Below are 115343 nucleotides of genomic sequence, written 5' to 3' on the forward strand. Positions count from 1 at the left end.
TGCATTTCTAATTAAAAAGCCCAAATTTCATTAACTTGGGCTATATTTAGTGAATATTTAGCGTGCAGTAATATGACCGGTTACATGCGGTTTTTTGTTTTTACTGTTTTGAATCAGAAAATCTATATTTTTCCCTTCTTGTGCAGTCAAAAATTCAACTTTTGAAGGTAAATACATCGGCAGTTTAAACCACACATCTGCCTCATAACTGTCTGACAAAGTTAAATTGGCCAAGGCTTTGGCTTTACTCCACATCCCATGCGCAATCGCTTGTTTAAACCCAAAGGCTTTCGCAGTCAATGCGTGAATATGGATAAGATTAAAGTCACCTGAAGTTAAGGCATAACGGCGACCTGTATTTTCAGACACAGACCATTCGGCTTGTACTGCATAATTTGGGCGAGTTTCTTCTTTTGCTTTCGTTGCAGCTTTTGCATCTGTCTTTTGGCGCGCAAGATACGTTGTGACACCCTGCATGACCACTTCATTGCCCACTTTTGCAGTGGTAATGAAATCAAACTGTATACCTTTATCGTGCGGTTTCAAGTCACCAAACTGACATGACAGACTTAAGCTTTCATTGACACCGATCTTACGACTTTGCGAAACCTGATTACGGATATGTACCAGACCTAAAATTGCAAAAGGAAATGCCTCTTGCGTCATCATATGCATTTGCAGACTTTGCGATAATACCGCCAAATAAATAGCAGGAATGTAGCCATTATTTTTAAAACCACATACTTCGTTATAGGCTTTTAGATGTTTTGGATCAACATTAAAAGAATCCACCACATATTCAACTTGCGGCAGGACTTTTTCGCCTTTCGGCTTTTTAAAAATGAGTCCCTGCACAATTTTTGGATAAGCCAAATAAGGTTTCGGAAGTTGAGAAAAATGGCGCGTATTCATGTTGAACCTTTTAATTATAAATCTAACTTTTAAGTTATTACTGTACTTGAGTAACGTATCCAGTAGGGTGAAGCGCTCACCCTACTAGTTATTTCACTTCATATCTTATGCAAGAGAGTATTTAAGCACCCAATAAACTTTGTCCACATACGCGAACAACGTTACCGTTTAAACCTGTTGAAGCAGCAGAAGCAAACAAAGCAATGGTTTCAGCGACATCAACAGGTAATCCACCTTGGCTCATTGAGTTCATACGGCGGCCTGCTTCACGAATAGCAAAAGGAATCGCTGCTGTCATTTGCGTTTCAATGAAACCTGGAGCAACGGCATTAATGGTTATACCATTATTTAAGATTGGTGCTGTAAATTTCACCACACCAATCACGCCCGCTTTTGACGCTGCATAGTTGGTTTGTCCTAAATTACCCGCAATACCTGAAATTGAAGAGACACAGATAATGCGACCATTGGCATTCAGACCGTCATGTTCAAGCAAATAATCATTGACACGTTCAATCGCAGACAAATTAATGTTAATGACCAAGTCCCAAAGTTCTGGCTTCATGTTCGCCAAAGTTTTGTCACGAGTAATCCCTGCATTATGCACAATAATATCGACACCACCTTGTGCTGCTGCAGCGGCTTTAATTTTTTCACCTGCGTCTGCAGCCGTAATATCAATCGCTAAAGTTGAACCACCAATTTCCCCAGCAACGCGGTCCAAGTCAGCTTGTTGCTGTGGCACGTCTAAACAAATCACATGCGCACCATCACGTGAAAGTACATGTGCAATCGCTTCACCAATACCACGGCTCGCACCTGTCACGACTGCAGTTTTGCCTGCAAGCGGTTTGACCCAATCCACATCAACCACATTTGCCTGAGAAACTCGAATGACTTGACCTGAAACATAAGCAGAACGAGGAGATAATGCGAAACGTAAAGTCGATTCTAGGTTCGCCTCTGCACCTTCATCGACATACACCAATTGTGCCGCGATCCCCTTTTTGAATTCTTTACCGACAGATTTTACAAAGCCTTCTAAAGCACGTTGTGCAATCGCTTGTTTCACGGTTTTAGCAGATTCAGGTGTGGTGCCAACGACAATCACACGACCTGAAGCAAGAATTTGACGTGAAATTGGGTTAAAGAAGTTATACAGCTCTTTCAATTGTTCAGAGTTTTGAATACTCGAAGCATCAAACACCACCGCCTTAAACTTCGATTCACGATCACCCTCATTAAAGGCACTCAGTTTTAAACCTTTGGTTGCAGCAACTTGTTGTAATTCTGCATTGTTGCCTGCATAGCTGTTGGCATGAATGTTAGCAAGTACTTGAGAAATAGCCCCAGACAAGGTGCTGTTTGGTGCTGCACCCACTAAAACAGCCCCCTTAATGACTGGTGTTGCAGACTCAAAACGATCTAAAAAAGTCGGGGCTGGTAAACCTAAATTTTTAATGACAAATTTACCAATTGGAGATTTTGCGAATGCTTGGTATTGGTCAGTCATGTTTATTATCTCTCAAAACTAATTAAATTTATTTGATGGCTTTTAAACTACTGTTTAACTTCAATATCATGCCAAAGACATAGATTTCAATAGACCCATCAGTTTCCGTTGAATCATACTTGAGTTAATCCAGCGATGACTTGACCCGAATGTATTCTGCAATGTCATTGTAGTCAATTCGAGCTATGCTGTATTGTGTTAATGTATACCTCAAGAATACTCTAACATGCTTGGAAAAGCCTTATGAGCAAAACAACTCAAGAAAATCCAGCAGTCGAACATTCTGTAGCTGAAACTGTGTCAAATACATCAAAAGCGCGTACTCGTACACGCAAAACAACGGACACAGCTTCTACGTCTGCAACCCCAACGACTACAACAACTCGTACACGTGCAACTTCTTCGCCTCGCATAAAAGCAGCACCTCGTACGACTAAAACTGAATCTACAACTCAAACTTCTGTCCAACAGGAAAAAATTATGAGTCAAAACACTCCTCGCCGCGTTGCAATTATTGGTGGTAACCGTATTCCATTCGCTCGTTCAAATGGTGCTTACTTCACTGCATCTAACATGGATATGTTTACCGCAGCATTAAATGGTCTTGTAGAACGTTATAATTTACAAGGTCAACGTCTGGGCGAAGTTGTTGCGGGTGCAGTGTTAAAACATAGCCGTGACTTCAATATGACTCGTGAATGTGTGTTAGATACCGCATTAGCGCCTGAAACTCCTGCTTACGATTTGCAACAAGCCTGCGGAACAGGCTTACAAGCAGCTTTCCAAGTGGCAAACAAAATTGCTTTAGGACAAATTGAAGTCGGTATTGCGGGTGGTGTAGACACCACTTCAGATGCACCAATTGCTTTCGGTGATGGTTTACGTAAAGCCCTCCTTGAGCTCAATATTGCTAAAACGGGTAAAGACCGCTTAAAAGCCTTAACCAAAATTAACCTCAAAGATTTGATGGATGCACCTAAAAATGGTGAACCACGTACTGGTCTTTCAATGGGTGATCATCAAGCAATTACCGCATTGGAATGGGGTATTTCACGTGAAGCACAGGATGAACTTGCTGCCTCTTCACATCAAAAAATGGCACAAGCTTATGAAGAAGGTTTCTTCGATGACTTGATCACGCCATTCTTGGGTTTAGACCGTGACAATAACTTACGTGCAGATTCTACTGCCGAAAAACTAGCAAAACTTAAACCTGTATTTGGTAAAGGTGATGCACGCACCATGACTGCGGGTAACTCAACACCGTTAACTGATGGTGCATCTTGTGTGTTACTTGCCTCTGAAGAATGGGCAAAAGCCAATGGTCATGAAGTGTTGGCATATTTAAGCTTCACTGAAACTGCTGCTGTAGACTTCATTGGCAAAAATGGACCAAAAGAAGGCTTGTTGATGGCACCTGCTTATGCAGTTCCTCGTATGCTTGAACGTGCAGGTATTACCCTACAAGATTTTGACTATTACGAAATCCATGAAGCCTTTGCTTCACAAGTTCTTTCAACCTTAAAAGCTTGGGAAGATCCACAATTCTGTAAAGAACGTTTAGGTTTAGCTGCTCCACTGGGTTCTATTGATCGTAGCAAACTGAATGTTAAAGGTTCTTCTTTGGCTGCGGGTCATCCATTTGCAGCAACAGGCGGCCGTATTCTTGCAACTGCTGCAAAACTACTGAACCAGAAAGGTTCAGGTCGTGTACTGATCTCGATTTGTGCTGCAGGTGGACAAGGTGTAACTGCAATTGTTGAAAAATAATTGACGTGAACCCGCTATAAAAGCACTTCTACGGAGGTGCTTTTTTACTTTAAAACTCATGAACGATTCCTTTAAAATTAAAGTCTTTAAGAAAATAGAGCCTTATTTTTTAATTTTGGATTTAGAAATGATCGGTAATAAAAGCCGCCCAGATAAAATACAAATCACCACTGCACCGACAATTAGTTCGGAGGATTCATTCTCATGGATGAACCCTTGCCAGAATTGATGCAACCAATGTGAGACTTGCAAACCCATGCTCACCACAACGAATGCCCAAATAAAACATGCCAATAGATTGATGAGCATATAACGCAATGTCGGATATTGCTTAATGCCAATGATCATGGGAATCACTGTCCGTAGTCCCCAAGCAAAACGCATCAACAAAATACTTAAGGTTGGATAGTTTTCAATTAATACACTGGCTTTTTGAAATCTAAGCTTTAATTTGGGGTGCTGATCAATAAAGTCATATCCATATCGTTTCCCGATTTGGTAATACAACTGATCGCCAATAAAACCTCCGATCATGGCAGAAACTATTAACAACCAAAAATTGAGCACATGTTGATGCACGGCATAAGCACCGAGCATGAGGATAGTTTCCCCTTCAAAGAAGGATCCGATGATGACGGCAACGTAACCATAATGCTGTAATAAGTAAGTCCAATCCATCAGCGTACTCGGCTTGTTGTTATAAGGACATTTTCATTCATAGAGCTAAAGCTAAGATAAATCCCGAGCTTCTATCTCTCTTTTAAAGAGGATATGGCAGATCAGCTTAAAGTCTAAACATACACTGAAATGATATAACTTTGAAATTTCCTTCAACTTACAACTATATGACACTGCTTCCAATCACTTTATTTATCTTCAGACAATTAGCATCACATCGTATTTTTTATTTTGTTATGAGTTTGCTTTATAACGATTCACTCTTGCACATAAAAAAAGCCACGTTATGTGGCTTTTTTACTTAGGACTGATGCGCTGGAGAATATCCTAGACGCATTTCAATATGGTCATAACACCATTGGAAGATAAAGGTATAAACCAAAATACACATGGTCAAACTAAAATCTAATAAAACAGCCTGCCAAATAGTCATCTGCATGGCATAGGCAACCATAGGAATGGTAGCCAACATCAAACCACCTTCAAAGCCAATGGCATGCATAATACGCACTGGAACAGTCCGTTTGAGTTTACGACGGCGTTCGAACTTTTCAAAAAAGTGGTTAAACACCATATTCCAAATCACGGAGGTGACTGCCATGGCAATGCCAAGGCTACCCGTGACTTCCATTGGCATATTAAAAATAAAACTTAATGCGATCGCAATGATGACCAACAGGATGATCTCATAGCTCAACGCATGAACAATCCTTCTCTTGGAAATCAACATTTGAAACTACTCTTTGTCTTGGATAGCTGCTATTTTATTTTTATAATACTGATTAATCGAGTTGGATTCTTTCAATTTTATTGAAAGGTTGTGCTTGGAACTTTTTTATTAACTAAAGCAAAAACCAGACCAATGAATATTAACCAAGATCAACTGATTATTTTTCAAACCGTGATGGAAACAGGATCTTTTTCTGCTGCTGCGCGAAAATTAGGTAAAGTTCCCTCTGCAATTAGTATGTCCATTGCCAACCTTGAAATTGATTTGGACTTAACCCTATTTACCCGCCAAGGTCGTGAACCCATTCCTACCGCCCAAGCCCTGACCTTGTACGAAAAAACCCAACAACTGCTGATTGAAATGAACCAATGGAAACAACATGCCTATGCCCTAGCACAAGGTCTGGAATCCAGTTTAAATATTGTGGTGGTTTCTGAGTTACTGCATACCGATTGGACGGATTATATTCTACTGCTCGAACAACGTTTTCCTGAGTTACAAATCAACATTTTTTCCGCGCCGCAGGAAGATGCACAGCAAATGTTGCTGGACCAATCAGCACAATTAGCGCTGATGTTCGAACGCGAACATTTACAAAGTGGTGAGCAATTTGTCGAGTTAAAACGCGAAGTGCTGATTGCTGTCGCAGCAAAACACTATGCGCTCGCCCAGTTTGATAAAGTCAGTTATGAACAAGTCTTACAGAGTCGCCAAATAGTGGTTGCGAGTCGTGATCGCAGCATAAAACCTGAATTACTCTTTTCCAAAAGCTATTGGCGTACCGATAATCACCATTCGGCATGTGCCATGATTCTGCAAAACTTAGGTTGGGGCGTGCTGCCTTATGAAATGCTGAATGAGAACCCATCATTACAGCAACAATTAAAAATTCTCAACTTTCAAGATTTCTCACCGAAATTTGAATATTACGTCGATTTGGTCTGGAGTCGTGAAAGCCAGCTCGGTGCCGCTGCTCATTTTTTGATTGATCATATTCGAAACAGTAAAAAAAATGCGAATTAAATTGCCCCGAACCCTTGATTGCACTTGGGCTGGATAAAGATTGTGGTATAACTAAATCACGGGTACAACTTTTAAGAAATAGATTTCAATGAAACAAAATGCGTTAAACCAATTAAAAAAGATGACAACTATCGTTGCAGATAGCAGTGATTTAGCTGCAATTGAAAAATTTCGTCCGCTGGATGCAACGACCAATCCCTCTTTAATCACGGCTGCTGCCAATCAACCTGAAAATAAAGAATTGATTGAAGCGGCGTATGAACAAGCAAAACAGGAAGGCTATACTGCTGACGCATTGATTGAACGTACGATTGATATTTTGACTGTCAAATTCGGGGTTGAAATCTTAAAACTGATTGAAGGTCGTGTCTCGACTGAAGTCGATGCGTCTTTGTCTTATGACACCGCAGCCACGATTGCAAAAGCCAAAGAACTACTAGCACTTTATAAGGCTTATGGGATTGATCAAAACCGCATTCTGATTAAAATTGCCTCGACTTGGGAAGGCATTCAAGCCGCTCAAGTATTAGAAGCAGAAGGGATCCATTGTAACCTCACCCTATTGTTTGGTTTACATCAAGCGCAAGCTTGTGCCGATGCCCAAGTCACCTTAATTTCACCATTTGTGGGTCGTATTCTGGACTGGTACAAAAAAGCTGAAAATGTAGAAAGCTATCCTATTGATAAAGATCCGGGTGTGGTCTCTGTGAAACAAATTTATCAATACTACAAGCAGCACCAGATTAAGACTGAAATTATGGGGGCAAGCTTCCGTAGTATTGATCAAGTGCTTGGCTTAGCCGGCTGTGATTTATTAACAGTATCTCCAAGTTTATTGGCTGAATTAGAGCTGGATACACGAGAAGTTCAGCTTCAGCTTGATCCGAGCCAAGTGGTTATTAGTTCTGAACCTGTAACAGCGATTGATAAAACGACATTTAAAGACCGTCTAGAACATGACTTGATGGCCTTCCAATTGTTACAAGGCGGTATTGATGGCTTTATTAAAGCGCGTGAACAACTCAATAAACTATTACGCCAATCTTTCGGCTTAGATGCTGAAATTCAAGCCTAAATTTACGCACCATTACTGCGAAAATCTCAAGCCCGTTTTGTTACAATAGCAAAATGGGCTTTTTTATAACGAGTATATTGTGTTTGGTATTACGGATCTCAGTACCTATATTATTGGAACGATATTAATCGTCATTCTCCCCGGTCCAAACTCATTATATGTTATGTCCATTGCCTCTCGCTTTGGCACACGTGTGGGCTATCTCGCAGCGTTAGGCGTATTTACTGGCGATCTAATTTTGATTCTTTGTACCATTTTTGGTGCAGCATCGCTATTACACAGCTTTCCGTGGTTGTTCACCATTTTAAAAGTGGTTGGCGCAGTCTATTTATCCTATTTGGGTAGCCGACTGATTCTTGCCAGTATTCGAACTTGGCGTGGGACTACAGCGCAACAACTGGAAAGTTCGGGTGATACATTAACTTATAAAGATGCACAGCCTTATCGTACCGCTTTGACCATTAGTATTCTGAACCCTAAAGCGATTTTATTTTATCTTTCCTTCTTTGTGCAGTTTGTAGACCCAGCTTATCCTTATCCAGCCATCAGTTTTACCTTAATGTCTGTCATTCTACAGATCATTAGCATGCTGTACTTAAGTGTTCTGATTTTCTCTGGGGTACGTTTTGCTGCCTATTTTAACCAACGCTACCGTCTGACTGCTGTTGCTGTCGCGGTTGTGGGCTTTGCATTTTTGGCTTTTGGCATGAAATTGGCTTTCTCTACGCTGTAGTTGAATAAATTTCAACGAAAACTGTAAAAACGTGAAATATCATTTATTTTTTAGATATTCACTTCTCCCTAATAAGGGTTAAGCGTATGATGCTAAACCTAAGCTTAACCCTTTGGTCAAATAGAATAAGTACGGATACATGCAAAAACTCATTCAAGATTTTTCTATTCCCGCAGTATTCGCAGGTTTCATCACCTTCCTCATTGGTATCAGTGTTTCCGCAGTCCTTGTGATACAAGCTGCCCAGATTCTAGGCGCAAATACAGCGCAAATTACCTCATGGTTTTGGGCATTAGGACTGGGCATTGGTCTGGCGGGCATGTTCTTATCATGGAAATTGAAATATCCAGTATCCACCGCTTGGTCAACCGCTGGTTTGGCTCTCATTATTGCCACAGGTAGTGGCTATAGCCTCAACGAAGCGATTGGCGCATTCCTGATCTGCGGTTTAATTACAGCGGTATTGGGATATCTTGGAATTTTCGAAAGAGTCCTGACCCTGATTCCGCAAAGTTTAACCAGTGCCATGCTTGCAGGCGTATTGTTAAAATTTGGGATTGAGCTATTCGCCAGTCTTAAAACAGATTGGGGATTTATTCTGTCTTTATTGGCAGTCTATATTGTTGCCAAAAAGTTAACACCACGTTATAGCATTGTATTAACCGTAATCGCGGCGGTCGCACTTTGTCCTGTATTTTTAGACTTCCATACGCCTACCGTGACTTGGAGTATGGCTCAACCCGTATGGATGACGCCTGATTTTACTTGGTCTGCCATTTTGGGCTTAGCCTTGCCTTTATTTGTCATCAACATGGCTTCACAGTATTTACCTGGTATCGCCATGATTAAAAGTTATGGCTACCAACCAGATGTGAATAAATTGATTGGCGGTACGGGACTCATTCAAACGCTTCTCGCGCCATTTGGCTGTTATAGCGTGAATATTGCTGCAATTAGTGCCGCTGTCAGCCTAGATGATCAAGTTCATCCTGATCCAAGCAAACGTTATATTGCAGGGATTAGTTGCGGATTCTTCTATGTGTTGATGGGCTTATTTGCCGCAACGCTGACCAGTCTTTTGATGTCATTTCCGCACATTTTTATTGTGGCTTTGGCAGGCATTGCCTTATTTGGCACAATCAGCCACAATATCGCACTTGCGTTTCATGAGGTTTCAGATCGTGAAGCAGCATTAATGACTTTCTTATTCAGTGCTTCTGGGGTGCAATTTTTTGGAATCGGTTCAGCCTTCTGGGGACTACTCTTTGGTTTTGCCGTTTCATTCATTATGAAATTGCGCATTAAAAAATAAAGATGATTCCATAAAAAAAGCATGCGACCTGCATGCTTTTTTTATTTGAGGTCTCTTGGCTTAATGCCCAATGGAATTAGAAAAGACATTCATCACAATGACCCCACCCACAATCATGGCAATACCGATTAAAGCGGGTAAATCCAAGACTTGTTTAAAAACAAAAAATCCGACCAATGCTGTTAAAATAATTCCAACACCACCCCAAATCGCATAAGCGATTCCTAAAGGAATGGTTTTAATCACTTGAGACAATAAATAGAACGAAATCACATAAAAAAGCACAACCAATAAGCTTGGTCCTAATTTCGTAAAACCTTCCGATTTCACTAAAAATGCTGAACCTGTCACTTCAGAAATAATCGCCAAAGCCAATATTGCATAAGCCAAGAGGAGTGGATTCATGTTTGATTTCATCCTGCAAAAATTCTATGCGAAGCTTAACAGTACCCATCCAGTAAATATATGAATTTTCATTTATTCATCTGTCAATGCACTGTAATGCCGAATAAAATCGATGGTTTGATCAAAAGTTTGCTGACTGGCTTTCAATTTCATCAAGAACTGATATTCATGAATTAACGGCTCCTTGCTATCAGGATAGAAAACCTCAGTCACAGCAATCTGATGTTGCTTCAGCGCAGCGACGAATGGCACAGATTGAGTTTCCGTCAAAAAATCCTTATTCCCACCACTAATAAAAACTGCTGGATATTGAGGTGTCAGATGCTGTATCGGTGAAATTTCATTTAGAAATGCCACATCACTTTTACGCTCTCCTGTATAGGCTTGTACCAGACTATAAATCCCCCACTCAATAATCTTTTTCTCATCTGGTGCTGTCGCCACAAAGGATGCCATATCGTAAATACCACAATGCAGAATCAACCCTTTCAACTGTTGCGGTTGTATAGAAGGAACAAAATCTGACTCGCGTGCAAATTGAGGATTTGTCAGTAAAGCAGCGTAATGACTGGCTAAATTAGCTCCTGCTGAATCCCCTGCCATATAGAGTTGATTCGCATCTATCTGATAATCCTCAGCATGCTTATTGATGAATTTGAGTGCCTGATTAATTTGCAATAATTGATTCGGGTAAATTACCTCTGGTGCAAATTGATATTCGACCGAGACTACATTCAGCCCTTGTGCCGCCAATAATTTGAAATAGCCTCGCGCATGTTCCTTGGAACCTGAAACCCATCCACCCCCATGAATCCAGATAATGGTTGGACGTAATCCCAGTTCTGCAATATGTTCAGGTTGATACAGATCCAAACTCAGTTTGGGATGATTCATATAGCGAATATTGGAATGAATGAGAACATTGGTAGGTGCATGACGATCTAATAATTTTTGCTGAGCCTGCGTTGCCGTATTAAAGCTTTTCGCAATCACTTTTGTGCTCTTGTGCGTATTTTGGCATGCGGCTAAAAACAGCATGACACAACACAAAGCCATACATACAATTTTCTTCATCATCCCAATTTCCATCAATTCTTTGTTTTATAGGAAAGAATAAAACGTATAAATCATTCTCAATCATGTCTAGTTTAAGATACTCACGCTAATAAGAGTGAGATCATTTATAAAAAATACTTTTGATCATCTGAGAAAAAATAAAGCATGAAATTCCAAGGATTTCTCTCGGTTTTTTCATTCGATGATCAATTGAACAAAACTATAAAATAGCAATTAATTTTATGAATTTACGTTGTTTTTTTGCATTATATAAATTGATCCAAACCAGACAATGTGCTATCAATTAATAAGAAGCAATAATGATAAACAACAGGAGTAAATCCGATGTCTTACCAACATATTTTAGTTCCAGTAGACGGCTCTGCAATTTCATTTTCAGCAGTGAAACAAGCCTCAATTATTGCGAAAGCTTTTGGTAGCGAATTAACACTCATTAGCCTTGTTGCAGAAGATCCGTTTACAGAGGTCGACTTCTATTACTCTTCTGCAATTATGAAAGAATATTTTGTACAAGCTTATGCCAATGCTGAAAAAGCATTAAAAGAAGCGCTTGTGATTGCCCAAGCTGAAGGTGTAGAACCAACTACTCAAATTATTAAAGGTCAGGTTTCTGCTGAAGGTGTAGTGAAAACTGCAGAAGAGAAAAAATCGGATCTGATTGTGATGGGTTCACATGGTCGTAAAGGTTTCCAAAAATTCCTACTGGGCAGTTTTGCACAAGATGTACTCCGCGGTACGCAGTTACCTGTATTGATTGTAAAAGAGTAAAAAAGTGATCTAAGCACCTGCTATGTTGTAGGTGCTTCTTCAGGTCTATGACCTAATAATTTATTCACTCGTTTCAAACCAAGTTTTATATTTATAATCGAAGGTGTTTATTCATGACTTATCAACATATTTTAGTACCTGTCGATGAATCCCCAATTTCATATACTGCTGTTGAACAAGCGCTTTCTTTAGCAAAATTACTAAATTGCCGCGTAACCGTGATGTGCGTGGTCGCTGTTGACCCTTTTGTTGGTGTTGATTTTTATAAAGTGGCTCCTGCTATTACTGATTATTTCATGCAGGCAGAAGAAAATGCACAAAAGCGTTTAGCCGACATTAAACAATCTTTCATTCGTGACGAAGTTGAAGTCGATACCAAAGTCATTCGTGGTGTTTCGGCAGCAGATGGCATTATTCAAATTGCCGATGAAGTCAGTGCAGACCTGATTATCATGGGGTCACACGGTCGTACAGGTTTTAAAAAGATGATGCTCGGGAGTGTTGCACAAGCTGTGCTGACCCAATCCCCTATCCCTGTCTTAATAGTAAAAGTCTAAATTATAAAATCCCTCACGTATGAGGGATTTTTTTATTGAAATGAATATATCTACTTTAATAATACTATCAAAAGTATAAATGGATTATTTATTGATTTGAATCGCGCGAGCCATCACGTCTTGTGGCACCTGATCCGTAAACACCACTGCTAAAGCTTTTTCATTTTTTGGCATTTTTTCTGCATTTGCTTCTAATACCGCATTGATATCATCAGGCTTAAAGCTATACATTGCTCCAGTTGCTGGATCCACAGCCAACAAGCCAATTAAACCACCAAAAATAAGATTACCCAAATACCAACCACTGATGGTGCCCTTAACAACTACTGTTTTAGGCGCAAATCCATCTTTACTAAAAGTAACTTGGTATTCTGCAGGTTTAAAATAACCTGCACCTTTTTTAAGGGTTACAGTCGTTGGTGTTTGTCCGACATGTACACTTTGCCCTGCACTATTTTTAATTTCAATTCTTGCAGACTCTGGAACACTCGTAAAAGTGAGCGTTTGCGTTGAACCTTTAATAATACTTGCACAGCCTGTCATTAGCATTGTTGTAGAAATCATAGAAGCAACCAATAACTTATTCATTTTTATCACTCTTTAAAAAATCGTGCGGAATGTAACAGAAAGTTAATAAATTATGAAGAAAATATGGAGATAAGCACTCTGATTGATCATATTTGTGACAAAGTTATCAAATTAATAGTATTTTCAGATATTAATACCAAGCAAAGCCTTTTTTAATTTCTATTTAATATCTAAGTACTTCTATATCACCACAAATAAAAAGGCTATTCCTCATTGCTGAGAAATAGCCTGATTTAGATTAAAACTTAAAAAATTAAATTAAATACTCAGCATACTATTTAAAGTTTCTACCACATTTTTAGATTTCACTTGTGGTTTCAACGCTTCTAAAGATGCAAAAACATTGGAGCGCTGCGGTTCAGCCAAGGTATACCAGCGTGACAATACTTGTAATAAACGTGAACCCAAGATCGGATTTTTCTCGTCTAAATACTTCGCCAACTCGACAAAATGCTGAACTCCAAAACTCCATGTATTGACTGGATTACTATTTAAACCGCCACTCACGGCGCGAATACGGTTTGGTGTTCCCAAATCATAATCAGGATGACTGAGCAAAGTTTGGATACTTTCAGCAGTTGCTTCTGGATGAGAGGCTTGTACCGTAAACCACTGATCTAGAGAAAGCGCTTCATCTTTAAAACGGTCATAGAAATCATCTAATGCATCTTGTGCCTGCGGCGCATCATTCCACACCAATACACGTAGTGCACCTAAACGCTCAGACATGTTACCTGTAGTCATATATTGCGCATGTGCCAGACTAAAGGCATCTGCATCGCCTTGACGAGCCAACATCATCAACATGATATTTTTCAGCGCACGCACACCCATCGCTTGAGAAAACTCTTTCTGCAAATCTGGATCTAATGCCAAGTAAGTTTCTTTACTGAACGCACCCAAAGCTTGTGCCAAAGTATTCAGTAAGGCATTGCGCTTTTCTTGAATCACTACCGGATTATAGTTTTCATCAATACGGCTACCTAAGTAGCCTTCGCTTGGGACATCAAATAGACGTGACGCCAGTAATGGATCTTTTTCCACTAAAGCCGGCAAGGTATTTTTGATGGCTTGGACATAAGTTGTAGCATCATGATCATTCAGCAACACACGCTCTAATAAAGTTTGGGTTGCTTGCCATTGGTTAAAACCATTGGTTTCATACTGAATTAAGAAGGCTAATTCTTCATCAGAATAGTTAAAGTCCAAGTTCACAGGTGCCGAGAAATTACGCAGCAAAGACACCACTGGTTTAGCTGTCACACCTGTAAATACGATACTGGCCTGATCTTGGTCAAACAAATACACGCCATCTTTCACAGCATTTTCAAACAGTGCTTCCGATTGCAAAATATATTGCTCACCTGTCTCTGCATTAAACAAGGCCAATGCCACAGGAATGGGTACAGCTTTTAAGTTTGGATATTTGGCATGTGCTTTCAGGCTTTGCTTGAAGTTCAAACGATAAGTCTGTGCGGCAGCATCATACTCACCTGTTGCTTCAAGTTTTGGTGTCCCTGGTTGGTTATACCAAGTCAGGAAGTTAGATAAATCTACGCCTGAACCTGCAGTCAATGCTGCAACCCAGTCTTCCACAGTAACTGCTTGCCCATCATGACGACGGAAGTATTCATCGGTCCCTTTACGGAATTTTTCTTTACCCAAAAGTGTCGACATCATGCGGTTAATTTCCGCACCTTTCTCATACACTGTAGCTGTATAAAAGTTATTGATCTCTACAAAATGATCAGGACGAGGCGGATGCGACAATGGACCTGAATCTTCAGGGAATTGATGCGCTTTTAATACCGCAACGTCATCAATACGCTGTACTGCCGCAGACTGTAGATCTTCTGAGAAAGACTGATCACGGAATACGGTTAAACCTTCTTTTAAGCACAATTGGAACCAATCACGGCAAGTAATACGGTTTCCCGTCCAGTTATGGAAATACTCATGTGCAATCACCGACTGTACACGCATAATCGCGGCATCCGTAGTGTATTCTTCATCTGCCAATACACAAGACGTATTGAAGATATTTAAGCCTTTATTCTCCATTGCACCCATGTTGAACTGGCTGACCGCTACAATCATGTAGTTATCCAGATCATATGGGCGACCATAATGCTCTTCATCCCAACGCATAGAATGCTTTAAAGCTTCCATTGCGATATGACATTTTGGAATATCTTTTTCGATGGCATAAATTTCTAAAGCAACGTCACGACCTTCAGAAGTAGTGTAACGGTCTTTCAGTACTGCCAGATCACCAATCACACAGGCAAATAAATAACTTGGTTTTTTGGTTGGATCTTGCCAAATCGCAAAGTGACGGTCTGCCCCAACTTCACCTGTTTCTAACAAGTTACCATTGGCTAAAAGCACTGGATATTTTTTATCGGCTTCCACACGTGTAGTAAACACAGCCAAAACGTCAGGACGGTCTGGATAGAAGGTAATTTTACGGAAACCTTCAGGTTCATTTTGCGTAACGAACAAATCTCCAGCTTGATACAAACCTTCTAGCATGGTGTTCGATTCTGGATGAATCACCACTGAAGTTTCTAGAATGACTTCATTTGGTGCATTATGGATCACTAATTGCTCTGCATCTAATGTATAGTCAGTTTCAGCAAGCAATTGACCATTCATACGAACAGATTTGAGTTCAAGATCACGACCCAATAACACCAGCTCACCTTCAGCCTGACGTTTCATGACCAAATTGGCATCCACATTGGTGTGATCTGTATACACCTGAATATCCAAATTGATTGAATCTACAAGAAAGACGGGCTTTTGATAGTCTTTTAAATACACTGTCTGGTCTGCTTCAACCACTGGATTTGCCGCAATGTTCATATCATTTCCTATTTGTCTTTTCAGCATGAATACCTCAACTGCCATATCGTGCTTACATCGGCAGCAATCAGCTTCTTTGCTTTTATTTATATTTCAATATGGGTGTTTATTTTCAGCATTTCAATCACATTTGCGCATAATTTTTAGGAGATGTATTTTATTTATACGCTTTTATTCCTCCTCTATAAGTATGTTGGCTAAAGATGAAAATACAACACCTGTTTTGCGCTATCGTACTCTCAAGTTTCGCATCGGTTGCAATTGCCGCGCCAACTCTTCAGTCTTGGGAGTGTCTAAAGTCAGGGACTCAGCATAATTTTGTATTAGTCGCGCCTACACAAGATTCTCAAATCATCCAATTGATGTACTATCCCTATTTAAAACCCGTCCGCTTACATCATGTTAAAACTGAATATGTAGAAATGGCAGAAGGTCGTCCCTCTGAGCAGCATCTATTTTTTAATGAACTCAATGGCAAACAACTAACAGGGCAATACGAAGTCATCTTGCAAGGTGCACGTATTTACGGTGTGACTTATACTGCCAAAGCATCAGGTCGAATCACCGCCTATCAGGATTATCTTTCTGATGAAGAAAAACAAAAGCTCAATCAGATGCTGATTCCAAAGTACATCGAATGTATTTGATGAATACCACTTAAATAGACTTATATTTCATTTTTTCATCTGTAGTTCCATCTTATGTTTACAACCAAATTAACAAATTGATTAGAATTTGTGCACGTTTTTTGCATGTATTTATATGTGCAAAGCGCACTATGAATTCAGCAAAATAACAATGAGGTGTAAGATGAACATCAAAGAACAACTGGTCCGCGCTGCGAATATTAAAATCATGCAAACCTTAGATCAGGCAGGTATTGATCACAAGGTCATTGCTGCATTCATGTGTTGTGAAGGTATAAAAGTGCAAGCACATGAAGTAAGTACCATTTTAAATCAATATGATGCTTTAGGAAGCAAAAAACTCCCATCCAAAAAAGTCAAAGCCTTGTTAACTGCCAAACAACTTGGTGAAGAAGATGAAAGCCTGCCTTGCCCAGCAGCATACTAAGCGATACTTGAACCTTTCCAAATCGAGCTACTGTTAAGTAGCTCATTTTATTTCATGCATTTTAAAAACGTACAAAGCTTTGCAGAATTGCACAACAGTTGGGCACGGTGCAGAATCTAAAGGGTGTATAATCACAACGATAACTCTGTATTCTGATTGACGACCACCACTATGCTGCTTCAAATTCTGCAAAAACAACTAGATGAAAGCACAACCTGTCCACTATGTCAGGCAGCAATGTATTGGGTTGAAGCAGAACAATATGACCAAGATGTCCAATTTCATGAGTGTAGCCATTGTGCGCACCGTGTCTTTCAAGATGATAAACACACCTGTCATTGCGAGCGATGTGCTGCCAAACGTAAAAAGCTTTTACAAGAAACACGCCTGCAAGAGCAACGCAAGTTTAAAACTAAAAATAAGGAAGTGGTTGAACTTGAATTGAGTCAACTCAGCTTTTTACACAAATTGTTTTTACTCAGCATGCTGGACAATCAAGTTCAGGAATATTCGATACACGATGAATTTGTCCATTGGGAAGCCATTAAGTTTCATCCCATTACACCCAATTATTATTTTCAAAGTACCTTGCTCAAGCAATTGCTAAAAGACCAAATCCTCATTGCCAAAGACTTTGCCGAAGAAGCACATGAATACTATGTCAATGTGCGTCTAGAAGGCTATTCAGAGCCGAGCTTGTTTAGTATTACCCAACAATTGAGACATTGGTTTTTTGAAAATCTACGCTTAGGTGTTCCATTTAAAGATGCTGAAGAAGTGAAAAACACTTTGTATTTGGTGCTCTATCAAGAAATTGTGCAATTCATGCAGTTCTATTGCAAATCATGGGGTATTCAAATTGCTGGCAATCAAAGCTTTCAGACCTTTTGCTATCGCCTTATGGACACATTGGCCGTGGGTCAAATTTATTACCTCATTCAAACAGCTTTAGAATATCTGTATGAACAAAAAGCGCTAAAACCGCGAAATGAAAACTTTATTAACACCAATCTACTCAAGAAAACACTGCAACAGTACCGTGAACGCGCACTAGCAGAAAAATGGGAAACCTCTACCCTTCCTCGATTACCCGGCATGCCACTGAGTAAAATGAGTGAGATCTTGTTTTTCAAGTTTCTGGGCTATGATGAGCGCATTTTCTTCCAACCTGTTTGGCGTTCATGGAAAAAAATTGAACCGCGTTTAAATTTCTATTCCGTCAAACGCTGTATGTATTGTGGTTCTAACGACTTGGCAGTCGATTATGATGCTGAAGAATACGTTTCTCTATTCTGTCGCAAATGTAAGCATCAAGACCACTATTTCACACGGTGAATGGTGAACATTATGTCTACACAATCCAACTCTTCCACATTTGACCTTCAGGATGACTCAGTGGACCAAACTGACCCTTTACTTCAGAAAATCATTGAAGCCCATACACAACTGCGTGCGACTCAGCCATTGGTGCAATGTATCACCAATAGTGTGGCAGCCAATTATGTTGCGAATGTCTTGCTGGCATCTGGTGCTTCACCTGCCATGATTGACAATCCATTTGAGGCAGAAAGTTTTACTCGTATTAGTAGTGCCCTCAGCATTAACTTGGGTACGCCAACCACTGAGCAAATGCAAGCCATGCAAATTTCTGCCTTGACCGCGCAGCAAGCTTCGGTACCTTGGGTGCTGGATCCAGTCGGTTATGGGGCGATTTTATCTTGGCGTAGTGAAATGACGGATGAACTCCTTCAGTACCGTCCAACAGTCATTCGCGGTAATGCTTCAGAAATGAGTGCTTTAGCGGGCAATCAAGTGGAAAGCAAAGGGGTCGATAGTACGCTAGATAGTGCTGAAGTCTATATTCAAGCATGGTCCCTGCTCGAACATGCCGAATGTATTGCGATTTCTGGGGAGTCAGATTTTATTCTGTCTAAAGAACTTGATTGTGTGATTCAGGTAAATGGTGGTTCACATTTACAACCACGCGTCACAGCTACTGGCTGTGCCTTAGGGGCTTTAATTGCCGCCTATTGCGCAGTTACGTCTACTACGCTTGCGACATTGGCGGCACATGTGCATTTTGCCATTGCAGGTCAATTGGCATATCAAACTGCAAAAACAGTAGGTGCTTTTAATGTCGCATTTTTAGATGCACTGGATAGCCTTACGGCTGAACAAATCAGTGAGTATGCAAGTTTCAGCATGATTCGCAGGTAAAAAAACAGATGTGAGCATAACTAGAATATGCTCACATCTATTAACTCGCTGCGCGTTCTATCGCATTTAAAATTGCGGCCTCGGTTAACATTTTAGTATTCAATTTACTGACACACATCATCCCCATTCCATCAAAAAAATCTGGTGTGTGCTGCATAAAGAAATCAATATGCTGATTCGCCTGATCATGCATATGGATTGACTCATCTAGAGTAGTTTCAGGAATCACTCTCGGATGTACATAAATATCTTCACGACGTTTTTGTACATCTGCTTTACGTACGGCAACCAATTTGAGTACGTCCAGATAATCCTGTGGTGTATCGACATCTGTCCTTGGGTAAAAATTTTGTGCACACGATGCAAGCAAGGCATAGGCTTTAGGCTGCATCATGGTCAGCACAAACCACAATGGAATCAGCGGATGTTTAATACTGTGTTGTATAGCAACTTTAATCACTGAATTGACAGTTTTATTACCACGTTGATAATTCGGCAAGAATGACCCGCGTGAGTTCACCACAAAAATATTCTTTTCCCGAATATTTAATTTCAGAATTGATATGCTGTTATAGCCTATTAATTTTACACCATCGAAATATTCCACAACTTGTACTGATATCGCATCAGGATCATGCATAAAATCAGAAAGCTCTTGCTTACACGTTTCAGGAAAAATGATACGGTCAAAATCTAAAAGTTGTTCTAAATATTGGTTCTGATGTTCGGGGGCTAACTTCTTATAATCTGTAATTGTTTCTGAAATATTCATAACTCCGTCCGAGTTGAATAGACCACATGATTGTAATATTACTTTCGGATAGCTGACATCCCCTAAATTAGGTAAATCTGGTTGAAAGCAGACAAAAAAGAGTGACTATTCATCTTTTAAATCAACAAATTACAGAATTAGGTATTGAACAAAATCAATAAGATATAAGTAAAATACAACTTTAATTTAATGAATAGCAATCCAAAATATTTACATAAAATAACCCATAAAAAATTTAAGTATTTTTATCAATCATTTATCGGTTTTAGATCAATTTCTCTGATTATTGTGCAAAATCATACAAAACCAAGCCATAAAACGAACCAATAGCATCTTTAAGTCACCCTTCCCTAAAGATGCTATTGGCTCAATCATCACCTTTAACCCATTCGGTGATAACTTATATATTTAGTGTAATCATTAGCTTGCACAATTGTTTCCTGTATTTGAGCTTAATTTTCATAAAATCAGCATAGGAATGAAGTATATTTACATTTTAAAGAAGATTCTTCTATGGAATGAATTTTGAACAGCACAGAATATATACTCGATAAAATTGATCGAAAGATTTTATCTGCTCTACGTCAAAATGGCAGATTGACCGTTGCGCAATTGGCAGAAGAAGTCGGACTTTCATCTTCACCCTGTTGGACACGACTAAAACGCTTGGAGACTTTAAAAATCATTGATGGCTATACCGCTAACATCAATCCTAAAGCGATTGGTATTAATGAATTGTTCTTTATTGAAATTACTCTAGAACGGCATGATGATGAAATTCTAGAGCAGTTTAGTCAAACCTTGGCGGACATCCCTGAAGTGATTGAGGCACATTTGGTAACTGGTGACTATGATTATTTGGTTAAAGTGGCAGTGAAAAACTCTGAACACTATGAACGCTTTCTAAGAAAAAAGTTGTATTCTATTAAAGGGATTCGTCATACACGATCCACTTTTGCGTTACGCCCACTCAAGTCTGCAACCACATCTGATTTAATGTTAATTGAATAATCAAAAACTCTTTTACTGCAATTTATACAAATCTATGTTTTAATACGCGCAGTATGAGATGAGCCTTATATGAGTATAGCGATGTCTATACGACTAGCCCTGCGTAAGCGGGGCTTTTTATTATCTGATTGAAATCATAAATTCATAATTACTGTATATAACTACTCATAAGAATGAATAAACTAATCAGTGTTATATTCATATTTAAGTCGACCATTTACTAAATTAGATTAAGATCTTTGTTTTATTGAGAATATGTTAAGCGCACTAGACTTCGACATAATCACTGTTCATTATTAAATCACATAATAACTATATTTTTGGAGTACGCTTCAATGGGGTTCAAACTCTTACCAACTATAATTTCAGTATCACTCACTCTTATTATTTGGTTTTTTATCCCAGTCCCGCAAGATGTCTCAGCGAATGCTTGGCTGCTGTTTGCCATGTTTATTGGCGTGATCTCTGCGATTATTGGTAAAGCCATGCCGATTGGCGCAATTTCGATTATCGCGATTGCACTTGTTGCCATTACTCGTGTTACTGCCGATAACCCCAGTGATGCGATTAAAGATGCACTAAGTGGCTTTGCCAATCCGCTGATCTGGTTGATTGGTATTTCGATTATGATCTCTAAGGGTTTACAAAAAACAGGCTTAGGCGCGCGACTGGGCTACTACTTTATTGCAGTTTGGGGCAAAAGAACCATTGGAATCGGTTACAGCCTCGCATTATCTGAACTGATTCTTGCACCCGTTACTCCAAGTAACACGGCACGTGGTGGTGGAATTATTCATCCGATTGTGCGCTCTATTGCAACGAGTTTTGACTCCGACCCAGAAAAAGGCACAGAAGGAAAAATTGGTAAATATTTGGCTTTGGTGAATTACCACTCCAACCCCATTACCTCTGCCATGTTTATTACCGCTACCGCACCGAATCCTTTAGTTGTTGAGTTGGTCGCAAAAGCCACCAATAGCCAGATTCATTTGAGTTGGACCACATGGGCTTTGGCGATGGTGTTACCCGGTATTGTGGCATTGGCTTTAATGCCAATTGCACTTTACTTTATGTACCCACCTGAAATTAAGAAAACACCGAATGCCGCTCAATTTGCCAAAGAGCGTTTAAAGGAAATGGGACCCATTACCTTACACGAAATGATTATGCTGGCTGTGTTTGGAATTTTACTGTTACTTTGGGCGGGCATTCCTGCAATGCTGTTGGGTGATATGTGGACTTTAGATCCAACTACAACTGCATTTATTGGTTTATCTCTTTTACTACTGACTGGTGTTTTAACTTGGGATGATGTCTTAACTCAAAAAAGTGCATGGGACACTGTAACTTGGTTTGCTGCATTGGTGATGATGGCTACCTTTTTAAATAAGCTCGGCTTGATCGCTTGGTTTTCAGGTGTTTTACAAACGAGCATTGGACAACTTGGCTTAACGTGGGTTCCTGCTTCCATGCTTTTACTATTTGCTTATATGTACGCCCACTACATTTTTGCCAGTACGACTGCACATATTACCGCCATGTTTTCAGCATTCTACATTGCAGGTATTGCACTAGGTGCTCCTCCAATGTTCTTTGCGCTGATTATGGCAGCAGCTTCAAGCATTATGATGACACTGACTCATTATGCGACAGGTACATCCCCTATTATTTATGGTTCAGGTTATACAACGCTTGGTGAATGGTGGAAAGCAGGTTTTGCCATGAGCATTATTAATATGGTTATTTTTATAGTTTTAGGTGGAATTTGGTGGAAGATGTTGGGTTATTGGTAAGTTTATTCGGTATAAAAAAGCCCCTTAGCTAGGGGCTTTTTAGCATCTGTATTTTCAAGAGACTAGGCTACATCTCTATTTATTGGATATACATCAATCAGGTTCCTTAATCAGGCTTAATATCATAAACCCAGTTTCGAGCCTGTTTGTCTGTGGTCGTTTCACAAACATAATAGTCATGATCCCATGAATCTTGATGGAAAATTTCCATTTTTCGGTAAGTGACTTGTTTGCCATTTTCCACACATACAAAGCTGTCACCTTGGTCTTTTACGGCAGAACCGTTAAGAAATCCACCTATACATAGGAAGCGGGATTGTTTGGCCATTTTCAAACCATCTAACTTTGATCATTTTTCAATACGGTGATTAAACGAATAATTAAAGTTTAAAGAAAAACTGTAGATCATACAAATTCAGAGAATTAGATATAAATACTTAAGAAGTAATCTCAGCCTACCTTTTCATTATTTAAAATTTGATACGTCATACCAAATGATGGGTTATATTTAAATGCCTCATCTAGTTCTACTACAGGAATCACAACAACTTTTTTATGCTTTTTTCCAAAAGAATCTAGTATACAAATCTTTATTTTAGTTCTTTTATTCTTTACTACAGGTGACATAGCACCCCAACTCTCAGCCTGCTCGAAATAAACGATGCCATTAGTCCCCTTACCTACTTCAATAAACTTTTCAACTGTATTAGGAGAAAGCTTATTTAATTGGGTTAAAAATGGGTAAACTTTTACACTATCACCAATTTTAATTTGAAAATCATCCAAAGCAATGGTTTGATTTTTTATCCAAAACCATCCCAAACGATACTTAACCCAATTCAAGCTAAATGGAATTATATTCCATTTATATGCTACATGTATTTTTTCAATGCTTGATGGCAAATTACCAACATTTTTAAGATCCAAATAAAGAGCTATAGCTGTAATATGTGCTTCATACCCATTATAAATTCGACCAGTCTTAAATGTACAAGCAAATGTAGGTCCATCAATCGTATCAATTTTGAATTTTGGTTTATTATTTAAATATCTTACAATCCAGCTAAAAATTGCAACAACAAGCCCGAATAAAAATATAAATAAAGCCAATACACCTTGATTTTCATTCAGATAAGCAGGATCTATGTATTTTTCCATTTATTCCTTGATATTAAAGATTTAATTATAAAAATAAGGGCTGATTACTCAGCCCTTATTTTTAACTCATTTAAACTTAATTTTCAATTAATTAAGTTAACTGAGCAGCAGCAATTTTCTTCGTATCTACTTGATCAGCAGCATCAGTATATTCACCGATACGGTCAAAGTTTAAATACTTGTAGATATCTGAAGACATGCTGTCAATTTGAGCAGCATATTGTTGGTATTCTTCAGGAGTTGGTAACTTACCAAGAACCGCAGCTACCGACGCAAGCTCAGCAGAAGCCAAGTAAACGTTAGAACCTTGACCTAAACGGTTAGGGAAGTTACGAGTAGAAGTAGACACTACAGTCGTGTTTGGTGCTACACGTGCTTGGTTACCCATACACAATGAACAACCAGGCATTTCAGTACGTGCACCAGCTTTACCATAAATGTTATAGAAGCCTTCTTCCATCAATTGGTGCTCGTCCATACGCGTTGGTGGAGCCAACCATAAACGAGTAGACAATGAACCGCTTGGTACTTTATCAAGTAACTGACCAGCTGCACGGAAGTGACCGATGTTCGTCATACAAGAACCGATGAATACTTCATCAATTTTGTCGCCTTGAACATCAGAAAGAAGTTTTGCATCATCTGGATCGTTCGGGCAGCAAAGGATAGGTTCTTTGATGTCAGCAAGGTCAATTTCATACACTTTGGTGTATTCAGCATCAGCATCAGCTTTAAGAAGTGATGGGTTAGCCAACCAGTTTTCCATGTTCTCAACACGGCGAGCCATTGTACGAGCATCACCATAACCTTGTGAAATCATCCACTTAAGCATTGTGATGTTAGAACGTAGGTACTCAGCAACTTTCTCTTCAGAAAGTGTGATCGCACAACCAGCAGCAGAACGCTCAGCAGAAGCGTCAGAAAGTTCGAATGCTTGTTCAACTGTCAAATCAGTTTCCATTTCTGACAAGTCGATTTCTAAGATACGACCAGAGAAGATGTTTTTCTTACCTTTTTTCTCAACAGTAAGATCACCTTCCTTGATTGCATAGTAAGGAATTGCATGTACAAGGTCACGTAAAGTGATACCAGGCTGCATTTTACCTTTGAACTTCACAAGAACTGACTCTGGCATGTCAAGTGGCATAACACCAGTTGCTGCAGCGAACGCTACAAGACCAGAACCCGCTGGGAATGAAATACCAATTGGGAAACGAGTATGCGAGTCACCACCAGTACCTACTGTATCTGGAAGAAGCATACGGTTTAACCAAGAGTGGATAATACCGTCGCCTGGACGTAAAGAAACACCACCACGGTTCATGATGAAGTCAGGAAGCGTGTGTTGCATTTGTACGTCAACTGGCTTTGGATAAGCAGCAGTATGACAGAAAGACTGCATAACTAAGTCAGCAGAAAAGCCCAAGCAAGCTAAGTCTTTTAACTCGTCACGAGTCATAGGACCAGTTGTATCTTGAGAACCCACTGTAGTCATCTTAGGTTCGCAGTAAGTACCAGGAATTACACCTTGACCTTCTGGAAGACCACATGCACGACCAACCATCTTCTGAGCTAAAGTGAAGCCTTTGCCAGTTGCAGCAGGTTGTACTGGAGTACGGAATAAAGTAGATGGAGCAAGACCTAAAGCTTCACGCGCTTTAGCAGTCAAACCACGACCAACGATCAAGTTAATACGACCGCCAGCACGTACTTCGTCTAGAAGCACTGGAGTTTTAAGTTCAGATTCAGCAATTTGTTCGCCGTTTTTGAACGCAGTTACTTTAGCCGCAGCGTGATCGATCTTAAGAACGATTTCGTCGCCCATGTTCATGTTCGCAACGTCAATCTCTACAGGTAACGCACCAGCGTCTTCCATAGTGTTGAAGAAAATCGGAGCGATTTTAGAACCTAAGCAGTAACCACCGTCTTTTTTGTTCGGAATGTGCGCGATTTCGTCACCGAAGAACCAAAGTACAGAGTTAGTTGCAGACTTACGAGAAGAACCTGTACCAACAACGTCACCTACGTAAGCAACTTGGTTGCCTTTCGCGATAAGTTCTTTAATTTGGTTAAGTGGACCAACTTCACCAGCAACTTCTGGGTTGATACCATCACGTACGTTTTTCAACATCGCATTCGCGTGTAATGGGATATCTGGACGGCTCCAAGCGTCTTGAGCTGGAGACAAGTCATCAGTATTGGTTTCGCCAGTTACTTTGAATACTGTAAGTTTGATTTCTTCAGGAACATCTTTACGGCTAGTGAACCATTCAGCGTCAGCCCAAGATTGAAGAACTGCTTGTGCATTTGCATTGCCCGCTTTCGCTTTGTCAGCAACGTCATGGAATGCATCAAATACAAGAAGAGTTTTCTTTAACGCTTCAGCAGCTAAGCCAGCCAATTCAGCATTGTCTAAAAGCTCAACAAGAGGTGCTACGTTATAACCACCAAGCATAGTGCCTAGTAAGTAAACCGCACGTTCTTTAGAAACTAATGGAGAAGTCGCTTCACCTTTTGCAAGAGCAGCCAAGAAAGCAGCTTTTACATATGCAGCTTGGTCAACACCCGCTGGAACACGGTTTTCTAGCAAGTCTACTAAAAAAGCCTCTTCACCAGCTGGTGGGTTTTTTAATAATTCAACTAATGCAGCTGTTTGAGCATCATCAAGTGGCTTCGGTGGGACTCCGAGTGCGGCACGTTCTTCAACGTGTTGGCGGTAAGCTTCTAGCACGGTGTTATTCCTCTTTTTTAAAAAATTACCTATGAATTCCAGCTTATTCAAAGCTTCACAGATAATATGGACAGCAAAATTTTACTAAAAATCCAGTCAAAAGTTAATGCAAGTAAAGTGTTTCTTTGTGATGCTCATTATTTTATGGCGAAATGATGAAGCTCAAATGACATAAAAAATAAACAAAATGGTTATCCAGTACCCCAAAAACGTTTTAATTGAATCAGGCATAAAAAAGGCAAGCTTGATCTTGCCCGATCTACTTATAATTGAACATACCACCTTAGTGGACACTCGTGTCCTCTAAATGTGCCGCCAGTTCAGATTTATCTTCTTAAAATTAGATCTAAATTTGCTATATGTGCAACTTCATAGATTGCACACTGGCTTAAGCGGTTTTCAAAGTATAAATTTTTTGATGCCTGATCGGTTAGCTATTGAATACGAACTGTGTCCCCCAAGCTTCATTCCTAAAGGCACCCTCCAATTACGATACAACCTGTTTTCCATCTTAAAGTTGTAAATCAACATGATTTAAGAAAATAGCGAGATCCATAACCCACCCTGTTGATTGTTATTCTTGGATTCAACTTTTATTCAAAAAAGTTAGATTTTTTGTTCTGGAATTAGCACAAGTTGAAGTGAAATATGCTTAGGCTATTATTTAATTGATTACAAAAGGCTCTTTTAATTATTCACGACCTTTTGAAGTCTAATTCTCCATATTATAAAAAAAGCTTTGTGCAACTTTCACACAAGGCTTTTGCTTTACTCTGATCCTAAAATCAAAGCTTGAATTTTCAGAAAATTAGTAACATTAGAATTGCTTATACTCTGGCAATTTATCATGCGGAGTGGCTAAACACTTTTCAGTGATTTGTGCTTTAATTTGGTCACGTGCAGCATCTTTATCTTTTTTGATTTGCTCTTCAGGCAGTGCATAAACTTGATCAATAATGTCTAAAATGAATGTTTTGGTAAATTCATCATCAATTTTATTGGCATGTTCAACGGCTTGTTCTTTTTGAATAGCGCTTTGACGATCTAGCATAATTGAACGTGCGGCATTACCCATACTGGTGCAGTATCCATGCCATTGCTCTTCAGGAGTCAATGGTTTCTTCTCTGAACATCCTACCAGTGCGGCTATGACAGCCAACAAATAAACTTTTTTCATGCTTACTCTCCAATTTGCGCTCTATGATAGTCAAACTTTTCAAAATGAAGAACCATTACTGACTTAAATGTGAAAAAAATCATCATTTCCCCGCTTACTAGGAAAACAGGAAATTTCTCGCCCTCCGTTTAAATTATTCTGCAATCCTTTTATGTATGAACATTTTGCTACATGAAAATATCGTCATCTAAAAATATGCATTACAAAAGAACAAAACGAAGATCACAAGCTTGTTTAAATAAAAAAGCCCATCCAATGATGAGCTTCTATATTTACAGTTTATTCAATATGCCAATTTTAATTGACTGAGTGAATATCTAATTCTTCATTTTTTGCCAATATCACAGAAGAGATAATTGGAATCCCCAAAATAAATGGTACAGCGAAGATCCAGAAGATCACGGTGTAGTGTGGATTAAAGAAGAATTGAATTACTATTGCCGCCAAGATTAATACAGAAAATAAAATCGCTGCAAAACGCATTACAAATTTAATTGGCATAGTGATTATCGCTCAAAATTAGCTAGTCCATTTACTATACACCTACTTTTAATAGGGTTTAATTGATTTTTGGTATCTAGTGCCTGTTATTTATAGATTTTCTTGATCTACACATCAATTCAATATGCAACATCAAAATACTGTAATGAAACCTGAAAAAATATAGCCTCTAGATAGAGGCTATATTTATTAAAATAGATAAATTAGAAACGCCAATTATAGAAGAAGTCTATCGCACGATCGACCGATTGGCTCGCCTCCATGTACAACTTCTGGTTCATTTGATAACGCAAGGTTAATTTGTTAACGGGTGTAAATACGCCCACGCCGTAACGAATATAAAGATCAGGGGTGATATACCCCGTGACACTGACTTGCGTGTCATCTCCAGTACCTTGCGCATCTAAAGCCAAGCCACTTAAACCAAAAGATTGACCTAACTGATTGGTGAAAGCACGTGTACCACCCAAGCCCATACTAATCCCAGCGGCAGCAATGGTATTGTTTACGTCAGAACGGAATGTTTCTGACTGGTTAATATTATTTGCACCTTCATTAATACGACCTGTAATTAACGCATTCATTGCTTCTTGTTCAGTCAAGCCACCATCATTATACACTTGAATATTCGGGTTGCTTGCCGTACCCGTTACTCGCACCCCAACAATGGTGCCTTGAATAATTTTATTGGTATCAACATCTAAAGTTGGATTTGCCAAAGGACCATTAAAACGGGCAATAGCACGGTTTAGGTCTAAACTCTGACCATACGCTTCGATTTTAACTTTTTGACTTACCCCGATTGCACCATTAGCACGCATGGCGGTTTCAACACCACGTTGGGTTAAATACAAACGTCCTAGCAATGGAATTCGACTATTAAAACCTTGGAAGACCACTTGCTTGCCCAGATTAATCATGACATCCGCTCTAATATCCCAAGGGCGTGCTGACTTCAAGATGGCCAACTGATCTTGACCTTGTTGCACAATGCGGACATCCGAAGAGACATCGACCACTGGTGCAGAAGCTTCAGGCATTGAAATTAATGCACGTGGCACATCCACATCACCTTTTAATACCAGTTTTTTCTGGAAAGGCATCACATCAAGGCTGAAATCAGGTGTTACCAATGCCGTAATTAACGGTGCTTGACGAATAAGTAAATTATCGCCTTTGAGGTGTAGCTGAATTCTTGGATCATTTTTCCAATCCACACTACCAGTTAACTTTCCTACCCCTTGTCCACTATTAAATGCACCATTGATGGTGGCATGATCACCACGAATAGACGAATAGACTTGTATATTGTTGAGGTTAATTGGCAAGGAAATCATACTGATTGCGCCATCTTTCAAGCGCATTTCACCCGAGAGTCGTGGTGCAAGCAATTCTCCACTAATCTTACCTGCATAAGATAAAGTGCCACTTAAAGTACGAATATCCTGAATAAAAGGTTTGAATACTTTCAATTGCACTTCGTTAAAGGCAATTTCACCTTGAATAGGCTTGTTTTGCTTGAATGGATCAATAATAACATTGGCATAACCCGTACCTATTTCAGGTGTTTTCATATCAAAACGAAGTTGCAAGCCTTGAGTCACACTTTTCGCATTGACTGAAATCTCATCGTAACGCAGTGTAGAACCCATATCTTGCTGATCTTCAGCTGCAATGCCAATTACGCCCTGACGCGATACCATCCGTGCATCAATTTTCGGTTTGCTGCCTTGCGCCCAAGATGCTTTGGCATAACCATTGGCTTTACCGGTAATCGCCAGTCCTTGTGGCATAAATGCAGCAAAGTCATTTAAATCGAGGTTTTTGGTGACAAAGGAAATATTACCCTTGGCTTTGCTAATACGAACAGGTTGATCAAAACACAACTCACTTTGTTGGCTTGCCCAGCAATGCGCGCCCACAAATAATTCCGCAGTATTTTGGTTGTATACCACTGAAGCATTTTGACGTTGCACCAAGCGTACTCGTACTGAGTCGAAGTCACCTTTTTGAATCTGACCTAACCACGAGTTTTGACCATTAAAGCCACCCGCCAGCTGTACATAGAATTTACTAAATCGGTTATTGCCTTGTACTTTTAACACATGCGCTTTACGTGTACCTGCGAGCGTAACAATCCCATTTTGAATTTCACTGTTACCGCTGCGTAAATTATTCATTTCAGCTTTCAGCAAGCTTGGTACGGTTTCAGAAGCGGGTAATTGCCCTTGAATACGCAATTTGCGCATACTGAGCAAGTTACCAAAACGGAAATCATCGACAGCTAGATTGGCAGTTGCTTGTAAGCGTGGCTGAGACTGAATATTGAGATAACCATATGCACGCCCCCTTAAACCACTGTATAACTCATACAAGGCTGGCGCGTTGATTTTTAAACGTAAGTTCTGCGCATTACCAGTCGCCTGAATTTGGTTCTTGGCATAAGATATGTATAAATTATTGGCTTCAAATTGTTGTGGCAGGAAGCCCTTTTGATTGTTATTCAGCACCAGAGCCAAATTCCCTGTACCCCGTACAGGTTTGTTATTGATATAGCCTGCAACATTCAATTTCTGAATATTGATCCGCTTTAAGGCATCTGACCAGAAACCTTCAGTCTGAACATTTCCTGACAGCTCCCCTCGTAGCATAGAAACAAAATATTGCGGCTTAAATCGAATCAGGGACGCATTAATATTCCAACCAATGCCTTTACTTAAATCTAGCTTACCTTGTGCAAGAATTTTACCTGCCGCACCATCATGCTGTAATTGATCAATTTTCAGTAAAATTGGGGTGCCCGAAATTTTAACTTTTAACAGACCATTACTTTCTTTGACTTTGCTAGATTTCAAAGCACCATCATAATTCACAGCAAAACTTTTAAAGCCGCCACCCGCTTTAACATCATGGAATAAAACTGCAATGGTACTTTTACCCGTTAATTGCACCGTTTCCTGTTGCGCCTGCTGCGGCATATGTCCAGTCAAGTTAATCCCTTTCAGCTCAATGATGTGCTGATTTGGCTTAGCATAACCATTCGCCTGTATTTGACCATTAACCAAATCGACTGGTGCAGCGGCAATGACAGTTTGCGGATTAAAATCCTGAGCTTTAACACTCGCATCCCATTTCAATTGAGCCTTATCGGTCGGTAATACCACATTGGCTTGTCCACTCAAACTACCTTTAGTGGCAACATAATTAAAACTTGGAACTTTCAATACATTGTTCTTCAGTTCTAATTGAGCTTTATACTGACCTGCAGGCAATAAAGCAGTTTCATGCTGCTCCACATTAGAAGCCACTGTGATATTTTGCTGACCTTCAATCAGTCGAATCTGCACATCACCTGACTCGCTCTTTAACCAGCCAATATAAGGCATCGCACGGTCAATATCCTTCCACGCGACATCAAGCAATATCGGATTGGCTTGTTTAGCTTGAGCTGGATTCTGATCAAGCTTTAAATTCCAAGTTTCATATTGGTCAAAGTCCAACATGCCTGTAAGATGCAAGCCTTTTTCTAAACGGCCTGTGGAAGCAATTTTTGCATCCAGACTCGGTGGAAGGAAATCCCTGACGAATTGAGGAATAATCTTATCTTTAGGATTGATCTGGTTTAAGCGACCATTAACATCCCAATGTACATTTTTTTCCCAACTCACCAAACCTTTTACATCCACAGTGCCGTTCATCACCTGACCTTTAAATTGGTCAATGTTCAATTGATGCACCAAGTCGGTATGCATGACGGCGGTATATTTTCCTTTTGGCAGATTTTGCCCAGATACATCCGTCGACAAACCTAAATTCAGGCGTTGAATATCGCCTTGATAACGCAATACCCCAGCTTGAGTAAAGAGTTTTTGTGCAGTCAGCAATGGCCAGTGATAATTTTTAAATTCTAACTGACCAAACATCGGAACATGATTACGCACGGGATGCACCACCCCCCAACCAGAAACCAAATCGGGGGTGTTGGTTGCAAACCCTGCAGCGATGGTATCTAAGCTCCCTTTGGCAACCACCTGAATATCATGAACATTCAGACTGTTGTTTAAGGCAGGGATATTAACTGTCGCTTTCGCGTTAAGAGGATATTTACCATGAAAATCCATATCGCCTGTGGCATTACGAATTGAAAGGTAACCCATATTCACCCGAGAATCTTGAAACTCAAGTTTGGTGTTTGACCATAATGCTTCATTCAATTCAATATCATTAAAATTGACCGCTGCTGCATGCGTTTTAATTAATAAATGATCGACATCTGCATGATCCAAACGCAACGTAAATGGCAGTTTAATGTCTTTGAACTTAAAGGGTTCACTACTCGGCGGTAATTTGGTAATGACTTGTAGATTGCGTACATCTGCATTATATAAATGGATTTCTTTATGTACTAAAGCACGCCAACCCAAGCTGACTTCTGCACGATCAATTTTGACATCCACCGCAGACAAGGTCACCAGTACATTTTTTAAAATAATTCCTTTTAACAGATTGCCGCCTTCATATTCATAATGAATAATCTGCTGGCGTTCTAACACACGGTTAAGTAAAAACTTGCTACCTTTATCCGTCGAAAACATGATGGCAAAAGCAGAAACAAGCAATATCACCAAAATAAGTAGCGTTAATAACACGCTCCTAAAAACACGACGCTTTTTAGGCACTGGTGATTCGGGTAATTCTTGTTTTTGCTGTTCTTCTTCAGCCATAACCTTCTCAAGTTTGAAATTAAGTTAAATTTTTAAAGTGGTGAACCAATAAAGAAATGTACACGAATTGGATGATTTTCATCAGAAATACCTGATGCGACATCAATACGTAATGGTCCAATTGGAGATTCCCAACGTACCCCTAAGCCAACGCTATATTCTGTATCGTTACTAAAATCTTTGTCATACGCATTACCAAAATCACTAAACAAGGCTGCACGCCATCCCTGTTTAAATTGATAATTGTATTCAAGCGAACCAACAGCGAGTGCTTGCCCCCCAATTTTATAACCATCAACCTCAGGTGATAAATCTTTGTAATCAAAACCGCGAATCGACTGATCCCCACCCGCAAAATAGCGCAAATTATATGGAATTTTATTAAAGTCTTCCGTCAGGATATAGCCTAAATCGCCACGACCGACAAATTGATGGTTATTGTTTTCACCCAATGAATAAATAAAACGCCAACCTGCATTTAAAATTGCCATATCTGCATCTGAAATTAAAGCCTCACTGCCGACTTCAACTTTATAGATTTGTCTAAAACCTTTGCTTGGATTGACACGCTTATCGGAATCAACACGTGAAGCCTCATAACCAACCAATAATGACTGCTGTTCAGTATCAGAGCTGGCTAAAAATGCATCTGGAATCTCGCTTTCATCAACCACACCATTTTGGGTTAAACGGTCTAAACGGTAACGCACACCAAAGGTATGCTGCCAATTCCCCATAGAACGTTTAATAACACGGTCTGCACCAACAACTGCTGATTCAATGGTCAAGTTATTGCCTTGAGCAACACCATCACGCTCCTCACGTTCATAACCACCCACCAAGCTAATGTAATCATTTAATGGATGGTTATAAGGAATATTATAGCGGGTATCAATCGCCTGACGAATTTGCGACACCTCTAAGTTGGCATCAAAAGAGTGACCACGTCGGTTTACAATCGCGCGTCTATATGTGGTTCTTAATCGTGGACCTGTATCGGATCCCCAGCCCAAACCAACTTCCGCACTGTTGAGTCGGTCAGCATTCATCGTGACAATGACAGGGACTTTTTTCTCATCACGCGCTTGGACTTTTAGACGCTCTTCCTCTTGTTCACGCAGCTCTTGTTGTGAAAGTTGAGCTTGTACCTTTTCATTACTGTCTTGATTTTCTATTCCTGCAAACTGATCTTCATTGGCCACAGACTGAGTGACTTCTTTCGCAGAATTAATATCTTGCTGATTTTGAACTTGAAGATCGCTGCTGGCAATTTTTTCCTGATCGACCAAAGCTTGTAAGTCAGGTGGCAGTTCTAACGGTACAGCAAGCGGATCGGGACGTACCGCATCAACCAAAGTAAAATTGAAGTAACGCGAGTTGGTTAGATTATTGGCTAAGGTATTCACACGCCACAATGCATAATCAGCACCATCTTCCCATGGCACCATCATTTTTAAGATGTCCATGTCTAATGGGAAAGGCTTGGATGGATCGCTCATGCGAAATTCAGCACCCGCCAACTTATAACGCTCTCCCGTTTCAAAGCGCAAATTAATATCAGCCGTGTTTTCTGGCTGAGCAACTTTGACATCATGTAAGCGCCAATACGCATCAAAAAAACCGTTATTGGTCGCAGCTTCTACAATCCGCTTTTTGGTATCTTCATATAAACCATGATTCAACACATCACCAATATCCAGTTCGGGTAACACACTAATAACCTGAAATTGTGGACGTTCTGCACCCGCACCACTAAACTCAATCGTCTGATCAGCGACCAATACGGGAGCATTCGGTTTAATGGTTACTTTGACACGACTGTCACTGGTTTTCTCAAAACGAAACTCTGCCTGATAGAAACCAACCGCCTGTGCAGCAAGATTGGATAAACTTTTTAATTGCGGCAATGCAGCGTTAAAGTCTCCATATGCTTCTTGCGTAAAGCTGGAAAGTTTGCCACTGACGTTGTTTTTTAAGTTTAAGATGGCTTGCTGATATTCTTTATCGGGTAAATCTGGATTGGTATTTTGTGCATCTACAATCACAATATCCGCTTTAATACGCGGAACTTTTGAGTTCACCAACTCATTTTTTGGTGGTCTGATTTTATGATACCAACGCTTAAAGAATCCCTTTTCTTCCACTTCAGGCTGTGCTTCAAAACTTTGTTCAGCTAAAGTTTTTCCAGACTCATTGGCTTCAACAACAATCTTGCTGTCTGCCTGAATACTATTCATCAACTGATCAACATTGACAGGAGCCTGATTAATTTCAGTCAGCTCTTGCGGGGTTGGATTGCGTACCACAACCTCTTGAGTCTGACCTGCGCGATATCTTTCCGCTTCAGCTTTGGCTGCATTGGCTTCATTATAAATTTCATTTGCCATACTCTGATCGACAGGAGTATCTGGTAACTCATCCAAATCTTCAAAAGTAATCGGCTTAAAAGCTTCAATTTGATCAGTATGCTGGATTTGATGCTGCAACATCGTATAACTATCTGGCGTACCCGCTTTATTTTGATAGTTTTGAATTTTTTCTTCTTGTTCAGAGCGACTCAAGTTTTGCGCATCCGCCTCTGCCTGAATCTGGGCATTTAACTCATCTTTTTCCGCTTGTTCAATGCTGGATACAACCGCATTTTCAGGTTGGACTGTCCCCACTTCTTGCGCGAAGCCATGTTGGGCAAAAAACATTAAAAAGGCACTCAAACACAGACTTTTATTGGTATGATTCAACTCCAAGATAGAGTTCATACTTAGTGTCAGAGTCGACTTTTTAAAATTCGTTTTTACAAGCATAGAATACTCTAAACTCATGACGGGTCTAATCAACAGCCCTTCGTATTTGTAATGAAAAGTTTAAAATTTATACTGGCTAAAGAACTCAATTTTATTGATTTTTTCACCACAGCATAGGATTAAAATATCATACATGATTTTCTTTGCTATTTTACCAGATGCTCACATTTCTTAATAAAACTTTATGAAGTTCACATTGTCATGGAAAAAAAAGAACATCTTTTAAGCACTCGTCGTTTTTTACCGATGTTTGTGACGCAGTTTTTAGGCGCATTGAACGACAATGTCTATAAACAAGCCTTATTACTGGTGATTACTTACGGCTGGATTAATCAACAAAGTGCCAGTGTGAGTACGCTAAATAACCTGGCAGCATTGCTGTTCATTCTGCCTTATTTCATCTTTTCAGCGACTGCCGGTCAAATTGCTGACAAATATGAGCGCGCAAGTTTGGTTCGTGGTATTAAAATTCTTGAAATTATTATCATGCTGATTGGTAGTGCTGGCTTTTTATTGGGTCATCTATGGCTATTACTGCTAGCACTCTTTCTGATGGGGACACACTCGACCTTTTTTGGACCCATTAAATACGCCATATTGCCTGAAATTTTAAAACCGAATGAATTGATGTCAGGCAATGCCCTATTTCAATCAGGTACGTCCATGGCAATCCTGATCGGGATGATTTTGGGCGGTGCAGTCATCTCTGCTTCTGATGGAAATTTACTCTGGATCAGTCTCACCATTATAACAATTGCAGTTTTAGGATATTTCTCCAGTCGTTTTATTCTCAAACAGAATGTTACTACACCAGATTTAGAGATCGACTGGAACTTTTTCCGCACCAGTTTTCAAACCATCAAATATGCCAAGAGCATTCCACTTATCTATTTAGTGTTATTAGGTAACTCATGGTACTGGTTTTATGGTGCAACCTATTTAACCCAGATCCCGCAATTGACACAGCAAAACCTGCATGCCTCTGAAAATGTCGTGAGTCTACTGCTCACCTTTTTCTCTGTAGGGATTGGTATTGGTTCATTGCTATGTCGCAGAATTGGCGGCACAGAAGTCAACCTCAAAATGGTGCCGATTGGTGCCATTGGCTTAACGGTATTCGCACTTTATTTAGCAGCAAGTTTGGCCTTTGTGCCTGAACGCTCAGGCGAGCTTTTACATTTGGCAGATGTGTTTCAGCAAGGTTGGAGTTATTACCACGTGATGCTGGCTGTGACCATGCTGGGTATTAGTGGAGGTTTTTATATTGTTCCACTGTACGCCATGATGCAGGCATATTCTCCACGTTCCCATCGGGCGCGAGTGGTGGCTGCGAATAACATTCTGAATGCAGTATTTATGGTCAGTTCTGCTATTTTTTCCATTATTATCTTAAGTGTCTTAAAAATTGATATTAAAATACTGTTCTGCATTACTGCTGTGCTCAGTGCAATTTTCAGTATTTGGCTATTGATTCGTTTAAAGCCACAACTGAATACAGCTCAAGTTTCTTTAGAGGATTAATCCTATGCGTCACTATACGGGCATCGATAAGCTCATTCACTCTTTTGACCAAGCCTTGCGTAGTTTAGTACCGGGAGCAACTGCGGCACAACGTGAGAATCCTGCTGCACCTGAAGAAACCCATTTGGCAGTCAGTGAAGCACGTCATGTTGCGGGATTAATGCGTGTCAATCACAGTGGTGAAGTGTGTGCTCAAGCACTGTACCACGGTCAAGCACTGACCGCTAAACTTCCAAATGTCCGTCGTGAAATGGAACAAGCTGCAATTGAAGAACAAGACCATTTGGCTTGGTGTGAAGATCGTTTGAAAGAACTCGATAGCCATACCAGTTTACTGAATCCAATTTGGTATGGGCTGTCTTTTGGTATGGGGGCAATTGCTGGTATTGCGGGTGATAAATACAGTTTAGGCTTTGTTGCTGAAACAGAACGTCAAGTCAGCTTACATTTGCAACATCACATTAGCCAACTCCCAGCACAAGACTCACGCTCGCGTAAAATTCTAGAGCAGATGAATGAAGATGAACTGCATCATCGTGATACAGCACTTAATGCAGGCGGTGTAGACTTACCTGCCCCTGTTCGTATTACTATGACTGCAATTTCCAAATTAATGACCAAGACCAGCTATTTTATTTAAACAGATCAACCGTCTTGATCAATAAAAAAGCAGTGCCCTATCGCACTGCTTTTTTATCAATCCGATTATTTCAGTAGCAGCATGTTTCCAGCTTCCTGTAAGTTGCCCGTGTACTTGGCTTCCATAGAAGGATTGCTCGGATAACTTTGACCATTAAACTTCAAAACAACTTGTCCCATACCTCTTGAATACACAGATAAATCTGACCAGCCTTGTGTTTTGCTATTTAAAGCATAGATTGGCACATCGGTAACCGTCATTTTACTCAGCGGTTGGAACTGATCGTGACTTATGCCTTTAAAGACCAGCACAGTACAACCACCTGAACCACACCAATTAGTTCCTCTCAACATCACGACAGCATCCTGAACACCATCTTGATTCAAATCATAAAATGCATATTGATATAAAGGTTGTTCATGAATCGTCATATAGACCGCTTGTTTGAGTGCAAGCAACATGGTTTCATCACCAGCTAAATCAGTCGATGACGTTGGAGGTGGCATAGTTTCAGTATTTTCGACAGGTGCATTTGAACTACACCCCACCACTAAACTACTGAATAATGCATAGACAAAAAAACGTATTTTCATGATAGCAAGTCTCTAATTGGCTGCTTTAGCCCTCATTTTAAAACAGCAAGACCACGTGCCACGTTTTTATATGTTAACAACTTCTAAACATTTCACCGTTGGAAATTGATGTTGCGACTCGGTGAATAAAGGATGAGACCAAACATCTGCCATCGGAATTTGAACATCCAAGGCGAGTGGCAGTTTTTTTGGATTAAATTGCATGTGCACCAAAGACTCACCCCATGCAATCAGGTCAACATCTAATGTAATCTGATGCGATGGACGCACACGACCTGAATTGGCTTCCCATTGTTTTAATTGGATGATGATTTGCTCAGGCGTTAAGGTTGAATGCAGTAAGCAGGCTGCATTCCAGTAGTCTGCCCCTACACCATCACGGCAAGGAATAATATAAATTTTTGAGAACTCTACAGCACCAAGCCCACAAATCTGTTGATAGGCATAGCGAAAATGTTGCTGTGGATTAAAATTACTCGCCAGAGCTAGGGCGAAAATCGTTTCGGTGGCGTTCAATACGAATTCCTACAGAATTGGCTTCTGCAATAATGGCAGGCTTACGAATAATAATTTTAATCGATTCTATCGCAGGATAGGTAGTAAAAAGCGCATTCAGTACCAATTTTGCCGCATGTTCGATCAATTTTGGTTGGGCTTTTTGAATCACTTCAGCAGATATGCTGCAAATTTCAGCGTAGTTCAAGGTATCTTCCAGCTCGTCTGAACTTGCTGCGGCTTCTAAACTGGTACGAATGGTCAGATCTAACATCAAAGGCTGAATAATTTGTCGTTCCCAGTTAAAACAACCGACAACGGTATTGACCTTAAGACCTTCAATGACAATCGCATCCATGATTTAACCCTTAAATTGCAGACCATTCATGACCCAATGCTTCACACATCTGCCATGAATGGATTAATCAAAATTTGAATCTTAATGTTTCAACATCAAACTTGGATCGGTAGTTTGCACCATTTGCAAACGCTGGTCTGCATAAATATCGGTATACGGTGCTAGGACGCGCATAAATCGATCGAAATACAACATTTGTTTAAACAGCAATGCGAAATCACGCGGGAAGCGAATACCATGACGCTCACCCACAGCCACCATATCCATCATGATGTCATTTAAATCTGCTGGATTAGAGCTTAAGATTTCTTGCGGATCCGCCAACAACACCCCACTAAATAAGCGCTCTAAATCTGCCGCCAACACTTGGGTATCGATGGCGACATCGGTCATGCCCATCTTCAGCATATTTTCAGCCATAAGCTTGTAGTCAGTTCGCTGTAATGCATCCATAAATGCCATACAAGCTGTCCAGACTTCAGGTTTTAATTGACCCACAATACCGAAGTCAATAAAACCAATACGCCCATCTTCCAGCAGCATTAAATTGCCTGCATGTAAATCTGCATGGAAACTGTTACACATCATTAGACTGCCAAACCATGTGTTCATTGCGGTAATGAGCACTTGGGAAGGATCTTTGGCGTATTTTTTTACCACTTCAAAGTCAGTCAAAGACACACCAAATAAACGCTGCATGGTCAAGACACGGCGAGTTGAATACTGGTGATAAACCTTGGGAGCAGTCGCGGCTTTGTTATTTGTGACATTCAGGTAATTGACGAAATCATCAATATTCTGCGCTTCTTCGATAAAATCGACCTCACGTACCATACGGATTTTAATTTCATCAACAATATCCGCCAATGAAGCAAACTTTACCTTAGGCACCGCTTTTTCAAGAATTTTGGTTGCCCAATGCAACACATTCAAATCTGTGTAGAGAATGGTTTCTACGCCAGGTTTTTGAATCTTGAGAACCACATCTTCGCCTGTGACCAGTTTGGCTGCATGTACTTGCGCAATTGAAGCGGATGCGAGTGGCTTTTCATCAATTGATGCGAAAATTTCATCTAGGTTACGCCCAGCAAATTCAGACGCCAAAACCTGCTGTACATAGCTAAAAGGCAATGACGGCGTTTGATCTAAACAGCCTTGAAATTCTTCAACAAATTCACGCGGAAATAACGACGGCGTGCTGGCAATAAACTGACCCAACTTAATATAAGTTGAACCTAGATCTTCAAAGGTTTCACGCATTAACTTAGCATTACTCGGCTTTTCAGTCGCGTATTTAAAGCCTGCTTTCGCCGCTACAACTGCGGTTTCCCCCATACGGGCAACGGAACGCAGTCCATCGAGCCAGATATTATTTTTCATCATATTTAAATGTGGTTAAAAGTGCATAACGCAGAGTTTAGCAAATATTTAAGTGTTTAAGGATGATCTTGCCTGACAGTCTGGACAATTTAAGTCTTTCTCAAATGTCAAAATACGTTGTTTCATACTCAAGCCATCCCATAACATCAGTTTTTGCAGTAATGGCATACGATTTAAACCAAGATACAACAATGCATGGTGTGCTTGTAAACTTGCCATAACATTCGGTGTAGTCGAAAGCACTCCAGAATCTGCACAACGTAGGCTCTCATTGGCATGTTGTTCTTTAGGAAATAGGCAGTTATAGCACGCTGAATCGCCCTCTACCATAAACAGTTGACCTTGAAACCCGATGGCTGATGCACTGATTAAGGCAATATTCTGCTGTCTACATATCTGGTTGACCAAATAGCGCGTACTAAAGTTATCACATCCATCCAGCACCAAATCTTGCGAGCTGATCAAGGACATGGCATTGCTTTCATCTAATTTAGCAACATGAGGCTCAACTCGAATATACGGATTAATCTCAGCAAGACGCTTGGCTAGAATTTCAGCCTTATAAAAACCAATATCTGCCTGTGTAAAGGCAATCTGTCGCTGCAAATTACTGATCTCGATATGATCAGGATCAATCAAGGTAATTTTACCAACACCAGCACGCGCCAATAACTCGGCTGTAGTACACCCAATTCCACCACACCCCACAATCAGCACATTGGCAAGTTTCAGTTTTTCTTGTGCATCTAAATCCCAGCCATCTAATAAAATTTGACGGCTATATAAATGCATTTCCTCATCTGTTAATTCCAGATCATGTTCAGAGATCAAGTTCACTTTACTTCCGCTGTGTATTGTTTGAGACTCTTGCACATTATAAAGGATAAGCATGCTAAAGCTGTTAGGTTTTAGATTACTTAGTTTCGCCTAAAATGATAGGGACATCATCATTTAGATAGAATATGAACAGTTGTAAAACGAAAGCTCGGGACGAATCTGCTTAAATCAGGTATGCTGAATTAAAATCCAATAATGTATAAACTTCGTACTTCATGAAATTATATTATTCTGCTTTTGTTGCCTGCACTTTAGCCGCTGCATCTGTCTATATTTATGCTGCGCAACAAGATTCAACGTCCTTTAATGTGAGCATTACCATTAAAGAGATGTGTAATATCAGCACCATGCAAGGTTCAGACCTCGATTTTGGCACAGTCGATCGTGCCTCCAAAACCAACTTGCAGAACAGTCAGCTTGCTGTCACCTGCACCCAAGGGACACCGTATAATATTGCGCTACAAAGTCAGCGAAAAATGATTGCTGCGGACTCTAATAGCGCCAGTATTCCCTACAACCTTTATCAGGATGCCAATCGTACAACCTCTTGGGGAACGGATAGTCTCAATGGTTATCACGGTACGGGCACTGGACGTGTTCAATCGGTACCCGTCTGGGGTGCCGTAGAGCGTGCAGATACAGATGTTCCCGCAGGTGTTTATAGTGACAAAGTCACTGCCGTTATTACTTATTAATAGGTTAATGTCACCGTAATGGTATCTTGATATTCCCCCGGTGGAACCATGACTGCACTTTGTGGGACTTTGCCATAAATCTGGATCATTTGGATTCCATTTGTACCTGTACCCTGCGACGGATTGCTGTTGCTCCAAGTTTGGTTATAGCTGGCATCTTGATACAACTCATATCCGATATAGTCAGTACCATTTCGCATTCGACGTGTGGTGCCATCATAATTTAAACCTTGATCCAACCCCACTTTCCATGAAGTATTTAAAGGACAGGATAGTGTCAATGAAGCTGAACCAGTAATAGTTTTGCTTAAGTTATCAATTTGTCCAAAATTCAAATCAGTCGCAGAAATTAAACTACAACTATTTTCAAAATTAGCCGTTACATACAGACTATTTGTACCAGGTTTAGACTGTGTGGCAGTAATTGCATCTTCTTTACTTGGCTGTTCATCTTCACTAAAAGCATAGAGCAAGTTCACTTGCGTATTATTGTTATTATCAAAACTGCCTTCGCTAACATTTTGACCCGAATACACCAAACCATAAATAGGTATCGTAAAAACTTTCTGATTTTCATTCACAGAAAAGGTTTGATAGGTACAATTTAATGTCGAGGCGCTAGCTTGCGTATCAATACGTCTAGTCAAAGCTGCATCATAAAATAAATCGTAACTCAAATAACTATGTACTGCTCCATACTTCACCATTAAACGTCTATTATTCAGCAACCCTAAACCACCCGCAGTGATATATGGACAAAGTGCGACATTGACGGTTTGAGTGTGATTGTACTGATTACAGGTAATTTGTAAGTTTGCATAATTACTTTTCCCTTTTCCTGTCACCGAACCAAAACTTAAGGTTGTACCCGACAACCAGCACGATCCTGAATTTTTAGCTGCATGTGCAGAACTACTGGCTATTTGCGAACCAAGTATAACGATCAGGCTAATTATCCAATACATAAGTGCCATCTTGACCATCTTTTTAACTTTAAAACTACACATGATCACTGACACGGCACACTCCCCAAATCAATAAAACCGTATTGATGACTAAAATCTGGCAGAACCAGCTTACAAACAACACCTTCATGTTCAACAAAAAGCTGCTGCGTTGATGGATTTTCAATATAGATCATACCATCACGACCGACGATGGTATGTTCTGTAGAGCTAATATCGGGTATAGTCTCTTGCACCCAAACACGACTGCCCATTTTTAATGGAACACCTTGCGAATCTGTCGCACTCAATTGAACAGAACGCATTTTATAAATTGGAAAATGCAGCGATACCCCACTAGCACTATAGGGCACGGCATCTATACGAGTGGTTTCAATTTTATATTCTAAAGGTAAATCCAAAGTATCAATTGAAATATCATTGTGCTGATATGGATTCAGCGCATCGATCAGCAGCAAGCCTTTACGATTGGTTTTACCAACTACCCGATTTTCTAAACGAACTGGAATATCCGATACCCCTTGGGTTGAAACCACTGCAAAGGAGTTTAGGGACTGTCTCATTGGAAAAACAGATTTTTCCATCATCACCAAACTACCACGTGCTGAACCGACCACAGTGGTGTAATCTTCCGAATTAATCTTCGCATTTTGTAGGCCGACATCCCATTCCCCGATTTGGGTTTCACGCTGAATCTGACCTTGTACGCTATAGTTATGGTTATCGCTATATTCAAGATTGGTTTGCCAACCCCAGTCATCTTCATTTTGCTTGGCTGTTTTACGCATGTTGGCTGAAATTTTATTGCTGTCTGTGTCTTGTTGAGCACTGACTGTGGCATTGGTCTGACGATCCAAAGGGATATTTAAAGATAAAAAGAAGGTATTTTCTTGATCATTTAAATTACGGGTCATGTTGAAGGTTAAGTACTGACGTGAAGGAAAATAATAAGACCAGTTAAAGACTAAATATTCGTTCTCGCTGCTCTGATATTTTTGTGCCACATAACTACCGCCAAATTGACCAAAATCGGTATTAATCCCTAAAAAAACATGGTCCGACTGTTTAATATAGTCATAACCCAACGCACTCGCCAAATCCCCATAATTGCCCTCTGTTTGCTGATGATGCAAGGAAAGATTGAGATAAGGATTATTCCACTCATAACCGAGCGCATAAGATTGCCCAGTTTTTTGATTCAACTCACTATAACTATAAGAGCCGTTTAGAACTCCCCAAGTCTTAGGTAGGCGATGCACAGCTCCTAATCCTGTGAGTGCAACATCTTTTGAATACTCAATATGACTTTCTAAGGTGGTGTCATTACTTAGACCATGCCTTAACGTTGCATTTGCTACAGGATCATCTCCGTAACTAAAGGATTTGACTGCATAATCAAGTTTATTTACCCCAAGATTCAGCTCCCAATCTGACAAACCTTTTTGCAGTAATTGAGTGGTTCCAAACAGCGAGAAATTTACAACCCGCTGCTGACCATTTAAATCGGTAATTAATAACTGTGCATTACCTGCACCCGTGATTGAGGGCGATGCCTGAATATCAAATTGTCCAGGTAAAACTTCACTGGTACTTTGTTGAATGCCATTAATGAGTAAATCGACAGTCGAAGGTACGAGCACCGAACCTTTAAAGGACTCAAGGGGCGAAGTCACTTGATAAGGCTGTAAGTTAAAATTTCTTGCGATTTTAATGCCCGAAATACGGGTTGAGCGCGTCCAATCTAAAGCACGCGACTGGCTATCCCCCACGGTCAAAGTAATGGCTTGGTCAGTAAAATCTTTTTGCCAATAGGTATCTAGAATTTGGCTAGAAAATTCATCCGTGCTTTGAGTTTTAGTAAACGCATGATTGGCAGAAATACTGAAAATATTGCCCGTACCCATGCCAAAAAATCGCAACTCATTCCATGCACTGAGTGACCATGCATCCTCTGTTGCTTGAGAATACACATCATAATTGAATAAAACACCAGGCTTAACCTGATCAGGATTCACTTTTGCAGGTGGAATTTGTACATAGCCTGAAGATGTATGTCCTTGTAAAGCATCTACGGGAACCAACAAGTCTATATGTTGCTCTGCCGCATTAAAGTTATAGCTGAGCCCTTTTATCTGCGATAACGGAATAAAGCCACCCTGATGTGGCGCATCAGCAGCATCGACTTTGAGTTGTAGTTCTTGCAGTGTCTCGCGGGAAATCAACAAATCTTGTGGTGTTTGAATGAAATGCCCATAGACCGAGCTTGAGGCTTGATTCACGACCACACTTAAAAAGAGTTCTTGTTGCTCAACAGTATCCGACCTTGGCATGTCTGCATCACTGGCAAACACTAGCTGAGTATGTAAAGCATAGGTACTCAGTAGCAGCTTAAAACAGATGCTACGATAAACAGAGGTGCTCATGGCAACTTATTGAATAGACAATGTCTGTGCTAGACCATCTGAATTGATGCGCGCCTCGAACTGTCCTTTAGGCTGCATTTGTGCATTTGCAGGCACATGCCATTGCATGGTTTGACCATTCAGCACATACCCCACCAGACCATTGATTAATGGGATCTTTTCACCATTCGGATTGACGTAGGTCAATTCACTTAATCGAATGTGACGACTTCCATTATTCTTCACAATCAATTGCTGATTTTGATAATGGAAAGACACTTGCGCCAATGAAGTCAAACCATTCTTAGCAGGCGTGATTTCATTTGTCTGAACAAATACGGGAATTGAATATTGCAACAGCAACTGCAAACCCGTTTGTTGGTTAGCTGGGTTTGATTTAGGCAGCTCATCCACCAGTAAACGATAAGTTTGCTCTGTTCCTGTATTTTGCATATTCATGCGCAACACACGAATTAACTGACGATCGCCAGCTTTGATTTCTGTTATGGATGGACTTGCAACCAAATCTCGGGATGGATTCAGTTGTTCTTTGCCTTGAACTTGAGTCCAATTTAACACTCGTGTTTGAGCGCGAATCGGCTCATTACTGGTATTAGTTAACCAAATTTCTTTGGCTTTTTCACCCGTAGTGAAAGTAAGCGAAATTGGGGAAACCTGTAAACTTGCTGCGTAAAGGTTAAATGAGCAAAGTGATACAATAGCTGCACAAATAGCTGGAATAAATTTGCTCATACATTGCATCACTCTGACTATCAACAAACTTAGTAAGTTACTGTTGCCACAACCGTATCAACATAGTTACCCGCTTCAACATTGGTATTACCATCTAATTTTGCATAAACAGGAATGGCTTGATCTTTACCATTACCAGTTTTTTTAAGCAAATTGGCATCCTTCCATTCTGTAGTACGAGCAGCATCTTGATATAATTTATATGGAACTTTACTTGTCGATACCAGATTCGTATTGCTCATCGCACCTGAACCAGCAAGTGCAATTTGATATGGGGTATTTTTAGTACAAGTCACATTCAATTGACCTTTAGCTGTACTGCCAGCTTTGGTCGAACGATCAACTGGATTGAATTCCACGTCTGATTTTGAAGTGAATTCACAAGACTCAAGTACTGTAATTTTTACATCAAACTGAGTACTGTCAGTTCCTGCGGCATAAGTAGCAACAGAAGTAAGTGCAGAAGTAGTAATAATCGCAGAAAGAATGATTTTTTTCATAAACAACCCCAAAAAAGTTACTTATGACACATTTATATATTGAATGTGTCGCATTATATCGCTCAAAGTTCCTCTGTAAAGGCTTTTTAAAAAAAAATTAAATCCCATGAAAAATAGACTTTTTTGATCAACATTTGCCTGCCATCGTTATAAAAAAACACCCCGAAGGGTGTAAGAGCAAAACTAAGTTTAAACAGGTTTAACCTGCTTTCTGAATTTGCTGTAATGCAATTTCCTGTTGTTTTAAAAGATTACGTTGAATTTTTCCACTTGAAGTTTTCGGTAAACAATCCACAAATTCAATCTCTTTTGGATAAGCATGTTTCGAGAGTCTAGAACGGACATATTGCTGAAGTTTCTGATTCAAATTTTCATTCGCCTGATATTGTGGTTTCAACACCACAAAAGCTTTTACAATCTCTGTACGCTCTGGATCAGGTTTACCAATCACCGCAGACTCCAATACTTCCTCACACTCCAACAAAGTACTTTCCACATCAAAAGGTCCGACACGATAGCCTGACGTTGTAATGACATCGTCAGCTCGTCCTACAAAGTCTATCCCCCCCAATTCATTGAGTTGAACCGTATCACCCGTTAAATAATACTGCCCGACAAATGATTTACGGTTCTGTCCTTCGTAACCCTTGAACCAGAACAACGGTGATTGTGAACAGTCAATCGCCAAAGTTCCAACGTGCCCTTTTTCTACTTCCTGATGTTGTTCATTCAGGACTGCGAAGCGATGCCCAGGGATAGCAAAGCCCGCAGAACCGACTTTTTTAGGGTGCTCCAATGCATGATGATTGGCAATCACCATCCCTAATTCTGTTTGACCATATTGGTCGTAAATATTGACGTCTAAATCGTGATTAAACCAATGAATCACTTCAGGGGTTAAGGGTTCACCCGCACTACTCACAACACGCAAATGCTGTTTAATCGAGGCATCAAATTTTTCTTTAAAGCCAAAAAACATGCGAAAAGCGGTTGGCGAACCTGTTAGATTTGATACTTTATGCTTTTTAATAACTTCAATGGCTTGGTCTACATTAAATGCACGCTCATCCATGATGATGCTATGACCTAAACTGAGTGGACCCGTAATGCCATAATACAAACCATACGCCCAACCGGGGTCGGCAAGATTCCAAAAAGAGTCTTCATCACGCAAATCGACTGCATGCGTCATATAACCTTTAAATGCCAAGATCGCACCTAATGGCACAGGTACAGACTTGGCTAGCCCTGTTGTACCTGAGGTAAACATCATCAAAAAGTCATCATCAAAATCACACAGTACTGGCACACATTCCGTTGGTTGTTCATCAAGTTCTTGCCAAAAATCTGGATCGGTTTTGACACAGCTTTCACCAGAATGCACGGTCAAGATATGCGGGATTTGAATTTGCTTCAGCTTCACACGTTGTTCTGAATTGGTCACAATCAAGCGTGTATTTGCAACTTGAATACGATGCTCTATCGCTTTCGATTCAAATGCGGTAAACAGTGGCTGATAGATTGCACCGATCCGCCAAGTGGCGAGAACAGTAATAAGTAGTTCAGGTGTTCGTGGTAATAGACCTGCGACACAATCACCCGCCTTGATACCGAGCTGGAGGAAATAGTTTGCCAATTTCCCAGAAGCTTCAGCCAGTTGTTCAAAGCTCCAACGCTGCGACTCACCTTGCTTACCTTCCCAGAATAAAGCAGTCTTGTTTTGCCCTAAATAACGTTCGCAACATTCCACATAAGCATTGATGGCTTGAGGCGTACCCACCAAATGATTCTGGATCGCTTGTTCAACATCAAATTCTTGATAGGCTTCTACTAATGTCTTCATGACAACAACCTCTTTCCCTTGTGCAAAGCATCACGCCTTGTTCTTCATCTTTATTGTTTTCCACAATCAATTCTATGATTGGGTGATCTGTACTTAGATAATCATGTCTTGATGGCTACGACAATTTCCAAATCCATCAATCATCTTGCTGTTTTATGCACATTGAGAGCATGCCGTCTCAATGTGCTTATTATTAAGCTTGGGTAATTTCTCGTGCGATCAGCAGTCTTTGAATATCAGAGGCACCCTCATAAATCTGACTGACCCGCACATCACGGTAAATCCGCTCTACAGGAAAATCATTGACGTAACCATAGCCACCATAAATCTGTATGGCATCTGAACAGACGCGTTCCGCCATGGTTGATGCAAACAATTTCGCCATGGAGGCTTCTTTCAAGCAAGGCTGTCCTGCATCTTTAAGACTTGCGGCATGGAAAATCAGTTGTCGTGCAGCTTCAATTTGTGTTGCCATGTCAGCCAATCGAAAAGCTACCGCCTGATGTTGTACCAACTCCACCCCAAAAGTCTTGCGTTCATTGGCATATTCAATCGCTGAATCCAAAGCTGCTCGAGCCATACCCACCGATTGCGCAGCAATCCCAATACGACCTGATTCCAAATTGGATAATGCAATCTTGTAGCCTTGACCTTCTTCACCCAAGATATTTTCAGCAGGAATTCGGCAATTCTCAAACACGATGGTCGCGGTATCCGAGCAATGTTGCCCCATTTTTTCCTCAATCCGCGACACGATATAGCCTGGGGTATCCGTTGGCACGAGAAAGCAAGAAATCCCCTTTTTACCTGCGGATTTATCCGTCACAGCAAACACGATGGCTAACTGTGCATGCTTGCCTGTGGTAATAAACTGCTTGGTGCCATTCAGTACCCATGTATCGCCATCACGCTCTGCACGACATTGTAGGGCGCCTGCATCTGAACCTGCCTGCGGCTCGGTCAGACAGAAGCATCCTAACCATTCCCCAGTAGCCAATTTCGCCAGATATTTTTGCTTTTGCTGTTCCGTACCATATTTATAGGTAATGCCGCACGGTAATGAATTTTGAACACTGACGATGGTCGAGATTGCACCATCTCCCGCGGCAATTTCTTCTAGCGCCAAAACCAAGGAGACATAATCCAGACCTGCGCCACCCCATTCAGGTGGGATGGTCATGCCCAATGCGCCCAACTCCCCCAATTGCTTTAATTCTTCGGCAGGAAATTGACCAGTCTTGTCCCGTTCAGCAGCCGTTGGTTTCAGTTGTGACTGAGAAAAATCACGCAGCATGTCCTGAACCATTTTTTGTTCATCATTTAAAATCATTTAGATACTCTTATTTATTCTCTGTTTTACGACCCGCACATCCAACTTGTGCAAGCACACGATCAATAATCGTGTTGAGCTTTATTTCGGCGCCATACGAATTGCGCCATCTAAACGAATCACTTCACCATTCAAATAAGTATTGTCAATGATGTGACCAACTAAGCTGGCAAATTCTTCAGGCTTGGCTAAGCGTGGTGGGAATGGCACCATTTGCCCCAAAGCATCTTGTACATTTTGCGGCATGCCTTTAAGCATTGGTGTTTCCATAATGCCCGGTGCAATGGTCATTACGCGAATCGCATTACGCGCCAGTTCACGTGCCAGTGGTAAAGTCATCGCTACAATCGCACCTTTTGAAGCCGAATACGCTGCCTGCCCAATCTGACCGTCATAGGCAGCTACTGAAGCGGTATTGATAATCACACCACGGTCTTCTTCATCATTTTGCAACTCATATTTCGCCATCAATTCCGCAGCGAAACGAATCATGTTAAAACTGCCCGTGACATTTACATCCAAGACTTTCTGAAACATGGCAAGATCATGCAGACCTTCACGACCGAGAACTTTGGCAGATGGTGCAATCCCCGCACAATTCACCAAACCATTCAGTTGGCCAAAATCCTGCTCAACATTTAAAAAGAAAGATTTGACTGCTTGTTCATTGGTGACATCTAAAGGATAAAATTTCGAGTTATCTCCCAAATGTTGCTTTAAGGCATAACCAAGTTCCTGATTCATATCCACAAAAGCAACTTTAGCACCCGCATGTACTAAATATTTAATCGTTGCTGCACCCAAACCCGATGCGCCACCTGTCACGACAAATACTTTATTCTGAAGTTTCATTTTCCCTGTCCTATCTTTTTGAAAGTTCATACTCGACTTTAGCTGCAGAGTAAACAGTGTCAAGCTTGAGTACAATTTCCAAATATTGCATTCTTTATGATGGATTTGGACAGTGGAATGTCAGGTAATTTGGGTTTATACATGCACGAACAACAATTAACGTATGACAAAGGCAGTATTTCGATGAATTTGGTGCAGGAGGCAATCCTCTCTGCCCATCATCAAGGACTCAATATTCAGGAAATTCTGCAGAGTGCTGGCATTCCAGCAGAATTCATGCAATCCAATAAAGCCCGCGTATCCATTTCTCAATACGCCCAGCTCTGGATTGAACTTGCCAATCGCATGAATGATGAATTCTTCGGGATGGATCAGCATGCGTTACGGCGTGGCAGTTATCAATTTATTTCCAAAGCCGTCATTCAAGCTGAAACCTTAGAAAAAGCACTGAAAGATATTTTGAAATTCTTTAACCTGATTCTGGATGATTTTCAAAGTGAATTAGTCTTAGAACAAAATGTCGCGCGAATTATCATCCACGATAAGAAGCAACCTAAGCGCATGTTTAGCTATGCGACTTACCTGATGCTGATTCATACCTTAATGTGTTGGTTAGCCAGTCAGCGTATTCCCTTAAATCAAATCCAGCTCAAATGTGAAAAACCAATTGCAGATGAAGATTATCGTATTCGCTTCTGTTCCAATATTTCCTATCTTGCTTCACAAAACAGTGTTGAGTTTGATCGTGACTTTTTAAATATCAAAATTAAGCAGGATAAAAAGTCATGGTATGAGTTCATTTCGCAAACTCCGCATAATCTTCTGGTTCGTTTCAAAAATCCGAATGCGCTCAGTACACAGGTGCGCAAATATTTATTACAAGTTCCACCAGCAGAATGGATCGAACTGAATGTTCTGGCACAACAATTCAATATGTCTGAAGCTACGGTAAGACGTCGCCTTAATAGTGAAGGTTGTAACTACCAACAGTTAAAAAATGATATTCGACGTGACACCGCCATTGAACTCTTGAGCAAAACTGACAAAGCCCTGCATGAAATTAGTGATGAACTGAATTTCCATGACCCAAGTGCTTTCCACCGCGCCTTTAAAAAATGGACAGGAGTCAGTCCAGGCGCTTATCGTCAATCTAAAGAATAAAAGCCCTGACAAAAAGTTGAGGTTCATTCAGGCGTAAAAATTACTCATCAGTCATCCGTTTTATTTGTAATGAACTGCTTTTTAGTTTATTTTTCACTCAATTTTAAAGCATTGCTTAATGCTTATTTCGGCTGTACTCCTCCTGTTTTATCACCTTAACTTAAAGGCATACGATATGTTTAAGATGATTGATGTACTAGATCAAACTCTGGTGCAGAATTTTACCCATTCTCTAAACTCCCCAACTGAATTAGACGAATTATTTCGTCAAAGCCTGTTAGATCTTTCTGAAATTGAGCTACAAAATGTGGTTGCCCATTTCTTTGCACAAGATAATGCGCTTGCCAAAGCCAAAGCGCTTGAGCTAAGTGATGAAGCGATTCAAAACCTGCAAACAGGTGAAAATCTAACTCAAGGTGCAACACTGACGCATACTTCAAAAATTGTGGCACTGTGCTTGGCTGAAGAGATTGATGCATTTTCTCAAGTTCAAATTTCGGAAATTTCGACAGACTATTTCGTGTAATCAAAGCAATTCTTTGCTTACCCGATCAAGAAAAGACGACTCAACTGTCGTCTTTTCTTTTTAAATGACTGTACTGTTACTTGCGCTACATCGTTTGTCTATGGAACACTGTGAATGTTCTTTAGATGGTGTAGATCGATGATTGTTCGGGATAAAAATAATAGTTTCAAATTACTTTTTGCTTGGTCTGGCACAATTTTACCTAAAGTACTCCCTGCACTATTCATTGTTGTCTTTATTTCTGCCGTTCTGGTTTATCTTTCTTCCCATCAATTTTTCAGCATTCCTGCAGTACCAGCCATTGGTTTTACCATTTTTGGTATCATTCTTTCGATCTTTTTGAGTTTCCGAAACAATGCGTGTTATGACCGTTGGTGGGAAGGTCGAAAACTCTGGGGTGCGCTTATTGCCAATTCACGACATATCTCGCGTGATTCCCATGTGCTCAATTCTGAACACCGCGACATACTCATATACCGCGTCATGCTGTTTACCCACTTACTCCGTGACCGTTTAAGAGCGCAACCACAATCTTTCGAGTTTTATCACGATAAAGTTGGGTTTAGCAGCTTGCAACTACAACAACTTTCTAAAAAAATTAATGCCGCTCAGTTTGTACTTGAAGCCATTCAAAAGGATTTGGTACAAGCTCTACGTCACGGAGAGATTTCCGACATTATTTATCATAGTTTGAACCAGCACATTGTCGAGCTAGGCAATATTCAGGCAGGCTGTGATCGGATTTTAAGTACCCCTTTACCCTTTTCTTATTCGGTGCTGTTACACCGTACAGTTTATTGTTTCTGTTTTATTTTACCCTTTAGCCTTGAAGCAAGTTTAGGGATTTGGACTCCGATCTTGGTCGGCTTAATTGCATACTTATTTTTGGGCTTGGATGCTTTAAGTTCCCAAATTGAAGAACCTTTTGGGCTGCAAGACAATGATTTACCCCTCAATTCGATTGTACGATTAATTGAACGAGAAATGTCTGAGTCACTTGATATCGAATTGCCTCCTGCCATTCAAGCTATTCAGAATAATTTAACTTAGTCGTTTTAAATTTTAGACAATTCAGCACTCTTTAGAATCGACCTTATCTTCAATAAAAAAGCACAACCTTTTGGATGTGCTTTTTTTACTGAGTATCTCGCTAGGGAGTTATGGTAGTTGCCCTAAAGTCACACGGTCATTACCACCGTAGTCTTTAACGGTTTTTACTTCGATAAAACCTGCGGACTTAAAGATATTCCGTACTGACTCACCTTGATCATAGCCATGTTCAAGTACAATCCAGCCTTGCGCGGCTAACCACTTTTTACCCTGCTGAACAATATGTTCGATATCAGCCAAACCTTGTTTGTCTGCGACTAAAGCCCGTTCAGGCTCAGAAGCCAAATGCAACATATGCTCATCAGTCGCATCAATATAAGGTGGATTCGACACAATCACATCAAAATATTGACGATTCAGCGCAGCAAACCAACTACCCAAAAAGAACTTCACCTGTGTCAGATCATGCTTTTCTGCATTATGCAAAGCAACTTCTAAAGTTGGTTCATAGATATCTGTTGCAACAACAGACCAGTTTGGACGCTCACTTGCCAATGATAAGGCGATTGCACCCGTACCTGTGCCTAAATCCACAACACGCGTATCTTCAGGCAAATCAAGGCGCAAAACAGTTTCAACCAGCACTTCGGTATCAGGACGTGGCACTAAAGTATCTTTAGTTACAGTCAGATCTAGTGTCCAAAAAGGTTGCGAGCCCGTGACATAAGCCAAAGGTTCACCTGCTGCAATACGCGCCAAACCATCTACATAAGCTTGTTCTTGCTCTGCTGTAAGTTCTTGTGCAGATTTCAGCGATAAATCAAAAGCATCAATTTTTAGAATATGCTCAAGTAACCAAGCATTTTCTTGACGCTCATAACTTTCCACTTCTCCACGTAAGGCTAATGCCTGCGCAATATTCATTAGCCACCATTTTGCTGTGCAAGCATTGCCAATTGATCCGCTTGATATTCGCGATGCAAGCTATCTAGCAATTCATTCAAATCACCTTCCATCACTGAATCCAACTTATACAACGTTAAGTTAATGCGATGGTCAGTCATACGACCTTGCGGATAGTTATAGGTACGAATACGTTCAGAACGGTCACCCGAGCCAACCAAATCACGACGCATTTCAGAAGTCGCCGCATCAGCTGCTGCACGCTTTGCATTTTCTAAGCGAGAAGCCAATAATGCCATCGCTTTGGCTTTGTTCTTATGCTGCGAACGTTCTTCCTGACATTCCACTACAGTCCCTGTTGGAATATGAGTAATACGCACGGCTGAATCTGTTTTGTTGACGTGCTGACCACCCGCACCTGATGCACGGTAAGTATCAATACGTAAATCGGATGGGTTAATGTCTACCGTGGTGTCTACATCAATTTCAGGCAAAATCGCAACTGTACATGCTGAGGTATGAACTCGCCCTTGAGACTCCGTTGCAGGAACACGTTGTACACGATGCGCACCACTTTCAAACTTCAAGCGACCATAAACGCCTTCGCCATTCACTAAGCAGATAACTTCTTTATAGCCCCCATGCTCACCTTCATTTTCAGAAAGCACTTCAATACGCCAACCGCGAGATTCGGCATATTTACTATACATACGGAATAAATCGCCTGAGAAAATCGCAGCTTCATCCCCCCCTGTTCCTGCACGAATTTCCAGATAGGCAGAGTTGGCATCATTTGGGTCTTTTGGAATCATCAGGATATTTAGATCAGCTTCGAGCTGTTCAATAATCGCTTTATTTTCCTTGATTTCTTCCTGAGCCATTTCTTTAAAGTCTGGATCAGACAACATTGTTTCAGCAGTTTCAATGTCTTCTTCTGCTTGTCTGTACTTAGACCAAACTTCAGTAATTTCCGTTAAATCATTATGTTCGCGCGATAATTGACGAAAACGCTTATTATCTGAAATAACTTCAGCGTCTGCTAATAATGCGGTTAATTCTTCGTGACGGTCAGAAAGTTGATCCAATCGCAAACGTAACGATTCTTTCATTGTTTAATCGATCTCAATAGCCAAAGCAGCCCAAATCAAGCTGCACAATTTCAAAATTGCGCATAGTTTACCGATTCTGCCCTTTAATTGACATATTTATATGTGGTGAAATCGGGTTTCTATTTTTTATGAAGATTGAATTTAAAAGGTACTTAATTCAGCACAACCAATTGATTTAAATTTAATCAATCAGCATAAAACAAGCCATAAAATAGACGATTTTAATCAAACTTATACAAAGCACTCACTTAACAGTACAACATTAAGCCCCGCTCTCCATATTTGCACAGATGCCTTTTGTTACATTTGCCGCATCAAAAATATATTACGTCCGTAGTTTGGACATGGAGAACACCATGAAACTGAATGTTGTTTTATTAAGTACTGCATTGGCAGCTTCTTCACTCATGACAATCAACGCTCATGCAGACAGCACAACGCGTGTTGCCGCAGCAAGTGCACTCGGTAGCGTAGCTGGCACAGCAGTTGGTAAAAGCATGGGTGGCAATACAGGTGCAACCATTGGTGCTGCACTCGGTGGCGCTGGTGGTGCTGCTGTAGCAAGTGACCGTCGTAACCGTACTGAATCTGCAATTGGTGGTGCAATCGGTGGTGGTACAGGCTATACCGTTGGTAAAAGCATGGGCGGCACTAGCGGTGGTTATGTCGGCTCAGCTTTAGGTGCTGCAGGTGGTGCTGCGTTAGGTAATAAGATTTCGAAAGATAAGGCTGAAGAAAAAGCTAAATCATCTCGTAAATACAAAAAACGTCACCGCCACTACCGTTAATTTTATTACGCCACAGCCAACAAGCACCTTCGGGTGCTTGTTTTGCGCCAATACTCAAGGTTTTGGTTTTTGAAATGACAGACTCAGCAGAAGTGTAATTGTGAATATGTTGTGTAGAGAACTCACATAGTCATGACAAAACCCTCATTCACACATACAAAGCCCTTCATTTTAAACCATCAGCATTGTTTTAAATTGGACTTAAGCGTAAAGCACTATTAAAAATGGAGTTTGTAATGAAACTTAATCACTTAATCTATGCCTCTTTAATTGCAACCACCATGATTGGTACCGCTCATGCCGACAATGGTACCCGTGTTGCCGCGACGTCTGCATTAGGCAGTGTTGCAGGCACAGCTATTGGCAAACAGCTCGGTGGTACAACTGGTGCAACCATTGGTGCTGCACTCGGTGGTGCTGGTGGCGCTGCAGTAGCAAGTGATCGTCGCAACCGTACTTCTGCTGCCATCGGTGGTGGACTAGGTGGTGCGGGTGGTTATACCGTCGGTAAAAATGTCGCAGGCACCAATGGTGGCTATGTGGGTGCTGCATTAGGTGCTGCGGGTGGTTCAGCCTTAGGCCGTAAAGTATCGGAAGATCGTCGTGATGATGACCGTTACGACAATCGTGGCTACCGTTCAGACCGTAATTACCGCTATAACAATGATCGCTACTATCGCCATGACAATGGTCGCCATTTGGGTCATTACAAGAAAAAACGTTGGGATGACTAATCCTTAGCGCTATATATAAAGCATCTTCGGATGCTTTTCTTTTGTCACAACACATTATATCGAAAATAAACGATATACAAAACTGCACTTATATCGTACTATTTCGATATGAAATTCTCGAGTCTGGATATGCAAACACTTCAAAGCACCAAATTTTCAATTCTAGAACTTGCACCCGTCCGCGATGATAAGTCGATTGCCTTTTCTTTACACCATGCACTAGAACTGGCACAACATGCTGAAAAACTGGGTTTTGAACGTTTCTGGTTGGCAGAACATCATAATATGGATGGCATTGCCAGCTCAGCAACAGCAGTATTACTGGGCTATATTCTTGCCAATACCCAATCCCTTAAAGTAGGTTCTGGTGGCATTATGTTGCCTAACCATGCGCCGCTTGTGGTAGCTGAGCAATTTGGCACTTTAGCGACCTTGTACCCAAATCGGATTGAACTCGGCTTAGGGCGTGCACCTGGTACAGACCAAGCCACCATGCGAGCGTTACGTCGCGGACGTCAAGAAACTGAAGACCAATTCCCTCAAGATGTCGCGGAAATTTTGCAGTATTTCAATGATCCTACAGAAAATCAGAAAATCGTTGCCACGCCTGGTCAATCTACCCATGTGCCAGTTTGGTTATTGGGTTCTAGCCTGTTCAGTGCTCAATTAGCCGCACGTTTGGGACTTCCCTACTCTTTCGCCTCGCACTTTGCACCTCGAATGCTCGGACAAGCCATTCAACTCTACCGAGATAACTTTCAGCCTTCCGAATATCTGGATCAGCCTTATGTGTCTATGGGTGTGCCAACTGTAATTGCAGAGACAGATGATGAAGCACAATATCTAGCGACAAGCGCGTTTCAACGTGTACTGGCATTAATGCGTGGTCACAGTCTAAAACTCAAACCACCTGTACAAAGTATGCAAGACTTATGGTCACCTGTCGAAAAAATGTCGGTGAATAATTTCTTTGCCTTGGCACAAATTGGATCTGTACAAACCGTGAAAGAAGGTCTTGAAGATTTACTCAAAACCTATGAAGTAGATGAGTTTATTTTCACTTGTGATATTTACGATACTGAAAAGCGTTTACAGAACTTTAGTTATCTGATGGAGCTTAAAAATAGCTAACAGTAATTCACTCGCCTTTTTTTAACTCAAGCCCAAGCATAACTCTTGGGCTTTTTTGATTGAGTATGTCTGAGAAAGAAAATGACTCCCGAGTAGCTGAATCAGCTTTACCCCGTGCATGAATTGCTGTTCAATTTCAATCCATAAAAAACCTGACAATAAAAATGATGAAGGAATAATCATGCAACAGCAAAGCAAACTCAATATTTCCAGTCATATCTTCCAACATCGCCCCCAAGATTTTGCAGTTTTTACAGGGAAATTATTTAGCTCTATACAATTCAACTTTGAGCATATTCAGGACAAACACATTGCAATTATTGGGCTGGACCAGAAAATTGTCACTTCTTTGGAAAAAATGAGAAAAATGGCGAAATCTATTCAAGTTTTTCAAATTCAACCTGCGTTTATCCTGCCACAGAGTGAAATTAAATATAGTCGTGCAGTACAACATCCACTATTAATGAAAAATAAACGTCTGCTCAACACTCGTATTAAAAGCATCTTGGCACTAAGATTCTTAGACAATCAAATTCAGAACCACTGGCTCAAACGACAATTAACACCCAATCTTGCGCAGGAAAACAAAGTATTCCTAAAGTCTGATGATTACTATCATGCTTTGCAACAAACGAATTGCCAATTGATCACATGGCCAATCAAGAGAATTACTACTGATACTATCGAATGTGTGGATGGATCTATCTTCCCTGTAGACGTGATCATCACAACAACAATGCACGTAACTTAACCCCAACTTCCCACTGTCATTCATTATTTATAGTCAAAATACTGAGCATTAAAAAACCCAATCGAATTGCAGATTGGGTTTTTAGTTTGAACATTTAAGCCATCTATACTTTATGGCTTAGCCAATGCGACGTTTTAAACCTGTCATTTGTAAAACACGTGTCGAAATCTCTTCAATCGACATTTCTGACACATTCAGGTACTTAATCCCTTCTGAGATATAAATGCCTTCAATCGCACGCAGCTCCATTTGACACTGACTGAAACTTGCGTAACGACTATTGGCTTTACGTTCAGAACGAATTGCCACAAGACGTTCTGCATCAATCATCAAACCGAACAATTTATGCTTATGCGCTTTCAGCACTGAAGGAAGACGATTGTCATCTAAATCTTCTTCAGTCAACGGATAGTTCGCCACACGAATTCCAAATTGTAATGACAAATAAATTGACGTTGGCGTCTTTCCAGAACGCGACACACCAATCAAGATTAAATCTGCTTTGTCATAATGACGGGTACGTGCACCATCGTCATTGTCCAGCGCAAAATGAACTGCATCAATACGCGCTTTATAAGATTCAGAATCGGTTACCGCATGTGTCTGACCGACAAGGGTTGTTGGCGGTGTGCCCAGCTCTTCTGACAGCTTACTAATCAACCCCTCAAACACATCCAAGTTTACCGCATTGGCTGTATTAATGATGTCACGCACGTAAGGATCGACCAATGTATCAAACACCAATGGCTGTTGACCATCGCGTTCAGCTCGTTGATTAATTTCAGAAACTACATTCATTGCAGCTTCTTCAGAAGAAATATACGGGATAATATGAATGTCAAAATCTACATTTGGAAACTGAGCCAGCAAAGAGTGTCCAAGCGTTTCTGCGGTAATTGCAGTTCCATCCGAGATAAAAAACACACTTCGCTTTATTTGTTTACCTTCTGACATTAAAATTCCCCTCAAATATTTGTCTAAGTACTATATAATCATTATAGTAAACTGATCTTACATGACTGTCGCTTAGTAAAATTAAAAAGCTGAGCAGATTTGTCTTAAATTCATGCCAAGATAGTGATTAATACTGCAAAAGTGGAGTAACAACTTTGGAAGCGCGCGTAATTGGTCTAGAAAAATTAGGGAAACACGACGTAGAGCTCGTGGGTGGTAAAAACTCATCTCTTGGCGAGATGATTAGCCACCTAGCAAATGCAGGTGTATCAGTACCTGGGGGCTTTGCTACTACAGCTGCTGCGTATCGTGAATTTCTCGAGCAAAGTGGACTCAACGCTAAAATTAACGCGGAACTTGCAGCATTAAATGTTGATGATGTAATTGCACTTGCTGAAACTGGTGCAAAAATCCGTAAATGGATTGTAGATACCCCGCTCACAGCGGAATTAGAAAAGGAAGTTCGCGACGCTTTCGCTACTCTTTCAAACGGCAACCCTGATATCGCGGTTGCCGTTCGCTCATCTGCGACAGCAGAAGATTTACCAGATGCTTCATTTGCAGGCCAACAAGAAACCTTCTTGAACATTCGTGGTATCGACAACGTTCTGATCGCAATCAAAGAAGTATTTGCTTCACTTTATAATGACCGCGCCATTGCTTACCGTGTTCACCAAAACTTCGCTCACGACATCGTTGCCCTCTCTGCAGGTATCCAACGTATGGTACGTTCTGAAACTGGTGCTGCTGGTGTAATGTTTACACTTGATACAGAATCTGGCTTCCGTGACGCTGTATTTATTACTGCGTCTTATGGTTTGGGTGAAATGGTCGTACAAGGTGCAGTAAACCCTGACGAATTCTATATTTCTAAACCATTACTTAAAGCAGGTAAACACGCAATCTTGCGTCGTAACCTTGGCTCTAAACACCAAAAAATGATTTATGGTGAAGAAGGTGCTGCAGGTAAATCTGTTGTCGTGGTTGATGTTGAAAAAACTGAACGCCAACAATTTGCGCTGAATGACCATGAGCTTCAAGAACTTGCTAAACAAGCACTAATTATTGAAGAACATTACCAAGCGCCTATGGACATTGAATGGGCAAAAGATGGTGATGACGGTCTAATTTATATCGTTCAAGCCCGTCCAGAAACTGTAAAAAGCCGTGAAAATGTCGGCACCATGGAACGCTACCTGCTTAAACAAAAAGGTACCGTGGTTTGTGAAGGTCGTTCAATTGGTCAACGTATCGGTTCTGGTAAAGTCCGTATTGTCACTTCTATTAAAGAAATGGACAAAGTTCAAGAAGGTGACGTACTTGTTTCTGACATGACTGACCCAGACTGGGAACCAGTAATGAAACGTGCTGCGGCAATTGTGACGAACCGTGGTGGTCGTACATGTCACGCTGCAATTATCGCACGTGAACTTGGTGTTCCAGCAATTGTAGGCTGTGGTAATGCAACTGAAGTTTTAACTGATGGACAAGAAGTAACAGTTTCTTGTGCTGAAGGTGATACAGGCTTCATCTATGAAGGTGCGTTAGATTTCGAAATTCAACGTAACTCCATTAATTCAATGCCAAAACTTCCGTTCAAAATCATGATGAACGTAGGTAACCCTGACCGCGCATTTGACTTTGCTCAAATTCCAAACGAAGGTATTGGTCTTGCACGTCTAGAGTTCATTATCAACCGTATGATTGGTGTGCATCCTAAAGCACTCTTGAATATTGACAGCTTACCGCGTGAAACACGTGCTGCTGTTCTTGCTCGTACCTCTGGTTACGCCTCTCCTATCGAGTTCTACGTTGAAAAGTTAGTAGAAGGGATTTCAACACTTGCTGCTGCATTTGCTGACAAACCAGTCATTGTTCGTATGTCTGACTTCAAATCAAACGAATATGCAAACTTGATTGGCGGTAAACTTTACGAGCCAGAAGAAGAAAACCCAATGTTAGGTTTCCGTGGTGCAAGCCGCTACGTTTCTGAAAACTTCCGTGACTGCTTCGAATTAGAATGCCGTGCATTGAAGAAAGTTCGTGATGAAATGGGCTTAACCAATGTTCAAATCATGATTCCATTTGTACGTACAGTACATGAAGCAAAACGCGTCATTGAACTATTAGGACAAAATGGTCTTAAACGTGGTGAGAACGGTCTTAAAGTCATCATGATGTGTGAATTACCAACCAATGCATTATTGGCTGAACAATTCCTTGAGCATTTTGATGGCTTCTCAATCGGTTCAAATGACTTAACTCAGTTGACGCTTGGTCTTGACCGTGACTCAGGTATTGTTTCCCACCTATTTGACGAACGTGATGCAGCAGTAAAAGCATTACTTTCAATGGCTATTCATGCATGCCGTAAAGCTGGCAAATATGTCGGTATTTGTGGTCAAGGTCCTTCTGACCATCCAGACCTCGCAAAATGGTTGATGGAACAAGGAATTGAGTCAGTTTCCCTGAATCCAGACTCAGTTTTAGACACTTGGTTCTTCCTTGCAGAAGAAAAAGCTCAACAAGCTTAAGAAAACATGTTAAAAAAAGACCCATTAGTGGGTCTTTTTTTCTCTTTTCATTTTTGAGATTTTATTTTTATGCAAATTTACTTGGCACGTAATAATCAACAAGCTGGTCCATATACTTTAGAACAGTTGAATCAAATGCTTGCCAGCCAACAAGTACTCCTTACTGATTTGGCTTGGCATGAAGGTATGACCGAATGGAAAGCTTTAGGTGAATTAACCCAAGGGAAACTTGTTTATACACCAACAGGTTATGTACCACCTGTACATGCACCCATACAAAACCCGACCATTAGCCAAATTAAAGTTGAAAACAAAACTCAGACTCAAGAGCTTGCTTCAATTAATATTCGTGCTTTAGCCAAAATTATTGATCTATTACTTTGGCTCCCTGCTGCTGCCATACCTTCTTTCTTCTTGAATGCCGATCAGGTCAATGAACTATCCAGTATTCAACAAAAGATGCAAAGCGCAGATACATCAACTCAAGCCATGCAACTCCAACATGAGCTTTTTGCGCTCATTCCAGTAGAAGCTTGGCAAACAATGTTTGCATACATCATTATTATGCTTGCAATTCAGGCATTCTTTTTAGCCAAGTCAGGTCAAAGTATTGGTAAAAAATTGACCCGCATTAAAATTGTAGATGCAGAAAATGGTGAAAAAGTAAATTTAACCCGAATTTTTCTGCTTCGCAGTATCGTATTTATCATCCTAAACATGTTGTTTATGCCATTTATTACCATTGCTGATTATTTATTCGCTTTAGGAAAAAATAGACAGACATTGCACGATAAACTAGCAAAAACCATAGTGATAAAACAATAACTGACCAGAAAACCAAGGGATGACATGTTCATCCCTTTTTTAATTCATTAGATTGATATTTCAATAAAAAAAATAAACCAAGCGCTAATTCCGACCCCAAAATCAGGTTTTATAACAGTCATTTAAAGCGACTTTATATATAGCTTAGTTGAGCGATATCAGGCATAATGCCCTACAACGTAGCGGTGCCACATGATTGAGAAGTTTTTTTTTAAGCAAAAAATCAAAATTCTCAATCATGCGACACTTTAATCGCTATCCCATATTATTTAGGGAATGGGACTCTTCACCGAGGTTGTAAAATGAGACAAACGATTTTAGCTGTATTGTCTTTATCAACGATTGCTGCGCTCTTAACTGGGTGCGGTGGTGATATGGTACTTCTAAACTCTAAAGGTCCAGTTGCTCAAGGTCAAAGTGACTTGATGATGACTGCGATCTATTTAATGCTATTGGTGGTAATTCCATCAATCTTAATGGCATTATGGTTTGGTTGGAAATATCGCTCGTCTAATAAAGATGCAGACTATAAACCTACTTGGGCACACTCAACTGCTATTGAAATTGTAGTTTGGGGTGTTCCAGTTATTATTATTGGTATTTTAGCTTGGTTAACTTGGTGGGGTTCACACAAGTATGACCCATACCGTCCGATCGATTCAGATAAAGCTCCGTTAACTGTTCAGGTTATTGCTGAACAATTCAAATGGGTATTTATCTATCCTGAACAAGAAATTGCGACAGTTAACGAAATTCGCTTCCCAGAGAAAACTCCTGTGAGCTTGCGTTTAACGTCTAACTTCACAATGAACTCGTTCTTCATTCCTGCACTTTCTGGCCAGATTTATACTATGGCTGGTATGCAAACACACCTGCACTTGTTAGCAAATGAAACTAGCCCAGCTGAAGGCTATCGCGGTTTCTCTTCTAACTACTCAGGTTACGGCTTCTCGCAAATGCGTTTCCGTGCGCATTCGGTGACTGAAGCTCAGTTTGCTGAATGGGTAGCAGCGGTGAAAGCAGGCAACGGTACTTCAATTAACCCTGAAGCAATTCAGAAAGGTATTTTAGACCAAGCTGAATTCGCAACCTTGCGTGATGGCAACCGTTCGCATCATCAGATCGAAGTTCTTATCGCTAAAGCGACTACTCCTGAAGAAAAGGCTGCTGCTGAAGCAATGAAGCCTTATCCAACTAAGCCACATCCAGTGACTTACTACTCTTCTGTTGAGAAAGGCTTATTTGAATCAGTGATCAACAAATACATGAGTAACTATCACGGTGCTGATCATTCAGCTACTGCGGGTGCTCACGGGGCTGCTGCTGACGCACATGCCGCAGTTGAACCTGCTTCATCGGCTGTAGGGGAATAAGACATGAGCTTCTTAGGTAAGTTAGGTCCAGACTCGATTCCACACGATCCAATCGTGTTGGTAACGGTTGCATTAATGGTTTTAGGTGGTATTGCTGCAGTTGCAGGTATTACCTACTTCAAAAAATGGAACTACTTGTGGACTGAATGGTTCACATCTGTAGACCATAAAAAAATTGGTATCATGTATATTTTGGTATCTGTAGTCATGTTACTTCGTGGCTTCGCAGATGCGATCATGATGCGTTTACAACTTTTCCTCGCTCGTGGTGGCGGTGAAGGTTATTTACACCCAGAACACTATGACCAGATCTTCACCGCTCACGGTGTAATCATGATCTTCTTCGTAGCAATGGGTCTTGTTGTAGGCTTAATGAACATCTCTGTACCTTTACAGATTGGTGCTCGTGACGTTGCCTTCCCATTATTAAACTCTGTAAGTTTCTGGTTATTTGCTGGTGCTGCAGGCTTAATGATGGTTTCACTTGCTTTAGGTGAATTCGCTGCTACTGGTTGGATGGCTTACCCTCCTCTTTCTGGCATTGAATACTCTCCTGGTGTTGGTGTTGACTACTATATCTGGGCGCTACAGGTTTCTGGTCTAGGTACGCTTTTAACTGGTGTTAACTTCTTTGTTACCATCATCAAGATGCGTGCACCTGGCATGAAACTTATGGATATGCCAATTTTCACTTGGACTGCACTTTGTACAGCAGTTCTGATTATTGCTGCATTCCCAGTGTTAACTGCAACAATTGCAATGTTATCTCTAGATCGTTACTTCGGTTTCCACTTCTTTACTAATGAGCTTGGCGGTAGCCCAATGCTTTACGTAAACTTGATTTGGACTTGGGGTCACCCAGAAGTATATATCTTGGTATTACCAGCATTTGGTATTTACTCAGAAGTTGTATCAACTTTTGCTCGCAAAACGTTGTTCGGCTACAAATCAATGGTGTATGCAACAGTCGCAATTACAGTATTGTCATTCGTTGTATGGCTTCACCACTTCTTTACCATGGGTGCAGGTGCCAACGTTAACGCGTTCTTCGGTATCATGACTATGGTTATTGCGATCCCGACTGGTGTGAAAATCTTCTCTTGGTTATTCACCATGTACAAAGGTCGCATTACGTACACAACTCCAATGCTATGGACACTTGGCTTCCTTGTGACTTTCGGTATCGGTGGTTTGACTGGTGTATTAATGGCTGTTCCACCTGCGGACTTCCTAGTACACAACTCTTTATTCCTTATCGCTCACTTCCATAACGTAATTATTGGTGGTGTTGTATTCGCAATGTTTGCGGGTATCATTTTCTACTGGCCAAAAATGTTTGGTTGGAAGCTTAATGAAGCTTGGGGTAAAGCAGCATTCTGGTTCTGGTTCTTCGGTTTCTACTTTGCATTCATGCCACTTTATATCCTTGGTTTCATGGGTATGACTCGTCGTTTGAATACATATGACAACCCAGAATGGGATCCGTACATCACAATCGCATTGTTTGGTGCTGTATTAATTGCGATCGGTATTGCATGTTTCTTAATGCAAATCATCGTTGGTTTCTTACAACGCCACGACAACATGGACCTTACAGGCGATCCATGGGATGGTCGTGTACTTGAATGGTCTACGTCTTCACCTGCTCCGTTCTATAACTTTGCTCACCTTCCAAAAATCAGCGGTATCGATACTTTCTGGAATGACAAAGAGAATGGTGTTGCTTATGCACGTTCAGCGTCTTATGAAGATATTCATATGCCGACAAACCGTGCTGCTGGTTTTGTAATCGCAATGTTCATCACTGTTATGGGCTTCGGTTTAATCTGGCACATTTGGTGGTTAGTTGTCGTTACCTTTGTTGCTGCAATCATCAGCTTCATCGTAAGCTCTTTCACTAAGAAAGTTGATTACTATGTTCCTGCTGCTGAAGTTGAGCGCATTGAAAACGAACGCTATGCGATTCTTGAAAAACACTTGAAGAAGGACTAAGACAATGGCTGAAGTACTTCATCACGACAACCACGGACACGATGAGCATCATCATCACGATGATACTGACATCACAGTCTTTGGTTTCTGGTCATACTTGATGAGTGACTTGATCCTATTCGGTACACTCTTCATTGCTTTCGTTGTATTAAGTGGTCACGTTCCACCGGGCACACCAAGTGCAAAAGATCTTTTCGGCGAGTCTTTAGGTTTCGTATTAGTTGAAACCTTTGCTCTCTTGATTTCTTCTGTAACATTTGGTTTTGCTGTACTTGCATCTTACAAAAAGAATGTTAGCCAAGTTTTACTATGGTTAGCAATTACTTGGGTATTTGGTGCATCGTTCATTGGCATGGAACTGTACGAGTTTAATCACCTTGTACACGCTGGTCATGGTCCAAGCACAAGTGCGTTCTTATCTGCGTTCTTTACTTTAGTTGGTACGCACGGTATTCACGTAACTTCTGGTTTGGTATGGATGATCGTGTTAATGGTTCAAATCAAGAAATATGGTTTGACATTACCGAATACACGTCGTCTTGCTTGCTTGAGCTTGTTCTGGCACTTCCTTGACATCGTATGGATCTGTGTATTCAGCGTAGTTTACTTGAGGGGAGTTCTCTAATGGGTCATGATAATCATGCATCTGATGCAGCTCACGGTACCGTGAAGCAATATACCATCGGTTTTATTGTCTCTGTGTTGTTAACTATTGTTCCATTCTATATGGCAATGAACCCAGAAAACTTTGGCCGTGGTGCAACGCTTGCAGTAATTGGTATTACTGCTGTTGCTCAGGTTCTTGTACAGTTGATTTTCTTCTTGCACATGAACTCTTCTGCAGAGCAACGTTGGAACGTAATTGCATTCATTTATACAATTCTTACAATTGCCGTTCTTTTGATCGGTTCTGTTTGGGTTATGAATTACCTCCACTTCAACATGATGCTCTAAACTGGTTGTCATGTTGAAAAAGTATTTATTCCTGACTAAGCCAGGAATTCTCTTTGGTAACTTCGTTACCACTTTGGGCGGCTTCTTCTTAGCCGCCCAAGGTTCTGTAGATTTCCTTTTACTTCTGATTACCCTTCTGGCTACAACCTTGGTTGTTGCATCAGGATGTGTAGTAAACAATGTCATCGATCAAGACATTGACCAGAAGATGCAACGTACTCAAAACCGTGCACTTGTTAAAAAAACCATCAGTCCAACTGTTGCGCTTATCTTCGCAGCTGTCTTGGGTCTTTTAGGTTTTGGCATGTTATGGTTTTTTGTTAACGCTTATGCTTTTGGTTTTGCTGTTCTTGGTTTTGTTGTTTATGTTGGGTTTTATAGTCTTTGGAGCAAACGTACCACCATTCACCAAACAGTGATTGGTAGTATTTCAGGAGCAAGCCCTCCTGTGATTGGGTACACGGCTGTTTCTAACGAATTCGATGTAGCTGCATTACTAATTTTCTTAGCATATGCACTATGGCAAATGCCTCATTCTTGGGGAATTGCAATTTATCGTTTCGATGACTATAAAAATGCAGGTATTCCAATTTTACCTGTTGCTCGTTCAATTTTGCGTACCAAGGTCGAAAGCCTGATTTACGTCATCTTGTTTGCAGCAGTACTCAATAGTTTATATTGTTTTGGTTATACAAACTTATTCTTCTTAATTACTTTTAATGGTTTATGTGCTTATTGGGTATATTTATCGATTATTGGTTTTAAAGCTGAAAATGATCAAGTTTGGGCTAAACGTTATTTCTTATATTCTGTGATTCTGATTACAGCATTAAGTTTTAGCTTCAGTTTTAGCTATGTAAGCCCTGCCCCGCATTTACCCCTGTTTTAAAAGATAGAGACCTCCTCTCTATCTTTTAGAGCTGGTCTATTTATTTACTTTATATAATTACTATTTGTAAGCTTCTATCTCCTCCGCATTTAGATAAATCCCCTATTTTTCTTTTTCAAAGCATAAATTTAATATTGCTTGAATTTTATTGTTAAACCTTCTAAAATTCACCCCTCGCATCTAATGCGACACAACCTTGGTTGTGACTCCTTGCTTCTAATAATTACGTTAGGGGCTGTATAATCCGTAAGGAGCTGACAATGCGTCACTACGAAATCGTACTTCTGGTACACCCAGATCAAAGCGATCAAGTTGTGGGTATGGTAGAACGTTACCTAACTCACATCAAAGAAGCTGAAGGTCAAATCCACCGTCTTGAAGACTGGGGTCGTCGTCAATTGGCTTACCCAATCAACAAGATCCACAAAGCTCACTACATTCTTATGAATGTTGAGTGTGGTCAAACTACTCTTGATGAGTTAGAAGAATTGTTCCGTTACAACGACGCGATCCTTCGTAGCTTAATCATCCGTCGTGAAAACGCAATCACTGAAGAGTCTTTATTGGCTAAGAGTGCTGAAGAAAAGCGTGCGCGTAAAGCTCAACGTGAAGAAGCACAACTTGCTGCTCAAGACTCTGCTGAAGCATAAGGAGAACATCAATGGCACGTTTTTACCGTCGTCGCAAGTTCTGCCGCTTTACAGCTGAGAACGTTACATACATCGACTACAAAGATATCGACACTTTAAAACAGTACATCACTGAAAACGGCAAGATTGTTCCTAGCCGTATTACAGGTACTAAAGCTCGTTACCAACGTCAATTAGCGCTTGCTATTAAACAAGCTCGCTACTTGTCTTTGATCCCTTACACTGACAATCATAAGTGAGGTTGAGCTGTGGATATTATCTTATTACAACGCATTAAAAACCTTGGTAAATTAGGCGACAAAGTATCAGTTAAAGCTGGTTACGGTCGTAACTTCTTGATCCCTCAAGGTAAAGCTGTAGCTGCAACTGAAGCAAACACTGCTGCTTTTGAAGCTCGTCGTGCTGAACTTGAGAAACAAGAAGCTGAAGTATTAGGTGCTGCTACTGCACGTGCTGATCAATTGAACGAAGTTAACATCGTTATCACTGCTAAAGCTGGTGACGAAGGTAAACTTTTCGGTTCTATCGGTACTCGTGACATCGCTGACGCTTTAACTAATGCTGGTCTTGTTGTTGACCGTGCAGAAGTTCGTTTACCAAACGGTGCACTTCGTCACACTGGCGAATTCAACATCGCAATCCAATTGCATCATGATGTTGTTGCTGAAGTTCTCGTTACTATCGTATCTGAGTAATTTCTTGCAAGAAAAAGGGCATGCTCACGCATGCTCTTTTTTTATCTCTAAATTTTCTCTCTTGTAAAATTCAAGCTCAAAAAGGGCTTAATTTTTGATACTATTCTATATCAGAGTGCGTATTATGGATGAAATCATCATGATGCTATGCACTTCTCTCTGCATTATTCATTCATGCTTTTATCTTTAGGTTTTTGATATATGTCTCAGGCGAATGCCACTGCTACAGCAAACTCAACCAAAGCAGACAACAAAATCAATGAGTCGAATCAACTCAAAGAGTTTCGTACACCACCACATAATTTAGCTCTTGAACAGGCCGTACTTGCTGCGCTGATGACTGTTGCTGAGTCATTCGAACAAGTAAGTGATGTTCTAAATGAACAAGATTTTTATGCGACACGTCATAAGTATATTTACCGTGCCATCGAAAAGCTTGCTCAAGATAACTCCCCTTACGATGCCGTCTTGGTCAATGACTGGCTGATCAAGCAAAATCTGCTAGAAGCCATTGGTGGTGAAGAATATTTAATGCAGCTGATGGCAGACTCACCATCAAGTTTCTATAACCTAGAAACCTATGCCAATAAAATTAAAGAATTCTCGACTTTACGTAATATGATCAAGGTCAGTTCTGAAATTTTACAGAATGCTTATGACACCAAAGGTCGTAGCGTGAGTGAGATTCTAGACTTGGCTGAAACCAACATTTTCTCGATTGCCGAACAGCACAATAACAATAAGAAAAATGCAGGTCCTAAGGCCATTAATACCGTTGTTGCGGATGTTTTCGATAAATTAAACGAACTTTCGCAGTTAGATGGCAACATTACAGGTTTAACCACAGGCTTCCTTGAATTAGACAATAAAACTTCAGGTATGCAAGCTGGAGATATGATTATTGTCGCGGCACGTCCATCCATGGGCAAAACCACGTTTGCCATGAACTTGGTGGAAAGTGTGCTATTTAACTGTGACTTGCCTGCACTTGTATTCTCTATGGAGATGCCAGCAGATTCGATCGCTATGCGTTTAATTTCTGCCTACGGTAAAGTCCATCAAGGGCATTTACGTTCGGGGAAACTGGATGGTGATGAATGGTCTAAAGTCACAGGTACCATTCTACAACTGCAAGAAAAGCACCTGTATATTGATGACTCTTCAGCCCTACCGCCAACAGAAGTTCGTGCGCGTGCGCGCCGAATTGCCAAACAGCATGGTGGTAAGCTGGGCTGTATCATGGTCGACTATTTACAGTTGATGAAAGTACCCGGTATGGGTGATAACCGTGTCGGTGAGATTGGTGAAATTTCACGAAGCCTAAAAGCATTGGCAAAAGAAATGCAGTGCCCTGTGATTGCCTTATCTCAGCTTAACCGCTCGCTGGAAAACCGACCGAACAAGCGTCCTGTAATGTCTGACTTACGTGAATCCGGTGCGATCGAGCAGGATGCCGACTTAATTATGTTTATTTACCGAGATGAAGTATATAACAAAGAATCCAAAGAAGCCGGTACTGCTGAAATTATCATTGGTAAACAGCGTAACGGTCCTATTGGTACGGTTCGATTGGCTTTTGAAGGTCAATATACGCGTTTTAGTAACTTATCCCCTGAGTTTTATGCTCAGTACGATGATGAAGAATAAAAAAATGGGCTTTATGCCCATTTTTTTCATTTCAAAGATCTAAAATTTCCAATGAGAACGAAGATAAAAGTGCTTTAATCGAACAATCCCTGCAAGCCATACATTTATATGGAATAAAGCCATGAAATTAGATGGGTATTTGTATTTTAAAGGTCTACAATAACTGGCGTATTTTGTGGTTTTGCTTGATGAGCAACATAAAATCATCATCTTCTTATTCTATGACTTGAAATAAAGCAATCGTTTTAATCTAGCCATTCCCTGTTCCCAAGGAGTAATTCGGGTGCGCCAAGCTACAGTTTGTATTGATCATTCAGCACTTCAATATAATTTAAACCGTGTGAAACAACTTGCCCCAACAGCAAAAATCGTCAGTATGGTCAAAGCCAATGCCTACGGACACGGTGTCAAAGACTGTCTCGCAGCCTTGAAAGAAACAGATGCCTTTGGTGTCGCTTGTTTACAAGAAGCCCTTGAAATTCGAGCCTTAGGCTACCAACAACCGATCACCTTGATTGAAGGTATTTTTACGGCAGATGAAATGCAGGCTGTGATTGAGCACAAATTAGAATGTATTGTGCATCATCAACAACAAGTCGATTGGTTACTCGAACACAAAGAACAGTACAACACACTAGGACTGAAAGTCTGGGTTAAACTCAACAGTGGTATGAACCGCTTAGGTTTTAAAGTCACTGAAATTATTGATGTCTTCCATTTACTCAAAGCTGAAGGTTTTAGCTGTGTATTGGCTATGCATTTCGCCAATGCTGATGCTGATCACCCTTTAAACGAACAACAGATCCAACAATTTTTACAGGTCAAAGAAAGTTGTTCCCCTATTCTCGCCTCTTGCTGTAATTCTGCTGCCATCTATCGTTGGCCTGAACTGCATTTCGATTATGTACGTCCAGGCATTATGTTGTATGGCGCTACACCTTTTGCAGATCGTGATGTTCACGCTTTAGACTTACAACCCGTGATGACCTTTAGTGCGGAAGTGATTGCACTCAACCACATCCAAGCGGGTGAACAAGTCGGTTATGGTTCAACCTTTACAGCACAACAGAATATGGATTTAGCCATTGTTTCAATTGGCTATGGGGATGGTTATCCACGTGCTTACATCAAACAAAACTATGTTGTGATTCATGGCAAGACCGTGCCTGTGGTTGGTCGCGTGGCAATGGACATGATCGCCATTGATGTGACAGGACTCAACATTAGCATTGGTACACCAGTTGAGCTATGGGGCAAACAACGCTTAGTAGATGATGTTGCCGATGCAAATGGCACCATTGGCTATGAACTTCTATGCCGCTTAAGCCAACGCCCAGTGCACACGCTTAAATAAAAGCTATGACATACTTGATCTAGATACTGCTACCTTATGGAAACAAGCAGTATCTGGTTCGCTATTTATACGATATTCAGCTTTTATAAAGGTTGCTCTGGAAGATGATAAAGTAATTCGAGAAAATTCTGGAGTGACTGCTGTTGCAGCAAGAGAGGATTAAACTGCTGTAATCCGAGTTGTTCGAAATACTGATGAATTTCAGAATGCCGACCAATATATTTCATACTCCAATCTTGAAAATGTGCATCTGAATCCGTTTCTCGCGTCGACAATATATTGACTGCATGATGACGCTGGTCAAATCTGATTTTATCCAACAAGCCCAATACAACATCTTGCTCACCTTCTAAACATTGAAAAAAGACACCATCTGCATAGCACAGCACCCCTTTAATCTGATAGCGCACATTAAAATCTCTTGCTTCAGACAAAATATCGCGTAAATCTTGCAATAAGTGTTCTGCATTGGATTTTGCCTGACTCGCATAGCAGAGTTGATACATGATCTTTCATCCTGAGATTGTTGTTATTGGTATGTTGTACTGATAAAAGAATAGCGCGATTAATCGCGCTATTCATAGAAAATTCTAAGTAAAAATCTTATTTAAAATAGTCTTCGGAAGGATTAGGCAGTTCTTGTAAGCCATTACGTAAGGTATCTGACCATTGCTTACTGATTCGTTGGAAATAAGGGTCTTCATCCGTAATACGTTTACCGTCAGGAATGTGCAAGCTGTTCTTGGTATAAATCAACGCATCTAAAGGCATTCCCACTGAAACATTTGAACGTAAAGTCGAATCAAATGAAATTAAGCTACAACGCAATGCCTCGCTTAATGGCATGTCATAGGTCAATGCGCGGTCAAGAATCGGCTTGCCATACTTGCTTTCACCAATCTGAAAATAAGGCGTATCACTGGTTGCGCAGATAAAATTACCCTGCGGGTAAATATTATACAGTTGCATTTCATTCTCACCAATTTGCCCACCGACCAATAAGCTACAGTAGTAATTACTTTGCTCATGGGTATTTTCGGTGACATCCGAGATCACTTTCTGCAAGGTATGCCCAACCAATTCTGCAACTTCAAACATGGAATCAACACTGAGTAAATTCGGTTCACGCTTTAAATCAATCTGATTCTGCAAATAGCCAATGACAGCTTGTGTTGTGGCTAAATTCCCCGATGTTTGAATGGTAATGAAACGTTCGCCCTCGATCCCGAAAGTATACAGTTTTCGAAATACAGAAATATGATCCACGCCTGCATTGGTTCGCGTGTCACTAATAAAGACAAGTCCATCCTTTAATCGTAGCGCACAACAATAAGTCATCTCTTCCCCTTAATACACTCACATTAACATGCAAGTACCTGAACAATAGAGTGCATTGATTCAATACCACCCTTTTCGCGCACTCCACGAATTGGGGCAACATCCCAGTAATCACGACCTACCGCAACATAAACATGCGCTTCAGGGCTGAAAAGCTGGTTACTGGTATCAAAACAATACCATGTGTTTTCTATAAATACCTCAGCCCAAGCGTGACTGGCAAGGTGTGATGTATTTGGCACAAATAAATAACCCGAAACATAGCGCGCTGGCAAGCCCAAAGCCTTACACATGGCAATAAATACATGACTATGGTCCTGACAAACTCCTTGACGATCTTGAAATGCGTCAATGGCAGAGGTTTTGACTGAGGTTTGATTCGGTAAATACGGAATATGCTGCAAAATCGCTTCTGAAAGTTTCATCAAATTGTGACGGTTAATTTCAGGCACTAAACGATGTGCAAACTCCTTCATTTCAGCATTACACAACGTGGTCGGCGTTGGTTGCAAAAAAAGATAAGGATTCAGATGATCAGTCATGTTTAAAGCAAAAGGCTTAGGAGACAATTCAATAATGCCCTGCGCCATAATGGTCATCTGCTCATAGGCAAAACGCTGTGAGCTGGTAATCCAGATATTTTTAAAGGCATCCTGCTTCACACAACGCTCACCCGGCACACTGACATCCCAGTAATGCACTTTTTGATGTGCATTATTAAAAGGCGTCATTTTAATATACTGAATGCTATTACACGCTTGTTCAGTATATTGATAATGCGTTTGATGATTGATCATGAGTTTCATGCATTCACCTCAAACAGATATTGCACCTGATCACTAAAATTATAGAAACTCATTTGATCTGGCTGAGTTTTGAGTTGTTGCCAAGCCTCATCTAAACTCTCCCATCCCATCTGTTCTAGAACTTCAATAAATCCTGCGATATGTTGTAAGGTTTGGGTCTGATCCTGCTTTAAACGCAGCTGGCGATCTAATTGTTCTAGCGTTTGCCCCAAAGAGAAAAACAAGAAGATTTCCTCAGGCTCTGCCTCAAGTACTTCTCGACAATCTGCAATCACATCACAAATACAGGTGGAGTTTTCACAGGCATTGCGAATGTATTGGTTCAATTCAGCATAGGTTTTCGCTGAAAATACCCCTCTTAACTCCTGAATATTATCTTTTGCATATTGAAACTGCTGGATAAAGGAATAAGGTTGCTCAGGATCTAACACCAATTCATTTAGTGAACTGGCATCAAACGCGGGTAAACAAAAAGCATGCGCAAAGGTCACTGCCTTTTGGTCATCTGTAAATGGAAATTGGGTACATAAATATTCAATACGGGTTAAATAGCGACCTAACCAAAAAATATGTTGTGCATTGGTATTCAGTAAAATCATGAAATTGCTCCTCAATCTTTGTGGTTATTGTTTATGAATGGAGATGGTCTACAACCCAAGTGTCTTTAATTCCACCACCCTGTGAGGAATTCACAACCAAAGAGCCTTCCTGCATCGCCATACGGGTTAAACCACCTGGCACAATTTCTGTGCGGTAAGGTGAACTCAGCACGAATGGACGTAAATCAATATGACGCTCTGAAAGACCAGTATCTGTCAGCATTGGACAGACGGATAAATCCAAGGTTGGCTGTGCGATATATAGATGTGGTGTCGCTAAAATTTTATCTTTGAACGTTGCAATTTGTTGTGCAGAAGCATGTGGTCCGATCAGCATACCGTAACCGCCCGAACCTTGAGCTTCTTTAACCACGAGTTGAGATAGATTATCCAGTACATATTCAAGATCATGACTTTCACGACATTGATAGGTAGGAACATTCTTCAAAACAGGCTGTTCGCCCAAATAAAATTGAATCATTTTATCGACATAAGGATAAATGGATTTGTCATCCGCCACACCTGTACCCGGAGCATTTGCGATGACTACATTTTTTTGCAAATAGGCAGACATTAAGCCCGCAACCCCTAGCGTACTATCCGGCATAAAACACAATGGATCGAGATAATCATCATCAATACGACGATAAATTACATCAACCTGTTGTTTGCCCCGCACGGTTTTGACATAAACCTTATCGTTTTCGACGTAAAGGTCACGTGATGTTACTAAAGGCACACCCATTTCCCTTGCCAAGAAGGAGTGTTCATAATAGGCACTGTTAAAACGACCTGGTGTTAAAATGACAATAAATGGGTTATCGACTAAGGCATTTTCAGCCAAGATGTCTTTAAGCAATAAGGGGTAATGTTCAATGCCTTGTAAGTTATTTTGCTGACAAAGTTCAGGCATTAATTTTTGACTGATTTTACGACTTTCAAGCATGTATGACACGCCTGATGGAGTTCTGAGATTGTCTTCCAGTACATAAAACTCACCATGACGATCACGGACAATATCAATCCCGCTAATTTGGCTATAGATTTTGCCTTTTAAACTGTGATTGCACATGTGCGGTTGATAGGCTTCATGTTTTAGTACCTGTAATTCAGGTACGATGCCAGCCTTGAGAATATCTTGTTGATGATAAATATCATGTAGAAAAAGGTTTAAGGCTTTGGCACGTTGCCCACAACCGAGTGATATTTTGTTCCACTGCTTCCTTGCGATCACACGCGGAATCACATCATAAGGAATGGTTCGCTCAGTTCCCTCTGCTTCGCCATATACAGTAAAAGTAATGCCCTCATATAAAAAGTGTTCTTTAGCACGCTGATTTAAAGCTTGTAATTCATCTAATGTATATTGTGAAAGCCATTGTTCTATTTTTGCGCATGCAGTTTCAGAAACTGTATGATCATCCAACATTTCATTAAAAAAAACGGAATTGGTTCTCTCAAAAAGTAACTGTGTTTTCTCCTGTTGTTTTGCTATACCCTCCACTTTTCCTGTCAATTGCTTAGTATCCACTTCTCGTGATAAACCGTTTATCTCTGCAATCTCGTTCTCTTTAAGCATATGACCCTCTTTATATTTATAGCACTACATTTTTATATCTAGCAATAAGGATGCCATTCCTTGCATCTCCTTTGCTGTAACGCTATTTATTCATGTATTCCTGCTGCACTCAATGTCATTTCTGCTTGATGTTGTGTCTAAAATTATTGGACTTTCTTTGCCCTATTGCTTGAGAAATACTTGCCAAGCGGGTCGGGTTTTTTTATTGTGTTGGACATAGTCTTGTAAATTCCAACTTATCTATTTTTTAATTATGTCTGCACAAGAAAAAGAAACTTCGAATAGTCTTTATCGACAATGGCAAATCCTGTCTCGCCTTTCTACGGGTAAATGGATGGGTACGCGAGAATTACAAGAACTCTTACAAAGAGAAGGCATTGATATCAGTTTGCGCACCATTCAGCGTGATTTAAATCAAATTTCGCAGCGATTTCCTATCGAAAGTAACAAAACTGTACCGCAAGGCTGGCGCTGGCGCTCTGATGCACCCATTCAAAGTTTGCCGCATATGACCAGCTCACAAGCGGTTACCTTTATGATGGTCGAAGAACATTTAAAGCACCTGTTACCGCCAAGTTTGCTCGAAGAAATGAACCCTTGGTTTGATTTGGCACGACGGAGTTTGTCGACCCAAAACAACGTACGTCAGTGGATTAATCGGGTTCGAATTGTGCCAGCCAATCAGCCATTAATTCCGCCTGTCGTCGATCGTGCTGCTCAACAAGCGATTTATGAAGGCTTATTACAAGACAAACAATTAGAGTGTATTTATCAGAAACGACCACAGGCGGAAGAAAGCGTTTATACGCTGAATCCATTGGCATTGGTGCAAAAAGGTGCAACGATTTATTTAATCTGCACTCGTTTTAATAAAACCGACATTCAGACCTTTGCCCTGCACCGTTTTAAATCAGCCAAAGTGCTCGAATCACGCGCACTGCATCCAGTAAACTTCGATATTGATGCATATATTGAATCTGGTGCACTCGGTTTTAGAGTGGATTACACCAAACCGACCGATAATGTTGCATTAAAACTCACGATCCCAGAATGTGAAGCACACTATTTCGAAGAAAGCCAACTGAGTAAAGATCAAGTGGTGACGCCTTTAGCAGACAATCTTGTTCAAATTTCAGCTACTGTGCCTTTCACCTCACAACTGACTTGGTGGTTACGTAGCTTTGGCAATAAGATTCAGAAAATTGAACCTGAAGAAGTCGAACGTGCCGTACAGCAGCGTGACTGAAATAGCTGTTTCACACATTAAATAGCAAAAAAAAGTCCCAACAATTGGGACTTTATAATTTTATTGTCTTTGTCTGTTTGAATTTATCATGTTGCGTGTTGATGGATTTAGACCTTATGCCTTCGTACCCCATTTCATATGATCTAAGTGTTTTGCACATTGCACTGCACATGGGAGGGTTCAGCAAGCGAGTTCTCCACGGTTGTAACGGATCGATTTAATGGTCATAGCTTAATGCTCCAAGTTGATTTCAGTTCAATCAATCTACCGAATCTTTCACTTCACCTGAAATAAGCAATTGTTCCAACCAAATCATATTTTTGACTTAAATGAATTTCTGCAAAGCACCTGCAACATGACTTGATAAAGACTAAAACCTGCTGCGCCATTTTGGATTTTATTTAAGAATAGGTATTGATCTGCTTTTCAATCCAAAGCTCTAACCCTTGCATGGTCTTAAAATCATCGACTGCTCTAACCACGCAACTTGGATGTCGCTCCAATAACATTTTGCTTAATGCAGTGCCTGGTCCAATCTCGAGGACAATATCAGGTTGATTTTCTTGAATGGCGGTTAAGCAAGAATCCCAATCTATGGCATGGTTCATTTGCTCAATGAGCGCATCGACCGCTTCACTGGATTTAAAGTATTTTTGTCCACCTGAACCACTAATCATTGGAATACTGAGGCGATTCATCGTCTGTTGCTGCAAAACTTGCTGATACGGGGCTACAGCGCTATTCATTAAGGGAGTATGTGAAGGAATCGTAACATTCAGTCGTTTCACCGAACGCACGCCCTGCTGTTCAAGTTGTAGCGTCAATTGTTTTAGGTTTTCATCATCACCACCGACAATAAAACTGCTGTCACTGATTTTGATTGAAAGCGCGGTAGCTGTCTTTGTTAAAAGTGGTTCAAGGGCTTTCAAGTTGATTCCCTGCACTGAGATTAAGCCACTTGAACTTCGTGCAGCACCCGTCATCAATAATGCACGTTGCTGTGCAAGATATAGCCCCTGCTCAAAACTAATGTCTGTTGAACAACTTAGGGCACTGAGTTCTCCCAGTGAATAGCCTGAAAAGCTGATGATTTCATCTAATAGCGGTTTTAACTTTTGCCAACGACACCATTGCAGCGCAAAAATGAAAGGCTGGGCAAAATCATTCGGGTATAAATCTGCTTCGCTTAAATCTGGATCAAATAATTTTGGTAAATGCTGTTGCAGTTGCTGGGTCACATTGAATTCAAGCGCGAGGTCTTTAAGTTGCTGCACATGGGATAAATTCTGCAAGCCTTGCCCACTAAATATGATTGCGAAATTCATGCTCCACCTTCTGCAAAAATAAGGTCACACCGAGTAAATCCGCACTCCCCCCTGGGCTAAGACGGTGCTGTACAAAATAATCTTCGATTTTCTGCACATCTTCAACCCAGTGAGTTTGCAAAACACCGCCGCCTGCCAAAAATTGCTTGGCCATATCTTGCACAATATATAGCGCAGATAGACCACCGCGCCAAACAATATTGGTATCTTGCAGATGTGCCATTAAAGCAAATAAAGTTTGAATCGAGGCTTTGTTTTGATCCCAAGTTTTATCATAGATGGCTGAATAATGTGGAAGCGCGACATCCATAACAGTTTTAAAACCAGAAGCCACTTCTTCAATTGCCCCCGTAATGCCATATTGACTGCGCATACGCTGACCATGACTATTCGGGTTGCGTTCTAAATGATGCAGTAATTCGTCTTTCCATGTTTGCTTGAGCATTTTACTAACGGCATCTGCATGTATAGGCGTATCGGCGGCAAGACATTTTCCTACGGCTGCACTGGCGAAACCTAAATTAAAAATCGCCCCTTTATGGGTATTCACCTGCTTGGTAGCTGCCATCATATCCTGTTCAGCTTGAATCCCGCATTGTCGAATGCTGTCAAAACTGACGTCATGATAGCCATTTAAACATTGTTCTTGAAAATAATAAGTTAAGGACTGGATGCTACGCTCAAACAAGGCAAAATCCATATCTTGATGGCTACCTTGAGTTGTTGGGCAAACCAAACCGGGTTTATGCGCCAAACTCACTTCATCATAAAGCGCTGTTCGCGCCAGAAGATCTAAGCGCATCGCATGCTGCGAAATATCTAAGAATAGATGGTCATGCTTCTGTACAGTCTGCATCTTCAAGATTCCATTCTAATAGTTGTTCTAATTTCAGCATGTCCACACGCTGCAAACCTTTGCCGATAATGCTCTGCTTAGCGTCAGGATAAATCATCAGCAATTCATTAAATGAAACATGCCAGTCTGGATGGATTTTGAGTTCACCATCTAAACGGACTGCACTTAAAGTTTGAGTTTTTTTAATCAGTTGTAAAATGTCTGCTAATCGTGACATATCTTGCGGATATAGAACCAAATCTAAATCCGAAGTAGCACGTATATAGGCTTCTTGGGTCAGATATTCATAGGCATAGGAGCCATAAACATAAACCTCACAGTTGAGTGTGATCAAAGCTTTAGCAAAATCGTGCAGTGCTGCATCTTGAAAGCTCTGTGGTCGTTCAATTAATAAGGTATGTAAGGAAAGTGGTCGGGTAATGAGCTGAATTTCATCCGCTTCGACCAAGCAAGCCACACGATATTTACATCCCTCAACCAAGCAATTGATCGCCAGCTTAACCTGAGTTGCATCATCATTGTCCTGCCGACAAATGGTCATTGGCACGGACTGTTGCAGCAACTGGTACACTTTTTGTCTAGCAGGTTCAGGTAAGGAACTATCCAAAAAATGTAGGTCTGCTGCGGGATGCAAATAAGCCAAGTCATGACGATCCATATGCTTCCTCCTTAAGCGTTGGCAACTTTCTCGATCACAGGGTTACACAACTGACGACCTTGGCGTTGCTGGCCGACAACACGGCGCTGGTCAGTGATATAACTTTCGAGCTGTTGCTGCTGATTTAACAGGGCTTGGCTAATCCAGTCGGACTCTAAATCTGGCCAAATGGCATTAATTGCACCCATTTTGTAGAAATTTTCCACACCCGGTGCAAAGATGGCTGAACTTTGCGACAGGTCTTTCAATTTCTCCACAGGGATTTTAGTGACACGCGCCATCGCATTCAGATCCATCACTTTGACTTGTGAATCACTGAGTGCATAGACTTCATTTGCCATTAATCCATAAGACAGGAATCCACCACTGACTGCTTGTCCAAAAATAATGGCTAAATTGGCATGTCCACTACGACGCAGCAAATCTACACAAGATGCCAAATGCGCAAAGGTACGGTTTAAGCACAACAGTTCATCGGCACGTGACAAGTCTTGTCCTTGAGTATCGACAATAAACACCACTGGGGTTTTATTTTGCTGTTGGATCAATTGCAGAATTTCGCCTGCAAGCTCAATCGCAATTTCCTGATTAATTGGTGCAGCATTGACTGTACCTAAAATACGTACAGGACCCGCTTCAGTTTCAGCATTGCCTTTAATCACATAACCATTAATCTGGTAGTCCAACTGCTTTGGAAATAATTGTTTTAAGAGTAATTCTGTATTCATCTGCTTATCCTTGCTTTAACAACTTCACTTCATGCGCAGAGAGCATCGGGATTTGTTCTGGATGAGCAATGCCCATTTCATGCCAGATTTGCAATCCATCATTTTTACCAAACCAGCGCTGTTGTTGCGTTTCCAGTTGCTGTTGTTGTTGTAGCAATTGCTCCAAATCCAGACGTGCTGCAGCTTGATTCAATTGTGCCGAAATGGCATCGCGGATATCGGTTATGTCATCTTCAACCAAAACTTGGGCATGATTGAGCAAGAAACGATGCTTACCGCCAGTCACGCGCCAGACTAAAGCACGGTCTTTCGAGTCAAATTCTTCAACACCCTTGACCGTTTCAATCACTTCTGGACCAGACAACGCCAAACGTCCTTCTTCAGTCATAATGATGGTACTGCTTAAGCAAGCACTAATGCCCATGCCACCAAATGCGCCACAGGTCCCGCCAATCACCGTGATAATTGGAATACCTGCATGTCGCACTTGTAACATGGCACGCATGATTTCTGAAATTGCGATCAGACCCGCATTGGCTTCATGTAGACGCACACCACCTGAATCCACAAAGAACACCACGGCTTGTGATTGATCCTGAATGGCTTTATGTAACAGCCCGACAATCTTTGCCCCGTGGATTTCACCCACGGCACCGCCCATGAATTGTCCTTCTTGGGCAATAATATGGATTGGGGTTTGATTAATCGCTGCTGTGCCAATAATCACCCCATCATCAAAACTGCCTGGAATGTCCAAAGCAGACAAGTGCGGACTGACTTCGATTTCGGTTGGCTTCAAGATTTCTTTAAAGCTGTTTTCATCGACCACAGCTTGAATACGCGCACGTGCCGTTTTTTCATAGAAACTGTTTTTCAACATCACTAAATCCATGTTTTATTCTCCCTTAAACATAGAAATGGCTTGGCTTAGGCGCAAATTCACCACCGCAGGAGTCGCCCCCATATCATTCAATTGAAATTTCAGCCCTGCCACCGCATGACGCTGTGCGAATTCATTTAAAACGGATTGCCATACATGCTGGAAACCTACCGCAGATGTAGTCACTTCCACTTGGCATACATCGGCTTGATCATGCTGTGAAACCAGAACTTCTAAGTTTCCAGAACCGACCACACCACAAATCACAGGAGCTTTTTCTAGCGTTAAAGGCACTGATTGTATTTCGAATTTTAACTTTTCCATGTGAATCACCAATTTCTGAAGCGACTTGGAGGACTGTATAAACCGCCCGACCATTTAACTAAATCTTTGACCGATTTGGCTGCAAGCAAATCACGGCTGACCTGTGTCGGGTCAATGCCTAAATCTTCTGGGCGTTGAATAATGCCGCGTTGGCGTAATTCTTCAACTTTGGCGGCATCACGCTTCATGCCAACTGGGGTATAACCTGCTACACCACGAATGGCTTGTTCACGTTCTTCATCGGTACGGCAGAGCAGTAAATTGGCAATGCCTTCTTCCGTCACAATATGGGTGACATCTTCGCCATAGATCATGATTGGCGGCAGATCACTGTCCATTTTGTCTTGGAGTTGCCAAGCATCTAGCTCTTCGACAAATACTGGGTGCATGTGTTCACGGTAAGTTTCCACCGTTTGTACCACCAATTTACGACCTTTAATCAGCTTACCATCGGTCGCTTCACGACCTGCTTTGGTATAAGCATAGCTGGCATGACGGCGACCATGCGGGTCTGAACCCATATTTGGCGCTCCACCAAAACCAGAGATACGATCGACCGTTGCGGTTGAACTGTTGCCTTGCAAATCAATCTGTAAAGTCGAACCAATAAACAAGTCACACGCATAGAGACCCGCAGTTTGGCTAAAGGCACGATTCGAGCGCATGCTGCCATCGCTGCCTGTAAAGAACACATCGGGTCGTTCTTTAATATAGTCTTCCATCCCCACTTCCGAACCGAAGCTATGCACAGAATCGACAAAGCCACTTTCAATCGCTGGAATCAGGGTTGGATGCGGGTTCAATGCCCAATTGGTACAAATCTGCCCCTTTAGCCCTAGGGATGCCGCATAGGTCGGGAGCAACAATTCAATGGCAGCAGTGTCAAAACCAATACCATGATTGAGGCGTTGAACTTGATACGGTGCATAGATGCCTTTAATGACCATCATCGCCATTAAAATCTGCACTTCAGTAATCTGCGCAGGATCACGGGTAAACAACGGTTCTATATAGTTGTGCTTGGGGCTTTCAATATAAAAGTCGACCCAATCTGCGGGTACATCAACACGTGGCAGCTTATCTACAATTTCATTGACCTGTGCAATCACAATGCCGCTCTTGAAGGCTGTCGCTTCTACAATGGCAGGTGTATCTTCCGTATTGGCACCGGTATATAAATTGCCTTCACGGTCTGCGGCATGTGCAGTAATCAAACATACATTGGGTGTCAGGTCGATAAAGTAGCGACCATACAACTCTAAGTAAGTATGAATGGAGCCAATACTAATTTTTTGCTGCTGAACCAACTGTGCCAAGCGCAAACTTTGTGGACCTGCAAAAGAGAAATCTACTTTAGAGGCAATACCTTTCTCAAACACATCAATATGACTTGGCAATGCCAAAACAGATTGCACAATGTGTAAGTCATTCACCGCATCTGGGTTACATTGACTTAAGCATTTTGAAAGGAAATCGGCTTGTTTCTGGTTATTGCCTTCTAAACAGACGCGATCGCCACTGGCTATGACCGTTTCTAAAAGTTCAATTGCACGCGCATGTTCAACTTGTTTGCTAAAACCTTTTTGTTGTGCAAGATCAAGCTTCTCTTGTCTACGTGTGCGCTGCTTATCCCATAAGCGCTTCTTAACCATTTGGTTCATGTTGACACCTTTATGCTTTGATTAACCGAAAATGGCATTGATCGTGAGGAAAAATACCGATGGAGCGAGCAAACAACCCAAGCCTGTATAGAATGTTGCAACTAAAGCACCGTAAGGAACTAAGCGTACATCTGTACCTGCCAAGCCAGCCGCTGTACCACTGGTTGTGCCCGCCAAACCACCAAACACCATGGCAGAACGAGGGCTTTTTAAATACATGAATTTTGCGAGTAATGGTGTTCCAACCATAAAGAACACTGACTTAATCAGACCAATTGCAATAGATAATGCAATTACTTCTGAGCTTGCACCCACTGCAGTGCCTGTGACTGGACCCACGATATAAGTCATTGCGCCTGCACCAATTGTGGTCATAGATGCTGGATCTCTATAACCCATAACCCAAGCCACCATGGCGCCAATCACAAACGGAATCACACAACCCAACAGCAGCGCGATCATGCCGACCTTGCCTGCTTTCTTGACTTCTTTGACATCAACTTCGAATGCCGTAGAAGCAATGGCCAAGTCACGCAACATTGCGCCTCCAAGCAATGCAAAACCACCAAAAATTGCGATGTCTGAAATGCCTTTTTCGCCTTGGGTATAGACACCTGCAAAGTATGCCAAGACCAAGCCCATGGTGATGGCAATTGCTGAACTTTGAAGTTTGCCTTTGGTAAGATATTTAGACAGGAGATGCGAGACGTACATCATTAACCCTGTTACTGCCAACGCTGTGACCAGCGCATTTTTTGTCAATACTGTGACTATTTCTTCCATTACGTTTCTTCCTTGTAACCCGACCAACCGTTTTTATTCTGTATCCATGCTTGACTGGCTGTTAGACCGCTTTTTCTGCTGTTTCAGCTGCCCATTCATAGGTTGCATAATCACCGCTAGATTTATTTAACCAGCGAATCACCAGCACCGTACCAATAAGTGAAGCGACAGAAACAATCAGTCCCAACATACCGCCTGATAAAGCGGCAACTACGTTTTGCCCTGCTGACATGGCAACCACGATTGGAATGTACATCCCTGACCAATACAACACACCGAACTGTGTCACTTGTGGCAGGTGTCCACGTTTTGCTAAAAGCTCCTTTGAAATAATGAGTAGAATCATGGCAATCGCGACACCACCAACATTGGCTTTAACGCCAAGTGCCATACCTAGAATATTGCCTAGATAAACACCGAGTAGATGGCAGACTGCCAGTATGGCTGTTCCGTAAATAATCATCGCTGAATCCTCCCTGGATCATGCTGTACTTCTAATAATTTGGTATAGTTATAGCCTATCTGTATTCAGTGTACAATGCTTTGTACTCAAATAAACATAAATTGTATACAATTTTTTGGTGATGTATGAACTCTATTGCGGAACTCCCTCTTTCTATTCAAATTAGTAAAAAACTAGAGGACGATATTATTTATGGTTTCTACTTACCGGGAACCAAACTGGATGAACAAGAGCTGTGCGAACGCTATGGCGCTTCTCGCACGCCGATTCGTGAGGCATTAAAACTGCTGGCTGCTGAAGGTTTAGTTGAAATTCGCCCGCGTCGTGGTGCGATTATTCCAACCATTAACCCACTGACTTTATGTGAAATGTTTGAAGTCATGGCTGAACTGGAAGCCATGTGTGGACGCTTGGCAGCGCGACGCATTCAGCCTGAAGAAAAACTGGAATTACAACGTCTACATCAGTTATGTCAGGACTATTTGAATCAAAATGATTCAGAAAATTACTATGAAGCGAATCGTCTCTTTCACTTTGCCATTTACCAAGCCAGTCACAATGCTTTCTTGATTGAGCAAGCCTGTACGCTACATAAGCGTCTACATCCGTATCGTCGTTTGCAACTGCGTGTGAATAACCGTATGAACAATTCATTCACGGAACATAACGACATTCTAGAAGCCATTTTTGCGGGCAATGAGCAACAAGCTGAGGCTTTACTGAAAGCACATGTGGTGATTCAAGGACAGAAATTTACCGACTTTATTTCAACCATTGAAAGTCTACAACCTAAATCGTAATAAGCATTCAAGCATCGGGCTTCAACCCGATGCTTATATTAAAAATAAAGCTCGGTTTTAAATCTAATTTATATTTTCAAGTTTCTTTTTTTCAGTATACTTTCGCGACGTATTTCACTTCGGTTACAAACTGAAACATGACTTTCACCTTTCGCCAGCATTTGCACAAGCGACGTACCTTCATGGGTATGCTGACTTTGCTTTGCTTGCTTTGGCACATGTTTCTGCCCACCTTAGTGCAAACGGGTATCGCACCTGCGTTATATGCCATTCCAAGTCACTGTCAACCAACTGTCAATATGGCGTTGACCATGCAAGATGAGCATTTGCACCAACCCCATGCGAAAATGTCAACGCATTCTACTGCGCATATGCAACTCGACCATCAGCATCAACATGATCAACTCAGCCTACATGAGCTTGAGGTCTATGCACTTGCTTCTGAAATTATGAAGCATTGCCCGCTCTGTAGCCATGGACTGGATGCCGCTGCAATTTTGCCGTTATTGGCGCTCATTTTACTGTTGATTGTTGCTTGGTTCGCTCAGGTGCGCTGCTTATGTTACCGATGGGCAGAACAACTTCAGATTCCTCAACTGTTTTATCTGTTCCCACTAAAGCAAGCTCCTCCCTTCGCCCTATAAACATCGCAATTTAATTTCTTATTTCACACAACCCGTTTCCGCCTGTTGTGCGCTTTTAATTGCTTTTTTATAGGTTTTATATGCAAACTTTACCATTTCGCTTATCGCTACTGGCGACAGCATGCCTGTCTGTAACAACGGCTTTCGCAGAGACGACTACACCATCAGATACTCAAAGTTTAGCCACCATTGTGGTGACTGTCAGTCGTGAAGGCGAATCACTCAGCCATACCCCAGCCGCAATCAGCAAGGTCGATCAAGCACAGATTGAAGAATTACATCCCACCTTTATTGGTCAAGTCGTCAATAAAACCCCAGGGGTACTGATGAATGATTTGGGCAATGAACAACACATGATGTCCATTCGCCAACCCATTACCACTGCTGCGGTCTATCAATATCTGGAAGATGGTATTTCAATTCGACCTGTGGGTGTGTTTAACCACAATGCCTTATATGAAATGAATATGGCGGGCATTGGCAGTATCGAAGTACTGCGTGGACCTGCCAGTAGTGTTTATGGCAGTAATGCCATTGGTGGAACAATCAATTTTTTAACGCAAGCTCCGAGCCTTACCCCAACCGCAGACTTGGGAATCCGTTTCAGCAGTGAAGGTTATCGTCGGCTAGATCTTGCAGCATCCAATACCTTTAATTCCGCAGTGGGTGATCAAGGCTTACGCCTTTCGGGCTATGTCAGTGATCGTGGTGACAGTTGGCAAGATCATGCGGAAAGCGACAAACAAAGCTTTACCCTACGCCATGACTGGCAAATCAGTGATGCGACTCAATTAAAAAATATCATCAGCTATAACCATTTGTATGCAGATATGACAGGAAGTCTGAACGCGCAAGATTTTAGTCAGCGCCCTGGCTATAGCTACCAAACCTTTACCTACCGTGAAGTGGATTCAACCCGTGTATCTTCTCAACTGAGTCATGCATGGAATGATCAGCAGCAAAGCCAAATGACGCTGTATTACCGTGACAACACCACTGAACAAAACCCAAGTTATAACATCCGTACCGATGTGAAAAATGGCGTAGCTACAGGGACCTATACTGGTCAAACCACCTATAACAGTTTCCAGTCCTATGGTCTAAATGCACAGCATGTTGCGAATTTTGATCAGATGAAACTGATTGTGGGAGCTATGGCGGAACTAACGCCGAATGAAGCCCGAACCAATGACATTCAAGTGTTCCGTGATCCTAGCACACTTATTTATACAGGCTATCAGCAACGTAAATTACTGCGTGATTATGATGTCGATGTCAGTAACCAAGCGCTGTATAGCCAAGTCAACTGGCAAGCCTTGCACAATCTGAATTTAGTCGCTGGCGCACGCTATGACTGGATCAAATACGATTATCACAACCATCTCACGCCTTCAAATATTACCGGTGCCCCAGATGAAAGTCGCAGTTTTCATAAAGCCAGTCCGCAACTGGGTTTCATCTGGAATATTACCCCTACACTGGATTTTTATAGCAACTGGTCGCAAGGCTTTGTCCCACCAGAAGTCAGCAGTTTATACGGCGCAAACTTGGTCACACCCAACCTGACTGAGGCAACGTTTAATAATATTGATGCAGGTCTGCGTTTCCAATTGTTGGATGATCGGCTAGATGGAGAAATTACGCTTTACCGCTTAACAGGTGAAGATGAGGTGATTAGCTATACCAAGCCTGACAATACCCGTGAACCCCGCAATGCAGGTAAAACTCTACATGAAGGTATTGAAATTGGCGGGTCATGGAAAATCAGCGATGCTTATCAGCAACGTTTGAAACTTTCTGGAAGTTTGGCTCGACATGAATACCGTGAATTCCAGCCCTCTTCAATACTGGATTACAGCGGTAACAGTATGCCAAGTTCACCGAAAAGCTTTGGCACATTGGAATATCAGATTCAGCCTATTCCAGCATTATTACTTTCAGCAGAAGGCGTTTATGTTGGATCTTACTGGATTAACGATGCCAATACGGTGAAATATTCAGGTCATACCTTGCTCAATTTACGTGCCAATTATCGCCATAAAGCCTATGAAATTTATGGACAAGTTATGAATGCAACCGATGTGCACTATGCTGAAAGCACCTCGTTTAGCAACAATCAAGCGAGTTATACCCCTGCTGCACCGCGAACCTTTTTGTTGGGTTTACAGTATCAATTCGGAAAATAACACTTCAATGACTGTCTAAAAAATGATGTAATCCATTGATTTTACCGTTTTTAAATATCATTCTTTCCAATCAGTATTGCATCTCAAATTAGGTGCAATACGCTCAATCTAATGCTCAGATCAACTCAACTTTTGCGCCGAGTTGTAACAATCCTGATTTAGAAAGCACCCTATTTACAGAGTCTAGAAATTCGATAATTCTCCGATTAATCATAGTCAAAATATCCGTTCAATTTTTTTTGACAATAGATTGTTTTTATTCAATAAAATATAAAATTAGATGCAGATAAAAAATCAGTTCTTGATTGATCTTCCTTCATTCATATTTAAGACGTTACTCTCAAATTCAGTTGATGATTTTTACACGCCCGAAATCCTCATATCTATAATTTGATGGCGTTTATTCAATGCAGATGCTCCCAATTTTAAATGTCGAAGATTTATTCGATCTATTTTTTAGATAAATTACATAAAAATAAACGGTTTTACCAAGTTTTTATAATTCAGTAGCTTAACTCTCGCAGGAAAGGGAAACTATCGTCGAGAGATTAAATATGTTTAAACGTTCATTACTTGTTGCCATGCTCGCAGCAGTAACTACCAGTAACTATGCAGCCCCATTGACTAAAGACAACGGCGCACCAGTTGGCGATAACCAAAACTCAATTACTACGGGTGAACATGGTTCTACCCTACTTCAAGACGTCCAATTGGTACAAAAACTGCAACGCTTTGGACGTGAACGTATTCCTGAGCGCGTCGTGCATGCCCGCGGTACAGGGGCTTATGGTGAGTTCGTAACCACCAAAGATTTATCTGACCTGACCGTTGCCTCTTTATTCAAAGCGGGTACGAAAACGCCAGTCTTTTTACGCTTCTCTACCGTGATTCATTCTAAAGGTTCACCAGAAACCTTACGTGACCCGCATGGTTTTGCCATTAAATTCTATACCCAAGAAGGCAACTGGGACTTGGTTGGCAACCAAACCCCTGTGTTCTTTATTCGCGATGCGATTAAATTCCCAGACTTCATTCATGCCATGAAACCATCGCCAATTGACAACGTTCAAGACCCGAACCGCATTTTCGACTTTTTACAAAGTCAGCCTTGGGCAGTCAATATGTTGACCTATGTCTATACCAATAATGGTGTTCCAACCAGTTATCGTGAGCAAGACGGTTTTGGCGTGCATGCATTCAAGCTGTATAACGATCAAGGCGAATACAAGTACGTGAAGTTTAACTTCCGTTCTAAGCAAGGTGTCAAAGGTCTTAACCTTGAACAAATTCAAGCCATGCAGGCGAAAGACTTCAACCATTTGACCAATGATTTGTACAAGAACATTAATGTGGGTAACTTTCCGAAATGGGATTTGTATATTCAGGTGCTTGATCCTAAAGATTTGAATAAGTTTGATTTTAATCCATTAGATGCCACCAAAATCTGGCCGACCAATTTGATTCCTGAAGTGAAAGTGGGTACGTTGACCCTAAACCGCATGCCGAAAAACTTCTTTAATGAAACCGAACAGTCGGCATTTGCACCGGGCAACATCGTGCCGGGCATCGAACCGTCTGAAGATCGCTTGTTACAAGGTCGTGTGTTCTCTTATTCAGATACGCAAATGTATCGCTTAGGCGCAAATCATCAGCAGATTCCAGTGAACCGCCCTGTCGTTCAGGTCAACAATAACAATCAGGATGGTGCCATGAACATCTCTGAGCGTGAGTCGAATGTGAACTACGAACCAAGCCGTATGGAACCTAAACCTTCGACAGCCAACGCCAAGGCAGTCAAAACGCCATTAAATGGCACAGTCATGCAACAGGCCATTCAAAAAGAACAGCCGTTTAAACAAGCGGGTGAATTGTACCGCTCTTATTCGGCTACCGAGAAAAAAGACTTAATTCGTAATTTGGCCGCGGACTTGGGTGCAGTCAAAGATGCCGAAACCAAACACATCATGCTGTCGTATTTCTACAAAGCTGATATGGACTACGGTACGCGTTTAACTCAAGCCGTGAAAGGCGATTTGGCAACCGTGAAAGCCAAAGCTGCACTGTTGAAAGACTAATTTCAACCATCCACCAGATGTGTGACTAGGGAAAATTGGACGTCACCACCGAGAAGCCCTGTAAAACTCTACACCTTTCCTGCAACCCTAGGGTGAGTTTTACAGGCACTATTTTTATTGTCGGTTAGGAGTCTTGAACATGAAAACATTATTCAATATGAGCATGTGGGCTTGCTTAAGCATCAGCAGTATCACTTTACTGACCCTTGGCATTGAAAGTGCCAATGCTCAAGAACCTGCAATAACGCCAATCATGCAAACAGATTCGGCTCAGCAGGAATTGATTGATCTGTATTTTGCTGCTGCCAAATCAGGAAATACTGAAGTTATTCAAGAATTTCTGACTCATGGCTTTCCTGTGGATATTAAAAACCAAGCAGGATTTACCGCCCTGATGATGGCGGCCTATTATGGTCATGCCGAAGTCGTTGACACGTTATTGGCGCATCAATCCAATCGTTGCTTACGTGACAGCAAAGGACATACCGCACTCATGGGTGCGATTGTAAAAGGCGAATGGGGCATTGCCAAACAACTCAGTAAAGTTAACTGTGACCAAGCAGCCAAGCAAGAAGGTGCTTTAACCACCGAGGAATTTGCCAAAGTCTTTGGTCAGCAAGATAAACTCAAACAGTGGTTACAATCCCCTTAATCCCTAACTTACGAAAATTAGGCACCCTATTACTACAGCACTATTTATGAAACCGTAGTGATTTTAGGGTGATTCAATTCTGCAAAACGCTGAATTTTATCAATGTCTTTTTGAATCGAATTCGACACCACATTCGGCAGTACCTGATTCACTTTAACAAAGATTTTTTCAGGATAGCCCACTTGATAATACAACTTGTCATTTTGCATAAATTGATACAGCTCTTCAGCCACAAAAGTAGGACTGTCCATTTTCACACCCAGTTTGGCATTCATTTCTACCACTACTGGACTGTTCATGGCAGTGTCGGTTGCACGTGGCGAGAAGTATTTAAACTGAATCGGTGAATTGGAATATTCACGAGCCAAAGCTTCGGTTGCACCGCGTAAGGCAAACTTACTGGCGCAATAACTGACATAACAAGGGTAACCAATGCTGCCAAAAGTCGAGCCCATATTAATGATTTGGCTTGGTGCCGTTTTCGACATCAATGAAATAATCTGCTGAATCAATTGCAATGGATAAACCACGTTAATCAGCATCATCTGTTCAATGGCTTCACTGGCTTGATGACTGAACAACGAAAAATCATTCACCCCTGCATTGTTAATATAATAATTGATGCGAATATTTTGCTGCGTCAATGCTTGGATAAATTGCTCACGACTCTCTGCATCGCTTAAATCACAGCACAAGCTTTGCAGTTGCAGCTGCGGAAACTGTCGTTTCAGTTCAGTCTGCATGCTTTGCAATGCCTCAGCATTACGTGCCACCAGTACCACATTCATATTGTTTTTACATAAGTTTTCAACGATGGCTCTACCAATACCACCTGTTGCCCCAACAATCACTGCGTTTAAATTTGACATAACCCTATTCCTTCTCGTTTTATTCAGACTTCGCGCTTAAAATGTTTGGTTCAATCCTAAACCCATACTGATATAGAGTTTACGCTGCTCAAGTGGCACTAAAATTTCACGTCGACCGTGCATTAAACGTTTGTTGTCGATAATCGCCACATCGCCATCTTGCCAGTCAATTTCCTGTGTATGCTGTTCACAAAGTTCCGCCAGTTCTGCAATCAGTTCCTGACTTATCTCGTGACCATCCGCAAAAGTGAATTTGGGTTTTTGATAATTGTAGGATGGTCCCAAAATGGTATTGGCAAATGCAGGCACGCCTTTCAAATTATCATGGCGGATCATGTTCATTTGCAGATGATATTCCACCCCACCCTCATGTGCTGGACTGATGGCTTGCCCCGGAATCATCTGAATAAACTTGTTCAAATCTTCCCAAGTCACGGTATCCGCTTCGGCAATATTGAAAGCCGTTGCCACATATTTCTGCCAAATTAGTTTCGGCAAATAGCGGCTAATGGTCATCGGCTCTGCGAACTTTTGTTTTAACGGCTCAGATAAGCTGTTATATACAGCATGCCCATCACACACTGTGGTTTGTGAACCTTGAGATGCACTGACTTCACTAAAAAAGGCAATAATGTCGGGTGGCAAAGGCGTGGTGCCATTTTCAATATGTAGTCCCACAGCCTGAGTACCTGCATCCACTTTTTGGGATTGTTGGGTGATGTTTTCACGAGCAGGGTCATAGGTCAGCTTTTGGCATAAAGCAGTCATCAACTCACTAAAACGCTGCACGTCATAATGTTCATGTCTGAGTAAAATCCAACCTTGTTTACGCAAGGTATGCTTGATTTCTGCGTGACTTGAAGCTGGGTAACTACGACTTTGCTCAAGGTCGAATATGGATTGTTCAATATTCATATCTTTACTCACTATCTAGTGAAATTTTTTGCTTTGAAATTAAATCTTCAGGTCTTATGGCGACTATCGCTTGCTGAACGGCAGCTTAATGCAGTGATAAATACTGCCCAAATTGCTTTTTAATTTCGTTGCGTCTCAATTTCCCGTTATCGGTTAGCATCTGATTACTCAGTGAAAATGGCTCGGTGGATCGATACCATTGCTTAATTTGGGCATAGTCAGGCATGCGATCATTGGCTTTTTGTACCGCTTGCTGCAACATGCCATCCGACACATTGTCTTTGGCATAAATCACGGCAGAAAGATAAGGCTGTGCTTCACCAAAAATCGCAATCTGGTTAATTTCTGGCTCACTAGAACCATTGGATTCCACCCATTCCGGGGAGATATTGCGCCCAAAACTGCTGACAATAATTTGCTTAATCCGTCCCGTAATAAACAGATAACCGTCTTCATCAAAAAAGCCTGCATCCCCTGTATGAATCAGCGGATCAACAACCTCTTCGTTGAGATAGCCTTGCATGGCATTGCCACGAACGACCACTTCACCATTGTCTGCAATTTGCACATCCACATGGGCTAAAGGCTTGCCCACGCTGCCAATCTTTTTGGCATTGGGCAAATTCAAACTGACCACTGAAGCGCATTCTGACAGCCCATAACCTTCATAAACGGGTAAGTTCAACTGTTGCGACTGCAACAGCAAATCGGTCGATACCTTGCCACCACCAACCGCAATAAATTTCAAACTTGGAAAAGCTTGTGCACCATACTGCTGAATATATTCCACCATTGCCTTGAGCATTTGCGGCAATAAAATCACGCTCTGAATCTGATACTGTTGCACAGTTGCTGCAAAGTTTTCCACCTTAAACTCATGATTCGAGATCAGTCCAAACTGGCTGACATTACCAACTACAATTGAACGTCCCATATTCAAGGCTACATAAATACCGGCAATATTTTCCAGCAAAGTCGCAAAGGGAATCAGACATAAATGTCGTCCCAACTGGCTCGACTGTAAGGCTGTACTCAAGGATTCTGTAATCGACTGAATAGTTTCTTCTGCCAGACATACTCCTTTCGGTGTGCCCGTACTGCCTGAGGTATAGGTAATCTTTGCAGGAACGACTGAATCTGTAGGCGCGGATGCAGCAACATTTAAACAAATAAAAGTCCCTAAAGCCTGTTCGGCAGCCAACAATTGTTGAATACGCCCTTGTTCACTCAAGCTATGCAGCCATGTATGGTTTTTTGCCACACAATCGAGGTGATACGCTGAAATGGTCAGATTGACATCTGCCATAAAAATCGTATCGACCGCGCTGTCTTGGAGTAAATGTAAAATCTGTTGCGCACTAAAAAACAAAGGAATCGGGATCACGGTAATCCCAACCTTCTTAGCAGCCAAATCAATCAACACCCAATCGATACTGTTCATGCCCCAGATCGCGAGTTTCTGCGTCTGTAACTGTACAAGTTCCTTACTTAGCAGTTCTACCGCATTGTCCAGTTCTGCATAAGTCACGCTGCGTGCTTCGGTGACAATCGCTTCACGTTTAGGGCTTTGCTTCGCGTATGCGGCAATGACATCAAAAAGTTGATTCATACCCTTCACCCACTGATTGCAGCATGATTAATCTTAAAATCATAATGTTGTTGAGTCACAGCCAAAGCATCTGCAACATTAATCGCCAAGACCAAAGGTTTTTGCTGGTAGTAATTTCCCCATTGTTTTTGGGCTTCGCCCAATACTTCAGGATTGGCTTTCTCTAGAATTTGAAAATGCAGACCCATTTGCTGTAACACATAGCGCACGGCAATTGTCCCCGTACACACCGCCCACTCCACCTCCGCTACGGTCAGGTAAAACACCAAAAATGCCACGATCATTTTGGCATATTCCATGTTCTGTGATGCCAAATTGCCAATTTCGACAATCTTGTCGCGGGCGACATCGCGCTGAATCATGTTCTTCAAAGTTTGTTCAATTGGCTGTACCAGATACTGTTCCAAAAATGCCTGATGCGATTTCAACGGCTCAATGCCAATTGCCACTTGGGTTTGATGCTTAAATTCCCCCACAAATAAAGTGGACGAGAAATGTGACAAGGTGGCTTTATGCATTTCCTGATACTTGGTACTGATGAAGCTTTCCACCTGTTTACGCTCGGTTTGATTTTCTTGCACAGCATGTATGTGCAGCATCATATTTTTTTGATGTGACACAACTCGATAGGTTTTCTGGTCGTGTAATTCATTCAAATATTCTAGTCTTAATACAGAATTTTCATAAATTTTATGATTTTTATAATAATTCAGACCACCATATGTAGTTGAAAAATTTTTCCCAAAGATGAATGTCGTCATAGTCATCTCGCCATAAATTGATTCATTTAAAAATAAGTTTTGAAACTTAAAAATTACTTAAATCTTTATGACAATTTTGTGACAACACCAGTCACACTATTAAATTATAATATTTATTATCAATAACTTATAAAATTTAAATAAACTTGTATCACAGTTAAGATACAAAACAATATATTAAAACATAAGATATAAAAATCTAACTGAAAATTGTTATCTTTTACACTATTTATTCCGAAATTCGACCAATACTTAAATATAGATAAATGTAATACAGGATAGATAAAACATACTCACTTAAAATAATCATATTTTATAAAAATATATAAATTTTAAAACCTTGAATCATGCTTATTTTTATTCAAATGAATGATATGAATCGAAATGGCGATCCAGCTTTGTCAATTCCAAAACACTGAAAAAATGATCCATAAATAATGTATAGACCCATAACGGATCATCTCGTTATGGGTCTATGAATGGCGTTGATTAAGCTTGCGCTAATGCAATGGCTAAATCACCTGCACCTTTTAATTCCGAGACCTGCCCATCCAAAGGCTGACTAAACTGAATACGCTTAATCTTCGAGGCTTTTTCTTCATTGAAGACAGGAATTTGGCTCATGGCAAATTCAGACAATGCGGTAATGGTTAAGGACGGATTGACCCCCAAATTACCCGGCACAATCGAACCATCGAGTACACGTAAATTCTTATAGCCAAAGACTTGTCCTGTAAAATCAACGACACCATTAGATTTTTCACTACCCATTGGCACACCACTCATAATATGCGCTGTGGTTGGCGTACCCAATATAATTTCGGTGAGTGCCGAACCCGGTTCTCCACCTAGCTTTTCTGCAATCAATTTGGTGGCTTTTTCAGCCGCAGGAAATGAAACCGTGAGCGGTGTATCCTCAGTTTTTTGGACTGCAGTAATGCTGTTTTTAAACAAGCGATACCACTTACGACGCCATTCCAAATGAATGAACGCCTCCGACTTTTGCATCACCAATAAAATAATCGAGTTTTTGGCTTTACCCTTATAACGTAGGACTTTGTATGTTTTCCACGGATGTAACAGTGTATTGAACACAAACTTCATAAAGCGGATGAAACCTTGCCCTGTCACCATTGGCACATAAGGAATGTAAATCCAAGAAGCATCTGCCCCTTCAGGGAAACGTGTGACTTCAATATTGGTATCAGCATCCACAGAAATAAAGGAACTGATCGCCACACCATCATCCAGTCTTTCACGCGTGTTGTTGGCTGTGGTGAGGGTTTCAGAATTGGTGCGAATCTCTTGCCCTAAGAGTTTCGAGATATTCGGTAAAGTCTTGTGTTGATCCCGCATTTTGAGCAGCATTGGTACAGTACCCATGACTCCCGCGGACAACACTACTCCTCGACTGCGCAAACGATACTGACGCACCTGTTTGCCTAGAGTTTCTTTCACGATAATTTCATACCCATCACTGCCATCTTCATTCAGTGGGGTAATTTTTATCACTTCAGAGCTTGGACGAATCTCTACTCCATTACGTTCGGCAAAATACAGATAGTTCTTCATCAGGGTATTTTTGGAATTATTACGACAACCCAACATGCAGGCTCCGCAATAATTGCAGGTTTTGCGCTCTGGTCCATCCCCATTAAAATATGGGTCTTTCACCGCCTTGTTTTGCTGACCATCGACTTGCGGGAAAAACACCCCTGTCGTGACTGTTTTAAAAGAATTGGCATAACCCATCTCTCCTGCGACTGCTTTTAAAGTATGGTCAGCCACATTGGTATAGGTATTATTGGCGGTTCCCAACATACGCTGCGCCAAACCATAAAATGGCTTTAAGGTTTCTTTCCAGTCTTTACGAATTTTGCTCCATGCCTCGGACTCAAAAACTGCATCGGGTGGAATCAAATGTACATTGGCATAAATTTGTGAGCCGCCACCGACACCCACCCCATGCAAGATGGTGGTCTTGCTGGTAAAGGTAAATTGCATGGTGCCTTTAAATCCGAGTTCAGGCATCCATAAATAATTTTTGGTATCTAAATTGGTGGTTGGAAAATCTTGGTCTTCACGGCGCAAGCCTTTCTCCAAGATCAAGACTTTATAGCCTTTTTCGCTTAGGCGTAAGGCACTGACTGATCCACCAAAACCAGATCCAATCACAATCTGATCAAAGTCAAAATGTTGATTACTCATTCTATTAACTCCTTTAATAGCTCTTTTTTCCTTTTTTAAACATGACTTTCCCCTGAGCTTCAAAAATGAGGTTTGAAGCTCGCAGTCAGGTTTAAGTGTTTAACCTAAAATTTAAGATTTCATACGAATTAAAAAATTCAGTACCCAAGTCGCAAACTTGCCATACGGTGGTGCCAGAAATTTCAAACTTGAAAAACCTGCCTGATAAAACACTGGACGCATTTTCGAGAAGGTCAGAAAACCTTCATAACCATGATAATGTCCCATGCCACTGGCGCCCACGCCACCAAAGGGTAAGTCATGCTGTCCTACATGAAATAACGCATCATTCACCGATACCCCACCCGACATGACACGACTGATGTAAAACTCAACTAATTTTTTATTGTGACTAAATGGATAAAATGCCAATGGTCGATCACGCTGTACAATGTAATCCACTACCTGTTCAGGCGTTTGATAAGTTTTCACCATCAAAATTGGACCAAAGGTTTCGCGCGTATCAATTTCCATCTCTTCATTGCTGTCAAGTACCAAAGTCAACGGAATCTTGCGTGTTGCAGCATCAGCGTCTTGTTGATTGAGATTAATTAAGGTCGCCCCCTTGGCTTCAGCATCGGCAAGACTATGCATTAAACGCTGATAAGCACGATCATCAATCACGGAGGTGTAATCTTTACTGAGGATATCAGGCACATGTGCTTGCACCCAAGCCTTGGCTGTTTGAATTAATTCCTCTAATTTCGATTCATGCACAAACAGATAATCGACATTGGTACAGATTTGCCCAGCATTAAATTGCTTCACAAACATAATCCGTTCCACTGCTTTTTCCATTGGATATTCAGGATCAATCACCGCTGGAGATTTCCCACCCAGCTCCAAAGTTACTGGCGTTAAGTTCTGCGCTGCGGCTGCCATGACCTTACGCCCTGTTGCCCCTGAACCTGTAAACATCAAGTGATCAAAGGGTAATTTGGAAAATGCGATGCCAACTTCACCTGTCTCATCAAAAATTTGCAGCTTCTCTTTGGCAAAATATTTAGGGCTAATTTCAATTAACAATTTTGCCAAATGTCTTGAATTTTCCGACATTTTGACCATGGCCGTATTGCCCGCAGCAAACACGGCGGACAATTGCGAGAACATCAAATTGATTGGGAAATTCCACGGCACAATGATGCCAATCACGCCTAAAGGTTGTGGAATCAAACGGTTCTTGGCGCCGAAGTACATGCTGTGATCGACTTTACGCTTTTGTACCTTGGTCCATTGGTTTAGATGTTTAATGCTGCTATTAATGTCATCTGTCGCTGTAATAATTTCTGCCAGTAAGGTTTCATGACGTGAACGGTTGCCATAGTCCCGATTTAAAGCTTCAACAATGGCTTCACGATGATTATTAATCATGGCTTTTAAATTGAGTAAATGCTGCTTTCTTTGCGCATTGCTTTCAATACCCTGTTGATGAAAACTCGCGCGCTGCAATTGGAAGCAGTCTTGTAGGGTCTGCTCGATCATGGTTTGCACGATATGAGACTGTACTGTAAGTTGCATAGACTTTCCTTTTAACAGCTAAAATGGCAATTCAATATTTTTTTTATGCCTAGTTGGAGGGAATCTCTTATCCTACTTTATCAAATTACTTGCATTCGGCTTGACTTTTTAGGACACTGACTTGATCTTTTAGGACAAAAGGAATCTTGTCATGGCGAGTTATATTCGTGCAGCCAGCCTCGGTGGCTTCGAAGAATTGGTGCGTAGCTATGGAATTAATCCTATCGAAATATTAAAACAGGTCGGGATTTTGCCTTCTTTACTGCGCGATCCAGATTCTTTTATTCATTATGACCATTATTTAAGTTTATTAGAAAATGCTGCAATTCGCTGCCAAGAGGAATGTTTTGGCTTAAAACTGGGTGCATCACAAAATATTAGCACGATTGGTTTAATTGGCGTGTATATGTCCCGACAAGCGACCATTCTGGATGCGTTAAGCGTGGCACAGAAATATGTCTATCTGCATGCTGAAGGCATTGTTTTTCATGTGTCTCAGGTCAATGCTCAACTGTGTAAACTGACCTTTGTTCGTCTGAGTGAATACAATACCGATGTCCCGCAAAAATCCCAACTGGCCATCTGCCTTGTTGCCAACATCCTGAAAGATTTAATTGGACCTGTCTGGCATGCTGAAAAAATTAGACTGAAACAACATGCACCCAAACAGCCTAAAGTATTTACTGCGCATTTTGGTTGTGAGGTTCAGTTCGAAACGGATGAAGACGCACTGTATTTCCCCGCCAGCTTTTTAACGCATAAGCCTTATGCCTTTAATGAAGATTTGGTCGATCAACTGATTGTGCAACAACTCGAAACCCAAAGCAGCACCAAAGGTGATGATGATACCGCTTTAATTGAAAGTTCGGTGCGCATGCTCATGGCCACAGGTGACTGTAGTATTGAAAATATAGCCTTATGTATGGGGATGCATCCCAAAAAATTACAGCGACTGTTAAAAATGCAAGGGACAACTTATCGGGACTTACTCGAAAATGTTCGCAAGAAAGAAGCCGTTCGCATGATTGATTCGGGCAATGTCAGTCTGACCGATCTGGCGCTACAGCTTGGTTATGCAGAGCTTTCAATTTTCAGCCGTAATTTTAAACATTGGTTTGGTATGAGCCCTTCTGAATGGCGCGAGAAACATAAACTCGCACTGGCCCATTAAAACCATGACTTGTGATTTACGATGTCTTGTCATTTACAGTGCTTTGTTTGCTTTCAATCCTGTGCCAACTGGCATCTGCTCACGGTCATGCTACCACGTTGAATTCTCGCTATAGCACACGCCCTATTCACCTTAAATTATTAATATTAAACATAGACTTGTAGCATTAAAAACATTTCACAAAAATCAATATATAAAAATATAATATATTGATAAAAAACATGGTAATTTAAAACAAACCCATACAAAAAATAAGGTGATTTACCATGAGCTACACCGAATTGACACAAGAAATTTCAGCCAATATCAAAAGTATGCGTGAGCAATCTCCCGATCTAATCAAGAGTTTTAATGCGCTCTCGCAAGCTGCCATGAAAGATGGCATTTTGGATGCTAAAACCAAAGAATTGATTGCTCTCGCCATTGGCGTTGCCAACCGTTGTGATGGTTGTATTGGTTTCCATGTGCGTACCTTGATCAAAATGGGCATGAGCTTTGAAGAACTTAATGAGGTGCTGGGTATCGCTGTGTATATGGGCGGTGGACCATCCTTAATGTACGCTGCCAATGCCGTGACTGCATTTAATGAGTTTAGTCATGCAGAATGATTCCGAGATGCCTATAAAGAATGAGTGGGATGCTCGCTATGCCGAGCAAGATCATCTTTATGGTCGTGACGCCAATGTGTTTATTCAGCAGATCGCTCAAACAGTGGATATCTCAGGCAATACCCTTGGACTTGCCTAAGGTGAAGGTCGTAATCTGCTGTATTTGGCTGACTTGGCAAAACAACAGCAACGCCCCTTTCGCGCTGAACTTTGGGACTATGCACAAGTTGCACTCGATAAAGCACAAAGCCATGCGGATGAACGCGGCATCACACTCCATACGCATAAAGAGGATTTAACGCAGGCAAATTGGCAAGCAAATCAGTATGACAACATCATCTGTGTATTTGGACATTTTGATGTGGTCACTCGTCAGCAAGTATTGCAAGGTGTTCGCCACAGCTTAGTTGATGGCGGATGGTTTATTGGTGAAGTTTATTCCACAGAACAGCTTGCCTATCAAACGGGTGGTCCGCGGGTCAAAGCAATGCTGTACAACCCGATAGAATTTCTAAATCATTTTCAACACGATCATATTCAGCACTTTTTTGTCGGTGAAGTTGAGCGCTTTGAAGGACAGCTCCATCATTGCTTATCACACGTCATTCAATTTGCAATCCAGATCCGAAAATCCGCAGTATCTGAATAAGCAACAGCACAGGATGATCATTCATCCTGTGCTGTTTGAGTTTTCATCTTCAGGTTTTGCTTGGTTGTCTTAAATTAGCAGAAGGACTTAATCAAACCAAAGCTTTCGCCAACATTGAAATCGCCACCACAATCACGGTAATGGCAAAAATCTTTTGAATAATGCTGGCGGGTACCAAGTTGCTGGCTTTACGCCCCAATAACATCCCGACGATACAGGCAATCACAAAAGTGGCTGAAATGCTGTTCGGATACTGAAAACCATCTAGAACATGAATTGAAATACTCACACCGCCAATCAAGAAGATGATCATCAGTGAAGTGGCAACAATACTGTTCATGTCTAAATCTGTAGCTTTACGCAATGCAGGTACAATCACAAAACCACCACCGACACCAAGCAGCCCAGTTAACAAGCCTGCCACCACACCAATAAAACCCAACACCGAAGCGGTTTTTACATTCCAGATGAGTCGTCCCGTCGATTTGTTTACCTTACAAGGCGGATTCGCCATATCATTAACTTTGTTGAAAAAGACCCGATACGCCACCACCAACATCACCAGACTAAAAGCAATGCTCAACCAGACGGGAGAAACAATATTGGATAGTTGTACGCCATAACGTGCCGAGGGAATACTGATGACCGCAATCCAAATCGCGGCACGATAACGCACGATTTTTTTCAATAAACCCTGAATCGTACCCACGAAAGCCGACAAGGTCACCGCCAATAAGCCTACAGGTGCTGCCTGCGCCACACTCCAACCCTGACTCGCCATCAGCGCTGGAACTGCCAAAATGCCGCCACCAGCACCAGTCATACCAAGCAAACATCCTATTGCCAAGCCTTCTAAAACTAACAACCACATGTTGTTTAACCTCATTTAAGCATTGCTGGACCCAATATTGAGATAAAGCGTCCCTGACCTATCTGAAAATTGACAGATAGGTGCCCGTGTTTGAAGGAATCTGTTAAATATTAGCGTTTAGGTTTAACCAGCCATTCATGCCCTTTCAGCATGCCATCCCAATACATTGGCGGTAAGATTTTCTCTTTCAATAACCACGCCATGCGGGTTGGCTGTTCACCATCCAGTAGCCATTTTGGAAAGCTTGGCAGTAACTTTCCGCCATAGCCGAACTCTGCCAGTACAATTTTTCCACGCTCTACGGTCAGTGGACATGAGCCATAACCGTCGTATTGGGCAAACTTGGAACCACCTTGCAAATACTCCAGCACATTCACAGCAACAATCGGTGCCTGCTTACGCGCTGCCGCTGCTGTTTTAGCATTTGGCGCATTCATGACATCACCCAAGGCAAATATATGCGGGTATTGGGTATGCTGTAAGGTGTTTTGATCGACACTGACCCAACCTGCCTGATCGACCAGATTACTCGCCCGAATAAAATCTGGCGCTTGCTGCGGTGGAACCACATGCATCATGTCGAAATCGGTTTCAACAATCTGACTGTTTTCACCTTGCATTTGCTTAAACCAAGCACGTTTTTGCGAACCATCGACCTTGATTAATTGATGATTAAAATGCAAATTTGCATCATAACGTTTGACATATTCCATCAAGGCAGGCACATAAGCGGCTACACCAAACAGTGCTGCACCTGTGTTGTAAAAATCAATCTGGATGTCTTTGAGTACACCCTGCTTTAGCCAATGATCCGCAGATAAATACATGGCTTTTTGCGGTGCTCCCGCGCATTTAATTGGCATCGGCGGTTGGGTAAAAACGGCCTTACCGCGTTGCATGTCTCGAACCAACTGCCAAGTATAGGGTGCTAGGTCATAGCGATAATTCGAAGTCACGCCATTCTTGCCCAGTGTTTCGACCAAACCCTCAATGCCATGCCAATTCAGTTTTAATCCAGGACAAACCACCAAAGCATCATAATTCAACGGCTTGCAGCCTTCCAATAACACCTGCTTATTGTCAGGATCAAAAGCAGCAACCGCGGCTTTAATCCATTGCACTTGTTTTGGAATCAAACTTGCCATGGTGCGTACAGTTTTTTCAGGCTTAAAAATCCCGCCACCGACCATGGTCCAGCCCGGTTGGTAGTAGTGAATTTCTGCAGGATCAATAATCGCAATATCCAAATTCGGCTGGCGTGAAAGCAAGCTCGATGCCACTGAAATACCCGCTGCGCCACCACCGACAATCACCACACTAAACTTCGGAATATGCTCTTGTGCATGTGTCGATTGCTTTAAAATGCGTGGCACCACACCTTGTAAGTCATAGCCTAACGTTTTTGCTGTCAGCAGCATTTGATCTAAAGTCTGATCGGCCACTTGGGACAATGCCCACAGGGTGATGGAACGTGTACCTGATCGGCAATATGCCAATAACGGCTTTTGCGCTTGCTGATACAGCTGCTTAAATTCTTCAGCCTGCTCATCTGTGACCTTACCGCTCACCGCGGGCAAGTACTGAATCTGAATGCCATAAGGTTTCAAGGCTTGTTCAATTTCAATCACATTCGGTTGATCAGGACCTTCACCATCTGGACGATTACAGAAAACCGTTTTAATACCACGTGCTGCGATCAGTTCAATATCTTGTGCAGTGATTTGATCGGCAACCCAAAACTCGGGATTGACTTGTTTCAATTGCATCTTGATTCTCCTTTACTGACCACATGCTTTATTGGCAGGTAATGCGATATCAATTTTTTTCGGATAAGGGAGATTTAAATTATTCATGATTTCGACAAATTCAGCTTTGCTTTTGCCTGCACCCATACGTGAATTGTGCAGGCGCTCTTGTCCAACCGTCGACGCCAAGCGCCCTTGATAATCATGTCCCGGATAAACGATGGTTGCATCGGGCAAGGTGAAAATTTGAGTATGAATGCTGTCATACAAGGTTTCAGCACTGCCTTCCTGAAAGTCGGTCCGTCCGCAACCATCAATCAATAAAGCATCACCTGTAAATACCATGCCCTCTGCAACATAACTGGTGCAGGCATTGGTGTGTCCTGGGGTATAACGGGCTTCAATGGTGATTTCGCCAATTCGAATTGCGCTTCGATCCGATATAAAAATGTCACCACAACTCACACCTGAGTTACGATGCAATACAGTTTTACAGCCAAACTTTTCACGTAATAGATTGGCAGCAGTCACATGATCGGCATGCACATGCGTATCCAAGCTGTACACCAAGTTTAAGTTATGCGCTTCTAAATACTGGCTATAGACTTCAATTTCAGAAGCAACAGGATCAATCAGTACTGCTTCACGTGTCTGTTCTGAAGCCAAGAGATAAGTATAAGTTGAGCTTTCTACTTCAAAAAATTGATGAAAGATCATGTTGCAGCACCCGAATAAATACGTTTCTTTATTCATAAATTGCAAACACAATGCCAACTTTTAGCTTTTTTAATTATATTAATAAAAAACAATATATTAAGAATTAATTTATGATTTCTAACATTCTACGTATTTCATCTTTGTTTCATATTATGTTTCAATAAGAAACAACTGAAACAAATAGTGAAACATCATGCCGACCCTCAGTTTTGCTTTACAAACTCAGCTAGAATTTTTTTTAGAACAATTACAAAGCCTTATTGATGAAAGTTTGATCTTCATTCTGGAACAGCACAGCCAAAATTTCATATATGAATATGGCACCTCTGAGCTGAATAAAAGAACTATTGCTGCATTAAAAACGTCTATTCTGAATACTGAACAGCAGACTGGAATGGCTCAACTCGAGGAATCCGCTTCACACTATTTATTGACCCGAAAAAAACTTGAAGTGCTTGACCAAGCATTTATAGGTGAAATTTTTCTATTTCAGCCTGTTACTTTAAATAGCGTAAAACCAAAAGCTGAAAAACTGTTATCTCTCGCAGAGACCTTTCATAGCCAGTCAAGCGCTATGCAGCATATGTTCTCGATTATTGAACGGGTGGCAATTACCGAATTTCCTGTGTTGGTTCGCGGTGAATCCGGCAGTGGTAAAGAACTCGTAGCCCAAGCCATTCATGATTATAGTCAAAGAAGAAAGCATCCGTTCATTGCGATTAACTGTGCTGCGCTGAATGCCAGTTTATTGGAAAGTGAACTGTTTGGACATGTGAAAGGTGCCTTTACTGGTGCCATTCGTGAACACAAAGGCGTGTTTGAACGTGCTGCTGGCGGCACCTTATTTCTGGATGAAATTGCCGAAATTCCACTGGAACTACAAGCCAAATTATTACGGGTACTGGAAACAGGCGAATTTACCCCATTGGGTGGAGAAAAATCCCTAAAAGCCAATGTCCGAATTATTGCCGCGACTCACCGCGCTCTACGTGAAGAAGCAAAATCAGGGCGTTTTCGACAAGACTTACTTTATCGCTTAAGAGTCATTCCAATCTTCGTGCCCCCCTTGCGTGAACGTAAACAAGATATTCCTTTAATTGCCGAGTTTCTGCTGAATGAACATCGGACCTCTACGCAAGCGCCTAGCCTTTCTTCAACTGCTCTGCAAACCTTAATGGACTATGACTGGCCAGGAAATGTGCGTGAACTGAAAAATACCCTGTTGTATGCGCTAGCAATGGCAAATGGACGATCCGAAATTGATGTATCGGATTTACCCGATGAGATTATTCACGGGCTACAAGATGCTGGATCTGAGCCGCAAGTAATTGAACAAGCAGCTCTCCTCAATTCAACCAAAATTGATGCCCATACCTTGCAACAAACCCTCAAAAAATATCAGTATGATTTAGGACTTGCAGCACAAGCCTTGGGTATTAGCCGTACCAGTTTATGGCGTTACCGCAAAAAGTTTGGTTTATAACGGTAATTGCAGAGAGGATTTTCGACAGTGTAAATGTGACATGCGAAACTATAGTTTGTCTAAGATCAATGCTTTCCCCACTCTTGCAATGTATTTAATTACTCCAATACAGTCGCAGTCGCTGCATTACGCCTTGATCTGACTTTTTGAGCAGGTTGTCATAATCAAGCTGAGCTAGTTCTTGCATGAATGCCAGCCAAATTTGACGCTGCGCTAAACTCGAATCTCGTACAGGACCTAAATAATGCGTCTTCACTGATCCAACACCACAAAACTTCAATGTGGTGTCTTTGAGTTGCCGTGTACTTGGTTCGCCAAAATACCATTTATAGGTCCAACCCGCCTGATCTAAGGTGGTAATGATTCTGGCCGTTTTGTCTTTTAAATGCCCGCGAATCCGATTACTGTTTTCAAAATAGCTAAAGGCTTGGCTAGGAAGAAATAAGCGATCAATAAACCCTTTACTGACTGCCGGTAAGCCGCCCCACCACACAGGAAAAATCCAAACCAGATGATCCGCACTCATAATTTTTTCCCACGCGGCTTGTAAATCGGGTTCAAGTTCCATCCGCTGTTCATAACCAAATTTTAAGTTGGGTTCAAAATTTAATTTCCCTATTTCAATGACTTCAACCTGAACATCAGAAGGCACGGCTTCAATATAGGCTTGCATTAAAGCATGATTAAAACTGGTTGATGATGGATGGGCGTTAATCACCACGATTTTTCTTTTCAGCTGCTTATTCATCTTCTTCTCTAAGTGAGTACAAACACTTTTTCAGATATCATCTGTTATCTGAAATACACCTAGCAAAAATAACGCATTCAATTTAAGATATCAAGTGATATCTGAAGTACAAATTAATTTATGAAACCAGCAAAAATTTCGCGCGATGAAAAACAGATTCAGACAAGAAATCAGTTAATTGAAGCAGGCTTTCACCTTATTTCCGAACAAGGTTATAGTGCGGTCTCTATTCGGAATATTTCAAAATACGCAGGCTATACTCAAGGTGCTTTTTACTCTAATTTTGAGCACAAAGAAGATTTCTTATTGACCTTATTGAAAATTCAATTTGAACAAGAAAACCTGCAATTACAAAAAATGATCACGCAAACACATTTGCCGCAAGATGGTTTAATGGCGGCACTTGAACAGTGGTTAATTGATTTTTTTCAGAATGATGAATGGCTGAAAATTTCCATTGAATTGCAATTGTATGCGGCACGTGACCAAGTATTTTCTAATGAATACCAAAAGGTTTGGCAGCAGCATCGTTCGCAAATTCTAGACGTTTTACTGCAACTCATTCCTAATTTTTCAGCAGCCGAACCAGTTCAACGTGAAGCCAAGCTCCTTGAAATTATTTCTTTAAGTTATGGCTTGGCTCTGCAATATATGATTTTTAAAGATGACGTCCATAAATATGTCCACATTATGCTGCAACAACTGAACCTGATCATGCCTTCACATTAATCCATCTCACCTCCTTTCCCCCAGCCCACTCTTGCATGTTCAGCACTGCATGAAAGCTGCACAGACTGGATAAACATCTGGAAAAAGTGGATAGAGGCAAGCGCTCAATCGCGTTTCAATCAAGCTAAAGCTGATTGACAGAAGGATTGAGCACATGACCTCATCGAATTTACAACAATGGAATGACTTGGTGGATGGATGCATCGACTTCCGCCCACAGGACGGTGTTTTCCGTGTCGCACGAGATATGTTTACCCAACCAGAACTGTTCGATCTGGAAATGGAATTCATCTTTGAAAAGGTCTGGATTTATGCCTGCCATGAAAGTGAAATTCCCAACAAACATGATTTTTTAACCGTACAAATTGGTCGCCAACCCATTATTTTCAGCCGTGATGGCAATGGTGAATTACACGCCATGGTTAATGCTTGCGAACACCGTGGTGCAACCCTGACCCGCGTTGCCAAAGGCAATCAATCAACCTTTACCTGCCCGTTCCATGCATGGTGCTATAAATCTGATGGGCGCTTGGTTAAAGTCAAAGCTCCGAATGAATATTGCGAAGATTTTGATAAATCTACCCGTGGACTGAAGCAAGGACGTATTGCGAGTTACCGTGGTTTTGTCTTTGTGAGTCTAGATACGCAAGCAACGGATAGCTTAGAAGAATTTTTGGGCGATGCCAAAATCTTCCTCGATTTAATGGTGAATCAATCGCCAACTGGTGAACTGGAAGTGCTGCAAGGCAAATCGACCTATACCTTTGCAGGCAACTGGAAATTGCAAAATGAAAATGGCTTGGATGGTTACCATGTCAGCACCGTTCACTACAACTATGTGTCCACCGTACAGCACCGCCAACAAGTCAATGCCGCTAAAGGCGGAGAAATGGATACCCTTGATTACAGTAAATTGGGCGCTGGCGATGCTGAAACTGACGATGGTTGGTTTAGTTTTAAAAATGGTCACACGGTGCTATTCAGTGATATGCCAAACCCTGCTGTACGTCCGGGTTATGAAACAGTGATGCCGTATATGCAAGAAAAGTATGGGCAAAAATATGCTGAATGGGCCATGCATCGTTTAAGAAACTTGAACCTGTACCCGAGCTTGTTCTTTATGGATCAAATCAGTTCACAACTCCGCATTGTGCGCCCCCTCGCTTGGAACAAAACTGAAGTGATCAGTCAATGCATTGGCGTGAAAGGCGAATCTGAACAAGCGCGTCGCAACCGTATTCGCCAGTTTGAAGATTTCTTCAATGTTTCTGGTTTGGGTACACCTGATGACTTGGTGGAATTCCGCGAACAACAAAAAGGCTTCCAAGCACGACTGGAACGCTGGAGCGATATTTCACGCGGTTATCACGCTTGGGAATACGGTCCAACCAAAAACTCGATTGATTTAGGTATTGAACCCGTTATCACTGGACGCGAATTTACCCATGAAGGTTTATATGTCAATCAGCATGGTCACTGGCAACGCCTGATGCTGGATGGCTTCAAGAAAAAGTCACTGAAAATGCTCGATATTACCTTCCAGAATCAAAACCAAATGGATGAGGTGTAACCATGTCACAAGAACTCCAATTTGCAGTTTCTCAATTTTTGTATAAAAAATCAGAATTTTGCGATAAATACGACTGGGATGCCTATCTCGATCTTTATGATGAAGACAGTGAATATCACATTCCGCAGTGGATTGACGACCACAATTACGTGCAAGATCCGAATCAAGGCTTGTCCTATATTTACTATCCAGATCGCTCAGGTTTAGAAGACCGCGTATTCCGTATTCGTACAGAAAAAGCTGCATCTGCCAGCCCGTTACCACGGACTTTTCACAGCATTAACAATGTGCAAGTGCAGACCCGTGAAGATGGCTTGATCGAAGCCAAAGTCGCTTGGCATACCCTGTATAACCGTCAAGGTTTAGAAGGTGCTTTCTACGGGCATGCCACTTACCTGCTGCGTCCAACAGAACAGAGTTTCAAAATTCGTCGTCAGCACAGTATTTTGCTGAATGACAAAATTGATTCCGTTCTCGACTTCTACCACGTCTAAGGAGCAGCGCATGGGACATTCTGTTGCACTGAATTTTGCCGATGGCAAAACCTTTTTTATCTCGGTCAACCAAGACGAATTGCTGCTCGATGCAGCAGTTCGTCAAGGCATCAAGTTACCGCTGGATTGTCGTGAAGGCGTATGTGGAACTTGTCAGGGACAATGCGAAACTGGCTTGTATGCGCAAGACTATGTCGATGAAGATGCCTTAACGGAACGTGATTTGGCAGAGCGTAAAATGCTGGCGTGCCAAACCCGCGTTCAATCGGATGCTGCTTTTTATTTTGATCATGATTCGAGTATTTGTAATGCGGGTGAAAGCCTCAGCATTGCAACCACAGTGACCGCAGTTGAGCTGGTTTCGGAAACCACTGCCATTTTGCATTTGGATGCAAGCAGCTTTAAATCGCAACTGCAATATCTACCTGGGCAATATGCTCGACTACAAATTCCAGAGACCGAGGATTGGCGCTCCTATTCCTTTGCCAATCGCCCCAATGTCAATAACCAGTTACAGTTTTTAATTCGACTGTTGCCCGATGGCGTGATGAGCAATTACTTGCGTGAGCGTTGCCAGATTGGTCAAACTTTACTGATTGAAGCACCTTTAGGCAGTTTCTATTTACGTGAAGTACAACGCCCGCTGGTCTTTGTCGCTGGTGGTACAGGTTTATCGGCATTTTTAGGCATGCTCGACAATTTGGTTGAACAACCGAATACCCCACCGATTCAACTGTATTACGGTGTGAATACTGAATCTGACTTATGTGAGCAACAACGCCTGCATGCTTATGGTGAACAGTTCCCGAATTTCAGCTACCACCCAATTGTGACCAAAGCTTCAGACACGTGGCAAGGTAAAGCGGGTTTTATTCATGAACATTTGAATAAGGATCAATTGGCGGAGCAGGCATTTGACATGTATTTATGTGGTCCACCACCGATGATTGAAGCGGTGAAAAGCTGGCTGGATGAGCACGACTTACAAGATTATCGACTGTATAGCGAAAAGTTTTTACAAAGTAATACTGCTCGCGTTTAATTCCAATTGCGAAGGAAAATCAACGAGAAGATGAAGAGGATTTCAGCATGGTAATAATTACAGTTTGATTCGTCTGACTGATTCTTGTGGTTTATGATTTTTTCATGTCTGCTTATGCCCTCTTTCTACCTTCAGGAGAAAAAAAAAGACATATCAAACAAATTTTATAATGCCTCATCCATGATGAGGCATTTTTGATTAATCCAAGTTTTTAGAAATATTCTCAGTACGATAAATTTCTTCAATACAATCCAGAATCTTTGGAATATACGCACTTTGGTCCATATTCCGCATCGACAATGAAATTGGGCTATAGGCTTCCAAATCCAAAATATCCAGATACTCCACATTCTTCATGCCAATTTCACAAGCACTTTCAGGAATGAGACACACACCCTCACCCGAAGCCACCAGCCCCAAAGCCATATGAATTTCACGCACTTCTGTCCACTTGGTTGGAATTAAACCCAATTGGGTAAACATGGCTTGAATGGTGGTCGAGAAATTGGGCTTTGGCGTGTTCGGATAAGAAAAAATGGTTTCATTCACGATTTGCGATAAATACACCCCTTTATCCTGAAAATCATTCAAAGGATGCTTTTTAAAAATTGCCAGTTTCAATTTTTCTTTACGTAACAATAGCCTTTTAATGGCAGGGTCACTAATCGGCAGTCGACCAAAACCAATGTCGATTTTACCCAGCTTTAGCGCCTCGACCTGATCTCGGGTGCTACATTCAATCAATTCGACTTGAATCTCTGGATTTTTTTGTCGGAATAAATAAATGATTTGCGGCAATAAACCATAGAGCAATGAACTGACGTAGCCAATTTTGACACTGGTATTCACTGCATTGATTTTCTTGATCATGCTGGTGGCTTGTGCCGCATGCGTTAAGATCTGCACCGCATGCTGATAAAAATATAAACCGGCCTCAGTGGCTTTTAAAGGTCGAGACCCTTTTTCAAACAGATCGATTCCGAGTTCTTCTTCTAATTTTTTAATTTGGCGGGTTAATGGCGGCTGAGCAATAAACAGCTTTTCCGCAGCTTTGGTAAGACTTTGCTCCTCAACCACGGTCACAAAATATCTTAAGTGTCTTAATTCCATTAACATACCTTTTTAGTATTTAAAAATACCAGTTCATATCTATTTTAGGCGATTACATTCTTCTATGGTATACAAACAAGTTCGAAACAGTTGAAACTTCATGTATAAAAGCATAGAAACTATACTCGTGGATATCCCAACGATCCGCCCGCATCAACTGTCTGTGACGACGATGCGTATACAAACACTGGTTCTGGTAAAAATTACAACCACGGATGGTTTTATCGGTTGGGGCGAAGCCACCACCATTGGTGGGCTAAATTATGGCGAAGAAAGCCCAGAAAGTGTCAAAGCCAATATTGATACTTACTTTGCACCATTACTGACTTCAGTAAAAGAGCTAAATGTTGCTCAAACCTTAAAACTGATCCGTAAAAATATTAATGGCAACCGTTTTGCCAAATGTGCCATTCAAACGGCACTGCTGGATATTCAAGCCAAGCGTTTAGGCTTACCGATCAGTGAATTACTCGGTGGTCGTTTACGTGACAGCTTACCTGTACTGTGGACACTGGCTTCTGGCGATACTGAAAAAGATATTGCTGAAGCGAAGAAGATGATTGAGCTGAAACGCCATAACACCTTCAAACTCAAAATCGGTGCACGTCCGTTACAACAAGACGTTGACCATGTGATTGCGATTAAAAAAGCCTTGGGTGCAGACATTAGTGTACGAGTTGATGTCAATCGTGCTTGGTCTGAACTGGAATGTATTCGTGGTATTCAGCAACTTCAAGATGGTGGTATCGACCTGATTGAACAACCGTGTGCCATTCAAAATACGGATGCTCTGGCACGTTTAACCCAGTGCTTTGATGTTGCGATTATGGCAGATGAAGCATTAACAGGACCTGACAGTGCTTACCGCATTGCAAAAAGTCATGGTGCAGATGTGTTTGCCGTCAAGATTGAACAATCGGGTGGTCTGCTCGAAGCCTGTGAAGTGGCCAAAATTGCAGGATTGGCTGGTATCGATTTATACGGTGGCACCATGCTCGAAGGTCCGATTGGCAGTATCGCTTCTGCGCATGCCTTCTCGACTTTTGAAACGTTGGCATTTGGCACCGAATTATTTGGCCCACTGCTGTTAACCGAAGAAATTTTAAAAACGCCACTTCGTTATGAAAACTTTGAACTTCATCTGCCAACGGGTGCAGGTTTAGGCATCGAAATTGACGAAGATAAAATTGAACAACTACGACGCAAAGATAAGGAAGCTGTAAATGTTATTTCACGTACGCATGGATGTGCATATTCCGCTTGATATGCCACTTGAAAAAGTCAATGAAGTGAAAGCCATTGAAAAAGCATATTCGCAAGAGTTGCAACGTGCTGGAAAATGGCGACACATCTGGCGTATAACAGGTCAATACTCCAACATCAGCATTTTTAATGTTGAAAGTAATGAAGAGCTGCACAACATTTTACAAGGGTTGCCGCTGTATCCATTTATGAACATTGAAGTGATGGCGTTAAATCGTCATCCATCTTCCATCCGTGAGGATGATTCATAAGGTTTAAAGCTGTAGCACAATAAAACCGAATTTCAATAGCAACAAGGACTGTGGCATTAAAAAAACCAGCTAAAACAATAGCCAATAATAATGCCACGCATAATCTACATACTTCAGGAGATATAGTATGAACCGTCAACAAATTGATGCTCTCGTTAAGCAAATGAATGTCGATACGGCACAAGGACCAGTTGATGCACGCATTCAGCAAATTATCGTTC

At 41.2% G+C, this 115343-nt stretch carries 108 protein-coding genes and 1 pseudogene (1 of these 109 running past the window's edge); 53 read left to right on the forward strand and 56 right to left on the reverse strand.

What is annotated here, in order from left to right; genetic code table 11:
- Window positions 1–57: 57 nt before the first annotated feature.
- Both ACWQ4X_RS07635 and ACWQ4X_RS07640 read right to left on the reverse strand, forming a co-directional pair.
- Window positions 58–912: a MaoC/PaaZ C-terminal domain-containing protein gene (locus ACWQ4X_RS07635; RefSeq protein ID WP_457903230.1), complete on the reverse strand. Its 855-nt coding sequence runs from the start codon at window positions 910–912 to the stop codon at window positions 58–60.
- Window positions 913–1033: 121 nt separating this feature from the next.
- Window positions 1034–2425: a 3-oxoacyl-ACP reductase gene (locus ACWQ4X_RS07640; RefSeq protein ID WP_457903231.1), complete on the reverse strand. Its 1392-nt coding sequence runs from the start codon at window positions 2423–2425 to the stop codon at window positions 1034–1036.
- Between the two features lie 243 nt (window positions 2426–2668).
- Between ACWQ4X_RS07640 and ACWQ4X_RS07645 the strand changes: the two genes are divergently transcribed.
- Window positions 2669–4195: an acetyl-CoA C-acetyltransferase gene (locus ACWQ4X_RS07645; RefSeq protein WP_457903232.1), complete on the forward strand. Its 1527-nt coding sequence runs from the start codon at window positions 2669–2671 to the stop codon at window positions 4193–4195.
- Window positions 4196–4297: 102 nt separating this feature from the next.
- Here the strand turns inward: ACWQ4X_RS07645 and ACWQ4X_RS07650 are convergent, their stop codons facing one another.
- Together ACWQ4X_RS07650 and aceI are read right to left on the reverse strand one after the other, a co-directional pair.
- Complete coding sequence (locus ACWQ4X_RS07650; RefSeq protein ID WP_457903233.1) at window positions 4298–4873, reverse strand: DedA family protein; 576 nt, start codon at window positions 4871–4873, stop codon at window positions 4298–4300.
- Window positions 4874–5174: 301 nt separating this feature from the next.
- The gene (aceI, locus tag ACWQ4X_RS07655; RefSeq protein ID WP_100241714.1) at window positions 5175–5603 is read right to left on the reverse strand and encodes a chlorhexidine efflux PACE transporter AceI; all 429 of its coding nucleotides are present in this window, start codon (window positions 5601–5603) and stop codon (window positions 5175–5177) included.
- Window positions 5604–5735: 132 nt separating this feature from the next.
- On the opposite strand from aceI, the gene aceR reads away from it, so the two are divergent.
- The 4 genes from aceR (at window position 5736) to ACWQ4X_RS07675 (ending at window position 9746) form a co-directional block, all read left to right on the forward strand.
- Complete coding sequence (gene aceR / locus ACWQ4X_RS07660) at window positions 5736–6626, forward strand: HTH-type transcriptional regulator AceR (RefSeq protein ID WP_100241715.1); 891 nt, start codon at window positions 5736–5738, stop codon at window positions 6624–6626.
- A gap of 88 nt (window positions 6627–6714) precedes the next feature.
- Entirely contained in the window at window positions 6715–7701 is a 987-nt protein-coding gene (gene tal / locus ACWQ4X_RS07665) for a transaldolase (RefSeq protein ID WP_457903234.1), read from the forward strand.
- Between the two features lie 79 nt (window positions 7702–7780).
- A complete protein-coding gene (leuE, locus tag ACWQ4X_RS07670) occupies window positions 7781–8434 on the forward strand; it encodes a leucine efflux protein LeuE (protein ID WP_457903235.1) in 654 nt (217 codons plus the stop codon).
- Window positions 8435–8573: 139 nt separating this feature from the next.
- Window positions 8574–9746 (forward strand): benzoate/H(+) symporter BenE family transporter, encoded by a 1173-nt coding sequence (locus ACWQ4X_RS07675; RefSeq protein ID WP_457903236.1) that lies wholly within the window; start codon window positions 8574–8576, stop codon window positions 9744–9746.
- A 60-nt stretch (window positions 9747–9806) separates the two neighbouring features.
- Here ACWQ4X_RS07675 and ACWQ4X_RS07680 read toward each other — a convergent pair whose 3' ends face one another.
- Together ACWQ4X_RS07680 and ACWQ4X_RS07685 are read right to left on the reverse strand one after the other, a co-directional pair.
- Window positions 9807–10151 carry a DMT family transporter gene (locus ACWQ4X_RS07680; RefSeq protein WP_100241813.1) on the reverse strand — a complete coding sequence of 115 codons (345 nt, stop codon included), beginning with the start codon at window positions 10149–10151 and terminating at the stop codon, window positions 9807–9809.
- A gap of 72 nt (window positions 10152–10223) precedes the next feature.
- Window positions 10224–11225 carry an alpha/beta hydrolase gene (locus tag ACWQ4X_RS07685; protein WP_457903301.1) on the reverse strand — a complete coding sequence of 334 codons (1002 nt, stop codon included), beginning with the start codon at window positions 11223–11225 and terminating at the stop codon, window positions 10224–10226.
- Window positions 11226–11552: 327 nt separating this feature from the next.
- On the opposite strand from ACWQ4X_RS07685, the gene ACWQ4X_RS07690 reads away from it, so the two are divergent.
- Entirely contained in the window at window positions 11553–11996 is a 444-nt protein-coding gene (locus ACWQ4X_RS07690) for a universal stress protein (protein WP_100241719.1), read from the forward strand.
- A 113-nt stretch (window positions 11997–12109) separates the two neighbouring features.
- Window positions 12110–12553, forward strand: coding sequence for a universal stress protein (locus ACWQ4X_RS07695; protein WP_100241720.1), 444 nt, complete (start codon window positions 12110–12112; stop codon window positions 12551–12553).
- 84 nt (window positions 12554–12637) lie between these two features.
- Here ACWQ4X_RS07695 and ACWQ4X_RS07700 read toward each other — a convergent pair whose 3' ends face one another.
- Both ACWQ4X_RS07700 and pepN read right to left on the reverse strand, forming a co-directional pair.
- Entirely contained in the window at window positions 12638–13141 is a 504-nt protein-coding gene (locus ACWQ4X_RS07700) for a peptidase associated/transthyretin-like domain-containing protein (protein WP_100241721.1), read from the reverse strand.
- Between the two features lie 258 nt (window positions 13142–13399).
- Window positions 13400–16006: an aminopeptidase N gene (gene pepN / locus ACWQ4X_RS07705; protein ID WP_457903237.1), complete on the reverse strand. Its 2607-nt coding sequence runs from the start codon at window positions 16004–16006 to the stop codon at window positions 13400–13402.
- A gap of 203 nt (window positions 16007–16209) precedes the next feature.
- Here pepN and ACWQ4X_RS07710 point away from each other — a divergent pair, with 203 nt between their 5' ends.
- The 4 genes from ACWQ4X_RS07710 to thiM all read left to right on the forward strand — a co-directional run bounded on the left by ACWQ4X_RS07710 (window position 16210) and on the right by thiM (window position 19297).
- Window positions 16210–16653 (forward strand): hypothetical protein, encoded by a 444-nt coding sequence (locus tag ACWQ4X_RS07710; RefSeq protein ID WP_457903238.1) that lies wholly within the window; start codon window positions 16210–16212, stop codon window positions 16651–16653.
- Window positions 16654–16816: 163 nt separating this feature from the next.
- A complete protein-coding gene (locus tag ACWQ4X_RS07715) occupies window positions 16817–17080 on the forward strand; it encodes a hypothetical protein (protein WP_161934036.1) in 264 nt (87 codons plus the stop codon).
- 171 nt (window positions 17081–17251) lie between these two features.
- Entirely contained in the window at window positions 17252–18415 is a 1164-nt protein-coding gene (locus ACWQ4X_RS07720) for a hypothetical protein (RefSeq protein ID WP_457903239.1), read from the forward strand.
- Between the two features lie 60 nt (window positions 18416–18475).
- Window positions 18476–19297, forward strand: coding sequence for a hydroxyethylthiazole kinase (gene thiM / locus ACWQ4X_RS07725; RefSeq protein WP_416224431.1), 822 nt, complete (start codon window positions 18476–18478; stop codon window positions 19295–19297).
- 40 nt (window positions 19298–19337) lie between these two features.
- Here thiM and ACWQ4X_RS07730 read toward each other — a convergent pair whose 3' ends face one another.
- Entirely contained in the window at window positions 19338–20069 is a 732-nt protein-coding gene (locus ACWQ4X_RS07730) for a hypothetical protein (RefSeq protein ID WP_100241726.1), read from the reverse strand.
- Between the two features lie 525 nt (window positions 20070–20594).
- On the opposite strand from ACWQ4X_RS07730, the gene ACWQ4X_RS07735 reads away from it, so the two are divergent.
- Window positions 20595–21080, forward strand: a complete 486-nt coding sequence (locus ACWQ4X_RS07735) for an Lrp/AsnC family transcriptional regulator (RefSeq protein WP_100241727.1) — start codon at window positions 20595–20597, stop codon at window positions 21078–21080.
- Window positions 21081–21415: 335 nt separating this feature from the next.
- Entirely contained in the window at window positions 21416–22873 is a 1458-nt protein-coding gene (locus ACWQ4X_RS07740; RefSeq protein ID WP_457903240.1) for a DASS family sodium-coupled anion symporter, read from the forward strand.
- A gap of 106 nt (window positions 22874–22979) precedes the next feature.
- Here the strand turns inward: ACWQ4X_RS07740 and ACWQ4X_RS07745 are convergent, their stop codons facing one another.
- The 7 genes from ACWQ4X_RS07745 to ACWQ4X_RS07775 all read right to left on the reverse strand — a co-directional run bounded on the left by ACWQ4X_RS07745 (window position 22980) and on the right by ACWQ4X_RS07775 (window position 35965).
- Entirely contained in the window at window positions 22980–23201 is a 222-nt protein-coding gene (locus ACWQ4X_RS07745) for a hypothetical protein (RefSeq protein ID WP_457903241.1), read from the reverse strand.
- A 122-nt stretch (window positions 23202–23323) separates the two neighbouring features.
- Window positions 23324–24031 carry a hypothetical protein gene (locus tag ACWQ4X_RS07750; RefSeq protein ID WP_457903242.1) on the reverse strand — a complete coding sequence of 236 codons (708 nt, stop codon included), beginning with the start codon at window positions 24029–24031 and terminating at the stop codon, window positions 23324–23326.
- Between the two features lie 91 nt (window positions 24032–24122).
- Window positions 24123–26762, reverse strand: a complete 2640-nt coding sequence (locus ACWQ4X_RS07755; protein WP_142768602.1) for a bifunctional aconitate hydratase 2/2-methylisocitrate dehydratase — start codon at window positions 26760–26762, stop codon at window positions 24123–24125.
- An 817-nt stretch (window positions 26763–27579) separates the two neighbouring features.
- The gene (locus ACWQ4X_RS07760; protein WP_100241732.1) at window positions 27580–27939 is read right to left on the reverse strand and encodes a hypothetical protein; all 360 of its coding nucleotides are present in this window, start codon (window positions 27937–27939) and stop codon (window positions 27580–27582) included.
- Between the two features lie 297 nt (window positions 27940–28236).
- Window positions 28237–28440 (reverse strand): hypothetical protein, encoded by a 204-nt coding sequence (locus ACWQ4X_RS07765; RefSeq protein ID WP_142768601.1) that lies wholly within the window; start codon window positions 28438–28440, stop codon window positions 28237–28239.
- Window positions 28441–28643: 203 nt separating this feature from the next.
- Complete coding sequence (locus ACWQ4X_RS07770; RefSeq protein WP_457903243.1) at window positions 28644–33164, reverse strand: translocation/assembly module TamB domain-containing protein; 4521 nt, start codon at window positions 33162–33164, stop codon at window positions 28644–28646.
- Between the two features lie 32 nt (window positions 33165–33196).
- Window positions 33197–35965 carry a BamA/TamA family outer membrane protein gene (locus tag ACWQ4X_RS07775; RefSeq protein WP_457903244.1) on the reverse strand — a complete coding sequence of 923 codons (2769 nt, stop codon included), beginning with the start codon at window positions 35963–35965 and terminating at the stop codon, window positions 33197–33199.
- A 201-nt stretch (window positions 35966–36166) separates the two neighbouring features.
- Here ACWQ4X_RS07775 and ACWQ4X_RS07780 point away from each other — a divergent pair, with 201 nt between their 5' ends.
- The gene (locus ACWQ4X_RS07780) at window positions 36167–37486 is read left to right on the forward strand and encodes an MFS transporter (RefSeq protein WP_457903245.1); all 1320 of its coding nucleotides are present in this window, start codon (window positions 36167–36169) and stop codon (window positions 37484–37486) included.
- Window positions 37487–37490: 4 nt separating this feature from the next.
- Window positions 37491–38126 (forward strand): 2-polyprenyl-3-methyl-6-methoxy-1,4-benzoquinone monooxygenase, encoded by a 636-nt coding sequence (coq7, locus tag ACWQ4X_RS07785; protein ID WP_457903246.1) that lies wholly within the window; start codon window positions 37491–37493, stop codon window positions 38124–38126.
- A gap of 65 nt (window positions 38127–38191) precedes the next feature.
- Here coq7 and ACWQ4X_RS07790 read toward each other — a convergent pair whose 3' ends face one another.
- From ACWQ4X_RS07790 to ACWQ4X_RS07810, 5 genes are all read right to left on the reverse strand, one after another.
- Window positions 38192–38719: a hypothetical protein gene (locus ACWQ4X_RS07790; protein WP_142768596.1), complete on the reverse strand. Its 528-nt coding sequence runs from the start codon at window positions 38717–38719 to the stop codon at window positions 38192–38194.
- Between the two features lie 66 nt (window positions 38720–38785).
- The gene (locus tag ACWQ4X_RS07795) at window positions 38786–39235 is read right to left on the reverse strand and encodes a 2-amino-4-hydroxy-6-hydroxymethyldihydropteridine diphosphokinase (protein ID WP_457903247.1); all 450 of its coding nucleotides are present in this window, start codon (window positions 39233–39235) and stop codon (window positions 38786–38788) included.
- Entirely contained in the window at window positions 39192–39572 is a 381-nt protein-coding gene (folB, locus tag ACWQ4X_RS07800; protein WP_100241740.1) for a dihydroneopterin aldolase, read from the reverse strand. Before folB ends, ACWQ4X_RS07795 begins: the two co-directional genes overlap by 44 nt.
- Before the next feature lie 81 nt (window positions 39573–39653).
- The gene (locus tag ACWQ4X_RS07805; protein WP_457903302.1) at window positions 39654–40952 is read right to left on the reverse strand and encodes an ABC1 kinase family protein; all 1299 of its coding nucleotides are present in this window, start codon (window positions 40950–40952) and stop codon (window positions 39654–39656) included.
- 48 nt (window positions 40953–41000) lie between these two features.
- Window positions 41001–41744, reverse strand: a complete 744-nt coding sequence (locus tag ACWQ4X_RS07810; protein ID WP_457903303.1) for a HesA/MoeB/ThiF family protein — start codon at window positions 41742–41744, stop codon at window positions 41001–41003.
- 260 nt (window positions 41745–42004) lie between these two features.
- Here ACWQ4X_RS07810 and ACWQ4X_RS07815 point away from each other — a divergent pair, with 260 nt between their 5' ends.
- Complete coding sequence (locus tag ACWQ4X_RS07815; RefSeq protein WP_457903248.1) at window positions 42005–42484, forward strand: Csu type fimbrial protein; 480 nt, start codon at window positions 42005–42007, stop codon at window positions 42482–42484.
- On the opposite strand, the gene ACWQ4X_RS07820 is transcribed toward ACWQ4X_RS07815, so the two are convergent.
- The 7 genes from ACWQ4X_RS07820 to ACWQ4X_RS07850 all read right to left on the reverse strand — a co-directional run bounded on the left by ACWQ4X_RS07820 (window position 42481) and on the right by ACWQ4X_RS07850 (window position 51129).
- Window positions 42481–43449 carry a Csu type fimbrial protein gene (locus ACWQ4X_RS07820; protein ID WP_457903249.1) on the reverse strand — a complete coding sequence of 323 codons (969 nt, stop codon included), beginning with the start codon at window positions 43447–43449 and terminating at the stop codon, window positions 42481–42483. The genes ACWQ4X_RS07815 and ACWQ4X_RS07820 overlap by 4 nt on opposite strands.
- Window positions 43450–43493: 44 nt before the next feature.
- Window positions 43494–45872 carry a fimbria/pilus outer membrane usher protein gene (locus tag ACWQ4X_RS07825; RefSeq protein WP_457903250.1) on the reverse strand — a complete coding sequence of 793 codons (2379 nt, stop codon included), beginning with the start codon at window positions 45870–45872 and terminating at the stop codon, window positions 43494–43496.
- Between the two features lie 6 nt (window positions 45873–45878).
- Window positions 45879–46604 carry a fimbrial biogenesis chaperone gene (locus ACWQ4X_RS07830; protein ID WP_457903251.1) on the reverse strand — a complete coding sequence of 242 codons (726 nt, stop codon included), beginning with the start codon at window positions 46602–46604 and terminating at the stop codon, window positions 45879–45881.
- 29 nt (window positions 46605–46633) lie between these two features.
- Complete coding sequence (locus tag ACWQ4X_RS07835; protein WP_457903252.1) at window positions 46634–47104, reverse strand: Csu type fimbrial protein; 471 nt, start codon at window positions 47102–47104, stop codon at window positions 46634–46636.
- A gap of 199 nt (window positions 47105–47303) precedes the next feature.
- Window positions 47304–48947, reverse strand: coding sequence for an AMP-binding protein (locus ACWQ4X_RS07840; protein ID WP_457903253.1), 1644 nt, complete (start codon window positions 48945–48947; stop codon window positions 47304–47306).
- A 193-nt stretch (window positions 48948–49140) separates the two neighbouring features.
- Entirely contained in the window at window positions 49141–50277 is a 1137-nt protein-coding gene (locus ACWQ4X_RS07845; RefSeq protein ID WP_457903254.1) for an acyl-CoA dehydrogenase, read from the reverse strand.
- A gap of 81 nt (window positions 50278–50358) precedes the next feature.
- Window positions 50359–51129: a 3-hydroxyacyl-CoA dehydrogenase gene (locus ACWQ4X_RS07850; RefSeq protein WP_457903255.1), complete on the reverse strand. Its 771-nt coding sequence runs from the start codon at window positions 51127–51129 to the stop codon at window positions 50359–50361.
- A gap of 141 nt (window positions 51130–51270) precedes the next feature.
- On the opposite strand from ACWQ4X_RS07850, the gene ACWQ4X_RS07855 reads away from it, so the two are divergent.
- From ACWQ4X_RS07855 to ACWQ4X_RS07865, 3 genes are all read left to right on the forward strand, one after another.
- The gene (locus ACWQ4X_RS07855) at window positions 51271–52290 is read left to right on the forward strand and encodes an AraC family transcriptional regulator (protein WP_457903256.1); all 1020 of its coding nucleotides are present in this window, start codon (window positions 51271–51273) and stop codon (window positions 52288–52290) included.
- A 175-nt stretch (window positions 52291–52465) separates the two neighbouring features.
- Window positions 52466–52816, forward strand: a complete 351-nt coding sequence (locus ACWQ4X_RS07860; RefSeq protein ID WP_100241750.1) for a hypothetical protein — start codon at window positions 52466–52468, stop codon at window positions 52814–52816.
- A gap of 138 nt (window positions 52817–52954) precedes the next feature.
- A complete protein-coding gene (locus ACWQ4X_RS07865) occupies window positions 52955–53866 on the forward strand; it encodes a bestrophin family protein (RefSeq protein ID WP_457903257.1) in 912 nt (303 codons plus the stop codon).
- Between the two features lie 108 nt (window positions 53867–53974).
- Here the strand turns inward: ACWQ4X_RS07865 and prmC are convergent, their stop codons facing one another.
- Together prmC and prfA are read right to left on the reverse strand one after the other, a co-directional pair.
- On the reverse strand, window positions 53975–54790 hold the full coding sequence (gene prmC, locus ACWQ4X_RS07870) for a peptide chain release factor N(5)-glutamine methyltransferase (RefSeq protein WP_100241752.1): 816 nt from the start codon (window positions 54788–54790) through the stop codon (window positions 53975–53977).
- Window positions 54790–55878, reverse strand: a complete 1089-nt coding sequence (gene prfA, locus ACWQ4X_RS07875; RefSeq protein WP_457903258.1) for a peptide chain release factor 1 — start codon at window positions 55876–55878, stop codon at window positions 54790–54792. Before prfA ends, prmC begins: the two co-directional genes overlap by 1 nt.
- Before the next feature lie 356 nt (window positions 55879–56234).
- On the opposite strand from prfA, the gene ACWQ4X_RS07880 reads away from it, so the two are divergent.
- The 4 genes from ACWQ4X_RS07880 to ACWQ4X_RS07895 all read left to right on the forward strand — a co-directional run bounded on the left by ACWQ4X_RS07880 (window position 56235) and on the right by ACWQ4X_RS07895 (window position 59282).
- Window positions 56235–56666, forward strand: coding sequence for a glycine zipper domain-containing protein (locus tag ACWQ4X_RS07880; protein WP_142768580.1), 432 nt, complete (start codon window positions 56235–56237; stop codon window positions 56664–56666).
- A 236-nt stretch (window positions 56667–56902) separates the two neighbouring features.
- Window positions 56903–57400, forward strand: coding sequence for a hypothetical protein (locus ACWQ4X_RS07885; RefSeq protein ID WP_142768579.1), 498 nt, complete (start codon window positions 56903–56905; stop codon window positions 57398–57400).
- 129 nt (window positions 57401–57529) lie between these two features.
- Window positions 57530–58531, forward strand: a complete 1002-nt coding sequence (locus ACWQ4X_RS07890; protein ID WP_457903259.1) for an LLM class flavin-dependent oxidoreductase — start codon at window positions 57530–57532, stop codon at window positions 58529–58531.
- Window positions 58532–58712: 181 nt separating this feature from the next.
- Window positions 58713–59282, forward strand: a complete 570-nt coding sequence (locus ACWQ4X_RS07895; protein ID WP_457903260.1) for a flavoprotein — start codon at window positions 58713–58715, stop codon at window positions 59280–59282.
- A 117-nt stretch (window positions 59283–59399) separates the two neighbouring features.
- On the opposite strand, the gene ppsR is transcribed toward ACWQ4X_RS07895, so the two are convergent.
- Window positions 59400–60236, reverse strand: coding sequence for a posphoenolpyruvate synthetase regulatory kinase/phosphorylase PpsR (ppsR, locus tag ACWQ4X_RS07900; RefSeq protein WP_100241757.1), 837 nt, complete (start codon window positions 60234–60236; stop codon window positions 59400–59402).
- Between the two features lie 155 nt (window positions 60237–60391).
- Here ppsR and ppsA point away from each other — a divergent pair, with 155 nt between their 5' ends.
- The 12 genes from ppsA (at window position 60392) to alr (ending at window position 73149) form a co-directional block, all read left to right on the forward strand.
- Window positions 60392–62770: a phosphoenolpyruvate synthase gene (ppsA, locus tag ACWQ4X_RS07905; RefSeq protein ID WP_100241758.1), complete on the forward strand. Its 2379-nt coding sequence runs from the start codon at window positions 60392–60394 to the stop codon at window positions 62768–62770.
- Window positions 62771–62839: 69 nt separating this feature from the next.
- Window positions 62840–63595, forward strand: a complete 756-nt coding sequence (locus ACWQ4X_RS07910) for an RDD family protein (RefSeq protein WP_100241759.1) — start codon at window positions 62840–62842, stop codon at window positions 63593–63595.
- A 302-nt stretch (window positions 63596–63897) separates the two neighbouring features.
- Window positions 63898–64968 (forward strand): ubiquinol oxidase subunit II, encoded by a 1071-nt coding sequence (gene cyoA, locus ACWQ4X_RS07915; RefSeq protein WP_142768574.1) that lies wholly within the window; start codon window positions 63898–63900, stop codon window positions 64966–64968.
- 3 nt (window positions 64969–64971) lie between these two features.
- Window positions 64972–66960: a cytochrome o ubiquinol oxidase subunit I gene (cyoB, locus tag ACWQ4X_RS07920; protein ID WP_457903261.1), complete on the forward strand. Its 1989-nt coding sequence runs from the start codon at window positions 64972–64974 to the stop codon at window positions 66958–66960.
- 4 nt (window positions 66961–66964) lie between these two features.
- A complete protein-coding gene (gene cyoC / locus ACWQ4X_RS07925; protein ID WP_142768573.1) occupies window positions 66965–67585 on the forward strand; it encodes a cytochrome o ubiquinol oxidase subunit III in 621 nt (206 codons plus the stop codon).
- Entirely contained in the window at window positions 67585–67914 is a 330-nt protein-coding gene (cyoD, locus tag ACWQ4X_RS07930) for a cytochrome o ubiquinol oxidase subunit IV (protein ID WP_100241763.1), read from the forward strand. The genes cyoC and cyoD overlap by 1 nt, the downstream gene beginning before the upstream one ends.
- A 10-nt stretch (window positions 67915–67924) precedes the next feature.
- Window positions 67925–68803 (forward strand): heme o synthase, encoded by an 879-nt coding sequence (gene cyoE, locus ACWQ4X_RS07935; protein ID WP_457903262.1) that lies wholly within the window; start codon window positions 67925–67927, stop codon window positions 68801–68803.
- 260 nt (window positions 68804–69063) lie between these two features.
- Entirely contained in the window at window positions 69064–69453 is a 390-nt protein-coding gene (gene rpsF, locus ACWQ4X_RS07940; RefSeq protein WP_016166408.1) for a 30S ribosomal protein S6, read from the forward strand.
- Window positions 69454–69464: 11 nt separating this feature from the next.
- The gene (rpsR, locus tag ACWQ4X_RS07945) at window positions 69465–69692 is read left to right on the forward strand and encodes a 30S ribosomal protein S18 (RefSeq protein WP_004278792.1); all 228 of its coding nucleotides are present in this window, start codon (window positions 69465–69467) and stop codon (window positions 69690–69692) included.
- Between the two features lie 9 nt (window positions 69693–69701).
- Entirely contained in the window at window positions 69702–70148 is a 447-nt protein-coding gene (gene rplI, locus ACWQ4X_RS07950) for a 50S ribosomal protein L9 (protein WP_016166409.1), read from the forward strand.
- A 201-nt stretch (window positions 70149–70349) separates the two neighbouring features.
- Window positions 70350–71795, forward strand: a complete 1446-nt coding sequence (gene dnaB, locus ACWQ4X_RS07955; protein WP_142768572.1) for a replicative DNA helicase — start codon at window positions 70350–70352, stop codon at window positions 71793–71795.
- A 283-nt stretch (window positions 71796–72078) separates the two neighbouring features.
- Window positions 72079–73149: an alanine racemase gene (gene alr / locus ACWQ4X_RS07960; RefSeq protein WP_457903263.1), complete on the forward strand. Its 1071-nt coding sequence runs from the start codon at window positions 72079–72081 to the stop codon at window positions 73147–73149.
- A gap of 83 nt (window positions 73150–73232) precedes the next feature.
- On the opposite strand, the gene ACWQ4X_RS07965 is transcribed toward alr, so the two are convergent.
- From ACWQ4X_RS07965 to ACWQ4X_RS07985, 5 genes are all read right to left on the reverse strand, one after another.
- Window positions 73233–73655 carry a BLUF domain-containing protein gene (locus tag ACWQ4X_RS07965; protein ID WP_457903264.1) on the reverse strand — a complete coding sequence of 141 codons (423 nt, stop codon included), beginning with the start codon at window positions 73653–73655 and terminating at the stop codon, window positions 73233–73235.
- Between the two features lie 97 nt (window positions 73656–73752).
- The gene (locus tag ACWQ4X_RS07970) at window positions 73753–74487 is read right to left on the reverse strand and encodes a proteasome-type protease (RefSeq protein WP_100241768.1); all 735 of its coding nucleotides are present in this window, start codon (window positions 74485–74487) and stop codon (window positions 73753–73755) included.
- A 23-nt stretch (window positions 74488–74510) separates the two neighbouring features.
- A complete protein-coding gene (locus ACWQ4X_RS07975; protein ID WP_457903265.1) occupies window positions 74511–75293 on the reverse strand; it encodes a transglutaminase family protein in 783 nt (260 codons plus the stop codon).
- Entirely contained in the window at window positions 75290–75892 is a 603-nt protein-coding gene (locus ACWQ4X_RS07980) for an alpha-E domain-containing protein (protein ID WP_100241770.1), read from the reverse strand. The genes ACWQ4X_RS07975 and ACWQ4X_RS07980 overlap by 4 nt, the downstream gene beginning before the upstream one ends.
- 31 nt (window positions 75893–75923) lie before the next feature.
- Complete coding sequence (locus ACWQ4X_RS07985; RefSeq protein ID WP_457903266.1) at window positions 75924–77471, reverse strand: circularly permuted type 2 ATP-grasp protein; 1548 nt, start codon at window positions 77469–77471, stop codon at window positions 75924–75926.
- A gap of 253 nt (window positions 77472–77724) precedes the next feature.
- Here ACWQ4X_RS07985 and ACWQ4X_RS07990 point away from each other — a divergent pair, with 253 nt between their 5' ends.
- Window positions 77725–78717 carry a helix-turn-helix transcriptional regulator gene (locus ACWQ4X_RS07990; protein WP_457903267.1) on the forward strand — a complete coding sequence of 331 codons (993 nt, stop codon included), beginning with the start codon at window positions 77725–77727 and terminating at the stop codon, window positions 78715–78717.
- A gap of 401 nt (window positions 78718–79118) precedes the next feature.
- Here ACWQ4X_RS07990 and ACWQ4X_RS07995 read toward each other — a convergent pair whose 3' ends face one another.
- The 9 genes from ACWQ4X_RS07995 to madL all read right to left on the reverse strand — a co-directional run bounded on the left by ACWQ4X_RS07995 (window position 79119) and on the right by madL (window position 86395).
- Window positions 79119–80042 carry an acyltransferase domain-containing protein gene (locus tag ACWQ4X_RS07995; RefSeq protein WP_457903268.1) on the reverse strand — a complete coding sequence of 308 codons (924 nt, stop codon included), beginning with the start codon at window positions 80040–80042 and terminating at the stop codon, window positions 79119–79121.
- Entirely contained in the window at window positions 80020–80898 is an 879-nt protein-coding gene (mdcB, locus tag ACWQ4X_RS08000) for a triphosphoribosyl-dephospho-CoA synthase MdcB (RefSeq protein ID WP_457903269.1), read from the reverse strand. The genes ACWQ4X_RS07995 and mdcB overlap by 23 nt, the downstream gene beginning before the upstream one ends.
- Window positions 80876–81556: a malonate decarboxylase holo-[acyl-carrier-protein] synthase gene (mdcG, locus tag ACWQ4X_RS08005; RefSeq protein WP_457903270.1), complete on the reverse strand. Its 681-nt coding sequence runs from the start codon at window positions 81554–81556 to the stop codon at window positions 80876–80878. Before mdcG ends, mdcB begins: the two co-directional genes overlap by 23 nt.
- 11 nt (window positions 81557–81567) lie before the next feature.
- The gene (gene mdcE / locus ACWQ4X_RS08010) at window positions 81568–82284 is read right to left on the reverse strand and encodes a biotin-independent malonate decarboxylase subunit gamma (RefSeq protein ID WP_100241776.1); all 717 of its coding nucleotides are present in this window, start codon (window positions 82282–82284) and stop codon (window positions 81568–81570) included.
- 4 nt (window positions 82285–82288) lie between these two features.
- Window positions 82289–83176: a biotin-independent malonate decarboxylase subunit beta gene (locus ACWQ4X_RS08015; protein WP_457903271.1), complete on the reverse strand. Its 888-nt coding sequence runs from the start codon at window positions 83174–83176 to the stop codon at window positions 82289–82291.
- Between the two features lie 3 nt (window positions 83177–83179).
- Complete coding sequence (gene mdcC, locus ACWQ4X_RS08020; RefSeq protein WP_457903272.1) at window positions 83180–83488, reverse strand: malonate decarboxylase acyl carrier protein; 309 nt, start codon at window positions 83486–83488, stop codon at window positions 83180–83182.
- A 5-nt stretch (window positions 83489–83493) separates the two neighbouring features.
- Window positions 83494–85149 carry a malonate decarboxylase subunit alpha gene (gene mdcA, locus ACWQ4X_RS08025; RefSeq protein ID WP_457903273.1) on the reverse strand — a complete coding sequence of 552 codons (1656 nt, stop codon included), beginning with the start codon at window positions 85147–85149 and terminating at the stop codon, window positions 83494–83496.
- 21 nt (window positions 85150–85170) lie between these two features.
- A complete protein-coding gene (gene madM, locus ACWQ4X_RS08030) occupies window positions 85171–85932 on the reverse strand; it encodes a malonate transporter subunit MadM (protein ID WP_142768560.1) in 762 nt (253 codons plus the stop codon).
- A 61-nt stretch (window positions 85933–85993) separates the two neighbouring features.
- On the reverse strand, window positions 85994–86395 hold the full coding sequence (madL, locus tag ACWQ4X_RS08035) for a malonate transporter subunit MadL (protein ID WP_100241781.1): 402 nt from the start codon (window positions 86393–86395) through the stop codon (window positions 85994–85996).
- A gap of 125 nt (window positions 86396–86520) precedes the next feature.
- On the opposite strand from madL, the gene ACWQ4X_RS08040 reads away from it, so the two are divergent.
- From ACWQ4X_RS08040 to ACWQ4X_RS08060, 5 genes are all read left to right on the forward strand, one after another.
- A complete protein-coding gene (locus tag ACWQ4X_RS08040; protein ID WP_161934010.1) occupies window positions 86521–87195 on the forward strand; it encodes a GntR family transcriptional regulator in 675 nt (224 codons plus the stop codon).
- Between the two features lie 137 nt (window positions 87196–87332).
- On the forward strand, window positions 87333–87839 hold the full coding sequence (locus ACWQ4X_RS08045; RefSeq protein ID WP_457903274.1) for a hypothetical protein: 507 nt from the start codon (window positions 87333–87335) through the stop codon (window positions 87837–87839).
- Between the two features lie 80 nt (window positions 87840–87919).
- Window positions 87920–90025 (forward strand): TonB-dependent receptor, encoded by a 2106-nt coding sequence (locus ACWQ4X_RS08050; protein ID WP_457903275.1) that lies wholly within the window; start codon window positions 87920–87922, stop codon window positions 90023–90025.
- A gap of 554 nt (window positions 90026–90579) precedes the next feature.
- On the forward strand, window positions 90580–92100 hold the full coding sequence (locus tag ACWQ4X_RS08055; protein ID WP_457903276.1) for a catalase: 1521 nt from the start codon (window positions 90580–90582) through the stop codon (window positions 92098–92100).
- Between the two features lie 139 nt (window positions 92101–92239).
- Entirely contained in the window at window positions 92240–92752 is a 513-nt protein-coding gene (locus ACWQ4X_RS08060; protein ID WP_100241786.1) for an ankyrin repeat domain-containing protein, read from the forward strand.
- 44 nt (window positions 92753–92796) lie between these two features.
- Here the strand turns inward: ACWQ4X_RS08060 and ACWQ4X_RS08065 are convergent, their stop codons facing one another.
- The 6 genes from ACWQ4X_RS08065 to ACWQ4X_RS08090 all read right to left on the reverse strand — a co-directional run bounded on the left by ACWQ4X_RS08065 (window position 92797) and on the right by ACWQ4X_RS08090 (window position 100671).
- Complete coding sequence (locus tag ACWQ4X_RS08065; protein ID WP_457903277.1) at window positions 92797–93621, reverse strand: SDR family oxidoreductase; 825 nt, start codon at window positions 93619–93621, stop codon at window positions 92797–92799.
- A gap of 36 nt (window positions 93622–93657) precedes the next feature.
- Window positions 93658–94536, reverse strand: a complete 879-nt coding sequence (locus ACWQ4X_RS08070; protein ID WP_457903278.1) for a TauD/TfdA family dioxygenase — start codon at window positions 94534–94536, stop codon at window positions 93658–93660.
- Between the two features lie 85 nt (window positions 94537–94621).
- Window positions 94622–96145 carry an AMP-binding protein gene (locus tag ACWQ4X_RS08075; protein ID WP_457903279.1) on the reverse strand — a complete coding sequence of 508 codons (1524 nt, stop codon included), beginning with the start codon at window positions 96143–96145 and terminating at the stop codon, window positions 94622–94624.
- A gap of 5 nt (window positions 96146–96150) precedes the next feature.
- Window positions 96151–96906 carry a thermostable hemolysin gene (locus ACWQ4X_RS08080; protein WP_457903280.1) on the reverse strand — a complete coding sequence of 252 codons (756 nt, stop codon included), beginning with the start codon at window positions 96904–96906 and terminating at the stop codon, window positions 96151–96153.
- 489 nt (window positions 96907–97395) lie between these two features.
- Entirely contained in the window at window positions 97396–99114 is a 1719-nt protein-coding gene (locus ACWQ4X_RS08085; RefSeq protein WP_457903281.1) for a GMC oxidoreductase, read from the reverse strand.
- A 111-nt stretch (window positions 99115–99225) separates the two neighbouring features.
- Complete coding sequence (locus tag ACWQ4X_RS08090) at window positions 99226–100671, reverse strand: coniferyl aldehyde dehydrogenase (RefSeq protein WP_457903282.1); 1446 nt, start codon at window positions 100669–100671, stop codon at window positions 99226–99228.
- 151 nt (window positions 100672–100822) lie between these two features.
- Between ACWQ4X_RS08090 and ACWQ4X_RS08095 the strand changes: the two genes are divergently transcribed.
- The 4 genes and pseudogenes from ACWQ4X_RS08095 to ACWQ4X_RS08110 form a co-directional block, all read left to right on the forward strand.
- On the forward strand, window positions 100823–101842 hold the full coding sequence (locus ACWQ4X_RS08095) for an AraC family transcriptional regulator (RefSeq protein WP_457903283.1): 1020 nt from the start codon (window positions 100823–100825) through the stop codon (window positions 101840–101842).
- Between the two features lie 266 nt (window positions 101843–102108).
- Complete coding sequence (locus tag ACWQ4X_RS08100) at window positions 102109–102450, forward strand: carboxymuconolactone decarboxylase family protein (protein ID WP_457903284.1); 342 nt, start codon at window positions 102109–102111, stop codon at window positions 102448–102450.
- A gap of 7 nt (window positions 102451–102457) precedes the next feature.
- Window positions 102458–102589 carry a hypothetical protein gene (locus ACWQ4X_RS08105; protein WP_457903285.1) on the forward strand — a complete coding sequence of 44 codons (132 nt, stop codon included), beginning with the start codon at window positions 102458–102460 and terminating at the stop codon, window positions 102587–102589.
- A 12-nt stretch (window positions 102590–102601) separates the two neighbouring features.
- Window positions 102602–103099 (forward strand): annotated as a pseudogene (locus ACWQ4X_RS08110) (class I SAM-dependent methyltransferase); the annotation flags it as partial.
- 91 nt (window positions 103100–103190) lie between these two features.
- Here the strand turns inward: ACWQ4X_RS08110 and ACWQ4X_RS08115 are convergent.
- The 3 genes from ACWQ4X_RS08115 to ACWQ4X_RS08125 all read right to left on the reverse strand — a co-directional run bounded on the left by ACWQ4X_RS08115 (window position 103191) and on the right by ACWQ4X_RS08125 (window position 106432).
- The gene (locus ACWQ4X_RS08115; RefSeq protein ID WP_457903286.1) at window positions 103191–103970 is read right to left on the reverse strand and encodes a sulfite exporter TauE/SafE family protein; all 780 of its coding nucleotides are present in this window, start codon (window positions 103968–103970) and stop codon (window positions 103191–103193) included.
- A 110-nt stretch (window positions 103971–104080) separates the two neighbouring features.
- The gene (locus ACWQ4X_RS08120) at window positions 104081–105736 is read right to left on the reverse strand and encodes a TIGR01244 family sulfur transferase (RefSeq protein ID WP_457903287.1); all 1656 of its coding nucleotides are present in this window, start codon (window positions 105734–105736) and stop codon (window positions 104081–104083) included.
- 12 nt (window positions 105737–105748) lie between these two features.
- Window positions 105749–106432 carry an MBL fold metallo-hydrolase gene (locus ACWQ4X_RS08125; protein WP_457903288.1) on the reverse strand — a complete coding sequence of 228 codons (684 nt, stop codon included), beginning with the start codon at window positions 106430–106432 and terminating at the stop codon, window positions 105749–105751.
- A gap of 193 nt (window positions 106433–106625) precedes the next feature.
- Between ACWQ4X_RS08125 and ACWQ4X_RS08130 the strand changes: the two genes are divergently transcribed.
- Window positions 106626–107915 (forward strand): sigma-54 interaction domain-containing protein, encoded by a 1290-nt coding sequence (locus ACWQ4X_RS08130; protein WP_457903289.1) that lies wholly within the window; start codon window positions 106626–106628, stop codon window positions 107913–107915.
- A gap of 94 nt (window positions 107916–108009) precedes the next feature.
- Here the strand turns inward: ACWQ4X_RS08130 and ACWQ4X_RS08135 are convergent, their stop codons facing one another.
- Window positions 108010–108663, reverse strand: a complete 654-nt coding sequence (locus tag ACWQ4X_RS08135; protein WP_457903290.1) for an NAD(P)H-dependent oxidoreductase — start codon at window positions 108661–108663, stop codon at window positions 108010–108012.
- Window positions 108664–108783: 120 nt separating this feature from the next.
- On the opposite strand from ACWQ4X_RS08135, the gene ACWQ4X_RS08140 reads away from it, so the two are divergent.
- From ACWQ4X_RS08140 to antC, 4 genes are all read left to right on the forward strand, one after another.
- Window positions 108784–109392, forward strand: a complete 609-nt coding sequence (locus tag ACWQ4X_RS08140) for a TetR/AcrR family transcriptional regulator (RefSeq protein WP_457903291.1) — start codon at window positions 108784–108786, stop codon at window positions 109390–109392.
- 154 nt (window positions 109393–109546) lie between these two features.
- Entirely contained in the window at window positions 109547–110962 is a 1416-nt protein-coding gene (gene antA / locus ACWQ4X_RS08145; protein ID WP_457903292.1) for an anthranilate 1,2-dioxygenase large subunit, read from the forward strand.
- Window positions 110963–110964: 2 nt separating this feature from the next.
- Window positions 110965–111456: an anthranilate 1,2-dioxygenase small subunit gene (gene antB / locus ACWQ4X_RS08150; RefSeq protein ID WP_457903293.1), complete on the forward strand. Its 492-nt coding sequence runs from the start codon at window positions 110965–110967 to the stop codon at window positions 111454–111456.
- Between the two features lie 10 nt (window positions 111457–111466).
- The gene (antC, locus tag ACWQ4X_RS08155; protein ID WP_457903294.1) at window positions 111467–112498 is read left to right on the forward strand and encodes an anthranilate 1,2-dioxygenase electron transfer component AntC; all 1032 of its coding nucleotides are present in this window, start codon (window positions 111467–111469) and stop codon (window positions 112496–112498) included.
- A gap of 198 nt (window positions 112499–112696) precedes the next feature.
- Here antC and ACWQ4X_RS08160 read toward each other — a convergent pair whose 3' ends face one another.
- Window positions 112697–113608 carry a LysR substrate-binding domain-containing protein gene (locus ACWQ4X_RS08160; protein WP_457903295.1) on the reverse strand — a complete coding sequence of 304 codons (912 nt, stop codon included), beginning with the start codon at window positions 113606–113608 and terminating at the stop codon, window positions 112697–112699.
- 100 nt (window positions 113609–113708) lie between these two features.
- Between ACWQ4X_RS08160 and ACWQ4X_RS08165 the strand changes: the two genes are divergently transcribed.
- From ACWQ4X_RS08165 to catA, 3 genes are all read left to right on the forward strand, one after another.
- Window positions 113709–114872, forward strand: coding sequence for a muconate/chloromuconate family cycloisomerase (locus tag ACWQ4X_RS08165; protein WP_457903296.1), 1164 nt, complete (start codon window positions 113709–113711; stop codon window positions 114870–114872).
- Window positions 114832–115122, forward strand: a complete 291-nt coding sequence (gene catC / locus ACWQ4X_RS08170) for a muconolactone Delta-isomerase (protein WP_457903297.1) — start codon at window positions 114832–114834, stop codon at window positions 115120–115122. Before ACWQ4X_RS08165 ends, catC begins: the two co-directional genes overlap by 41 nt.
- A 127-nt stretch (window positions 115123–115249) precedes the next feature.
- Window positions 115250–115343, forward strand: partial view of a catechol 1,2-dioxygenase gene (catA, locus tag ACWQ4X_RS08175; RefSeq protein WP_457903298.1) — the 5' end (the start) only. It continues 827 nt past the right edge of the window; 94 of the gene's 921 nt are visible here — the first part of the coding sequence; it begins with the start codon at window positions 115250–115252; the stop codon falls past the right edge of the window.

This window comes from Acinetobacter sp. NigerLNRRAM0016, from assembly GCF_054112845.1.

Bases quoted from the DNA above. Each gene is read 5' to 3' on its own strand.
- ACWQ4X_RS07635 (WP_457903230.1), bottom strand. From the start codon at position 912: ATGAATACGCGCCATTTTTCTCAACTTCCGAAACCTTATTTGGCTTAT.
- ACWQ4X_RS07640 (WP_457903231.1), bottom strand. From the start codon at position 2,425: ATGACTGACCAATACCAAGCATTCGCAAAATCTCCAATTGGTAAATTT.
- ACWQ4X_RS07645 (WP_457903232.1), top strand. From the start codon at position 2,669: ATGAGCAAAACAACTCAAGAAAATCCAGCAGTCGAACATTCTGTAGCT.
- ACWQ4X_RS07650 (WP_457903233.1), bottom strand. From the start codon at position 4,873: ATGGATTGGACTTACTTATTACAGCATTATGGTTACGTTGCCGTCATC.
- aceI (WP_100241714.1), bottom strand. From the start codon at position 5,603: ATGTTGATTTCCAAGAGAAGGATTGTTCATGCGTTGAGCTATGAGATC.
- aceR (WP_100241715.1), top strand. From the start codon at position 5,736: ATGAATATTAACCAAGATCAACTGATTATTTTTCAAACCGTGATGGAA.
- tal (WP_457903234.1), top strand. From the start codon at position 6,715: ATGAAACAAAATGCGTTAAACCAATTAAAAAAGATGACAACTATCGTT.
- ACWQ4X_RS07675 (WP_457903236.1), top strand. From the start codon at position 8,574: ATGCAAAAACTCATTCAAGATTTTTCTATTCCCGCAGTATTCGCAGGT.
- ACWQ4X_RS07680 (WP_100241813.1), bottom strand. From the start codon at position 10,151: ATGAATCCACTCCTCTTGGCTTATGCAATATTGGCTTTGGCGATTATT.
- ACWQ4X_RS07685 (WP_457903301.1), bottom strand. From the start codon at position 11,225: ATGAAGAAAATTGTATGTATGGCTTTGTGTTGTGTCATGCTGTTTTTA.
- ACWQ4X_RS07690 (WP_100241719.1), top strand. From the start codon at position 11,553: ATGTCTTACCAACATATTTTAGTTCCAGTAGACGGCTCTGCAATTTCA.
- ACWQ4X_RS07695 (WP_100241720.1), top strand. From the start codon at position 12,110: ATGACTTATCAACATATTTTAGTACCTGTCGATGAATCCCCAATTTCA.
- ACWQ4X_RS07700 (WP_100241721.1), bottom strand. From the start codon at position 13,141: ATGAATAAGTTATTGGTTGCTTCTATGATTTCTACAACAATGCTAATG.
- pepN (WP_457903237.1), bottom strand. From the start codon at position 16,006: ATGAACATTGCGGCAAATCCAGTGGTTGAAGCAGACCAGACAGTGTAT.
- ACWQ4X_RS07710 (WP_457903238.1), top strand. From the start codon at position 16,210: ATGAAAATACAACACCTGTTTTGCGCTATCGTACTCTCAAGTTTCGCA.
- ACWQ4X_RS07715 (WP_161934036.1), top strand. From the start codon at position 16,817: ATGAACATCAAAGAACAACTGGTCCGCGCTGCGAATATTAAAATCATG.
- ACWQ4X_RS07720 (WP_457903239.1), top strand. From the start codon at position 17,252: ATGCTGCTTCAAATTCTGCAAAAACAACTAGATGAAAGCACAACCTGT.
- ACWQ4X_RS07730 (WP_100241726.1), bottom strand. From the start codon at position 20,069: ATGAATATTTCAGAAACAATTACAGATTATAAGAAGTTAGCCCCCGAA.
- ACWQ4X_RS07740 (WP_457903240.1), top strand. From the start codon at position 21,416: ATGGGGTTCAAACTCTTACCAACTATAATTTCAGTATCACTCACTCTT.
- ACWQ4X_RS07745 (WP_457903241.1), bottom strand. From the start codon at position 23,201: ATGGCCAAACAATCCCGCTTCCTATGTATAGGTGGATTTCTTAACGGT.
- ACWQ4X_RS07750 (WP_457903242.1), bottom strand. From the start codon at position 24,031: ATGGAAAAATACATAGATCCTGCTTATCTGAATGAAAATCAAGGTGTA.
- ACWQ4X_RS07760 (WP_100241732.1), bottom strand. From the start codon at position 27,939: ATGAAAAAAGTTTATTTGTTGGCTGTCATAGCCGCACTGGTAGGATGT.
- ACWQ4X_RS07765 (WP_142768601.1), bottom strand. From the start codon at position 28,440: ATGCCAATTAAATTTGTAATGCGTTTTGCAGCGATTTTATTTTCTGTA.
- ACWQ4X_RS07770 (WP_457903243.1), bottom strand. From the start codon at position 33,164: ATGGCTGAAGAAGAACAGCAAAAACAAGAATTACCCGAATCACCAGTG.
- ACWQ4X_RS07775 (WP_457903244.1), bottom strand. From the start codon at position 35,965: ATGCTTGTAAAAACGAATTTTAAAAAGTCGACTCTGACACTAAGTATG.
- ACWQ4X_RS07780 (WP_457903245.1), top strand. From the start codon at position 36,167: ATGGAAAAAAAAGAACATCTTTTAAGCACTCGTCGTTTTTTACCGATG.
- coq7 (WP_457903246.1), top strand. From the start codon at position 37,491: ATGCGTCACTATACGGGCATCGATAAGCTCATTCACTCTTTTGACCAA.
- ACWQ4X_RS07790 (WP_142768596.1), bottom strand. From the start codon at position 38,719: ATGAAAATACGTTTTTTTGTCTATGCATTATTCAGTAGTTTAGTGGTG.
- folB (WP_100241740.1), bottom strand. From the start codon at position 39,572: ATGGATGCGATTGTCATTGAAGGTCTTAAGGTCAATACCGTTGTCGGT.
- ACWQ4X_RS07805 (WP_457903302.1), bottom strand. From the start codon at position 40,952: ATGAAAAATAATATCTGGCTCGATGGACTGCGTTCCGTTGCCCGTATG.
- ACWQ4X_RS07810 (WP_457903303.1), bottom strand. From the start codon at position 41,744: ATGCATTTATATAGCCGTCAAATTTTATTAGATGGCTGGGATTTAGAT.
- ACWQ4X_RS07815 (WP_457903248.1), top strand. From the start codon at position 42,005: ATGAAATTATATTATTCTGCTTTTGTTGCCTGCACTTTAGCCGCTGCA.
- ACWQ4X_RS07820 (WP_457903249.1), bottom strand. From the start codon at position 43,449: ATGTATTGGATAATTAGCCTGATCGTTATACTTGGTTCGCAAATAGCC.
- ACWQ4X_RS07825 (WP_457903250.1), bottom strand. From the start codon at position 45,872: ATGAGCACCTCTGTTTATCGTAGCATCTGTTTTAAGCTGCTACTGAGT.
- ACWQ4X_RS07830 (WP_457903251.1), bottom strand. From the start codon at position 46,604: ATGAGCAAATTTATTCCAGCTATTTGTGCAGCTATTGTATCACTTTGC.
- ACWQ4X_RS07835 (WP_457903252.1), bottom strand. From the start codon at position 47,104: ATGAAAAAAATCATTCTTTCTGCGATTATTACTACTTCTGCACTTACT.
- ACWQ4X_RS07840 (WP_457903253.1), bottom strand. From the start codon at position 48,947: ATGAAGACATTAGTAGAAGCCTATCAAGAATTTGATGTTGAACAAGCG.
- ACWQ4X_RS07845 (WP_457903254.1), bottom strand. From the start codon at position 50,277: ATGATTTTAAATGATGAACAAAAAATGGTTCAGGACATGCTGCGTGAT.
- ACWQ4X_RS07850 (WP_457903255.1), bottom strand. From the start codon at position 51,129: ATGAAACTTCAGAATAAAGTATTTGTCGTGACAGGTGGCGCATCGGGT.
- ACWQ4X_RS07855 (WP_457903256.1), top strand. From the start codon at position 51,271: ATGCACGAACAACAATTAACGTATGACAAAGGCAGTATTTCGATGAAT.
- ACWQ4X_RS07860 (WP_100241750.1), top strand. From the start codon at position 52,466: ATGTTTAAGATGATTGATGTACTAGATCAAACTCTGGTGCAGAATTTT.
- ACWQ4X_RS07865 (WP_457903257.1), top strand. From the start codon at position 52,955: ATGATTGTTCGGGATAAAAATAATAGTTTCAAATTACTTTTTGCTTGG.
- prmC (WP_100241752.1), bottom strand. From the start codon at position 54,790: ATGAATATTGCGCAGGCATTAGCCTTACGTGGAGAAGTGGAAAGTTAT.
- prfA (WP_457903258.1), bottom strand. From the start codon at position 55,878: ATGAAAGAATCGTTACGTTTGCGATTGGATCAACTTTCTGACCGTCAC.
- ACWQ4X_RS07880 (WP_142768580.1), top strand. From the start codon at position 56,235: ATGAAACTGAATGTTGTTTTATTAAGTACTGCATTGGCAGCTTCTTCA.
- ACWQ4X_RS07885 (WP_142768579.1), top strand. From the start codon at position 56,903: ATGAAACTTAATCACTTAATCTATGCCTCTTTAATTGCAACCACCATG.
- ACWQ4X_RS07890 (WP_457903259.1), top strand. From the start codon at position 57,530: ATGCAAACACTTCAAAGCACCAAATTTTCAATTCTAGAACTTGCACCC.
- ACWQ4X_RS07895 (WP_457903260.1), top strand. From the start codon at position 58,713: ATGCAACAGCAAAGCAAACTCAATATTTCCAGTCATATCTTCCAACAT.
- ppsR (WP_100241757.1), bottom strand. From the start codon at position 60,236: ATGTCAGAAGGTAAACAAATAAAGCGAAGTGTGTTTTTTATCTCGGAT.
- ACWQ4X_RS07910 (WP_100241759.1), top strand. From the start codon at position 62,840: ATGCAAATTTACTTGGCACGTAATAATCAACAAGCTGGTCCATATACT.
- cyoA (WP_142768574.1), top strand. From the start codon at position 63,898: ATGAGACAAACGATTTTAGCTGTATTGTCTTTATCAACGATTGCTGCG.
- cyoB (WP_457903261.1), top strand. From the start codon at position 64,972: ATGAGCTTCTTAGGTAAGTTAGGTCCAGACTCGATTCCACACGATCCA.
- cyoC (WP_142768573.1), top strand. From the start codon at position 66,965: ATGGCTGAAGTACTTCATCACGACAACCACGGACACGATGAGCATCAT.
- cyoD (WP_100241763.1), top strand. From the start codon at position 67,585: ATGGGTCATGATAATCATGCATCTGATGCAGCTCACGGTACCGTGAAG.
- cyoE (WP_457903262.1), top strand. From the start codon at position 67,925: ATGTTGAAAAAGTATTTATTCCTGACTAAGCCAGGAATTCTCTTTGGT.
- rpsF (WP_016166408.1), top strand. From the start codon at position 69,064: ATGCGTCACTACGAAATCGTACTTCTGGTACACCCAGATCAAAGCGAT.
- rpsR (WP_004278792.1), top strand. From the start codon at position 69,465: ATGGCACGTTTTTACCGTCGTCGCAAGTTCTGCCGCTTTACAGCTGAG.
- dnaB (WP_142768572.1), top strand. From the start codon at position 70,350: ATGTCTCAGGCGAATGCCACTGCTACAGCAAACTCAACCAAAGCAGAC.
- ACWQ4X_RS07965 (WP_457903264.1), bottom strand. From the start codon at position 73,655: ATGTATCAACTCTGCTATGCGAGTCAGGCAAAATCCAATGCAGAACAC.
- ACWQ4X_RS07970 (WP_100241768.1), bottom strand. From the start codon at position 74,487: ATGACTTATTGTTGTGCGCTACGATTAAAGGATGGACTTGTCTTTATT.
- ACWQ4X_RS07975 (WP_457903265.1), bottom strand. From the start codon at position 75,293: ATGAAACTCATGATCAATCATCAAACGCATTATCAATATACTGAACAA.
- ACWQ4X_RS07980 (WP_100241770.1), bottom strand. From the start codon at position 75,892: ATGATTTTACTGAATACCAATGCACAACATATTTTTTGGTTAGGTCGC.
- ACWQ4X_RS07985 (WP_457903266.1), bottom strand. From the start codon at position 77,471: ATGCTTAAAGAGAACGAGATTGCAGAGATAAACGGTTTATCACGAGAA.
- ACWQ4X_RS07990 (WP_457903267.1), top strand. From the start codon at position 77,725: ATGTCTGCACAAGAAAAAGAAACTTCGAATAGTCTTTATCGACAATGG.
- ACWQ4X_RS07995 (WP_457903268.1), bottom strand. From the start codon at position 80,042: ATGAATTTCGCAATCATATTTAGTGGGCAAGGCTTGCAGAATTTATCC.
- mdcB (WP_457903269.1), bottom strand. From the start codon at position 80,898: ATGCAGACTGTACAGAAGCATGACCATCTATTCTTAGATATTTCGCAG.
- mdcG (WP_457903270.1), bottom strand. From the start codon at position 81,556: ATGGATCGTCATGACTTGGCTTATTTGCATCCCGCAGCAGACCTACAT.
- mdcE (WP_100241776.1), bottom strand. From the start codon at position 82,284: ATGAATACAGAATTACTCTTAAAACAATTATTTCCAAAGCAGTTGGAC.
- ACWQ4X_RS08015 (WP_457903271.1), bottom strand. From the start codon at position 83,176: ATGGATTTAGTGATGTTGAAAAACAGTTTCTATGAAAAAACGGCACGT.
- mdcC (WP_457903272.1), bottom strand. From the start codon at position 83,488: ATGGAAAAGTTAAAATTCGAAATACAATCAGTGCCTTTAACGCTAGAA.
- mdcA (WP_457903273.1), bottom strand. From the start codon at position 85,149: ATGAACCAAATGGTTAAGAAGCGCTTATGGGATAAGCAGCGCACACGT.
- madM (WP_142768560.1), bottom strand. From the start codon at position 85,932: ATGGAAGAAATAGTCACAGTATTGACAAAAAATGCGCTGGTCACAGCG.
- madL (WP_100241781.1), bottom strand. From the start codon at position 86,395: ATGATTATTTACGGAACAGCCATACTGGCAGTCTGCCATCTACTCGGT.
- ACWQ4X_RS08040 (WP_161934010.1), top strand. From the start codon at position 86,521: ATGAACTCTATTGCGGAACTCCCTCTTTCTATTCAAATTAGTAAAAAA.
- ACWQ4X_RS08045 (WP_457903274.1), top strand. From the start codon at position 87,333: ATGACTTTCACCTTTCGCCAGCATTTGCACAAGCGACGTACCTTCATG.
- ACWQ4X_RS08050 (WP_457903275.1), top strand. From the start codon at position 87,920: ATGCAAACTTTACCATTTCGCTTATCGCTACTGGCGACAGCATGCCTG.
- ACWQ4X_RS08055 (WP_457903276.1), top strand. From the start codon at position 90,580: ATGTTTAAACGTTCATTACTTGTTGCCATGCTCGCAGCAGTAACTACC.
- ACWQ4X_RS08060 (WP_100241786.1), top strand. From the start codon at position 92,240: ATGAAAACATTATTCAATATGAGCATGTGGGCTTGCTTAAGCATCAGC.
- ACWQ4X_RS08065 (WP_457903277.1), bottom strand. From the start codon at position 93,621: ATGTCAAATTTAAACGCAGTGATTGTTGGGGCAACAGGTGGTATTGGT.
- ACWQ4X_RS08070 (WP_457903278.1), bottom strand. From the start codon at position 94,536: ATGAATATTGAACAATCCATATTCGACCTTGAGCAAAGTCGTAGTTAC.
- ACWQ4X_RS08075 (WP_457903279.1), bottom strand. From the start codon at position 96,145: ATGAATCAACTTTTTGATGTCATTGCCGCATACGCGAAGCAAAGCCCT.
- ACWQ4X_RS08080 (WP_457903280.1), bottom strand. From the start codon at position 96,906: ATGACGACATTCATCTTTGGGAAAAATTTTTCAACTACATATGGTGGT.
- ACWQ4X_RS08085 (WP_457903281.1), bottom strand. From the start codon at position 99,114: ATGAGTAATCAACATTTTGACTTTGATCAGATTGTGATTGGATCTGGT.
- ACWQ4X_RS08090 (WP_457903282.1), bottom strand. From the start codon at position 100,671: ATGCAACTTACAGTACAGTCTCATATCGTGCAAACCATGATCGAGCAG.
- ACWQ4X_RS08095 (WP_457903283.1), top strand. From the start codon at position 100,823: ATGGCGAGTTATATTCGTGCAGCCAGCCTCGGTGGCTTCGAAGAATTG.
- ACWQ4X_RS08100 (WP_457903284.1), top strand. From the start codon at position 102,109: ATGAGCTACACCGAATTGACACAAGAAATTTCAGCCAATATCAAAAGT.
- ACWQ4X_RS08105 (WP_457903285.1), top strand. From the start codon at position 102,458: ATGCCTATAAAGAATGAGTGGGATGCTCGCTATGCCGAGCAAGATCAT.
- ACWQ4X_RS08115 (WP_457903286.1), bottom strand. From the start codon at position 103,970: ATGTGGTTGTTAGTTTTAGAAGGCTTGGCAATAGGATGTTTGCTTGGT.
- ACWQ4X_RS08120 (WP_457903287.1), bottom strand. From the start codon at position 105,736: ATGCAATTGAAACAAGTCAATCCCGAGTTTTGGGTTGCCGATCAAATC.
- ACWQ4X_RS08125 (WP_457903288.1), bottom strand. From the start codon at position 106,432: ATGATCTTTCATCAATTTTTTGAAGTAGAAAGCTCAACTTATACTTAT.
- ACWQ4X_RS08130 (WP_457903289.1), top strand. From the start codon at position 106,626: ATGCCGACCCTCAGTTTTGCTTTACAAACTCAGCTAGAATTTTTTTTA.
- ACWQ4X_RS08135 (WP_457903290.1), bottom strand. From the start codon at position 108,663: ATGAATAAGCAGCTGAAAAGAAAAATCGTGGTGATTAACGCCCATCCA.
- ACWQ4X_RS08140 (WP_457903291.1), top strand. From the start codon at position 108,784: ATGAAACCAGCAAAAATTTCGCGCGATGAAAAACAGATTCAGACAAGA.
- antA (WP_457903292.1), top strand. From the start codon at position 109,547: ATGACCTCATCGAATTTACAACAATGGAATGACTTGGTGGATGGATGC.
- antB (WP_457903293.1), top strand. From the start codon at position 110,965: ATGTCACAAGAACTCCAATTTGCAGTTTCTCAATTTTTGTATAAAAAA.
- antC (WP_457903294.1), top strand. From the start codon at position 111,467: ATGGGACATTCTGTTGCACTGAATTTTGCCGATGGCAAAACCTTTTTT.
- ACWQ4X_RS08160 (WP_457903295.1), bottom strand. From the start codon at position 113,608: ATGGAATTAAGACACTTAAGATATTTTGTGACCGTGGTTGAGGAGCAA.
- ACWQ4X_RS08165 (WP_457903296.1), top strand. From the start codon at position 113,709: ATGTATAAAAGCATAGAAACTATACTCGTGGATATCCCAACGATCCGC.
- catC (WP_457903297.1), top strand. From the start codon at position 114,832: ATGTTATTTCACGTACGCATGGATGTGCATATTCCGCTTGATATGCCA.